The organism is Mycobacterium sp. IS-1556 (assembly GCF_001499985.1).
Lineage (GTDB): Bacteria > Actinomycetota > Actinomycetes > Mycobacteriales > Mycobacteriaceae > Mycobacterium.
Genome location: NZ_LQIM01000012.1, coordinates 394,047 through 507,527 on the forward strand (window position 1 = coordinate 394,047; position 113,481 = coordinate 507,527).

The 113,481-nt window shown below is 67.6% G+C and carries 115 protein-coding genes and 1 pseudogene (2 of these 116 running past the window's edge); 37 read left to right on the top strand and 79 right to left on the bottom strand.

Annotated features, from left to right (window positions below):
- The 7 genes from AU187_RS11330 to rimP all read right to left on the bottom strand — a co-directional run.
- On the bottom strand, positions 1-1,088 hold the 5' portion of the coding sequence (locus AU187_RS11330) for an MATE family efflux transporter (protein WP_172800234.1). It extends 220 nt beyond the left edge of the window; only the first 1,088 of its 1,308 coding nucleotides appear in the window; the start codon lies at positions 1,086-1,088; the stop codon falls past the left edge of the window.
- 28 nt (positions 1,089-1,116) lie between these two features.
- On the bottom strand, positions 1,117-2,115 hold the full coding sequence (locus AU187_RS11335; protein WP_059099756.1) for a DHH family phosphoesterase: 999 nt from the start codon (positions 2,113-2,115) through the stop codon (positions 1,117-1,119).
- Positions 2,090-2,593 carry a 30S ribosome-binding factor RbfA gene (rbfA, locus tag AU187_RS11340; protein WP_059099755.1) on the bottom strand — a complete coding sequence of 168 codons (504 nt, stop codon included), beginning with the start codon at positions 2,591-2,593 and terminating at the stop codon, positions 2,090-2,092. The genes AU187_RS11335 and rbfA overlap by 26 nt, the downstream gene beginning before the upstream one ends.
- Complete coding sequence (infB, locus tag AU187_RS11345; RefSeq protein WP_082691803.1) at positions 2,594-5,296, bottom strand: translation initiation factor IF-2; 2,703 nt, start codon at positions 5,294-5,296, stop codon at positions 2,594-2,596.
- A gap of 67 nt (positions 5,297-5,363) precedes the next feature.
- On the bottom strand, positions 5,364-5,768 hold the full coding sequence (locus AU187_RS11350) for a YlxR family protein (RefSeq protein WP_082683900.1): 405 nt from the start codon (positions 5,766-5,768) through the stop codon (positions 5,364-5,366).
- A gap of 76 nt (positions 5,769-5,844) precedes the next feature.
- The gene (nusA, locus tag AU187_RS11355; RefSeq protein ID WP_059099753.1) at positions 5,845-6,888 is read right to left on the bottom strand and encodes a transcription termination factor NusA; all 1,044 of its coding nucleotides are present in this window, start codon (positions 6,886-6,888) and stop codon (positions 5,845-5,847) included.
- A complete protein-coding gene (gene rimP / locus AU187_RS11360; RefSeq protein WP_059099752.1) occupies positions 6,885-7,424 on the bottom strand; it encodes a ribosome maturation factor RimP in 540 nt (179 codons plus the stop codon). Before rimP ends, nusA begins: the two co-directional genes overlap by 4 nt.
- A 133-nt stretch (positions 7,425-7,557) precedes the next feature.
- On the opposite strand from rimP, the gene AU187_RS11365 reads away from it, so the two are divergent.
- Positions 7,558-8,067, top strand: a complete 510-nt coding sequence (locus AU187_RS11365) for a hypothetical protein (RefSeq protein WP_156425528.1) — start codon at positions 7,558-7,560, stop codon at positions 8,065-8,067.
- On the top strand, positions 8,064-8,534 hold the full coding sequence (locus tag AU187_RS11370) for a ferritin-like domain-containing protein (protein WP_059099751.1): 471 nt from the start codon (positions 8,064-8,066) through the stop codon (positions 8,532-8,534). The genes AU187_RS11365 and AU187_RS11370 overlap by 4 nt, the downstream gene beginning before the upstream one ends.
- A gap of 3 nt (positions 8,535-8,537) precedes the next feature.
- Here AU187_RS11370 and AU187_RS11375 read toward each other — a convergent pair whose 3' ends face one another.
- The 11 genes from AU187_RS11375 to mqo all read right to left on the bottom strand — a co-directional run bounded on the left by AU187_RS11375 (position 8,538) and on the right by mqo (position 22,432).
- Positions 8,538-9,698 carry a sulfotransferase family protein gene (locus AU187_RS11375; RefSeq protein ID WP_231740322.1) on the bottom strand — a complete coding sequence of 387 codons (1,161 nt, stop codon included), beginning with the start codon at positions 9,696-9,698 and terminating at the stop codon, positions 8,538-8,540.
- A gap of 8 nt (positions 9,699-9,706) precedes the next feature.
- Positions 9,707-10,687 carry a zinc-binding dehydrogenase gene (locus AU187_RS11380; protein WP_231740321.1) on the bottom strand — a complete coding sequence of 327 codons (981 nt, stop codon included), beginning with the start codon at positions 10,685-10,687 and terminating at the stop codon, positions 9,707-9,709.
- A 111-nt stretch (positions 10,688-10,798) separates the two neighbouring features.
- Positions 10,799-11,437 carry a TetR/AcrR family transcriptional regulator gene (locus AU187_RS11385; protein ID WP_059099750.1) on the bottom strand — a complete coding sequence of 213 codons (639 nt, stop codon included), beginning with the start codon at positions 11,435-11,437 and terminating at the stop codon, positions 10,799-10,801.
- An 8-nt stretch (positions 11,438-11,445) separates the two neighbouring features.
- Positions 11,446-13,197: a proline--tRNA ligase gene (locus AU187_RS11390; protein ID WP_059099749.1), complete on the bottom strand. Its 1,752-nt coding sequence runs from the start codon at positions 13,195-13,197 to the stop codon at positions 11,446-11,448.
- Between the two features lie 191 nt (positions 13,198-13,388).
- Positions 13,389-14,798: an MFS transporter gene (locus AU187_RS11395; protein WP_502687753.1), complete on the bottom strand. Its 1,410-nt coding sequence runs from the start codon at positions 14,796-14,798 to the stop codon at positions 13,389-13,391.
- A 215-nt stretch (positions 14,799-15,013) separates the two neighbouring features.
- Entirely contained in the window at positions 15,014-16,219 is a 1,206-nt protein-coding gene (gene cobA / locus AU187_RS11400; protein ID WP_059100121.1) for a uroporphyrinogen-III C-methyltransferase, read from the bottom strand.
- A gap of 269 nt (positions 16,220-16,488) precedes the next feature.
- Entirely contained in the window at positions 16,489-17,895 is a 1,407-nt protein-coding gene (locus AU187_RS11405; RefSeq protein ID WP_059099747.1) for a cobyrinic acid a,c-diamide synthase CobB, read from the bottom strand.
- 88 nt (positions 17,896-17,983) lie between these two features.
- On the bottom strand, positions 17,984-18,598 hold the full coding sequence (gene cobO, locus AU187_RS11410; RefSeq protein WP_059099746.1) for a cob(I)yrinic acid a,c-diamide adenosyltransferase: 615 nt from the start codon (positions 18,596-18,598) through the stop codon (positions 17,984-17,986).
- 14 nt (positions 18,599-18,612) lie between these two features.
- Entirely contained in the window at positions 18,613-20,433 is a 1,821-nt protein-coding gene (locus tag AU187_RS11415) for a magnesium chelatase subunit D family protein (protein ID WP_059099745.1), read from the bottom strand.
- Entirely contained in the window at positions 20,430-20,876 is a 447-nt protein-coding gene (locus tag AU187_RS11420) for a GNAT family N-acetyltransferase (RefSeq protein ID WP_059099744.1), read from the bottom strand. Before AU187_RS11420 ends, AU187_RS11415 begins: the two co-directional genes overlap by 4 nt.
- Positions 20,873-22,432 carry a malate dehydrogenase (quinone) gene (gene mqo, locus AU187_RS11425; protein ID WP_082683901.1) on the bottom strand — a complete coding sequence of 520 codons (1,560 nt, stop codon included), beginning with the start codon at positions 22,430-22,432 and terminating at the stop codon, positions 20,873-20,875. The genes AU187_RS11420 and mqo overlap by 4 nt, the downstream gene beginning before the upstream one ends.
- A 141-nt stretch (positions 22,433-22,573) precedes the next feature.
- Between mqo and AU187_RS11430 the strand changes: the two genes are divergently transcribed.
- The gene (locus AU187_RS11430) at positions 22,574-23,545 is read left to right on the top strand and encodes an alpha/beta hydrolase (protein ID WP_059100120.1); all 972 of its coding nucleotides are present in this window, start codon (positions 22,574-22,576) and stop codon (positions 23,543-23,545) included.
- A gap of 3 nt (positions 23,546-23,548) precedes the next feature.
- Positions 23,549-24,964 carry a mycothione reductase gene (gene mtr, locus AU187_RS11435; RefSeq protein WP_059099742.1) on the top strand — a complete coding sequence of 472 codons (1,416 nt, stop codon included), beginning with the start codon at positions 23,549-23,551 and terminating at the stop codon, positions 24,962-24,964.
- Here mtr and AU187_RS11440 read toward each other — a convergent pair.
- The 10 genes from AU187_RS11440 to AU187_RS11485 all read right to left on the bottom strand — a co-directional run bounded on the left by AU187_RS11440 (position 24,961) and on the right by AU187_RS11485 (position 33,272).
- Positions 24,961-25,695, bottom strand: a complete 735-nt coding sequence (locus AU187_RS11440) for an energy-coupling factor ABC transporter ATP-binding protein (RefSeq protein WP_059099741.1) — start codon at positions 25,693-25,695, stop codon at positions 24,961-24,963. The two genes, mtr and AU187_RS11440, sit on opposite strands and share 4 nt — an antisense overlap.
- Positions 25,692-26,465, bottom strand: a complete 774-nt coding sequence (gene cbiQ, locus AU187_RS11445) for a cobalt ECF transporter T component CbiQ (RefSeq protein WP_059099740.1) — start codon at positions 26,463-26,465, stop codon at positions 25,692-25,694. Before cbiQ ends, AU187_RS11440 begins: the two co-directional genes overlap by 4 nt.
- A 2-nt stretch (positions 26,466-26,467) precedes the next feature.
- The gene (locus AU187_RS11450; RefSeq protein ID WP_059099739.1) at positions 26,468-26,827 is read right to left on the bottom strand and encodes a PDGLE domain-containing protein; all 360 of its coding nucleotides are present in this window, start codon (positions 26,825-26,827) and stop codon (positions 26,468-26,470) included.
- The gene (locus AU187_RS11455; protein ID WP_059100119.1) at positions 26,824-27,501 is read right to left on the bottom strand and encodes an energy-coupling factor ABC transporter permease; all 678 of its coding nucleotides are present in this window, start codon (positions 27,499-27,501) and stop codon (positions 26,824-26,826) included. The genes AU187_RS11450 and AU187_RS11455 overlap by 4 nt, the downstream gene beginning before the upstream one ends.
- 82 nt (positions 27,502-27,583) lie before the next feature.
- Positions 27,584-28,441 (bottom strand): class I SAM-dependent methyltransferase, encoded by an 858-nt coding sequence (locus tag AU187_RS11460; protein ID WP_059100118.1) that lies wholly within the window; start codon positions 28,439-28,441, stop codon positions 27,584-27,586.
- A 110-nt stretch (positions 28,442-28,551) separates the two neighbouring features.
- Entirely contained in the window at positions 28,552-28,881 is a 330-nt protein-coding gene (locus AU187_RS11465) for an ArsR/SmtB family transcription factor (RefSeq protein WP_059166691.1), read from the bottom strand.
- 57 nt (positions 28,882-28,938) lie between these two features.
- Complete coding sequence (locus AU187_RS11470) at positions 28,939-29,715, bottom strand: 3-oxoacyl-ACP reductase (RefSeq protein ID WP_172800235.1); 777 nt, start codon at positions 29,713-29,715, stop codon at positions 28,939-28,941.
- Entirely contained in the window at positions 29,712-31,076 is a 1,365-nt protein-coding gene (locus AU187_RS11475; RefSeq protein WP_059099736.1) for an aldehyde dehydrogenase family protein, read from the bottom strand. The genes AU187_RS11470 and AU187_RS11475 overlap by 4 nt, the downstream gene beginning before the upstream one ends.
- A complete protein-coding gene (locus AU187_RS11480; RefSeq protein WP_286131903.1) occupies positions 31,073-31,798 on the bottom strand; it encodes a gamma-glutamyl-gamma-aminobutyrate hydrolase family protein in 726 nt (241 codons plus the stop codon). The genes AU187_RS11475 and AU187_RS11480 overlap by 4 nt, the downstream gene beginning before the upstream one ends.
- 106 nt (positions 31,799-31,904) lie before the next feature.
- On the bottom strand, positions 31,905-33,272 hold the full coding sequence (locus AU187_RS11485; RefSeq protein ID WP_059099735.1) for a glutamine synthetase family protein: 1,368 nt from the start codon (positions 33,270-33,272) through the stop codon (positions 31,905-31,907).
- A 124-nt stretch (positions 33,273-33,396) separates the two neighbouring features.
- Here AU187_RS11485 and AU187_RS11490 point away from each other — a divergent pair, with 124 nt between their 5' ends.
- Genes AU187_RS11490 through ngg form a run of 3 tightly spaced genes read left to right on the top strand, consistent with a single transcriptional unit; the run spans position 33,397 to position 37,409 of the window.
- On the top strand, positions 33,397-33,789 hold the full coding sequence (locus AU187_RS11490; RefSeq protein WP_059099734.1) for a DUF6463 family protein: 393 nt from the start codon (positions 33,397-33,399) through the stop codon (positions 33,787-33,789).
- Positions 33,790-33,846: 57 nt separating this feature from the next.
- Complete coding sequence (locus AU187_RS11495) at positions 33,847-35,646, top strand: N-acetylglutaminylglutamine amidotransferase (protein WP_059099733.1); 1,800 nt, start codon at positions 33,847-33,849, stop codon at positions 35,644-35,646.
- On the top strand, positions 35,643-37,409 hold the full coding sequence (gene ngg / locus AU187_RS11500) for an N-acetylglutaminylglutamine synthetase (RefSeq protein ID WP_059100116.1): 1,767 nt from the start codon (positions 35,643-35,645) through the stop codon (positions 37,407-37,409). The genes AU187_RS11495 and ngg overlap by 4 nt, the downstream gene beginning before the upstream one ends.
- Position 37,410: 1 nt before the next feature.
- Here the strand turns inward: ngg and AU187_RS11505 are convergent, their stop codons facing one another.
- From AU187_RS11505 to map, 4 genes are all read right to left on the bottom strand, one after another.
- A complete protein-coding gene (locus AU187_RS11505) occupies positions 37,411-37,974 on the bottom strand; it encodes an alpha/beta fold hydrolase (RefSeq protein WP_059099732.1) in 564 nt (187 codons plus the stop codon).
- Positions 37,975-38,036: 62 nt separating this feature from the next.
- Positions 38,037-38,699, bottom strand: coding sequence for a hypothetical protein (locus tag AU187_RS11510; protein ID WP_059099731.1), 663 nt, complete (start codon positions 38,697-38,699; stop codon positions 38,037-38,039).
- Positions 38,696-40,240: a cobyric acid synthase gene (locus AU187_RS11515; RefSeq protein ID WP_286131907.1), complete on the bottom strand. Its 1,545-nt coding sequence runs from the start codon at positions 40,238-40,240 to the stop codon at positions 38,696-38,698. Before AU187_RS11515 ends, AU187_RS11510 begins: the two co-directional genes overlap by 4 nt.
- An 18-nt stretch (positions 40,241-40,258) precedes the next feature.
- Positions 40,259-41,119 (bottom strand): type I methionyl aminopeptidase, encoded by an 861-nt coding sequence (map, locus tag AU187_RS11520; protein WP_059099730.1) that lies wholly within the window; start codon positions 41,117-41,119, stop codon positions 40,259-40,261.
- 84 nt (positions 41,120-41,203) lie between these two features.
- Between map and AU187_RS11525 the strand changes: the two genes are divergently transcribed.
- Together AU187_RS11525 and AU187_RS11530 are read left to right on the top strand one after the other, a co-directional pair.
- Entirely contained in the window at positions 41,204-41,590 is a 387-nt protein-coding gene (locus AU187_RS11525) for a PaaI family thioesterase (protein WP_059099729.1), read from the top strand.
- A gap of 9 nt (positions 41,591-41,599) precedes the next feature.
- Positions 41,600-42,046 carry a nuclear transport factor 2 family protein gene (locus tag AU187_RS11530; protein ID WP_059099728.1) on the top strand — a complete coding sequence of 149 codons (447 nt, stop codon included), beginning with the start codon at positions 41,600-41,602 and terminating at the stop codon, positions 42,044-42,046.
- Here AU187_RS11530 and AU187_RS11535 read toward each other — a convergent pair.
- The 7 genes from AU187_RS11535 to dxr all read right to left on the bottom strand — a co-directional run bounded on the left by AU187_RS11535 (position 42,043) and on the right by dxr (position 49,835).
- Positions 42,043-42,615, bottom strand: coding sequence for a DUF1707 SHOCT-like domain-containing protein (locus AU187_RS11535; protein WP_059099727.1), 573 nt, complete (start codon positions 42,613-42,615; stop codon positions 42,043-42,045). The two genes, AU187_RS11530 and AU187_RS11535, sit on opposite strands and share 4 nt — an antisense overlap.
- A 22-nt stretch (positions 42,616-42,637) precedes the next feature.
- Positions 42,638-44,446 carry a penicillin-binding transpeptidase domain-containing protein gene (locus AU187_RS11540; RefSeq protein ID WP_059166692.1) on the bottom strand — a complete coding sequence of 603 codons (1,809 nt, stop codon included), beginning with the start codon at positions 44,444-44,446 and terminating at the stop codon, positions 42,638-42,640.
- 188 nt (positions 44,447-44,634) lie between these two features.
- Complete coding sequence (locus AU187_RS11545; protein WP_059099725.1) at positions 44,635-45,294, bottom strand: GNAT family N-acetyltransferase; 660 nt, start codon at positions 45,292-45,294, stop codon at positions 44,635-44,637.
- A 36-nt stretch (positions 45,295-45,330) separates the two neighbouring features.
- A complete protein-coding gene (locus tag AU187_RS11550; RefSeq protein WP_059166693.1) occupies positions 45,331-46,185 on the bottom strand; it encodes a GNAT family N-acetyltransferase in 855 nt (284 codons plus the stop codon).
- 56 nt (positions 46,186-46,241) lie between these two features.
- Complete coding sequence (ispG, locus tag AU187_RS11555; protein ID WP_059099723.1) at positions 46,242-47,423, bottom strand: flavodoxin-dependent (E)-4-hydroxy-3-methylbut-2-enyl-diphosphate synthase; 1,182 nt, start codon at positions 47,421-47,423, stop codon at positions 46,242-46,244.
- A 7-nt stretch (positions 47,424-47,430) separates the two neighbouring features.
- Positions 47,431-48,654, bottom strand: a complete 1,224-nt coding sequence (locus tag AU187_RS11560) for a M50 family metallopeptidase (RefSeq protein ID WP_059099722.1) — start codon at positions 48,652-48,654, stop codon at positions 47,431-47,433.
- A complete protein-coding gene (dxr, locus tag AU187_RS11565) occupies positions 48,651-49,835 on the bottom strand; it encodes a 1-deoxy-D-xylulose-5-phosphate reductoisomerase (RefSeq protein ID WP_172800222.1) in 1,185 nt (394 codons plus the stop codon). Before dxr ends, AU187_RS11560 begins: the two co-directional genes overlap by 4 nt.
- A gap of 141 nt (positions 49,836-49,976) precedes the next feature.
- Here dxr and AU187_RS11570 point away from each other — a divergent pair, with 141 nt between their 5' ends.
- A complete protein-coding gene (locus AU187_RS11570) occupies positions 49,977-50,648 on the top strand; it encodes a fasciclin domain-containing protein (RefSeq protein ID WP_059099720.1) in 672 nt (223 codons plus the stop codon).
- A 57-nt stretch (positions 50,649-50,705) separates the two neighbouring features.
- Here AU187_RS11570 and AU187_RS11575 read toward each other — a convergent pair whose 3' ends face one another.
- Entirely contained in the window at positions 50,706-51,581 is an 876-nt protein-coding gene (locus AU187_RS11575; RefSeq protein ID WP_059099719.1) for a TIGR03619 family F420-dependent LLM class oxidoreductase, read from the bottom strand.
- Positions 51,582-51,620: 39 nt separating this feature from the next.
- On the opposite strand from AU187_RS11575, the gene AU187_RS11580 reads away from it, so the two are divergent.
- Positions 51,621-52,913 carry a cryptochrome/photolyase family protein gene (locus AU187_RS11580; RefSeq protein ID WP_059099718.1) on the top strand — a complete coding sequence of 431 codons (1,293 nt, stop codon included), beginning with the start codon at positions 51,621-51,623 and terminating at the stop codon, positions 52,911-52,913.
- Between the two features lie 3 nt (positions 52,914-52,916).
- Here AU187_RS11580 and AU187_RS11585 read toward each other — a convergent pair whose 3' ends face one another.
- Positions 52,917-53,750, bottom strand: coding sequence for a mycofactocin-coupled SDR family oxidoreductase (locus AU187_RS11585; protein ID WP_059099717.1), 834 nt, complete (start codon positions 53,748-53,750; stop codon positions 52,917-52,919).
- Between the two features lie 80 nt (positions 53,751-53,830).
- On the opposite strand from AU187_RS11585, the gene AU187_RS11590 reads away from it, so the two are divergent.
- Positions 53,831-54,085 carry a DUF2631 domain-containing protein gene (locus AU187_RS11590; RefSeq protein ID WP_059099716.1) on the top strand — a complete coding sequence of 85 codons (255 nt, stop codon included), beginning with the start codon at positions 53,831-53,833 and terminating at the stop codon, positions 54,083-54,085.
- A 9-nt stretch (positions 54,086-54,094) separates the two neighbouring features.
- On the opposite strand, the gene AU187_RS11595 is transcribed toward AU187_RS11590, so the two are convergent.
- Positions 54,095-54,667 carry a hypothetical protein gene (locus AU187_RS11595; RefSeq protein ID WP_231740319.1) on the bottom strand — a complete coding sequence of 191 codons (573 nt, stop codon included), beginning with the start codon at positions 54,665-54,667 and terminating at the stop codon, positions 54,095-54,097.
- A 124-nt stretch (positions 54,668-54,791) separates the two neighbouring features.
- Positions 54,792-56,219, bottom strand: coding sequence for a WS/DGAT/MGAT family O-acyltransferase (locus AU187_RS11600; RefSeq protein ID WP_059099715.1), 1,428 nt, complete (start codon positions 56,217-56,219; stop codon positions 54,792-54,794).
- A 104-nt stretch (positions 56,220-56,323) separates the two neighbouring features.
- On the opposite strand from AU187_RS11600, the gene AU187_RS11605 reads away from it, so the two are divergent.
- The gene (locus tag AU187_RS11605) at positions 56,324-57,022 is read left to right on the top strand and encodes a DUF427 domain-containing protein (RefSeq protein WP_059099714.1); all 699 of its coding nucleotides are present in this window, start codon (positions 56,324-56,326) and stop codon (positions 57,020-57,022) included.
- Positions 57,023-57,081: 59 nt separating this feature from the next.
- On the opposite strand, the gene AU187_RS11610 is transcribed toward AU187_RS11605, so the two are convergent.
- Positions 57,082-58,002: an LLM class F420-dependent oxidoreductase gene (locus AU187_RS11610; RefSeq protein ID WP_059099713.1), complete on the bottom strand. Its 921-nt coding sequence runs from the start codon at positions 58,000-58,002 to the stop codon at positions 57,082-57,084.
- A 102-nt stretch (positions 58,003-58,104) separates the two neighbouring features.
- Here AU187_RS11610 and AU187_RS11615 point away from each other — a divergent pair, with 102 nt between their 5' ends.
- A complete protein-coding gene (locus tag AU187_RS11615; protein ID WP_286131904.1) occupies positions 58,105-59,052 on the top strand; it encodes an LLM class flavin-dependent oxidoreductase in 948 nt (315 codons plus the stop codon).
- Here the strand turns inward: AU187_RS11615 and AU187_RS11620 are convergent.
- Positions 59,049-60,212, bottom strand: coding sequence for an acyl-CoA dehydrogenase family protein (locus AU187_RS11620; RefSeq protein ID WP_059166695.1), 1,164 nt, complete (start codon positions 60,210-60,212; stop codon positions 59,049-59,051). The two genes, AU187_RS11615 and AU187_RS11620, sit on opposite strands and share 4 nt — an antisense overlap.
- Positions 60,213-60,280: 68 nt before the next feature.
- On the opposite strand from AU187_RS11620, the gene AU187_RS11625 reads away from it, so the two are divergent.
- The gene (locus AU187_RS11625) at positions 60,281-60,748 is read left to right on the top strand and encodes an SRPBCC family protein (protein ID WP_059099711.1); all 468 of its coding nucleotides are present in this window, start codon (positions 60,281-60,283) and stop codon (positions 60,746-60,748) included.
- A 2-nt stretch (positions 60,749-60,750) separates the two neighbouring features.
- Here AU187_RS11625 and AU187_RS11630 read toward each other — a convergent pair whose 3' ends face one another.
- Genes AU187_RS11630 through AU187_RS11660 form a run of 7 tightly spaced genes read right to left on the bottom strand, consistent with a single transcriptional unit; the run spans position 60,751 to position 67,578 of the window.
- Positions 60,751-61,665 (bottom strand): alpha/beta hydrolase, encoded by a 915-nt coding sequence (locus AU187_RS11630; protein WP_059099710.1) that lies wholly within the window; start codon positions 61,663-61,665, stop codon positions 60,751-60,753.
- Between the two features lie 3 nt (positions 61,666-61,668).
- Positions 61,669-63,186 carry a flavin-containing monooxygenase gene (locus tag AU187_RS11635; RefSeq protein WP_059166696.1) on the bottom strand — a complete coding sequence of 506 codons (1,518 nt, stop codon included), beginning with the start codon at positions 63,184-63,186 and terminating at the stop codon, positions 61,669-61,671.
- The gene (locus tag AU187_RS11640; protein WP_059099708.1) at positions 63,168-63,896 is read right to left on the bottom strand and encodes an SDR family NAD(P)-dependent oxidoreductase; all 729 of its coding nucleotides are present in this window, start codon (positions 63,894-63,896) and stop codon (positions 63,168-63,170) included. The genes AU187_RS11635 and AU187_RS11640 overlap by 19 nt, the downstream gene beginning before the upstream one ends.
- Positions 63,893-64,639 (bottom strand): HpcH/HpaI aldolase family protein, encoded by a 747-nt coding sequence (locus AU187_RS11645; protein WP_059099707.1) that lies wholly within the window; start codon positions 64,637-64,639, stop codon positions 63,893-63,895. The genes AU187_RS11640 and AU187_RS11645 overlap by 4 nt, the downstream gene beginning before the upstream one ends.
- Positions 64,636-65,604 carry a zinc-binding dehydrogenase gene (locus AU187_RS11650; protein ID WP_059099706.1) on the bottom strand — a complete coding sequence of 323 codons (969 nt, stop codon included), beginning with the start codon at positions 65,602-65,604 and terminating at the stop codon, positions 64,636-64,638. Before AU187_RS11650 ends, AU187_RS11645 begins: the two co-directional genes overlap by 4 nt.
- A 1-nt stretch (position 65,605) precedes the next feature.
- A complete protein-coding gene (locus AU187_RS11655) occupies positions 65,606-66,844 on the bottom strand; it encodes a cytochrome P450 (protein ID WP_059099705.1) in 1,239 nt (412 codons plus the stop codon).
- On the bottom strand, positions 66,841-67,578 hold the full coding sequence (locus tag AU187_RS11660) for a hypothetical protein (protein WP_059166777.1): 738 nt from the start codon (positions 67,576-67,578) through the stop codon (positions 66,841-66,843). Before AU187_RS11660 ends, AU187_RS11655 begins: the two co-directional genes overlap by 4 nt.
- An 81-nt stretch (positions 67,579-67,659) precedes the next feature.
- Here AU187_RS11660 and AU187_RS11665 point away from each other — a divergent pair, with 81 nt between their 5' ends.
- Together AU187_RS11665 and AU187_RS11670 are read left to right on the top strand one after the other, a co-directional pair.
- On the top strand, positions 67,660-68,478 hold the full coding sequence (locus AU187_RS11665; RefSeq protein WP_059166697.1) for an SMP-30/gluconolactonase/LRE family protein: 819 nt from the start codon (positions 67,660-67,662) through the stop codon (positions 68,476-68,478).
- Positions 68,475-69,317: a thioesterase family protein gene (locus AU187_RS11670; protein ID WP_059166698.1), complete on the top strand. Its 843-nt coding sequence runs from the start codon at positions 68,475-68,477 to the stop codon at positions 69,315-69,317. Before AU187_RS11665 ends, AU187_RS11670 begins: the two co-directional genes overlap by 4 nt.
- Here the strand turns inward: AU187_RS11670 and AU187_RS11675 are convergent, their stop codons facing one another.
- The 3 genes from AU187_RS11675 to AU187_RS11685 are packed head-to-tail and all read right to left on the bottom strand — an operon-like array spanning position 69,318 to position 71,583.
- The gene (locus AU187_RS11675) at positions 69,318-70,100 is read right to left on the bottom strand and encodes a MarP family serine protease (protein WP_059166699.1); all 783 of its coding nucleotides are present in this window, start codon (positions 70,098-70,100) and stop codon (positions 69,318-69,320) included.
- A 39-nt stretch (positions 70,101-70,139) separates the two neighbouring features.
- Positions 70,140-70,331 carry a ferredoxin gene (locus AU187_RS11680; protein WP_059166700.1) on the bottom strand — a complete coding sequence of 64 codons (192 nt, stop codon included), beginning with the start codon at positions 70,329-70,331 and terminating at the stop codon, positions 70,140-70,142.
- A 10-nt stretch (positions 70,332-70,341) separates the two neighbouring features.
- The gene (locus AU187_RS11685) at positions 70,342-71,583 is read right to left on the bottom strand and encodes a cytochrome P450 (protein ID WP_156442344.1); all 1,242 of its coding nucleotides are present in this window, start codon (positions 71,581-71,583) and stop codon (positions 70,342-70,344) included.
- 38 nt (positions 71,584-71,621) lie between these two features.
- On the opposite strand from AU187_RS11685, the gene AU187_RS11690 reads away from it, so the two are divergent.
- Positions 71,622-72,170: a TetR/AcrR family transcriptional regulator gene (locus AU187_RS11690; RefSeq protein WP_059166702.1), complete on the top strand. Its 549-nt coding sequence runs from the start codon at positions 71,622-71,624 to the stop codon at positions 72,168-72,170.
- Positions 72,167-73,213: a phosphotransferase family protein gene (locus AU187_RS11695; RefSeq protein ID WP_059099697.1), complete on the top strand. Its 1,047-nt coding sequence runs from the start codon at positions 72,167-72,169 to the stop codon at positions 73,211-73,213. The genes AU187_RS11690 and AU187_RS11695 overlap by 4 nt, the downstream gene beginning before the upstream one ends.
- 13 nt (positions 73,214-73,226) lie before the next feature.
- On the opposite strand, the gene AU187_RS11700 is transcribed toward AU187_RS11695, so the two are convergent.
- From AU187_RS11700 to AU187_RS11710, 3 genes are read right to left on the bottom strand one after another with little or no spacing between them, the layout of a single operon-like run.
- A complete protein-coding gene (locus AU187_RS11700; RefSeq protein ID WP_059166703.1) occupies positions 73,227-74,282 on the bottom strand; it encodes a phosphotransferase family protein in 1,056 nt (351 codons plus the stop codon).
- Positions 74,279-75,412: an Rv3169 family protein gene (locus tag AU187_RS11705; protein WP_059166704.1), complete on the bottom strand. Its 1,134-nt coding sequence runs from the start codon at positions 75,410-75,412 to the stop codon at positions 74,279-74,281. Before AU187_RS11705 ends, AU187_RS11700 begins: the two co-directional genes overlap by 4 nt.
- A 29-nt stretch (positions 75,413-75,441) precedes the next feature.
- Complete coding sequence (locus tag AU187_RS11710; protein WP_059166778.1) at positions 75,442-76,614, bottom strand: CaiB/BaiF CoA transferase family protein; 1,173 nt, start codon at positions 76,612-76,614, stop codon at positions 75,442-75,444.
- 44 nt (positions 76,615-76,658) lie between these two features.
- Between AU187_RS11710 and AU187_RS11715 the strand changes: the two genes are divergently transcribed.
- From AU187_RS11715 to AU187_RS11730, 4 genes are read left to right on the top strand one after another with little or no spacing between them, the layout of a single operon-like run.
- A complete protein-coding gene (locus AU187_RS11715) occupies positions 76,659-77,762 on the top strand; it encodes a phosphotransferase (protein WP_059100112.1) in 1,104 nt (367 codons plus the stop codon).
- Between the two features lie 21 nt (positions 77,763-77,783).
- Complete coding sequence (locus AU187_RS11720; protein ID WP_059099693.1) at positions 77,784-78,329, top strand: TetR/AcrR family transcriptional regulator; 546 nt, start codon at positions 77,784-77,786, stop codon at positions 78,327-78,329.
- A gap of 56 nt (positions 78,330-78,385) precedes the next feature.
- On the top strand, positions 78,386-79,882 hold the full coding sequence (locus AU187_RS11725) for an aldehyde dehydrogenase family protein (protein ID WP_059166705.1): 1,497 nt from the start codon (positions 78,386-78,388) through the stop codon (positions 79,880-79,882).
- A complete protein-coding gene (locus AU187_RS11730; RefSeq protein WP_059166706.1) occupies positions 79,879-80,310 on the top strand; it encodes a nuclear transport factor 2 family protein in 432 nt (143 codons plus the stop codon). Before AU187_RS11725 ends, AU187_RS11730 begins: the two co-directional genes overlap by 4 nt.
- A 79-nt stretch (positions 80,311-80,389) precedes the next feature.
- Here AU187_RS11730 and rlmN read toward each other — a convergent pair whose 3' ends face one another.
- From rlmN to AU187_RS11755, 5 genes are all read right to left on the bottom strand, one after another.
- Positions 80,390-81,523: a dual-specificity RNA methyltransferase RlmN gene (gene rlmN, locus AU187_RS11735; protein ID WP_059166707.1), complete on the bottom strand. Its 1,134-nt coding sequence runs from the start codon at positions 81,521-81,523 to the stop codon at positions 80,390-80,392.
- A 27-nt stretch (positions 81,524-81,550) separates the two neighbouring features.
- Positions 81,551-82,429, bottom strand: a complete 879-nt coding sequence (locus tag AU187_RS11740) for a phosphatidate cytidylyltransferase (RefSeq protein ID WP_059099689.1) — start codon at positions 82,427-82,429, stop codon at positions 81,551-81,553.
- Positions 82,429-82,986 carry a ribosome recycling factor gene (gene frr / locus AU187_RS11745; protein WP_059166708.1) on the bottom strand — a complete coding sequence of 186 codons (558 nt, stop codon included), beginning with the start codon at positions 82,984-82,986 and terminating at the stop codon, positions 82,429-82,431. Before frr ends, AU187_RS11740 begins: the two co-directional genes overlap by 1 nt.
- Before the next feature lie 57 nt (positions 82,987-83,043).
- Positions 83,044-83,847 carry a UMP kinase gene (gene pyrH / locus AU187_RS11750; protein WP_059099687.1) on the bottom strand — a complete coding sequence of 268 codons (804 nt, stop codon included), beginning with the start codon at positions 83,845-83,847 and terminating at the stop codon, positions 83,044-83,046.
- Positions 83,848-83,934: 87 nt separating this feature from the next.
- Positions 83,935-84,612 (bottom strand): class I SAM-dependent methyltransferase, encoded by a 678-nt coding sequence (locus AU187_RS11755; protein ID WP_059166709.1) that lies wholly within the window; start codon positions 84,610-84,612, stop codon positions 83,935-83,937.
- A 36-nt stretch (positions 84,613-84,648) separates the two neighbouring features.
- On the opposite strand from AU187_RS11755, the gene AU187_RS11760 reads away from it, so the two are divergent.
- Both AU187_RS11760 and AU187_RS11765 read left to right on the top strand, forming a co-directional pair.
- On the top strand, positions 84,649-85,083 hold the full coding sequence (locus AU187_RS11760; RefSeq protein WP_082691805.1) for a MarR family winged helix-turn-helix transcriptional regulator: 435 nt from the start codon (positions 84,649-84,651) through the stop codon (positions 85,081-85,083).
- A 62-nt stretch (positions 85,084-85,145) separates the two neighbouring features.
- A complete protein-coding gene (locus tag AU187_RS11765) occupies positions 85,146-86,270 on the top strand; it encodes a glycerate kinase (RefSeq protein WP_059166711.1) in 1,125 nt (374 codons plus the stop codon).
- A 6-nt stretch (positions 86,271-86,276) separates the two neighbouring features.
- Here AU187_RS11765 and AU187_RS11770 read toward each other — a convergent pair whose 3' ends face one another.
- From AU187_RS11770 to rpsB, 3 genes are all read right to left on the bottom strand, one after another.
- Positions 86,277-87,380 carry an amidase gene (locus AU187_RS11770; protein ID WP_286131905.1) on the bottom strand — a complete coding sequence of 368 codons (1,104 nt, stop codon included), beginning with the start codon at positions 87,378-87,380 and terminating at the stop codon, positions 86,277-86,279.
- Between the two features lie 69 nt (positions 87,381-87,449).
- Entirely contained in the window at positions 87,450-88,265 is an 816-nt protein-coding gene (tsf, locus tag AU187_RS11775) for a translation elongation factor Ts (RefSeq protein ID WP_059099683.1), read from the bottom strand.
- An 11-nt stretch (positions 88,266-88,276) separates the two neighbouring features.
- Positions 88,277-89,143, bottom strand: coding sequence for a 30S ribosomal protein S2 (gene rpsB / locus AU187_RS11780; RefSeq protein WP_059099682.1), 867 nt, complete (start codon positions 89,141-89,143; stop codon positions 88,277-88,279).
- A gap of 282 nt (positions 89,144-89,425) precedes the next feature.
- On the opposite strand from rpsB, the gene AU187_RS11785 reads away from it, so the two are divergent.
- Together AU187_RS11785 and AU187_RS11790 are read left to right on the top strand one after the other, a co-directional pair.
- Positions 89,426-89,926, top strand: a complete 501-nt coding sequence (locus AU187_RS11785) for a M23 family metallopeptidase (protein WP_059166712.1) — start codon at positions 89,426-89,428, stop codon at positions 89,924-89,926.
- 139 nt (positions 89,927-90,065) lie between these two features.
- Positions 90,066-91,031 carry an LLM class F420-dependent oxidoreductase gene (locus AU187_RS11790; RefSeq protein WP_059166713.1) on the top strand — a complete coding sequence of 322 codons (966 nt, stop codon included), beginning with the start codon at positions 90,066-90,068 and terminating at the stop codon, positions 91,029-91,031.
- On the opposite strand, the gene AU187_RS11795 is transcribed toward AU187_RS11790, so the two are convergent.
- From AU187_RS11795 to AU187_RS11805, 3 genes are all read right to left on the bottom strand, one after another.
- The gene (locus AU187_RS11795; protein ID WP_059166714.1) at positions 91,015-91,902 is read right to left on the bottom strand and encodes an alpha/beta fold hydrolase; all 888 of its coding nucleotides are present in this window, start codon (positions 91,900-91,902) and stop codon (positions 91,015-91,017) included. The genes AU187_RS11790 and AU187_RS11795 overlap by 17 nt on opposite strands.
- Positions 91,903-91,970: 68 nt before the next feature.
- Positions 91,971-92,873, bottom strand: a complete 903-nt coding sequence (locus tag AU187_RS11800) for a tyrosine recombinase XerC (RefSeq protein WP_059166715.1) — start codon at positions 92,871-92,873, stop codon at positions 91,971-91,973.
- 32 nt (positions 92,874-92,905) lie between these two features.
- Positions 92,906-94,066, bottom strand: a complete 1,161-nt coding sequence (locus AU187_RS11805; RefSeq protein ID WP_059166716.1) for a lactate 2-monooxygenase — start codon at positions 94,064-94,066, stop codon at positions 92,906-92,908.
- Positions 94,067-94,153: 87 nt separating this feature from the next.
- Here AU187_RS11805 and AU187_RS11810 point away from each other — a divergent pair, with 87 nt between their 5' ends.
- The 9 genes from AU187_RS11810 (at position 94,154) to AU187_RS11845 (ending at position 103,370) form a co-directional block, all read left to right on the top strand.
- Positions 94,154-95,038, top strand: a complete 885-nt coding sequence (locus AU187_RS11810; RefSeq protein ID WP_082691806.1) for a tyrosine-type recombinase/integrase — start codon at positions 94,154-94,156, stop codon at positions 95,036-95,038.
- A gap of 149 nt (positions 95,039-95,187) precedes the next feature.
- Entirely contained in the window at positions 95,188-95,460 is a 273-nt protein-coding gene (locus tag AU187_RS11815; protein WP_059166717.1) for a hypothetical protein, read from the top strand.
- Positions 95,457-95,993 (top strand): hypothetical protein, encoded by a 537-nt coding sequence (locus tag AU187_RS11820; RefSeq protein WP_059166718.1) that lies wholly within the window; start codon positions 95,457-95,459, stop codon positions 95,991-95,993. The genes AU187_RS11815 and AU187_RS11820 overlap by 4 nt, the downstream gene beginning before the upstream one ends.
- A gap of 500 nt (positions 95,994-96,493) precedes the next feature.
- Entirely contained in the window at positions 96,494-96,952 is a 459-nt protein-coding gene (locus AU187_RS24975) for a helix-turn-helix domain-containing protein (RefSeq protein WP_156442345.1), read from the top strand.
- A gap of 137 nt (positions 96,953-97,089) precedes the next feature.
- Positions 97,090-97,293, top strand: a complete 204-nt coding sequence (locus tag AU187_RS11830; RefSeq protein WP_059166720.1) for a hypothetical protein — start codon at positions 97,090-97,092, stop codon at positions 97,291-97,293.
- Positions 97,294-97,335: 42 nt separating this feature from the next.
- Complete coding sequence (locus AU187_RS25425) at positions 97,336-97,503, top strand: hypothetical protein (RefSeq protein WP_156442346.1); 168 nt, start codon at positions 97,336-97,338, stop codon at positions 97,501-97,503.
- A gap of 240 nt (positions 97,504-97,743) precedes the next feature.
- Positions 97,744-98,898 carry a phage major capsid protein gene (locus AU187_RS11835; RefSeq protein ID WP_059166721.1) on the top strand — a complete coding sequence of 385 codons (1,155 nt, stop codon included), beginning with the start codon at positions 97,744-97,746 and terminating at the stop codon, positions 98,896-98,898.
- Positions 98,899-99,671: 773 nt separating this feature from the next.
- A complete protein-coding gene (locus tag AU187_RS11840; protein ID WP_059166722.1) occupies positions 99,672-102,515 on the top strand; it encodes a phage tail tape measure protein in 2,844 nt (947 codons plus the stop codon).
- A gap of 315 nt (positions 102,516-102,830) precedes the next feature.
- Entirely contained in the window at positions 102,831-103,370 is a 540-nt protein-coding gene (locus AU187_RS11845) for a hypothetical protein (protein WP_059166723.1), read from the top strand.
- On the opposite strand, the gene AU187_RS11850 is transcribed toward AU187_RS11845, so the two are convergent.
- From AU187_RS11850 to AU187_RS24980, 5 genes and pseudogenes are all read right to left on the bottom strand, one after another.
- Positions 103,349-103,672, bottom strand: coding sequence for a hypothetical protein (locus AU187_RS11850; protein ID WP_156442347.1), 324 nt, complete (start codon positions 103,670-103,672; stop codon positions 103,349-103,351). The two genes, AU187_RS11845 and AU187_RS11850, sit on opposite strands and share 22 nt — an antisense overlap.
- 17 nt (positions 103,673-103,689) lie before the next feature.
- Complete coding sequence (locus AU187_RS11855; protein ID WP_156442348.1) at positions 103,690-103,932, bottom strand: hypothetical protein; 243 nt, start codon at positions 103,930-103,932, stop codon at positions 103,690-103,692.
- Between the two features lie 229 nt (positions 103,933-104,161).
- The gene (locus AU187_RS11860; protein WP_059166726.1) at positions 104,162-105,016 is read right to left on the bottom strand and encodes a siderophore-interacting protein; all 855 of its coding nucleotides are present in this window, start codon (positions 105,014-105,016) and stop codon (positions 104,162-104,164) included.
- Between the two features lie 119 nt (positions 105,017-105,135).
- On the bottom strand, positions 105,136-106,257 hold the full coding sequence (dprA, locus tag AU187_RS11865) for a DNA-processing protein DprA (protein ID WP_059166727.1): 1,122 nt from the start codon (positions 106,255-106,257) through the stop codon (positions 105,136-105,138).
- A pseudogene (locus tag AU187_RS24980) lies at positions 106,254-106,358 on the bottom strand (magnesium chelatase subunit ChlI family protein); the annotation flags it as partial. The gene dprA and the pseudogene AU187_RS24980, both read right to left, overlap by 4 nt.
- Positions 106,359-106,391: 33 nt before the next feature.
- Here AU187_RS24980 and AU187_RS11870 point away from each other — a divergent pair.
- Entirely contained in the window at positions 106,392-106,694 is a 303-nt protein-coding gene (locus AU187_RS11870) for a hypothetical protein (RefSeq protein ID WP_059166728.1), read from the top strand.
- 79 nt (positions 106,695-106,773) lie between these two features.
- Here the strand turns inward: AU187_RS11870 and AU187_RS11875 are convergent, their stop codons facing one another.
- The 5 genes from AU187_RS11875 to AU187_RS11900 all read right to left on the bottom strand — a co-directional run.
- On the bottom strand, positions 106,774-110,637 hold the full coding sequence (locus tag AU187_RS11875; RefSeq protein WP_059166729.1) for an aggregation-promoting factor C-terminal-like domain-containing protein: 3,864 nt from the start codon (positions 110,635-110,637) through the stop codon (positions 106,774-106,776).
- Positions 110,638-110,813: 176 nt separating this feature from the next.
- A complete protein-coding gene (locus tag AU187_RS11880) occupies positions 110,814-111,917 on the bottom strand; it encodes a phage major capsid protein (protein ID WP_059166730.1) in 1,104 nt (367 codons plus the stop codon).
- A 255-nt stretch (positions 111,918-112,172) separates the two neighbouring features.
- Complete coding sequence (locus AU187_RS11885; RefSeq protein ID WP_059166731.1) at positions 112,173-112,427, bottom strand: hypothetical protein; 255 nt, start codon at positions 112,425-112,427, stop codon at positions 112,173-112,175.
- Complete coding sequence (locus tag AU187_RS11890; protein ID WP_059166732.1) at positions 112,417-112,665, bottom strand: hypothetical protein; 249 nt, start codon at positions 112,663-112,665, stop codon at positions 112,417-112,419. The genes AU187_RS11885 and AU187_RS11890 overlap by 11 nt, the downstream gene beginning before the upstream one ends.
- A 508-nt stretch (positions 112,666-113,173) precedes the next feature.
- A protein-coding gene (locus AU187_RS11900) for an AAA family ATPase (RefSeq protein WP_172800223.1) crosses the window boundary here: on the bottom strand, positions 113,174-113,481 show its final stretch. Its footprint extends 745 nt past the window's final position; 308 of the gene's 1,053 nt are visible here — the last part of the coding sequence; its start codon lies off the right edge, out of view; the stop codon is at positions 113,174-113,176.

Sequence of the window (113,481 nt, forward strand, 5' to 3'; positions counted from 1 at the left end):
AATGCGAAAACGATTCCCGCAATTGGCAATTGGGCCACCATGAACCACCACGGCACCCCGATCGCGTCGAGCACGGACCGGTCGTCGGTGAACACGCTGGGGAACACCGAGGAGCCGACGGCGAACACCGCCGCGAGCACGACCGAGGCCAGCGTCGAAAAGATCGTCACCCGCCAGGCCACCGACTTGGCGTGCGTCAGTTGGCCGGCTCCCAGCGCCGCGCCCACCAGCGACTGGGCGGCGATGGCCAGCGAATCCAACACCAGCGCAAGGAAGTTCCACAACTGCAGCACGACCTGATGGGCGGCAACTGCGGCCGCACCGAAGCGGGCTGCGACGGCCCCGGCCGACACGAAGCAAGCTTGGAAGGCCAGCGTCCGCAACACCAGATCTCGACCCATCACCACCTGCGCGCGCAACACCTGCGGCTGCACCCGCACCGGCACCCGCTCGATAAGCAGGGCTCGGCAGAACAGCAGCGCCGCCAACCACTGCCCCACCAGGTTCGCGACCGCCGAGCCCGCCAGCCCGAGCCGCGGCATGCCGAGCCAGCCGTACACCAGCAGCGGACACAGCACCGCCGACACCGCGAAGCCGAACACGACGAACTTCAGCGGACGCACGGTGTCCTGCACCCCGCGCATCCAACCGTTGCCGGCCGCCGACACCAGGATCGCGGGCACACCGACGATCGCGATGCGCACCCACGGCAACGCCTGCTCGGCGATGGCGCCGCCGTCGGAGTCCCCGGCCAGCGCCGACACCAGGGGCACCGCGAACAGCTGCACGACCGCGACGATGACCGTGCCCAAACCCAGGGCCAGCCACGTCGCCTGCACCCCTTCCCCGACGGCCGCCGCGCGGTCCCCGGCGCCGAAGAAGCGGGCCGAGCGCGCCGTGGTCCCGTAGGACAAGAACGTCATCTGCGAGCTCAGCGTCGTCAGGATCAGCCCACCGATCGCCAGCCCAGCCAGCGCCAGCGCGCCGAGCCGGCCCACCACCGCGAGGTCGAACAGCAGATAGATCGGTTCCGCGGCCAGCACCCCGAGTGCAGGCAACGCCAGCCCGGCGATGCGGCGGCCGTCCACCGGTGCGTGCGGCGGCTGCGGTCCAGGCTCAGCCAAGGGCCGCGTGCAACGCCCTGACCACGTCCTCGACGAACCCGGTCGCCGAGTAACCGGCCGCCAGACGGTGCCCGCCACCGCCGAAGCCCCTCGCCACCGGTGACAAGTCGTAGGTCTTCGCGCGCATCGACACCGACCAGTGCGCGGGTTCGATCTCCTTGAACACCGCGGCCACTTCGGCCTGCTCGGTGGTGCGCACGATGTCGACGATGCTCTCGACCTCTTCCGGTCGCGCATCCGCCCATTCCTGGTATCGGACCACCGCATACACCAGGCCGCGACCGCCGACGGCCTCGGGCAGCAACTCCGCCGAGGACAGCACCCGCGACAGCATCGGCAGCCACGCGAACGGATGGGTGTCGAGAAGCGTGCGGCTGATCGCGGCGTTGTCCACGCCGATTTCGACAAGCCGTGCAGCCAGTCGGTGCGCGCGCGGGCTGGCCCACCGGAACGAGCCCGTGTCGGTGGTCAGTCCCGCGTACAGGCAGTGCGCGACGCCGATGTCGATCGGCTTGTCCCACGCATCGAGGAGGTCGGCCACCAGCATCGTGGTGGAGTCCGCCGAGGGGTCGACGTAGTTGGCGCTGCCGAATAGTTCGTTGGAGGCGTGATGATCGATGACCAGCACGTCGCGGCCGGGGTCGGCGAGCCCGCGCAGCGCGCCGAGCCGGTTGACGCTCGGGATGTCGACGGTGACCACGAGGTCGGGGTCGCGGCGCATCGCGTCGGGGCCGACCAGGAGGTGTCCACCCGGCAGCGACTGCAGCGATTCGGGCAGATCCGCCGGCGCGGCGAAGCTCACCTGGACACTCTTGCCGACCTGGTCGAGCACCAGCGCCAACGCCAAGCCGGCACCGATCGTGTCGGCGTCGGGATAGACATGGCAGACCACGCCGACCGACGAGGCCGCCGAGAGGAGTTCGGCGGCGGCGTGGGCGTCGACCCGATCGCCCACTTCGGGAACGTCAGTCGTCTTGTCTATCGCGGTCACCGATGTCCTCAGAGTCGTCAGGCCCCCCGGGTACTGCCTCGCCCTCCTCCTCACTGACACGGTACGGGTCGGCGTCCCCCGCGTGCTTGGCACCTTCGCGAACTCTCGCCAAATCCTCATCCGCGGCGCGGGCGCGGGCGAGCAGTTCTTCCATCTTGACCGCCGCGTCGGGCACGGTGTCGCGCTCGAACGCCAACGTCGGCGTGAAGCGGACGCCGAGGCTGGCGCCCATCTTGGAGCGCAGCACACCCTTCGCCTTGTCCAGCGCCGCCGCGGCTGCGCCGTAGTCGGGCTCCTCGGACAGCGACGAGCCGAGCACCGTGTAGTACAGCGTGGCGTCGTGCAGGTCGTTGGTCACCTTGGCGTCGGTGATCGTCACACCGGCCAGCCGCGGATCTTTGATCTCGTATTCGATCGCCGAGGCGACGAGGGTGGAGATGCGCTTGGCCAGCCGGCGTGCTCGTGCCGGATCGGCCATCTAGACCCTTTCCTTCTCGACCAACTCGTACGTCTCGATGACGTCGCCTTCCTTGATGTCGGAGTAGGTCAGCGTCAGACCGCACTCGTAGCCCTCGCGGACCTCGGTGACGTCGTCCTTCTCGCGACGCAGTGACGACACGGTGAGGTTCTCGGCGACCACGATGTTGTCACGCAGCAACCGCGCCTTGGCGTTGCGCCGCATGATGCCCGACGTGACCAGGCAGCCGGCGATGTTGCCGACCTTCGACGACCGGAAGATCGCGCGGATCTCGGCACGGCCGAGTTCGCGCTCCTCGTAGATCGGCTTGAGCATGCCCTTGAGCGCGCTCTCGATCTCGTCGATCGCCTGGTAGATGATCGAGTAGTAGCGGATCTCCACACCCTCGCGGTTGGCCAGCTCGGTGGCCTTGCCCTCGGCGCGGACGTTGAAGCCGATGATGATCGCGTCCGAGGCCGACGCCAGGTTGACGTTGGTCTCCGTGACACCACCGACGCCACGGTCGATGACGCGCAACTCCACCTCGTCGTCGACCTGGATGCCCAACAGGGCCTCCTCGAGCGCCTCGACCGTACCGGCGTTGTCGCCCTTGAGGATCAGGTTCAGCTGGCTGGTTTCCTTCAGCGCCGAATCCAGATCCTCGAGGCTGATGCGCTTACGGCTGCGGGCCGCCAACGCGTTGCGCTTGCGCGCGCTGCGCCGATCGGCGATCTGACGCGCGATCCGGTCCTCGTCGACGACTAGCAGATTGTCACCGGCGCCCGGCACGGACGTAAAGCCGATGACCTGGACGGGCCGTGATGGCAGCGCCTCGGCGACGTCCTCGCCGTGCTCGTCGACCATGCGGCGTACCCGCCCGTAGGCGTCACCCGACACGATCGAGTCGCCGACGCGCAGTGTGCCGCGCTGGATGAGCACCGTGGCGACGGGGCCGCGACCGCGGTCCAGATGTGCCTCGATCGCCACACCCTGGGCTTCCATGTCGGGGTTGGCCCGCAGGTCCAGGGCGGCATCGGCGGTCAGCACGACCGCTTCGAGCAGCGCATCGATGTTGGTGCCCTGCTTGGCGGAGATGTCGACGAACATCGTGTCGCCGCCGTAGTCCTCGGGAATCAGCCCGTACTCGGTGAGCTGACCGCGGATCTTGGCCGGGTCGGCGCCTTCCTTGTCGATCTTGTTGACCGCCACCACGATCGGCACTTCGGCGGCCTGCGCGTGGTTGATCGCCTCGACCGTCTGCGGCATCACGCCGTCGTCGGCGGCGACCACGAGGATCGCGATGTCGGTGGCCTTCGCGCCGCGGGCACGCATGGCGGTGAACGCCTCGTGGCCCGGGGTGTCGATGAACGTGATCGGCCGGACGTTGCCGTCGAGGTCGACCTGCACCTGGTAGGCGCCGATGTGCTGGGTGATGCCGCCGGCCTCGCCCTCGCGGACGTTGGCCTGACGGATCGTGTCCAGCAGTCGGGTCTTGCCGTGGTCGACGTGACCCATCACGGTGACCACCGGCGGCCGCTGCTCGAGATCCTCCTCGCCGCCCGAGTCTTCGCCATAGGACAGGTCGAAGGACTCCAGCAGCTCGCGGTCCTCGTCCTCGGGTGAGACGACCTGAACCTTGTAGTTCATCTCGCTGCCGAGCAGCTCGAGGGTGTCATCGCCGACGGACTGCGTCGCGGTGACCATCTCTCCGAGGTTGAACAGGGCCTGGACCAGCGCGGCCGGGTTGGCGTCGATCTTCTCGGCGAAGTCGCTCAGCGACGCACCGCGCGCCAGCCGGATGGTCTCACCGTTGCCGTGTGGCAGCCGGACACCGCCGACGACGGGCGCCTGCATGTTCTCGTATTCGGCGCGTTTCGCCCGCTTCGACTTGCGACCCCGCTTGGGGGCGCCGCCCGGACGACCGAAGGCACCTGCCGCGCCGCCGCGTTGGCCGGGACGGCCACCGCCGCCGGGCCGGCCGCGATAGCCGCCGCCGGCCGGGGCTCCACCGCCGGCGCCGCCGCCGCGATAGTTACCGCCGCCGCCACCGGCGCCGGGACGGCCGCCCTGGCCCGCACCGGGACGAGGCCCGCCACCGGGGCCGGGCCGCGGGCCGCCACCCGGACGCGGCGGGCGGGGCCCGCCGGGACGTGGCGGCATGTTGCTCGGCGACATGCCGGGCCGCGGAGCACCGGGCCGCGGGGCGCCGGGCCCGGGGCGGGGCCCTTGCGGACGAGGAATCGGCCGGTCAACCGGCTGCTGGGACGAGAACGGGTTGTTACCGACACGTGGGACGCGCGGCGCCGGCTTGGGGGCGCCCGGCGCGGGACCGGGCCGGGGGCCGGGTGTCGGACCCGGACGGGAAGGCGGTGCTGCGGGCGGGGCCGGCGGGCCGGCCGCCGCGGGAGGCGCGACGGGTGGAGCCTCGACAGGGGGCGCCGCAGGCTTGGGCGCGGGTGCTTTCGCGGGCTCCTTGGGGGCGGCGCTCTTGGTGGCGGCCCCAGCCGATGAGCCAGCCGACGAGCCGTTGCCGTCGGCCTTGACCTTCTCGGCGGCCGGTTTCCCGCCTCCGAAGGATTCGCGCAACCGGCGCGCAACCGGCGCCTCCACCGTGGAGGACGCGGATTTGACGAACTCGCCCTGTTCGCTCAGCCGAGCGAGAACTTCCTTACTGGTGACACCGAGTTCCTTGGCCAACTCGTGTACACGGGCCTTACCTGCCACTACATCTCCATCTCTAGAGGCGTCAGCGGTGGTAGGCGCCGCGCCTCGGGTTAGCTATGACGCATGGTCATCGGGACTTCACGGTGTGCTCATGTTCTTCGCTACCTGTTCTGTTGCCGGGCGGTTCGGGCGCTTCGGCGCTGTTCACAGCGCTGACGTGCTCGACCACCGCGGATACGTCCGGTGAACCGGTGATGCGCAGCGCTCGACCGAAGGCTCGCCGCCGAATTGCTGCGTCGAGGCAGTGCGGAGTGGGATGCAGCCACGCACCCCGCCCCGGCAGCTTTCTCGCCAAGTCGACGGTCACGGTGCTGGAACGATTCCCAGCCCCATCGACGTTGCCGACGGCGACCACCCGAAGCAGTTCGACGGCCAGCTCTCGTTTTCGGCAACCAATGCAGGTCCGCACCGGTCCGACAGGTTCGTCGGGGCTGCGTCGTTGCGCCGAAGCCGAAGTCTCGCGCTGGATCACAGGTGAGTCTACCGTCACTGTCGCTGGTAATTGAAATGGCTGCGCTGGTCGGCGTCGACGCGTGCGCGGGGCGGGCTTACCGGTCGCCGACGGGCCCGCGCGCCGCGTCCTGACCGGCCTCGGCCTTGCCCGCGGGGGCCGCGTCGCTGCGGATGTCGATGCGCCAGCCGGTGAGCCGGGCCGCCAGCCGCGCGTTCTGCCCCTCCTTGCCGATCGCCAGCGACAGCTGGAAGTCGGGCACCACGACGCGTGCCGCGCGCGCGGTCTCGTCGATGACCGACACCGACACCACCTTGGCCGGCGAGAGCGCGTTCGCGACGAACTTCGCCGGATCGGGGTCGTAGTCGATGATGTCGATCTTCTCGCCGGACAACTCGCTCATCACATTGCGCACCCGCTGGCCCATGGGTCCGATGCAGGCCCCCTTGGCGTTGAGGCCCGGCACCCGGGAGGTGACCGCGATCTTCGAGCGGTGGCCGGCCTCGCGGGCGACGGCCACGATCTCCACCGACCCTTCGGCGATCTCGGGAACCTCCAGCGAGAACAGTTTGCGCACCAGGTTCGGGTGCGTGCGCGACAGTGTGATCAACGGTTCACGCGCGCCGCGGCTCACGCCCACGACGTAGCAGCGCAACCGGTCGCCGTGTTCGTAACGTTCACCGGGCACCTGCTCGGCGGCGGGGATGACGCCCTCTGAACCCTTCGTCTCGCTGCCCATCCGGACCACGACGAGGCCTCGCGCGTTGGCGCGCGCGTCGCGCTGGATCACCCCGCCGACGATGTCGCCTTCGCGGGCCGAGAACTCGCCGTAGGTCTTCTCGTTCTCCGCGTCGCGGAATCTCTGCAGCATCACCTGGCGCGCGGTGGTGGCGGCGACCCGGCCGAATCCCTCTGGGGTGTCGTCCCATTCGGTGATCGGATTGCCGTCGTCGTCGACCTCGGTGGCGATCACCTTGACCTCACCGGTCTTGCGGTCGATCTCGATGCGCGCCTCGGCGGCGTGTCCCTCGGTGTGCCGGTAGGCGGTCAGCAGCGCGGACTTGATGGTTTCGACGAGTTCGCCCACCGGGATGCCCCGGTCCACTTCGATGGCGTGCAGTGCGGCCATGTCGATGTTCACGTCGAAGCCTCCTTCCCAGAACGGCCGACCAGCTCCAGCTCTCGCGGATTGGGAGGCGAGAATTCCACTTGCACAACGGCTTTCGCGATGCCTTCCAACGGCAGTTCGCGTACCGAGTAGTTGGCCCCTCGGCCGGCGCGGACCACCAGACGGACTACGCCGCCGGCGGTTTCGCCGAGCCGGCCGGTGAGCTGAGTGCCGTCGGACAGCGTCACCTCGACCTTGCGACCGCGGGCCCGGCGGAAATGCTTCTCGGCGGTCAGCGGTCGGTCCACCCCCGGGGAGGTGACCTCGAGGACATACGGCGCGGATCTGGCGTCGACCTCGTCCAGCAGCGCCGACGCCGTCCGGGACAGCCCGGCGATCGACTCGAGGTCGAGGCCGTCGTCCCCGTCGGCCACCACCGTGATGCGGGGCGGACGCGCCGCGGCGTCGACGACCACGTCTTCGATTTCGTAACCTGCGCGCGCGAACTCGCCGTCGAGTAGCTCGATCACCTCTTTCTGCGACGGCAATCCCGCAGAACGCTCCGTCACGGCGAGCTCCTCGTCTTGAGTTGTCCGGACTCGATTCCGCGGCACCACCGCCGAACCAACACTCAACGATACGCCAGGGCCGTCGCGGTAAACGCCAAACGCGCACCCGATGCGACGAGACCGCGATGGCAAGATGTTGCTCGTGCCGAGCACTCCGCCGACCATCAGCAGGAGACGCGTACTGGCCTCGGCCGCGGCGTTGGCCCTACTCGGCGCGACCGCGGCCGCCTGCGGGTCATCACCACCGCCGCCGGAGGTCGACGAACTCGCCGCCCAACTCGACCGGGCGCGCGCCGACAGCCAGCTGGCCACCGATGCCGCCGCCGAGGAGCGCGGACCCGTCGTGGCGGCGCTGACCGCGGTCGCCGCCGAACGCGCGGCCCATGCCCAGGCGCTGTCCGATGAGCTGGTCCGGATGCGCGGCGCCGAGGCACCCACCACCACGCCGTCGAGCACCACCGCCGAGGCGGCGAAGCCGCCCACGGTCAAGGACGCCGCCAACGCGCTGCGGGCATCGGCAGCCAGCGCCAGCGAGCTGGCGGCCAAGTTGTCGGGTTACCGCGCGGGGTTGATCGCGTCGATCGCCGCGGCCTGCACCGCCGCGTACACGGTGGCCCTCGCCGAGCCGAGGAGGCCGCAATGACGTCCGTGGAACCGACCGGACCGACGCGGCCGTCGAACCCCGCGGACGGTGCGCTGTTCGACGCGATCGCCACCGAACACGCGACGATCTACGGATACGGGCTGGTGTCGGCGCACTCCACGCCGGACGTCAACGACCTGGTGTCGAAGGCGATGGCCGAGCACCGCGAGCGCCGCGAAAAGGGCCTGGCCATGCTGAGCGGCCGGTCGGTCGAGGGTCCGCTGCCGGCCGCCGGATACCAGTTGCCGATGAAGGTCGACAGCCCGACCGACGCCGCCAAGCTCGCGGTCCGCATGGAGGAGGACGCGGCCGTCGCGTGGCGCGCGGTCGTCGAACAGGCCACCACCGAGCAGGAGCGCGCGTTCGGGGTGGCGGCGCTGACGCAGTCCGCGGTGATGGCCGCTCGGTGGAGCCGGGTGCTCGGGACGACGCCGGTCACGGTCGCGTTCCCCGGCGGCAACGAGTAGCCGCTAGCGCGACAGTTCGACGTGGACGTCGTACCGGTCGACGTAATCGGCGAACCGCTCGCGGATCCGCTCCTGGTGCAGTCCGTAATCCTCGAGCCGATAGCCGTGGGCGCCGAAGCGACCCCGTGGGTGGGAGCCGACGTAGTCACGGATCGCGTCGCGCGACCGGGGTGACAACACGCGACCGCAGGCCTGGTAGATCAGTTCGACGGTGCCGACCGGATCAGCGGTGAGGTCGGCGTAGTGCACATCGACGATGTGCCGGCCAGGGTTCGCGCGGCGGTATCGCTCGATCCGCTCGATGGACACCTCGAGCATCCGTGTCCAGTGCTCGGCGATGTAGGAGGTGTGGTCGGCGTCGCTGAAAGTCCCGGTCAGTGTCGACAACAGGCTGCACGCCGACGCGCACAGCACCGTCGGGTCGCGGTGCAAGACCACCAGTTGGGCGTCCGGGTACACGGCGGTCAGCGCGTCGAGCGCGATCGCGTGGTGCGGGCTCTTCAGGGTCCACCGCCCGCGCGCGCCGCTGCTCTGCAGGACCTGCAGGACAGTGCGGTGGTACTCGTATGCCGACCGCTGGTCGACACTCAACAACCAGTCGCTGTAGCTCGGCACATTGGCGATCGCCTCCCAGGTCAGGCTCTTGAAGTCCTGCCCCAGCAGCGTCAGGCACTCCGTCGGGCCGGCGGCATCCTCGTGATGCACCACTTTGATCTTCGGGTTCAGGGATTCGAGCATGTCGATGCCGGCCGCTGCCGCGTCGATGCGCGGGCCCGACCGCAGCGTCTCGACGGTCGGCGGCGGCACGCTGTCGCCCGCTTCCCAGCGCAGCAGAGACCGGTTGGCCGGGTCCCGGTCGAACAGTTCACTGACGAACGTGGTGCCCGCCCGGAACAAACCGATGACGACCATCGGTGCCTCGACGGGTTCGGCGACGACTTCCGGATGCCGACGTACCCAGTCGGTGACCCGCAGGCGATTCGCGAGACCGCCGATCATGTTCTGGCGCATGGCCATATCGCCGAGATCGTTGAGTTTGGCCTCGGAACCCGCCGCATCGCACAGCACCTCGAGACCCACGCGGAAGTCGCTGGGGCCGAAGTCGTCCGAACCCGCGAGTTCAATCGCACTCGCCATGATGTCGTCGGCGTCGAACGTCGTCACGGCCGGCCCTACCCGCGTCCGACCCTGACGACGGTCCTGCCCGCGGTGCGTCGCTGTGCGTGGTCCTGCAACGCTTCGGCCACCTTCTCCATCGTCACCTCTCGACCGATCACGGGCCGGATCGCGCCGGCGGCGACCAGGTCGCGCAACGCGCCGTGCACCTCCCTACCCACCTCGGCCGGGAAGAAGTTGAGGCCGAATCTGCGGAATTCGACCGGCATTTCGCCGTAGGCAAGGATCACGCCGAGGATCGAGATGTTGGCCATCGCGGCCTTGCGCAGCGGGCGACCGGTCAGGCCGGACTGCGGGTCATCGTTGAAGCCGACGGGCAGATACCGGCCCCCGCGGGTGAGGCAGGTCCAGATCTGTTCGGTTCGGTCGCCGCCGACCACGTCGAACGCGACATCGGCGCCGTGCCCGTCGGTGTGGGCGATCACGGCATCGAACAGGTCGACGGCGGTGTGGTCGACGCCCGTCGCACCGAGTCCTTCGCACAGTCGTACCTTCTCGACGCCCCCGGCGACGGCCAGGACGTCGGCGCCAATGGCGATGCCGAGTTGGATCGCGGCGGTCCCGACCGCGCTGGCCCCGCCGACGACGAGCAGTCGCTCCCCGGCCGTCAGACGCGCGCGGCGGTGCAGCGCAAGGTAGCTCACGTGGAACGGCAACGTGAATGCCGCGGCGTTCACATCGTCGAGTTCGGGCGGGGCGTCGAACACCGAGGTCGCCGGTGCGATGGCCAGTTCGGCGATTCCGCCCAATGACTGTTTGGTCATCGCGACCACCCGTCGTCCGACCCAGTCGGTCGCGCCCTCACCGGCGCGGTCGACGACACCGCACACGTCCATGCCGATCGTGAACGGCGGCTCGCCCACCACGGTGGCGACGGAGCCGCGGCACCGGGCGATGTCGCCGAAGTTCAGCGACGCAGCCGAGACCGCGATCCGGACCTCGCCGGGCCCGACGTCGGGCTCCGGAACATCCTGCATTGCAAGCACTTCGGTGGGTTCACCATGACGAATGACCTGAACTGCCTTCAACCCGAGACCTCCCGACCGCACGGACCCACCAGCAGCGGCTACGGTAATAAGCAGAGGTGCTTATGTCAATGGTGCGGCCAGCGCGGCGGCGGCCATCGCGACGAGGTTCTGCACGAACTGTTCGTAGTCGAGCTGTGGACGACTGCGCCGCCCCCGCCGCTCCAACAGCCGCGCACGGTCGGCGATCGCGCGCAAGATGAACATCACCAGCAACGAGAACCGTTCGATGCGCAACTCCTCGCTGAGGAATTGCGTTCGCGCGGTGAGCAATTCGTAAACATCGTCGCCTCCGGTCCTGGCGAGCACCGACTGCAACTCGACACTGTAAGAAGCCCTGTCCTCGCCCGTGAGTTCCACGATGATCAGCAGGCAGCACCGGCCCCGCCAGCCGCTGTCGGCCAATTCGGCCGCGGGCCGCACGATGGCTTCCAGGACGGGGGCCAGTTCGTCGTCCGGTGTGGCCAGCGCGACGTCGAGCAGGTCGCGTTCCCGGTGCGCCAGGAACTCGGCATGGCGGTCGATCACTGCGCACAGGATGCCGTCACGCGAGCCGAAGTGGTACCGCAGCGCCGCGCGGTTGCGCTGCCCCGCCTGGCGGGTGATGTCGATCAGCGACGCGTTGAACACCCCGTCCTCGGCAAACGCCAAAGCCGCGCAGTCGAGCAGCTTGTCTCGGGTCTTCGAAGCGTCCGGCGGCACAGGTCGCGCTATCCGATCACTGCGGTGATCTCCGCCGCCGCGCCCCCGATCGCGGCGTCGACGGGAATCTCGCGCGTCTCCCCGGTGAACCGGTTGCGAAGCTCCACGACGCCGTCGGCCCAGCCGCGACCGACCACGACGATCCACGGCACACCGAGCAGTTCGGCGTCCTTGAACTTGACCCCGGGTGAGGCCTGCCGGTCGTCGAGCAGCACGTCGTGCCCGAGCCGATCGAGGTCGGCCACCAACTCCTCCGCTCCGGCGCGCGCGGCGCTGTCCTTGTTGGCAATGACCACGTGCACGTCGAACGGCGACACCGACGACGGCCAGCGCAGCCCGATCTCGTCGTGGTGCTGTTCGGCGATGACAGCGACCAGTCGCGACACCCCGACGCCGTAGGAGCCCATGGTCAACCGAACCGGCTTGCCGTCCTCGCCGAGGACGTCGACCTCGAACGCGTCGGCGTACTTGCGGCCCAACTGGAAGACGTGGCCGATCTCGATGCCGCGGGCGGCCACCAGCGGCCCGGCCCCGTCCGGCGACGGGTCGCCCTCGCGGACCTCGGCGGCCTCGATCGTGCCGTCGGCAACGAAGTCCCGCCCCGCGACCAGGCCGACCACATGCTTGCCCGGCTCATCGGCGCCGGTGATCCACGACGTGCCGTCGACCACACGCGGATCGACGAGATAACGAACGCCGTTGGCCGACAACGCTTTCGGGCCGATGTATCCCTTCGCGAGGAACGGGTACTTGGCGAAGTCGGCATCGTCGAGCAGCGCGTAGTCCGCCGGTTCCAGCGCCGCGCCCAAGCGCTTGTCGTCGACCTCGCGGTCGCCGGGCACGCCGACGCCCAGCAGTTCCCATTCACCGCCGGGCTCCCGCACCTTGAGCATCACGTTCTTGAGGGTGTCGGCGGCCGTGACGGTACGGTCGAGCGTCGAGTTGGCCCAGTCGACCAGCGTGGCGATCGTCGGGGTGTCGGGGGTGTCGTAGACCTTGGCCTCGGGTTGGCCCTCGATCGGCAGCGCCTCCGGCACGGCGGTGATTACGGCCTCGACGTTGGCGGCGTAGCCGGACTCGAGGCAGCGCACGTAGGTGTCCTCACCGATCTCGCTCTCGGCGAGAAACTCCTCGGAGGCGCTGCCGCCCATCGCGCCCGACACCGCCGAGACGATCACGTAGCGGACGCCGAGGCGGCCGAAGATCCGCTGATACGCCTCGCGGTGGGCGTGGTAGGCGTTCTTGAGCCCGTCGTCGTCGACGTCGAACGAGTACGAGTCCTTCATGAGGAACTCGCGCCCGCGCAGGATGCCGGCGCGCGGCCTGGCCTCGTCGCGGTACTTGGTCTGGATCTGGTACAGCCGCAGCGGGAAGTCCTTGTACGACGAGTACTCGCCCTTGACCGTGAGCGTGAAGAACTCCTCGTGGGTGGGCCCCAGCAGGTAGTCGTTGCCGCGGCGGTCCTTCAGCCGAAACAGCGCGTCGCCGTATTCGGTCCAGCGGTTCGTCGCCTCGTACGGCGCGCGAGGCAGCAGCGCCGGGAACAGGATCTCCTGTCCGCCGATGGCGTTCATCTCGGCGCGCACGATCGCCTCGATTTTGCGCAGCACCCGCAGTCCCAGCGGCAACCAGCTGTACAGCCCGGGGCCGACCGGTCGGATGTAGCCGGCGCGGATCAGCAGTTTGTGGCTGGGCACTTCGGCGTCGGCCGGATCGTCGCGCAAGGTGCGCAGGAACAGCTCCGACATGCGGGTGATCACAGTCGACAACCTTACTGATGGCCCGGACTACAGCTCGCCGGCCTCCACCGCTTCCCGGGTGTGCTGCGCGGTGGCGATCTGGCGCGCCGAGAAGCCGATCCAGAACGCGGCGATGCCGACGATCACCTCGACGCCGGCGACTCTCCGGGGGTTGGATGTCGAGCTAAAGCTCTCCGGAGTCGGATGTCGAGCTAAAGCTCTCCGGAGTCGATCGCGTCCTTGACTTCCTGCGCGTGCGCGACCTGCGATGCGGTGTAGCCGATGAACAGCGCTGCACCGCCGACGATGACCGCGACCGCGGCCACCCACAGCAGGCCGTAGGTGTAGCCCTGGTCGAGGGCATGCAACTGCGCGGCGTTCATGTCGTTGACCGGGCCGGTGGTGCCGCCCAGATACAGCGTCCGCGAGGTGATCACGGCCTGGATCACGGCGAGCACGACGGGCCCGCCGAGGTTCTGCAGCATCAGCGCGATGGCCGACACCGGGCCGATCTGGTCGAAGCCGACGCCCGCGATCGCCGACAGCGTCAGCGGCACCACGATCATGCCGATGCCCGCGCCGCCGATGGTGATCGGCAGCACCAAGTTCGGGAAGTACGGGATGTTCGCATCCAGCGTCGAGCCGTAGATCATCGCGCCCAGCACCAGCACGCCGCCGGCGATCACCAGCACCCGCGGCGGGAACCGCTGCACCAGCTGCGACGACACGCCGAGGCCGATCCCGAGCGCGATGACGAACGGGATAAACCCGATCCCGGCCCGCAGCGGGCTGTAGCCCATGATGTCCTGCACGTACAGGCCGATCAGCACGGTCAGCGTGAACATCACGCCGCCGGCCAGGAACACCGCGGCGAACGTCGCGACCCGGTTGCGGTCCTTGAACAGGTCGAACGGCATGACGGGGTTGGCGGCGGTGCGCTCGACGTAGAGGAACGCGAGCAGCGCCGTGGCTGCGGCGAGCCCGGAACCCAGCGTGATGGGCGACAACCAGCCCTGCTCGGGCCCCATCGAGAACCCGAACACCGCGGCGGTACAGCCGAGGGTGGCCAGGATCGCGCCGGTGGCATCCAGCTTCAGGCGCTCGCGGCTCGTCTCCCGCAGCGTCCTGCGGGCCAGGTGGATCATCACCAACCCGATCGGCACGTTGATCAAGAACGCCCACCGCCACGACACCTCGGTCAGCGCGCCGCCGACGATCAGGCCCATCACCGAGCCGATACCGGTCATCGCGGCGAAGATCGCCGTCGCGGCATTGCGGGCCGGGCCCTTCGGGAAGGTGGTCGCGATCAGCGCCAGGGCGGTCGGGGACGCGATCGCCGCGCCGACGCCCTGCAGCAGCCGGGCGATCACCAGCGTCGCCTCATTCCACGCGAGGCCGCACAGGATCGAGGCGATAGTGAACAGCGCGACGCCGACGATGAAGGTGCGCTTGCGACCGATCGTGTCGCCCAGCCGCCCGCCGAGCAGCATCAGCCCGCCGAACGTCAGCACGTATGCGGTGATGACCCAGCTGCGGCCGGCGTCGGACAGGCTCAGCTCGTCCTGGATCTTGGGAAGCGCGACGATCGCGACGGTGCTGTCCATGGTCGCGAGCAGCTGCATGCCACCGATCGCGATGACCGCGGCGATGAACCGTCGCGACGGTAGCCACGCCGGATACCTGCTGGTTCGACCCTCCGCGGACTGCACAGCGTTCTTCTGCGGGCGAAATGAAAACGGTTGGTTTGCCCCACCCTCGGCGTCACGGCGCATGGCGGCACGCTCTGCGTCATTGAGAGCCGTCATGCGGGTTACCTTACAGTAATCTTAAGAATCCTTTAACCGCCGAAGGCGGCCACCGGCCCGATCACGATGATGGCGGGCGGCCGAATCGCGTCCTCCCGAATCCGTTCGGCGGCATCGGCGAGTGTCGCGCGCAAAGTCCGTTGCGCCGCCGTCGTGCCATGCTGCACCACCAGCACCGGCGTATCCGCAGGTCGCCCGCCATCCAGAAGTGCCTTGGCGAAAAGCTCGATGTGTTCGACCGCCATCAGCAACACGATCGTGCCCGACAGCGCGGCCAGCGCATCCCAATTCACTAACGATTCGGGATGCCCGGGCGCGACGTGGCCGCTGACCACCACGAATTCGTGGGTGACGTGGCGATGCGTGACGGGGACGCCGGCCAATGCGGGCACCCCTATGGCGCTCGTCACACCCGGCACAACCGTCACGGGAATCCCGGCTTCGGCGCACGCCAGCACCTCTTCGTAGCCGCGCGCGAACACGAACGGGTCGCCGCCCTTGAGCCGCACGACGAACTTGCCGGCCCTCGCGCGGTCGATGAGGATGCCGTTGATCGCGTCCTGCGCCATCGCCCGCCCGTACGGGATCTTCGAGGCGTCGATGACCTCGACGTGTGGCGACAGTTCGGCCAGCAGTTCCTGCGGCGCAAGGCGGTCGGCCACGACGACCTCGGCGTGCGCCAGCAGCCGGCGGCCGCGCACGGTGATCAGCTCCGGGTCGCCCGGTCCCCCGCCGACGAGCGCCACGCCGCCGTGGACGACATCGGGGGTCGCCGACATGTCCGGTGCGATGAGCCCCCGCTGCATGGCCTCGTGGATCGCCGTCCTGATCGCCGCCGACCGTCGGTGCTCACCGCCGGCGAGCACACCGACCGACAGTCCCTCGTACTCGAACGACGCCGGAGTGACCGCGGTGCCCTCCACGGCGACATCTGCTCGCACACAGAAGATGTGGCGGCGTTCGGCCTCGGCGACGACGGCGGCGTTGACGTCGGGGTCGTCGGTGGCAGCGATCGCGTACCAGGCGCCCTCGAGGTCACCGGTGCGAAACTCACGCAGCAGCAGTGTGATTCCGGTCATCGCCTCGACCGCGGGGGTGGCTTCGCGAGCGATCACGTGTACGTCGGCGCCGTTGGCCACCAGAAGCGGCAAGCGACGCTGCGCCACGCTGCCGGCGCCGACGACGACGACCTTCCTGCCGGTCAGGCGCAGGCCGACGAGGTAGGCGTTCTCGGAAATCACACTGCTCCTCGCGTCCGCGTCACTGGGTCCGATCCTCTTCGCGCAAGCGGCTCATCGGCGCGAGCTTAGGGCTACCCGAAGTCCTGCCGCACATCGAGCCGATGATCAACGGCGTCGAGATCCTCACCATCGCCGACTAGGGCGCCTCGATTGTGAATCTGACGACGCCCAGACGCGAATTTCCGTCGCCATTTTCACAATCGGCGGCGTCGACGACGCCCGACGGGTAGGCGTTCTCGGAAATCACACTGCTCCTCGCGTCCGCGTCACTGGGTCCGATCCTCTTCGCGTAAGCGGCTCATCGGCGCGAGCTCAGAGGTTGCCGCCGCGGCCACGAAGCGGCTGATCGCTTGCGGGTGGGCGACGGGATGGGTGTGCAGGTAGCCGGCGTGGACGCCGCCGGCCACGGCGCCGTCGTGGGTCCGCTTGACGTCGGCGTCGGAGAAGATCCAGGCGGGCGCGTAACTGTCGGCGAAAGAGACTGCGGTGCGGTGAAACTCGTGCCCCATCATCCGGTCGCCGATGCAGTGCAATGGCGAGTCGGCCACCACGACCGCTTCGCGGTAACCAAGGGTGAGGCGGTCGGTGAACGTCGCCGACCCGGACAACACACCGCACATCGGGTGGCCGTCGAGGTCGTCGACGAGATAGGTCAAGCCCGCGCATTCGGCATGCACCGGCGCACCCGCTGCGGCCAGGTGCCTGATCTGTGCGCGCGCGACGTCGTTGGCCGACAGGTCGGCGACGAACTCCTCGGGGAACCCACCGGGGATGACGACGGCCGACGTGCGTGGCGGCAGCGGGTCGGTCAGCGGGTCGAACTCGACGACGTCGGCGCCGGCCGCGGCGAGCAGTTCGCTGTGCTCGGCGTAGCTGAAGCTGAAGGCCCGGCCTGTCGCCATAGCCACCGTGGCGTTTCCGCCGACGGGGGTCACCTCCTCCGCGTCCCACGGATCGTCCATCACCCGGCTTCCGGCCAGCGCGGCGATCCCGACGAGGTCCACGTGGCGGCCGACGAGCGCGGTCATCGCCTCGACTGCCGCATGCGCCCTCTCGCCGTGTTCGACCGCGGTAACCAGTCCGAGATGCCTTGAGGGAACAGATAGTTCGTCGCTGCGCGGGATCGCTCCGAATACTCGGACGCCGGCATGTTCGCAGGCCTGACGCAGCACCTCCTCGTGGCGCGGCGATCCCACCCGGTTGAGGATCACCCCGGCGACGTGAACCGACGAGTCGAACGTCGAAAACCCATGCAGCAGCGCGGCGATGCTGTGGCTCTGCCCGCGCGCGTCAACGACCATGACGACCGGCGCGCCCAGCAGCGCGGCCACGTGCGCGGTGGAGCCGAACGCCGAGCTCCGCGAATCCTCGGCGATGCGCCCGTCGAACAGCCCCATCACGCCCTCGATCACCGCGATGTCGGCGCGTTCGCAGCCGTGCCGGTACAGCGGCCCGATCAGGCGCTCGCCCTGCAGCACCGGGTCGAGGTTGCGGCCGGGCCGCCGCGCGGCCAGCGAGTGGTAGCCCGGGTCGATGTAGTCGGGACCCACTTTGAACGGCGCGACGGCCCGGCCGGCGCGCCGCAGCGACCCCATCAGACCGGTCGCCACGGTGGTCTTGCCGCTGCCCGAGGCGGGCGCGGCGATCACCACAGCGGGCGTCGCCCTGCTCACACCGGCCGCTTTCTTCGCCGAGCAGATGGAAATTGCCCCGACACGCCGAGGAAAAAGGTCACTTCGCGTCTGTTCCCGCGAAAGACGGTCACCACTCGATGCCCTTCTGCCCCTTGCGGCCGACGTCCATCGGGTGCTTGACCTTCGTCATCTCGGTCACCAGATCCGCGGCGTCGAGCAGCGGCTGCGGCGCGTCGCGGCCGGTGATGACGACGTGCTGCGTGCCGGGCCGTGAGCGGATCGCCTCGATCACCTCGTCGACGTCGATCCAGCCCCACTTCAGCGGGTAGGTGAACTCGTCGAGCACATAGAAGTCGTGCCGTTCGTCGGCCAGCCGCCGCGCGATCTCGGCCCAGCCATCGGCCGCGGCGGCGGCGTGGTCGACCTCGTCGCCATGCTTGCGCGACCAGGACCAGCCGGACCCCATCTTGTGCCACTGCACCGGTCCGCCGACGCCGTGCTCGTCGTGCAGCCGCCCGAGCTCGCGAAAGGCCGCTTCTTCGCCCACCTTCCACTTGGCGCTCTTGACGAACTGGAACACCGCGATGTCGAAGCCCTGGTCCCACGCGCGCAGCGCCATGCCGAACGCCGCGGTCGACTTGCCCTTGCCCGCGCCGGTGTGCACGGCGAACAGCGGCGCGTTGCGGCGTGCGCGAGTGGTCAACCCGTCGTCGGGGACGGTGAGCGGCTGGCCCTGAGGCATACATCACTCCTTGGTCAGGCGGCGGTGCGGACCACGTCGGTGAGGCTGTCGGCCCGCAGCTCGGCCAGCCGCACCGCCGGGGCGCCCAACTGCTTGGCGAGCTCTTCGGCCAGCCCCAACCGCACATAGGACGTCTCGCAGTCCACCACCACCGCGGCGGCGCCCTCGGCGACCAACCGGGCGGCGGCCTCGCGCGCGCGGCCCAACGGGTCGGAGCCACCGGTGGCCCGGCCGTCGGTCAGCACGACCACCAGACTGCGCCGGGCGCGGTCGCGGGCCTTCTCGCGCACGACGAGGTCGCGGGCCGCCAACAGCCCCTGCGCCAGAGGCGTCCTGCCGCCGGTGTCGAATCGGGCCAGGCGCCGACTCGCGATGTGAACCGACGACGTCGGCGGCAGCAGCACCTGGGCGGCCTGCTGGCGGAAGGTGATGACGGCGACCTTGTCGCGCCGTTGGTAGGCGTCGCGCAGCAGCGACAGCGTCGCGCCGCCGACCGCGGACATCCGGTCCCGCGCGGCCATCGAACCCGACGCGTCGACGACGAAGATCACCAGGTTGCCTTCGCGCCCTTCCCGGATCGCCCGCCGCACATCGCCCGGCGCCGGCCGGGGCCGTCCCGGTCCACGCTGCCGCTCCACCGCCGCCAGCAGCGTGCCGAACACGTGCACACCGTGACCGGTCCCGTCGTCGCCGGTGGCCGAGATCGTCTTGCCGGTGCGGTTACGCGCCCGCGACCGTCGGCCGGGCGCTCCCTCGCCCACACCCGGTACCACCAGCGACCGGGTGCGAAAGACCGGCGACGGCGGGGCGCTCGGTCGTGACGCGTCGCCCGAAGTACGTTGTGGCCCTTGGCCATCCGAACCATTCTCCGATGAACCACCACCCGGCGGGTCGGGCTCGGGCTCGGGATCTCCGTCGGCGGCCTCGTCGGCCTGCGCCATCGCGTCGTCGAGTTGACCGGGGTCCAGACCGGGGTCGTCGAACGGGTCGCGGCGGCGGCGGTGCGGCAGCGCGAGTTCGGCGGCGACGCGGACGTCCTCCTCGGCCACCGTGTCGGCGCCGCGCCAGGCGGCATGCGCGACGGCGGTCCTGGCGACCACCAGGTCGGCGCGCATACCGTCGACGTCGAAGGCCGCACACAACGCGGCGATGCGCCGTAATTCGCTGTCGGGCAACGAAACCGAACCGACCGTGGCGCGGGCGGCCGCGACCCGGCGGGCCAGCTCGGCGTCGGCGTCGGCGTAGCTCTGCGTGAACCCGTCCGGGTCGGTTTCGTACGCCATCCGCTGGCGGATCACGTCGACGCGGACGTCGACCTCGCGGGACGCCCGCACGTCGACGGTCAACCCGAACCGGTCGAGCAGCTGCGGACGCAGTTCGCCCTCTTCGGGATTCATGGTGCCGATCAGGACGAACCGGGCGTCGTGGCTGTGCGACACCCCGTCGCGCTCGACGTGGACCCGGCCCATCGCCGCGGCATCGAGCAGCACGTCGACCAGATGGTCGTGCAGCAGGTTGACCTCGTCGACGTACAGCACGCCGCCGTGCGCGCGGGCCAGCAGGCCCGGGGAGAACGCGTGCTCACCGTCGCGCAGCACCTTCTGCAGATCCAGCGACCCGACGACCCGGTCCTCGGTGGCGCCGATCGGCAACTCGACGAGCGCGGCTCCGTCGACCGCCTCGAGCACTTTGGCCAGCCCCCGCACCGCGGTCGATTTCGCGGTGCCCTTCTCGCCGCGGATCAGCACCCCGCCGATGTCGGGACGGATCGCGCACAGCAGCAGCGCCAGCCGCAGGCGGTCGTGTCCGACAATCGCGCTGAACGGGTATGTCACGGCTTCAGCATAGGGACGTGCGGAATGCCGTCCTCGAGGAACTCCTCACCGTCGCGGACGAAGCCGAGGCGGGCGTACATGTCGGCCAGGTACGTCTGCGAGTCGATTCGGCAGGGGTAGTCGCCCACCTCGGCCAGCGCGGCCTGCAACAGCCGGGTGCTGTGCCCGTGGCCGCGGGCCTCCCGCTTGGTGCAGACTCGCCCGATGCGGAAGCCCTTCTGCCCGCCGGGGTGCTCCTCCATCAGCCGCAACGTCGAAATGACCTCGCCGGTGGGGGTTTCCAGCCAGAAATGCCGGGTCTCGGCCAGCAGGTCACGGCCGTCGAGTTCGGGGTACGGGGTGGCCTGCTCCACGACGAACACCTCGACCCGCAGCTTCAGCAGTTCGTAGAGCATCGCGGCGTCGAGGTCGCGCGACCAGCTGCGGCGCAGCGCAACCGTCATCCGGCGGCCACCGCCGAGGATTCGTCGAGCCGCAGCACGCGGGTCCCGTGCGACCACACTTCGTCGAACAGCGCCGGCTCCGAGGACAACTCGTGGCCCAGCGACGGCACCATCTCCCGCAGTTTCGGCAGCCACGCCTGGTAGCGCTGGGCGAAGCAGCGCTGCATCACGTCGAGCATCGCGGGAACCGCGGTCGACGCCCCGGGCGATGCGCCGAGCAGGCCGGCGATGGTGCCGTCGCCGGCAGCCAGTACGGTCGTGCCGAAGTCAAGCACGCCCTTGCCGCTCTTCCCGCAGATGACCTGCACCCGCTGTCCCGCGACATTGAGCTCCCAATCCGATTCCCTTGCGCTCGGGGCGAATTCGCGCAGCGCGTCGATCCGTTCGGCGTCCGACAGCATCAACTGACCGACAAGGTACTTCAGCAACCCGAACTGGGTGAGCCCGACGTTGACCAGCGACGCGACGTTGTTCAGTGTGACGGACTCCGGCAGATCGAAAACGTCGCCCTGTTTGAGGAACTTCGGGGACCAGCCCGCGAACGGCCCGAACAGCAACCACGCTCTGCCGTTGATCATGCGGGCGTCCAGATGCGGAACCGACATCGGCGGCGCACCCACCGGAGGCTGGCCGTAGACCTTGGCCCGATGCGCCGCGGTCAACCTCGATACGTCGGTGCGCAGGAATTTGCCACTGACCGGGAAGCCGCCGAAGCCCTTGGCCTCCTTCATGCCGGCTTTCTGCAGCAGGTTCAGCGCCCCGCCGCCCGCGCCGACGAAAACGAACTTGGATTTGAGCTTGCTGGTCCGACCGGTGCGCAGGTTTTCCACCTTCAACGTCCACGAGCCGTCGGACTCCTGGCGCAGGTCGCGCACCTCGTGCCCGAACCGTGTGGTCATACCGCGCTGAGCGACGAAGCCGATGAGTTGGCGCGACAGCGCACCGAAGTCGACGTCCGTGCCCTGCTGAGTCCAGTTCAGAGCCACCGGGTCGGAGAAGTCGCGCTTCTCGGCCATCAGCGGCAGCCGACGGGCGAACTCGTCCTCGTCGTCGATGAACTCCATCCCGGCGAACAGCGGATTGGTCACCAGCGCGTCGTAGCGGCGCCGTAGGTATTTCACATTCGCCGCGCCGTGCACGAAGCTCACGTGCGGAACGGGATTGAGGAAGCTGCGCGGATCGCTGATCAACCCGTTCTCCACGGCATAGGCCCAGAACTGGCGGGTCACCTGAAATTGTTCGTTGACGCGCACCGCTTTGGAGATGTCGATCGAACCGTCGGGCTTCTGTGGCGTGTAGTTGAGTTCGCACAGCGCCGAGTGGCCGGTACCCGCGTTGTTCCACGCATCGCTGCTTTCGGCGGCCGCCCCGTCGAGGCGCTCGATGAGCGTGATCGACAGATCCGGCTCCAGTATCCGCAGCATGGCACCCAGCGTGCCGCTCATGATGCCCGCCCCGACGAGCACGACATCGGTCGTCGGATGGTCCTCAGCCACTGTCAGCCCCCCAGACGCTGGACGCGGTTGTCCTTCGTGGTCGCGGTCATGGTCGGTCATCAGGTTAGCCCGCAGAGGGCCATCTCAACCCCCGCGCACGAAGTGGGACCGCTTCACCCGGGACGCTCGGCTGCGCCGACTATCGTTGCTGTCGTGCCCGACTGGAAGGCCGACGTACTGCCGGGCTACTGGCAACACACGATGGCCCTCGGCACAGACCCGGACGGCGAGGGTGAACTCGTCGCGACCGTGGTCCGCCGCGGTGAGCCCGATCCGTCGGCCACCCACGCGGTGCTGTTGGTGCACGGGTTCACCGACTACTTCTTCAACACCGAGCTCGCCGACCACTTCGCCGCGCGGGGATTCGCGTTCTACGCCGTCGACCTGCACAAATGTGGCCGCTCCTGGCGGGAGGGGCAGACCCCGCACTTCACCACCGACCTGACCCGCTACGACGTGGAACTCGAGCGGGCGCTCGACATCATCGCCTCGGTGTCACCGGCGCAGGTGTTGGTGTACGGGCACTCGGCCGGTGGCCTCATCGTGTCGCTGTGGCTGGACCGGTTGCGCAGCCGCGGGCTGACCGATCGCAAACGCATCGCCGGTCTGGTGCTCAACAGCCCGTGGCTCGATCTGCAGGGGCCGTCGATCCTGCGGGCCGCGCCGACCCGCGCCGCGCTGGGCGCGGTCTCGCGGTTTCGCAAACGGCTGGTGGTCCGCCCGCCGACGGAGGGCGGATACGGCACGACACTGCACCGCGACTACCACGGCGACTTCGACTACGACCTGCGGTGGAAGCCGGTCGGCGGCTTCCCGGTCACGACCGGCTGGATCCACGCCATCCGAAGGGGCCACGCGAAACTGCACCGCGGGCTCGACGTCGGCGTGCCCAACCTCATCCTGCGCTCGGACCGCAGCGTCCGTGAGGTCCGGGACCCCCGAAAAATAGATGAGATCCAGCGCGGCGACGCGGTGCTCGACGTCAGGCAGATCGCCCGGTGGGCCGGCTGCATCGGCAACCGGACCACCGTCGTGCCGATCGCCGACGCCAAGCACGACGTGTTCCTGTCGATGCCCGAACCGCGGCAGGCCGCCTACCACGAGCTGACCGGCTGGCTGGACTGGTATCTCGCCCACCGCTCCAACGCCACCACCCGTTCCCGAGGAGGCTGACCCATGACGCACTTCGACATCGCGATCATCGGAACCGGTTCCGGCAACACGATTCTCGACGAGCGATACGTCGACAAGAAGGTGGCGATCTGCGAGCAGGGCATCTTCGGCGGCACGTGCCTCAACGTCGGCTGCATCCCGACGAAGATGTTCGTCTACGCCGCCGGCGTCGCGCAGGACGTCCGGGAGGCGTCGCGGTACGGCGTCGATGCCCACGTCGACGCGGTGCGGTGGCCCGACATCGTCTCGCGGGTGTTCGGGCGGATCGACCCGATCGCGATGAGTGGGGAGAACTACCGCCGGTCCTCGCCCAACGTGCAGGTGTTCGCCAGCCACGCCAGGTTCCGGCCCACTCGCCCCGACGGCCGTTACGCACTGCGCACCGACGACGGTGAGGAGTTCACCGCCGACCAGGTGGTGATCGCCGCCGGTTCGCGAGCGGTGGTTCCCGACGCGGTCGCGGACTGCGGTGTGCCGTACCACACGAGCGACACGATCATGCGGATCGCCGATGTGCCCGAGCACCTCATCATCGTCGGCGGCGGGTACGTCGCCTGCGAGTTCGCCCACATCTTCTCCTCCCTGGGCAGCCACGTGACGCTGCTGATCCGCGGCAGCACGCTGCTGCGCGGCCACGACGACGACATCGCCATGCGTTTCACCGACATCGCCGCCAAGAAGTGGGAGGTGCGCAACCACCACGAACTGGCCGATGCCCGTGAGGTCGGCGGAGGCGTCGAGATCACCTGCACCGACGGCTCGAAGCTGCGCGGCGACACGCTGCTGGTCGCGACGGGCCGCGTTCCCAACGGCGACCTGCTCGACGCCGAGCACGCCGGTCTGAAAGTCACCGCGGGCGGACAGGTCGTCGTCGACGACTACCAACGCACCACGGCGCGCGGCGTTTTCGCGCTCGGCGACGTGTCGTCGGACTTTCAGCTCAAGCACGTCGCCAACCATGAAGCGCGCGTCGTCAAGCACAATCTGCTACAAGACTGGGACGACACGGATGCGCTGGTGGCGGCCAACCATCGCCATGTGCCGTCGGCGGTGTTCACCGACCCACAGATCGCCAGCGTGGGGCTGACCGAAAACCAAGCGCGTGCAAAGGGATTCCGGATCAAGGTCAAGATCCAGGACTACAGTGACGTCGCCTACGGCTGGGCGATGGAGGACACCACCGGCATCGCCAAGCTGATCGTCGACGACGACACCGGCCTGCTCCTGGGCGCACACATCATGGGCCATCAGGCGTCGTCGTTGATCCAGCCCATCATTCAGGCGATGGCCTTCGACCTGCCCGCCCAGGACATGGCGCGCGGGCAGTACTGGATTCATCCCGCGCTACCCGAGATCATCGAGAACGCGCTGCTGGCGCTCTGCGGGGAACCGCCGTGGCCGCCGTCCAAACGCCACTAGCGCGCCGGCACCTCGAAACCCCAGGGCAGCTCCAGGCGGTGTGCGGCAAGAAGTTCCGCATCGGCGAGGATGTCGCGGATCGGTCCGTCGGCCACAACTGTGCCGCGGTCCATCACCACCGCCCGCTCGCACAGTTGGGCGGCGTACGGCAGGTCGTGTGTGACGATCAGCATGGTCGCCTCGAGGCCCGACAGGGTTTCGGCCAGTTCGCGGCGCGCCACGGGATCGAGGTTCGCCGAGGGTTCGTCGAGCACGAGAATGTCGGGCGCACACGCCAGCACGGTCGCCAATGCCGCCCGGCGACGTTGGCCCGCCGACAGATGGGTGGGGCTGCGGTCGGCCTGTTCGGTGAGCGAAACGGTCTGCAACGCCTGCCGTACCCGCGCCGCCAGCTCGTCGCCGCGCAGCCCGAAGTTGGCGGGGCCGAACGCCACGTCCTGCGCGACGGTCGGCATGAACAGCTGATCATCGGGATCCTGGAAGACCAGCCCCACACGCCTGCGGATGTCGTGAATGGTCTTGCGCGTCAACACGGCATCACCGATCCGCACGGTGCCCGACGTCGCGGTGAGCACACCGTTCAGGTGAAGCATCAGCGTGGTCTTGCCGGCGCCGTTGGGACCCAGCACCGCGACGCGCTCTCCATGTGCGACGGCAAGGTCGACGCCGTCCAGTGCCACTTGGCCGTCCGGGTAGACGTGGCGCAGCGCCTCGATGCTGACGGCGTTCATCGCAGCACCCACGCCGTCGTGGCGATCGCCACCGCAGCGACGGCGGGTGTCATGGCGACCACCCATTGCGACGCGGCCGCCCGCGGCGGCGCCCCGATGACCGCCAGATCCGGTGCGCCGCCATCGAATCCGCGCGACAGCATCGCGACGTACACCCGCTCGCCACGTTCGTAGGAGCGCAGGAACAACGCCCCGATCCCCTTGGCGATCGCGCCCGCCTGATGCAGAACACGCGGCGAGTCGCCGCGCGAGACGCGTGCCATCCGCATGCGGCTGGCCTCGCCGGTGAGCAGATCGACGTAGCGGATCATCAGCACCAGGACCGAGGTCACCACGGCGGGCATTCCCAGCCTGCTCAACGCCATCGGCAACTCGGTCGTCGACGTGGTGGCCGCCACCGTCAGGGCCGCCGCCACCCCCAACGTGCCCTTGACGACGATACCCCACGCCGCCCAGAGTCCGGTCACCGAAAGCTGCAAGCCCGCCACGTCGACACGCTGGCCGCCGTCGGCGAACGGTAGGAGCACCGCCAGAACCAGGAACGGCGCCTCGATGAGCATTCGGGGCAGGATCCATCGCAGAGGGATGCGTGCGAGCCGCCAGACGACAACGACGATCGCGGCGTAGACGGCGAAGGGCCAGAACATCTCTCGCGGCGTCGCGACCACCGCGAGGACGAACACCAGCAGACAGACGATTTTGACCTCGGCGGGGGCACGGTGCACTGCGGAGTCGTCGTGCCGGTAGAGCGGATGGGCGCCCGCGCCCATGGCTAGCGCCGGCTCCCGCTGCCGTCGTCCGCTTTGCGGCTGCGGGCGATCAACCAGAACACCGAGCCCGCGACCACCACCGTCGCCAGCACCCCGATGATGCCGGCGACTCCACCGGTGCCGTCGCGCCCGGCGATGGCGTAGTCGGCCAACGGCGACGCCGCGAGGCTGTGTTCGTCGGCGTGCTGGGCGATGCACTCGCCGGTCAGCTCCTCGCCGTCGGCGGTCTCGACGATTTCGCAGCCCCGCAGGGTCGCCGAATCCAGCCCGTCGGGGCTGGAACTCGCGAAGTAGGACACCACACCGGCGATCAGGAGGGTGGCGACGGCGAACACCGTCCAGAACCGCCACCGTGCCCTCATGCCGCGACCTCCTGTCGGGTCCCGCGCAACAGGTACACCAGGTCGGGACGCGACCGCGCGACGGCCATCACGGTGACCGCGGTGATCAGCCCCTCCCCGACCCCGATCAGCGCATGAGTGCCGAACATGTATCCGCTGACGGCGCCCATCGACGTCGCCGCCGCGCCGCCGATCCCGTACTCGAGTACGAATCCCATTGCCGCGCAGATTGTTCCGATCAGCGCGGCGATGAAGGCGATGACGCCGAGCCCGCCCACCGGGACGTCACCTCGCCTGCGGGCGACCGCGTAGAGCAACACGGCCGTCGAATATCCGGCGGCCACCCCGATCACGGCCATGTTGGTGATGTTGGTGCCCAGCGCGGTGACCCCGCCGTCGGCGAACAGCAGCGCCTGCACCACCAGGACGATCGCGATGCACAGCGCCCCCGTGTACGGGCCGACCAGGATCGCGGCGAGGGCGCCGCCGAGCAGATGCCCGCTGACTCCCGGCAGGATCGGGAAGTTCACCATCTGCACCGCAAAGATGAACGCGGCGACCAACCCGGCCAGCGGCACCGTGCGTTCGTCCAGTTCGTTTCGCGCTTTGGCCGCGCAGAATGCGACGGCCACGACGGCGATGAGGCCGAAGATGACGGAGGTCGGCGCATTGACGATGCCGTCGCTCATGTGCATGGCGACGTACTGGTAAGCCACCCCGCAACCCTAGAACTTGGGTCGATACCTGTCTAGCTGAACAGATGTTCAGCTAGAGGGCTCAACGCTTGACTGCGGTCACCACCAGGTACTCGGCCTCCCACAACGCCCGGCTGTCGTCGCCGGTGTTCCACTTCTGCAGGAACGCCAGGAAGTCGGCGTCGAGGGCCTCGATCCGCTCGGGATCGTCCGCGTTGAACTTGTACGCCGCGATGGTCGGGCCGTAGTTGCGCTTCCAGTACTCGCGAAACTCGGCCGGAGTCGCGCAATGCTCCAGCCGCACGGTCTGTTTGCGCATGGTCGCCTCGGCGACGCGATCGCCCAGCAGCGCCCGGACATGATCCTCGTCGCCCCATAGGGGCGGCGGGCCCGCGCCAGGGGGTGGCGGCGGAGCGTACGGCTTCATCGTGGCGAAGAGGTTGCCGATGAATCCCTGTGGCGTCCAGTTGATCATCCCGATGGTTCCGCCGGGTCGGACGACGCGGAGCATCTCGTCGGCGGTGTCCTGATGGTGGGGCGCGAACATCGCACCGACACAGGACATCACGATGTCGAAACTGTCGTCGGCGAACGGCAACGCCTCCGCGTCGGCCTCCACCCACTCCACGTCGACTCCGTGTTCGGCGGCGATGCGGCGCCCGGCGTCGAACAACTCCGGGGTGAGGTCGCTTGCGGTGACGACCGCGCCGAGCTTCGCAGCGGGGATCGCCGCGTTTCCGGAACCGGCCGCGACGTCGAGCACCCGGTCGCCGGCTCGCACGCCGCAGGCCCGGACGAGTTCAGCCCCCAGGCTGGGGATCAGGTCCGCGGCCACGGCTGGATAGTCGCCGGACGCCCACAGTGCCCGATGCTTGGCTTTCAGTGCGCGATCGGCATCCTGATCCTTCGCGCCGGGTTTCGGCTGTGCCGTACTCACCATCCAAGGCAACCAGCCGATGGTGAGCCGCACGACCGCATTGACCAAATTTTCTTCGTTGATCCGTCACGCAGTGCCGCCCTTTCACGGTCGGCGGTCTCGCCATCGCGGTATCAGCTGTGGCGGGCGCCGATCCAGTGCAGCAGGTCGTGCACGGTCTGGTCCTGCAGGCGGTAGCTGACCGTCCGCCCGACCCGGGTGGACGAGACCCAGCCCTGCTGGCGCAGTACTCGCAGCGCCTGGGACACGGCGTTCTCCGACCGGCCGAGCGCGGCGGCGAGATCACCGACACAGATGCCCGGCGCACGGTGCAGCACCAGCAGGATCTCGAGGCGGTTCGGGTCGGAGAGCAGATCGAAGCGCACCGTCCAGTCGGTCGTGTCCACGTCGGCCAAGGCGGACGTCACATCCTTGGCTTCCGTTCGGCTACCGGACCGGACCATGGTGCGCAGTTTATCGAGGAAGCCGAGCGTAAGCGCCGAAGCGATCTTTTGCGCCGCCTACAGCGGGGTGACGTAGTGACCGCTGATGCCGCCGTCGACGAGGAACGCCGATGCGGTGACGAACGACGCGTCGTCGCTGGCGAGGAACGCCACCGCGGCCGCGATCTCGTCGGGTTCGGCGAACCGCCCGATCGGGATGTGCACCAACCGCCTCGCCGCCCGCTCCGGGTCCTTGGCGAACAACTCCTGCAGCAGTGGGGTGTTCACCGGTCCCGGACACAGCGCGTTGACCCGGATGCCCTGCCGCGCGTACTGCACCCCCAGCTCGCGCGACATCGCGAGCACGCCGCCCTTGGACGCGGTGTAGGAGATCTGCGAGGTGGCCGAACCCATCACCGCCACGAACGACGCGGTGTTGATGATCGAGCCCTTCTGCCGGGGCACCATGTGGCGCAGGGCGGCCTTGCAGCACAGGAACACCGATTTGAGGTTGACATCCTGCACCCGTTGCCAGGCGTCCAGCCCGGTGCGCTCGATGAGGTCGTCCTCCGGTGGGGAGATACCGGCGTTGTTGAACGCGACGTCGACGCGGCCGTGCGCTTCGGCGGCGGTGTCGAACAGCGTGTCGACCGCCGCGTCGTCGGAGACGTCCACCGGTACGAACGTGCCCTCCAGCTCGTCGGCCACCTTCTGGCCGGCTGTCGGGTCGACGTCGCCGACGACGATGGCGGCACCTTCGGCGCGCATGCGCCGCGCGGCCGCCAACCCGATTCCGCTGGCGCCGCCGGTCACCACGGCCACCTTGCCGGCAAGCCGCCGCGTCAGATCCATCAGGCCTCCCGCACCGCGAAGAAGACGTTCTTGGTCTCGGTGAACGACAGCGGCGCGTCGGGGCCGAGTTCGCGGCCCAGGCCGGACTGTTTGAAACCACCGAACGGCGTGTTGTAGCGCACCGACGCATGCGAGTTGACCGACAGGTTGCCGGATTCGATCGCGCGCGACACCCGCAGCGCCCGCGACAGGTTGTCGGTCCAGATCGACCCGGACAACCCGTAGGGAGTGTCGTTGGCAAGCGCGATCGCATCGGCCTCGTCGTCGAACGGCAACACGGTGACCACGGGCCCGAAGATCTCTTCGCGCACCGTGCGGTCGGTGCGTTGCGGCGTCAGCACGGTCGGCGGGAACCAGTACCCCGGGCCCGACGGCGCCGACCCGCGGAACGCGACGGGCGCGTCGTCGGGCACGAACGTCGCGACGGTGTTCCAGTGCGCCTTGGACACCAGGGGGCCCATCTCGGTGTCGTTGGCTCGCGGGTCCCCGACGACGACGCCCTTGACCGCGGGCTCGAACAGCTCCATGAAACGGTCGTAGACGCTGCGCTGCACCAGGATTCGGCTGCGGGCACAGCAGTCCTGGCCGGCGTTGTCGAACACGCCGTAGGGCGCGGTGGCGGCAGCCTGCTCCAGGTCGCAATCGTCGAACACGATGTTGGCGCTCTTGCCGCCCAGCTCGAGCGTGACACGCTTGACCTGACTGGCCGCGCCCGCCATCACCCTCGTGCCGACCTCGGTGGAGCCGGTGAACACGATCTTGCGCACGTCGGGGTGGCTGACGAACCGCTCGCCGACCACCGCACCCTTGCCGGGCAGCACCTGCAACAGGTCAGCGGGTAGGCCCGCATCGACGGCCAACTCCCCCAACCGGATCGTGGTGAGCGGTGTCCACTCGGCCGGTTTGACCAGAACCGCGTTTCCCGCGGCAAGTGCAGGCGCGAAACCCCAGGACGCGATCGTCATCGGGAAGTTCCACGGGGTGATGACGCCGACCACCCCGAGCGGCTCGTTGAACGTCACGTCGATTCCGCCGGCGACCGGAATCTGCTTGCCCGACAGGCGTTCCGGTGCGGCGGCGTAGAACTGCAGGACGTCGCGGACGTGGCCGGCCTCCCATGCGGCGTTGCCGATCGGATGTCCGGAGTTCGCGACTTCCAACGCTGCCAACTCGTCGACGTGCGCGTCCACCGTCGCGGCGAAGGCGCGCAGCGCGGCGGCCCGGTCGACGGGAGCTCGACGCGCCCAATCCCGTTGCGCCGCTTTCGCTCGCGCGACCGCATCGTCGACAGCAGCTTCGTCGGTCTGCTCGACGGTTTGCAGCAGCTCCTCGGTGGCCGGGTTGATGACCTCGGACGCGCTCACGCCTCTACCCTTTCTTGCGCATACGTGCTCGCGGCCTCGACGACCCCGGCGAACAACCGCAGGTCGTCGAGGCGCTCTTCGGGATGCCACTGCACCGCCAGCACCCAGCGATCCGGGACTTCGACCGCTTCGATGACGCCGTCGTCGTCGCGAGCGCTGATGACCAACCCGTTGCCGAGTTCGTCGATGGCCTGGTGGTGGTAGCACTGCGCGTCCGACGACTCGCCGATCAGCCCGGCCAGCCGGCTACCCGGCACGGTGCGCACCGTCGAGGTGGTGAACACCGCATTGCCCTGCTGATGACGGCTGTGGCCGATGACGTCGGGCAGGTGCTGGTGCAGCGTCCCGCCGAGCGCAACGTTGAGCACCTGGGCTCCGCGGCAGATGCCCAGCACCGGCATGGCGCGCCGCATCGCACCCCTTACCAGCGCAAACTCGAACTCGTCGCGGCGCCGGTTGTCGGCGACGTCCGCGTCGGTGGCCGGGTGCGGCTGCTGACCGTAGTGCGCGGGCACGACGTCGCGACCGCCGGTGAGAATGAGTCCGTCGATGCCGTCGAGCACCCGGTCGGCGATGTCGTCGTCAACCTGTTGCGGAGGAAGCAGCATCGAGACGCCTCCCGCCAATTCCACACCCTCGGAGTAGATCGCCGGCAGGAAGCTCGCCCGGACATCCCACACCCCGGTCTGCGCCTGCTGCAGATAGGTGGTCAACCCGAGCACGGGCCGCACCTCTTTTCCGCGAGCAGGGCCCACGCGTGAGCTGGGGAACGCAAAGTGTCCTTTTTTCGTCCCATTTCCGGGCACTTTCCGCTTGCTCGCCGGGGAACTAGAGCCGCTCAAAGCCGCGCATCCTCTCCCAGTCGGTGACGGCGGCGTTGAACGCGGCCAGCTCGACGCGGGCGTTGTTGAGGTAGTGCTCGACGACCTCATCGCCGAACGCTGCGCGGGCGACCTCGGACTTCGCGAACAACGCCGCCGCTTCGGCGAGCGTCGTCGGAAGCCGCTCGGCGCCACTGGTATACGCGTTGCCCTCGGTGGGCTCGGGCAGCTCGAGCTCCCGGTCGATGCCGTACAGCCCGCCGGCGATCAGCGCCGACACCGCGAGGTACTGGTTGACATCGCCGCCGGGCGCCCGGTTCTCCATCCGCATGCCGTGACCGTGGCCGACGACCCGCAGCGCGCAGGTCCGGTTGTCCATCCCCCACGCGATCGCGGTCGGGGCGAAACTGCTGTCGACAAACCGCTTGTAGGAGTTGATGTTCGGCGCGTAGAACAGCGTGAGCTCACGCAGCGTGGCCAACTGCCCGGCAATGAAGCTGCGCAACATCGGCGACATGCCCAGCGGATCGGCATCGTCGGCGAACACCGGGCTGTCGTCGTCGCCGCGCAACGAGATGTGGATGTGGCAGCTGTTGCCTTCTCGCGCATCGAATTTCGCCATGAATGTCAGGCTCTTGCCGTGCTGGTCGGCGATCTCCTTTGCGCCGTTCTTGTAGATCGCGTGGTTGTCGCAGGTGACCATCGCATGGTCGAAGCGGAACGCGATCTCTTGCTGGCCGAGGTTGCATTCACCCTTGACGCCTTCGCAGTACATGCCCGCGCCCGTCATGCCGAGCCGGATGTCGCGCAGCAGCGGCTCCATCCGGGTCGAGCCCAGCATCGCGTAGTCGACGTTGTAGTCCGAACCCGCCGTCAACCCCCGGTAGCCCTTCGCCCAGGCCTCGCGGAAGCCGTCGTCGAACACCATGAATTCGAGTTCGGTGCCGACGTAGGGCACCAGCCCGCATTCGGCCAGCCGATCGATCTGGCGCTTGAGGATGCTGCGCGGGGCCTGCTGGACCGGCGTGCCGTCGTGCCAGCCGAGATCGGCCATCACCATCGCCGTTCCGGGTAGCCACGGAATCAGCCGCAACGTCGAGAAGTCGGGCGTCATCACCATGTCGCCGTAACCGGTCTCCCAGCTCGACATCGAGTACCCGTCGACGGTGTTCATGTCGACGTCGACCGCCAGCAGGTAGTTGCAGCATTCGGCGCCGTGTTCGGCGATCTCCTCGACGAACAGCCGGCCCGACACCCGCTTGCCGGTCAGTCTGCCCTGCATGTCGCAGAACGCGACGATCACCGTGTCGATGTCCCCGGCGGCCACCAGGCGCTCGAGATCGGCCTGCGACAACATGCCCGATGTGACGCTCATCCGCTGCGGGGCCCTTCCTCAACGACCAGAGATGACGGCTAGTCAACCATTGGCGGTGGTTCGCTCCGACGTTCGCAGCGAACACTTCATACAATTGTCGCTCCCAACGATAGGAACCCAGCCCGTGACGGAAGCCCGAACGAAGCGGCTCGGCGAGGCCGTGATCGCCACCGGCGTGCTGCACGATGCGCTCGGCGGCTACCTCTACCGCAGGCAGCTCGCCGGAATGGCCCGGGACGGTCTGCTGAACTCGGCTTCTGACGCCCGGCTGGGCACCGTCGACGGTGAACGGCGCCACACCGCGTTCTGGTTCCTGATCGGCGGCCTGGCCTTCATCACCATGGGCGCGAGCATCCGCAGGTCGGGGGCGTCCGGCGAACCGATCGCACCTGCGCTCGGGCCCGGAATGGCGGCGATGGGCGCGATCGGCGCCGCGGTCATGCCCGTCTCGGGATTCTGGTTGTTGCTCGTAGAGGGGCTTGCCGCCATGGCCCTACGGCGCCACCAGCGCCAGTAGAGCCAAGTCACACCCGTCACGGGTTTCGCCAGCTTCCACAAGGGTAAAGTCCTTGGCGTGTGTGGAGCCACCGGCGAGGTGCGTCTCGACGGCCGGGTACCTGACGTCACAGCTGTGTCAGCCATGGCGGAGGCGATGGCGCCGCGGGGTCCGGACTCAGCGGGCGTGTGGTCGCAGGGCCGGGTCGCGCTGGGACACCGTCGCCTGAAGATCATCGATCTGTCCGAAGCCGGCGGTCAGCCGATGCTCGACTCCGAACTCGGCCTGGCGATCGCCTGGAACGGCTGCATTTACAACTACAAGCAGCTGCGCCGCGAGCTCAGCGAGCACGGCTACCGGTTCTTCTCCCACAGCGACACCGAGGTCCTGCTCAAGGCGTACCACCATTGGGGCGACCGGTTCGTCGACCGGCTCTACGGCATGTTCGCGTTCGCGATCGTCGAGCGCGACAGCGGCCGGGTCCTGCTCGGTCGCGACCGGCTGGGGATCAAACCGCTGTACTTCACCGAGAATCCGGCCCGGATCCGCTTCGCCTCGTCGCTGCCGGCGCTGCTGGCGGGCGGCGATGTCGACACCCGCATCGACCCCGTCGCCCTGCACCACTACATGACGTTCCACTCGGTGGTGCCCGCGCCGCGGACGATTCTGCGTGGGGTGACCAAGGTGCCCCCGGCGTCGCTGGTCGCGATCGAACCCGACGGCAGCCGCAGCACCCGCACTTACTGGGAACCGGACTTCACCCGGCGCGCGGACCGCGCCGACTGGTCCGAACGCGATTGGGAGGACGCCATTCTGGGCGCGCTGCGGGTCGCGGTCGACCGGCGCTTGGTCGCCGACGTTCCGGTCGGCTGCCTGCTCTCCGGCGGCGTGGACTCCAGCTTGATCGTCGGGCTGCTCGCCGAGGCCGGTCAGCACGGGCTGGCGACGTTCTCCATCGGCTTCGAATCGGTGGGCGGCGTCGCGGGCGACGAATTCAAGTACTCCGACATCATCGCCGAGCGCTTCGGCACCGACCATCACCAGATCCGCATCGGCACCGAGCGCATGCTGCCGGCGCTCGACGGCGCGATCGGCGCGATGAGCGAACCGATGGTCAGCCACGACTGCGTCGCGTTCTACCTGCTCAGCCAGGAGGTGGCCAAGCACGTCAAGGTGGTGCAATCCGGCCAGGGCGCCGACGAGGTGTTCGCCGGATACCACTGGTATCCACCGATGGCCGGTGCCGCCTCGCTCGACGAGTCGGTGGGGATCTACCGCGACGCGTTCTTCGACCGCGACCGGTCCGGCTACGAGGCGCTCATCTCGCCCACATTCGCCACACCCGACGACCCGAGCCTGCGCTTCGTCACCGAGAACTTCGCGCGGGCGGGCGCCGAGACCGGCATCGACCGTGCGCTGCGGCTCGACACCACCGTGATGCTCGTCGACGACCCGGTCAAGCGCGTCGACAACATGACCATGGCATGGGGCCTGGAGGGCCGGGTTCCGTTCCTCGACCACGAGCTCGTCGAGCTCGCCGCGACCTGTCCGCCCGAGCTGAAGATCGCCCACGAGGGCAAGGGCGTGCTGAAGCAGGCCGCCCGGCGGGTCATCCCGGCCGAGGTCATCGACCGGCCGAAGGGCTACTTCCCGGTGCCCGCGCTCACCCACCTGGAGGGCCCGTACCTGGATATGGTGCGCGACGCGCTCTACGCGCCCGCCGCCAAGGAACGCGACCTGTTCCGGCCCGCGGCGATCGACCGGCTGCTCGCCGACCCGAACGGTCGTCTCACGCCGCTGCGCGGCAACGAACTCTGGCAGCTCGCGCTGCTGGAACTGTGGCTGCAACGGCACGGGATCACGGGACCGGCGGCATGACGGCGACCGGTCCCGAGACCGACCAGACCGAAGCCATCACCCTCGGCCTTCACCACGCCTCGCCGCAGCACCTCGTCGACGCGATGGCCGACGATGTGGTCATCGAAATGGGCTGGGGCCGACTCATTTTCGGGCAGACGTTCGCCGACCCCCAGAAGCTCGCCGAGGTATTGCGCCACGAGGGCCCGGGCCGTCGCGACATCTGCATCTACGCCCGCGAACCCCATGTGCTGGTGTCGATGGCCCCCGCCGAACTGTTCATCGATCCGAGCCACACCTATCGGCTGAGGTTCACCGAAGACCATGAACCGGACCCGGCGCCGACCGGCTTCTCGGTGCGCGGCCTGCAGAGCGCCGAGGACGCCGACGAGATGAACCGCGTCTACGTGCGCTGCGGCATGGTGCCCGGGCCGGTCGAGGTGTTGTGGCAGAACCACCGGACGCAGGACGCGCTCGACTACCTGGTCGCGGTGCGTGACGACGACGGCACGGTGGTGGGCACCGTCACCGGCGTCGACCACAAACGGCTGTTCTCCGACCCGGAGAACGGCTCGAGCCTGTGGACCTTGGCCGTCGACCCGACCACCAGCCTGCCCGGCGTCGGCGCGTCGCTCACCCGCGCGCTGGCCACGCTCTACCGCGACCGCGGCCGGGCGTACATGGACCTGTCGGTGAGCCACGACAACGTGGCGGCGATCTCGCTGTACGAGAAACTCGGGTTCGAGCGCGTTCCGGTGATGGCCGTCAAGCGCAAGAACGCGATCAACGAACCACTGTTCACCCATCCACCCGAGACGATCGAGGACCTGAACCCGTATGCGCGGATCATCGCCGACGAGGCCATGCGCCGCGGCATCTGGGTTGAGGTGCTCGACGCGGGGGCCGGCGAGATGCGGCTGTCCCACGGGGGCCGCAGCGTCCTGACGCGGGAATCGTTGTCCGAGTACACGTCTGCGGTGGCGATGGCCCGCTGCGACGACAAGCGGTTGACGCGGCGCCTGGTGGCCGAGGCCGGCATCAAGGTGCCCACGGGCCGGTTGGCCACCTTCGACGAGAAGGACCACGAGTTCCTCGAGGAGGTCGGCGACGTCGTGGTCAAGCCGACCCGAGGCGAGCAGGGCAAGGGCATCACCGTCGGGGTCAGCGGCCCCAAGGAATTGGACGCCGCGCTGGCGCGCGCTCGCGAGGAACACCCCAACGTGCTCATCGAGCAGCGCGCCGAAGGTGACGACCTGCGCCTGGTGGTGATCGACGGCAAGGTGGTGGCCGCCGCGTTGCGCAGGCCGGCGGAGGTCGTCGGGACCGGGCACCACACCGTGCGCGAGCTCATCGAGGCGCAGAGCCGGCGACGGGCGGCGGCGACCGGGGGCGAGTCCCGCATTCCGATCGACGCGGTCACCGAGGCGACGGTCACCGAGGCGGGCTGGACCTTCGACGACGTGCTCCCCGAAGGGCAGCGGCTACGGGTGCGCCGGACCGCGAACCTGCACCAGGGCGGCACCATTCACGATGTGACGGCGAAGGTCGACCCTCATCTGTGCGAGGTCGCGGTCAAGGCGGCGCACGCGATCGGCATCCCGGTGACCGGCATCGACCTGCTGGTGCCCGATGTCGCCGAACCGGAGTACGTGTTCATCGAGGCCAACGAGCGACCGGGGCTGGCCAATCACGAACCACAGCCCACCGCAAAGGCTTTCGTCGATTTTCTGTTCCCGGGAAGCCCCGCGCTGCCGCAGGCCTGGACACCCGAAGAGGCGACCTGAGCTACCAGGTGCTGGTGCGCATCACGATCTCTGCGGCCAGCTGCGCCGTCGATTCGTGAGCGTTGCGCCTGCCCAGCAGGTCGACCATCCGATAGTCGCCGTACACGTACCGCTGGCTGGCCCGGGCGATCGCGCGGGCGGCGGGGGTGCTGACCAGCGCGGTGGTGTTCATCTCCACCGGCGGGCAGTGCTCGTCGCGGATGACGCCGGCGGCGTCGGCGACGCGCGGATGTCCGCGGTCGATGACGACCAGCCCGATGAACCGGTCGAGTCGGGTCGCGGCGAGTTCCCATGCCAGTTCCCCGCCGATGCGGTCGCCGACGAGCAGCGCCCATTTCACGTCGAGCGCGTCGAGGATGGCCACGACCGACTTGGCGGTCAGCCGCGGATCGGGAGGGACGACGACGGTGCGCAGCGACGCGGTGTGCAGCCGCTGACAGACCGCGTCGTAGGCGGCGGTCGACTGGTGCGCCGCGCCGAGCACCACCACGACAGAGCCCTTGTCGGGACCTGCGACATCGACGGGCACGCTGATTCCCTCAACGGTGACCGTGGTGGATGGCATTGGGACACGCTACAGCGGCCGCTGGGCCGCCGCGGTCGTTTCGCGGCAGGTGAACACTCCTGTCAGCCCGTGGGAACACGCTCGGCCTGCCGGGCCGCGATGTCCAGAAAGGTCTGCGGCAGCGCGGCTTTGACCGGAATGGTCGGATTCGGCACCGGAAACGCGATGCCGTAGACGGCCATGGTCCCGACGTTCTCGAACGAGAAGTAGACGCGGCTGTCGACGCCGCTCAGGCGCATCGTCTGCTCGTAGACGAGCGCGTCGCTGCGGGTGCTGTCCATCTTGGTCGTCGTCATCGGGATGCCGGGCGAGAACGGGTCGAAGAACGTCTGGAACTGTGCGCAGCGTTCCGCTGTGGCCGCCAACTTGTCGAGATCGAGATGCCACGTCAACACCGTCATCACGACACGGGTGCCGTCGTAGCCGACGACGTACTCGGCGGCGCTGCCCGGCCCCCGTTCGGCCGACTCGGCGATGACCCGGGTGAGCCCCTCCGAGCAGCCTGCGGGACGCGACAGCATGGCCGGCGGGGGTCCCGCGCCGTCGCCCCGCCCCGGCTCGCGGACGACGCGGTCGTATTGCACCCCCTGCGGGAAGTCGGCGGCGGTGAGCAATGTCCGATCCAACCGGGCGCCGGGCCACGTCGCGGTGCCGGCGATCTGATGGGCGCATCCGGTCAGCGTCACCGCTGCGAGGACGACCGCCGTCCCGTGTCGCCAGCTCATCGCCGTAATCCGGTCACGACGGTGGGCCTGGCCGGGGCGCCGTCGTCCAGCAGGGCAAGAATCGCGTCGATGTCGAGATGGCTGGTCAACAGGTCGGCCATCAGGTCGAGTTGGGCGTCGCGGCGAGCGCTGACGTCGACGTCGTCGGCGACGACGAATCCGGTGCGGCCCGCAGCGGCGGCGGCCTCGGCCAGCCACGCCCGGCGGACGGCGTCGTTGTCGAGCAGCCCGTGCCAGTGTGTGCCGTACACCGCGCCGCGGCGAAGACCGACTGGAATGCCCGAGCCAAGCCACTCGTCCTCAGCCGAGCGGCTGACCTGGCCGTGGTGAATCTCATAGCCCGACAACGGTTCTTGGTGGCGCCGCAGGGTCTTGGCGGCGGCGAAGACGATGTCCGCGTCGAGCAGGCCCAGGCCCGTCACGACGCCGGCCCGTGACTCCACCGGATCGTCGATGCGCGTGCAGAGCATCTGGAAGCCGCCGCATATGCCGAGCACGGGCCGGCCGCGGGCGACGTGTGCGTCCAGCGCTTCGGCCAGGCCACTGCGGCGCAGCCAGTCCAGGTCCGCGACGGTGGCCTTGCTGCCGGGGAGCAGGACCACGTCGGCGTCGGCGAGATCGGCGGGGTCGGTGACCCAGCGCACCAGCACGCCGGGTTCGCATGCCAGTGCCTCGACGTCGGTCGAGTTGGAGATGCGAGGCAGTCGGATCGCGGCCACTCGCAGCCACTCCCGCCCGCGCGGGGGCGGCGGTTCGCCGACCACGCGGTGCGCCACGACCGAGACGGAATCTTCGGTGTCGAGCCACAACCCGTCGGCATAGGGAATGACACCGTAGGTCGGTCGTCCGGACAGCTGCTGCAGTTGCGCCAGTCCGGGTGCCAGCAGCGACGGGTCGCCGCGAAACTTGTTGACGACGAACCCGGCGATGAGCTGTTGATCCTCCTCGTCCAGCACCGCGACGGTGCCGAACAGGTGGGCGAGCAACCCGCCGCGGTCGATGTCGCCGACCACGATCACCGGAATGCCCGCCGCACGTGCCAGCCCCATGTTCGCCAGATCGTTTGCGCGCAAATTGATCTCGGCAGGAGATCCGGCGCCCTCGCAGATGACGACGTCGAAATCGGAGCGCAGCTGAGCGAGTTCGTCGGCGACCACCGCGGCGAGCCGGTCGCGGTGGGTGAAGTAGTCCTTGGCGCTGACGGTGTCGACGACCTTGCCGCGCACGACTAGTTGGGAAGTGCGGTCGCTGCCCGGTTTGAGCAGGACCGGGTTGAAGCGCGAGTGCGGTGCGAGGCCCGCGGCGCGCGCCTGCATCGCCTGCGCGCGGCCGATTTCGCCGCCGTCGACGGTGACCGCGGAGTTGTTGGACATGTTCTGCGCCTTGAACGGCGCGACGCGAATACCCTTGCGGGCCAACAGCCGGCACAGCCCGGCGACCACCATCGACTTGCCGGCGTCCGACGTGGCGCCCGCGACCAGCAGCGCGCCGCCCGCCGATTGTGAAAATGGCGACGGAAATCCGCGTCTGGGCGTCGTCAGATTCACAATCGAGGCGCCCTAGTCGGCGACGGTGAGGATCTCGGCGCCGTCGTCGGTGACCACCAACGTGTGCTCGAACTGCGCGGTCCACTTCTTGTCCGTGGTGGCGACCGTCCAACCGTCGTCCCAGATCTCGTAGTCCAGCCCGCCGAGGTTGATCATCGGCTCGATGGTGAACGTCATACCCGGTTCCAGTACGGTCTCGACGGCGGGCTGGTCGTAGTGCAGCACGACCAGGCCGTTGTGGAAGGTGGTGCCGATGCCGTGCCCGGTGAAGTCGCGAACGACGTTGTAGCCGAACCGGTTCGCGTACGCCTCGATGACCCGGCCGACCACCGACAGCTGGCGGCCCGGTTTGACGGCCTTGATCGCGCGCATCGTCGCTTCATGTGTGCGCTCGACGAGCAGGCGATGCTCCTCGGACACGTCGCCGGCGAGGAACGTCGCGTTGGTGTCGCCGTGCACCCCGTCGATGTAGGCGGTCACGTCGATGTTGACGATGTCGCCGTCCTCGATGACGGTCGAGTCCGGGATGCCGTGGCAGATGATCTCGTTGAGCGAGGTGCAGCAGGACTTCGGATAACCCTTGTAGCCCAGCGTCGACGGGTAGGCACCGTGCTCGACCATGTAATCGTGGGCGATGCGGTCCAGTTCGTCGGTGGTGACACCGGGCGCGACGGCCTTACCGGCCGCGGCGAGCGCACCCGCCGCGATCCGGCCGGCGACCCGCATCTTCTCGATCACCTCCGGCGTCTGCACCCAGGGCTCGTCGCCCTCGCGCGCCGTCGACCTGCCGACGTATTCGGGCCGGGCGATCGAGCTGGGCACCGGCAGCGTGGGTGACACCACGCCGGGGCGAAGGGCGGTACGAACAGGCATGACGCCAAGGATAGCCACGAGAACGGCAATCTCCGTAGTGGAGAACAGTGCTAACGTATAGCTATGCTAAGCGAGTCGGTGCCGATGGAGGTCACACCAGGCCATCTGCTCGGTCGCCTGGGTATGCGGGATGTGGTGGAGACCGACGAGCGGCTCATCATCGAGATGGACAACCGGCCCGACCTGACGAACATCCGGGGGGCGCTGCAGGGCGGCTTGGTCGCGACGCTGATCGATATCGCCGCCGGCCGGCTGGCCGCCCGCCACGTGGGGTCGGACCAGAGCGTGACGACCACCGACCTCAACGTTCACTTCGTCGCGCCGATCGTCGTGGGGCCCGCACGGGCTGAGGCCACGATCGTGCGCGCCGGCAAGCGGCTGATCGTCACCGCCGTCGACGTCACCGATGTCGGCCGCGACCGGCTGGCGGCCCGGTCGACGTTGAGCTTCGCGGTGCTCGATCCCCGCTAGCGTTGCGCCATGACGATCGACGAAGTTGACGACGAGTTCGCCACCAGGTTCGCCGAACGGTTCGCCGATACCTGGCGCACCCCTGACATGGCGAAACACGAGGCGCTGTGGAGCGACGACATCGTGCTGGTGCAGCCGATGATGGGCCGGCTGCGCGGCAAGCGGGCCTGCCGGGCGTCGTTTCAGCGGTTGTTCGCACTGGTGCCCGATCTGCACGCCGACGTCCATCGCGTCGGTCATGGCCGCCACGAGGTGTTCATCGAGTTCACGCTGAGCGGAACCTACGGCGGCAAGCCGATCGCCTGGGATGCGGTCGACCGGTTCACGTTCACCAACGGCTTGATCGCCGAACGTGTTTCGTATTTCGACTCCGCGCCGCTGGCGGTGAAATTGGCGGGCCGTCCCGCCGGTTGGGGACAGCTGATCCGCACCGGAGCGGCGCTGTTCAGGCGTTAGCCACGCTTGAACCAGGATTTGCGCGGTCCTCGGATGTCCACCGAGCCGCAGACCACCTTGCCGGTCAGGATGACGTGCGGCGTGCCCTCGGCCGGCGCGTCCCGGCGATGGTCGTGCGCGCTGCCGACGGCGACCTCCACATCGTCGATCGAGGCGCTGGCGCCGTCGGGTAGCCGCAGTGCGAGGCCACCGAACTTCAGGTCGAGTTCGATGACGACCATGGGCCCGGCGAACCGCGCCCTCGTGAGGTCCAGATCCACCGAACCCATCCGCCTGTGCAGGGCGAGCCGGCTGGGCACGGTCCATTCGCCGTGCCGCTTGAGCGAGCCCAACACACCGCGCAACTCCACCCGGTCGGCTGCCGAGGTGACGATCGCACCGGGTCCCGGCAGGTCGCCGACGAGCGCGTCGAGGTCGGAGTGCAGCCGCGCGCTGGCCACCGCCGCCGAGCGCTCCTCGAACTCCTCGATGTCGATCAGGCCCAGTGCGACGGCGTTGTGCAGCCGCCGCAGTGTGCCGTTGCGGTCGGCGTCGGAGACGCGCATCGCGTCGTGCTTGTCGATGGTCATGGCCTTGTAGGAAACAGGCTACTCAGGCCAGATAGTCCGGCGGCAGCCCGTCGAGCATGCCCTTGACCATCCGCACGGCGTACTCCGAGGAGCCCCCACCGACGATCAGCGCGGCGAACGCCATGTCGCCGCGGTAGCCGGCGAACCAGGAGTGCGAACCGCCCGCGAACTCCGCCTCACCGGTTTTGCCCCGGACGTCGCCGGCACCCTGCAGACCCTCGGCGGTGCCGTTGGTCACCACCAGTCGCATCATCGGCCGCAGCCCGTCGAGGATCTTCTGGCTGATCGGCTCCGGCGCATCGTGCACCACCGTCTGCCTGCCCTGAATGAGTTGCGGCACGGGCGTTTTCCCGGCCGCGACGGTCGCCGCGGCCATCGCCATGCCGAACGGGCTGGCCAGCACCTTGCCCTGCCCGAAGCCGTCTTCGGTGCGCTCGGCGAGGTCGACCGTCGGCGGCACCGACCCGGTCACGGTGGTGAGCCCTTCGATCTCGTAGTCGGTGCCGATGCCGTACTTCGCCGCGGCTTTCGTCAGACCGCGCGGCGGCATCCGGCTGGCCAGTTCGGCGAACGTGGTGTTGCACGAACTGGCGAAGGCCCGCGACATCGGCACGGTGCCGAGGTCGAACCCGCCGTAGTTGGGCACCGTGCGGTGGCCGATGTCCATCGTGCCGGGGCACGGAAGCAACGTGTTCGGGGTGGCCATGTCGCGTTCGATGGCCGCCCCCGCGGTCACCATCTTGAACGTCGATCCCGGTGGATACAGGCCGTTGGTGGCGATCAGGCCCTCGGCGTCGGCCGACGCGTTCTGCGCCACCGCGAGGATCTCGCCGGTGGACGGTTTGACCACCACGATCATCGCCTTCTTGCCGGTGAAGTCGACCGCGTTCTGCGCGGCGTTCTGGACCGCGCGGTCGAGGGTGATCGTGATCGAGGGGGCGGGCTCACCCGGCACCTCGTTGAGCACGCCGACGTCGACACCGTTCTGGTTGACGCTGACCACCCGCCATCCCGCTTGTCCGTTGAGTTCGTCGACCACCGCGTTCTTGACCTCGCTGACGATCGCGGGCGCGAAACTTTCGTCGGTGGGCAGCATTTCGGCTTGCGGCGTGATCACCACACCGGGTCGCGTCCCGATCGCGGCGGCCACCCGGTCATGGTCGGACTTGCGCAGCGTGATCAGGTTCAGCGGCTGTTTCGACGAGCTGGCCTGCTCCGCGAGCCGCTGCGGGTCCAGCGTGTTGTCGAACGGCCGCAGTGCGTCGACGACGGCGCGCGCGGTCGGCATCAACTCCTCGCCTGCCGCGCCGGCATCCAACGCGTAGCTGTAGTGGTAGCCGGGCACCAGCACCTCGGTGCCACCACGCTCGATCACCGAGGCCCGCGGCGGTGGGTCCGCGCGCAACGCGAAGGTCTGATTCTCGCCGAGTCTCGGGTGCAGTCCGGTGGTGCTCCACCGAACCTCCCAGCGGCCCTCGTCGCGGACCATGTTCAGCTGTCCGTCATAGGTCCACGTGCGGTCCTTCGGCAGATGCCAGGTGTAGCGGTACGTGACGCTTCCCGTGTCCTCGGCGTACTTGGAGCCCAGGATCTGGCTGTCCAGGTGCGTGGCCTGCAATCCCGCCCACGCCTCGTTGAGCGCTTTGCGCGCCTCGGCGGGCCGGTCGCTGAGTTCGGCCGCGCTGGTGGTGTCGCCGGTGGCCAGCGCGGCGAAGAACTTCTCGGCGGCCGGTTCGGGTCCGGCGGGCCTGGGCGTACAGGCGCTGTTGAGGCTGACGACCACTCCTCCGACCGCCAGCAGGGCTGCGACACGTGTTGCTGTAGTTGCCATTGGGGCAGATGTTACGAACTCGAGACCTGCATTCGCGGGAGGCGCACCGGGATTTGCATCACCAGTCACACTCACCTACACCTTGCAGCGAAAGTCCGAGAAGTGACATGCAAAACGTCGATCGGTGTGCCAAGCGGTAGCCGTGTGACGAGCCCGTCGGCCGAACGGCACCGGCACCGTCCCCGCGGCTAGGAACCCGCGGCCGGCGCCCGGACCACCAACGGCACCGCCGGGAAATAGGCGGCCATCTCCGATCGCGACTTGCGCAGCGCCGCGGTGCCGTACCCCTGCTTGCGGTAGTCGGGGTGGATCCAGATCCGCACGTTCACCTCGCCGCCGACGAGGTCCCCGAATACCATTCCGACCTTCTCGGTGCCTTGCACCGCGACCAGCCAGGCGGCCTCCTCGGCGTCGACGCGCCGCAACCCGGCGCGGATCTCGTCGTCGAGGTCGCCCGCCGGCCCCCGCGACCCGTCGCCCGACTCGCGGACATCCTGGGTCCGCGCGGCGAAGATGTCCCGGTCGGCCGCGGCGAGGAACGGACGCAACACCAGGCTGTCGGCCGTGCGCGCCGGTTCGCCCATGGTGAAGCTCAGCTGATTGTTGAGGTCCTCGAGTTCGGCGGCGATCCGGCGCCGCGACACCTTGGTCAGCCGGTCGAACGACAACCGCAGCACCGCTTCGGCGGCCACGTGCGACGCGCCGAGCATGCCCGCGATCGCCTCGATCGCCGCGTCGTAGTCTTCGGAATCCACGATGACGTCGAGAAGTTCGTGTCGCCGCTCGAGGGCCCGGACCATCGTGTCGGCGATCTCTCTGCGCGCGATTGTGCGATCGTCGTCAGCCATGACGTGAGCGTAGGACAGTCGGACGGGCGGGAACCGTCAGTCGAGCAGAACCGTCGCGAACGTTCCGACCTGTCGGAAGCCGACGCGGTCGTAGGTGGCTCTGGCGACGGTGTTGAAGTCGTTGACGTACAGGCTCGCGGTGCGACCGGACCGCACCACGGCCGCCGCCAAGGTGGCGGTACCCGCGGTGCCCAGGCCGCGTCCACGCCAGTCGGGGTGCACCCAGACACCCTGAATCTGCCCGACGGTCGGTGACTGCGAGCCGACCTCGGCCTTGAACACGACCTCGCCGCGCTCGAAGCGGGCCCAGGCGCGGCCCGCGGCGATCAGTCCGGCGACCCGTCGCCGGTAACCGCGGCCGCCATCGCCGAGGCGCGGGTCGATGCCGACCTCGCCGATGAACATGTCGATCGAGGCGACGAGGTACGCGTCGAGTTCGTCGGCACGCACCTGGCGCACGGCGGGATCGACGACGCATTGGGGCGGCGTGCTCAGCGCCATCAACGGCTGGTGCTCGCGCACGTCCCGCGCGGTGCCCCAGGCCGGCTCCAGTCGACGCCACATCGGCAGCACCAACTCGGCCCGCCCGACCAGCGAGGAGCAGCGCCGCGCGGTACTCATCGCCTTCTCGGCGAATGCATGGAGATCAATTGGCGCGCCGCGCAACGGAATCAGGTTCGCGCCGGCGTAGCACAGCGATTCGGTGGCCCGGCGCCGCGTCCACAGTTCGCCGCCGATCGCCGACGGCTCCACACCGTGTTCGGCCACCCGGCAGGCGACCATGCAGGATCCGACCGGATCCTCGTCGAGGACCCGCATCACGGCGCCGACGTCGCGCACCACGGAAACCCGTCGTTCGTCGACGTGACGAAACAGCGGCGGTGCCGACATGGGAACTCTTTCTAACCGACGCCGGGCGTGGAGTCACCCAGTGTGTGGGATCACACTCAGCTTACGGTCACGACCGGCGAACCGCTGGTATCTGTTCCGGGCCCGGTGTTCATTTCGTCGGCCAACCGCATCGCCTCTTCGATCAGCGTCTCGACGATCTGCGCCTCGGGGACGGTCTTGATCACCTCGCCTTTGACGAAGATCTGCCCCTTGCCGTTGCCCGACGCGACACCGAGATCTGCTTCCCGAGCCTCGCCCGGGCCGTTGACCACGCAGCCCATCACCGCGACGCGCAACGGAACCTCCATGCCCTCGAGGCCGGCGCTCACCTCGTTGGCCAGCGTGTAGACGTCGACCTGGGCGCGTCCACACGACGGGCACGACACGATCTCCAGCGACCGCGGACGCAGGTTCAGCGATTCGAGTATCTGGTTGCCGACCTTGACCTCCTCGGCGGGCGGCGCGGACAGCGAGACGCGGATGGTGTCGCCGATACCGCGGGACAACAGCGCGCCGAACGCGACGGCGGACTTGATGGTGCCCTGGAACGCCGGGCCCGCCTCGGTCACACCGAGATGCAGCGGGTAGTCACACTGCGCGGCCAACTGCTCGTAGGCGGCCACCATCACGACCGGGTCATTGTGCTTGACGCTGATCTTGATGTCGCCGAAGCCGTGTTCCTCGAACAGCGACGCCTCCCACAGCGCGGACTCGACCAGCGCCTCGGGCGTGGCCTTGCCGTACTTCTCCATGAATCGCTTGTCCAGCGACCCGGCGTTGACGCCGATGCGAATCGGAATCCCCGCGGCGCCCGCGGCTTTGGCGACCTCGCCGACCCGGCCGTCGAACTCCTTGATGTTGCCGGGGTTGACGCGCACGGCGGCGCAACCGGCGTCGATCGCGGCGAAGATGTACTTCGGCTGGAAGTGGATGTCGGCGATCACCGGGATCTTCGACTTCTTCGCGATCGCCGGGAGCGCGTCGGCGTCCTCCTGGCGCGGGCACGCCACCCGGACGATGTCGCAACCGGACGCGGTCAACTCCGCGATCTGCTGCAGCGTGCTGTTGACGTCGTGGGTCTTGGTGGTGCACATGGACTGCACCGCGATCGGGTGGTCGCTGCCGATGCCGACATCGCCGACCATCAACTGGCGGGTCTTGCGCCGAGGCGCCAGAACCGGTGCCGGTGGGGCCGGCATACCCAGTCCAATCTGTTGCCCAATGCTGCCGACGGACATAGCTCTCCTACTGGAAGATTCTGATCGGATTGACGAAGTCGGCGGTCACGGTCAACAGCATGTAGCCGGCCACCACGACGAGGATCACGTACGTGGCGGGCATCAGCTTGAGGTAGTTGACCGGACCCGCGGCCACCATGCCGCGCGCCGACCGGATCATGTTTCGGATTTTCTCGTAGAACGCGATCGCGATGTGGCCACCGTCGAACGGCAGCAGCGGGACGAGGTTGATCGCGCCGAGCACGAAGTTCAACTGCGCCAGGAAGAACCAGAACGCGACCCACAGCCCCTGGTCGACGGCGTCGCCGCCGATGATGCTGGCGCCGACCACGCTGATCGGTGTCTCGGGGTCGCGTTCTTCGCCGGCGATGGAGCGCACCAACGCACCCATCTTGGTCGGCAGCTTGGCCAGCGACTTGCCGATCTCCACGGCGAGGTCGCCGGTGAAGGCGAACGTGCCCGGCACCGCCGTCAGCGCGTTGTACTGGGTCGGTCCGAACCGCGCCGCGGTGATGCCGACCGAGCCGACCGGCTCGGGTGCGGACGTGTCCCCCTCGGTGACCCAGCGCTGGGCCGGGACGACGTCGACGAGCGTGGTGAACTCGCTGCCATCGCGCTGCACGGTGAACTGCGTGGGCTCGTCGAGTTTGCGCACGGCGGTGACCAGCTCGTCGAAGTTGGCCACCGGGGTGTCGCCGATCTTGACGACCGTGTCGCCGGCCTTGATGCCCGCGGCCGCGGCCGGCGAGGGCGCCAGGCAGTCGCCGAGCTGGCCCTTGCTGACTTCGGCCTTCACGCACGACGTCTCGCCGACGATCGCGGTGGTCGGCGCGTGCAGGTTGGGCAGTCCCCATACGATCGCGACGCCGTAGATCAGCACCAGGCCGATGACGAAGTTCATGCCGGGACCGGCGGCCAGCACGGCGGCCCGCTTCCAGGTCTTCTGCTTGTACATGGCGCGGTCGCGCTCGTCGGGTGCGAGTTCCTCGATCGCGGTCATGCCCGCGATGTCGCAGAACCCGCCGAGCGGGACCGCCTTGACGCCGTATTCGGTCCGGTCGCCGAGCTTGTTCGTGCGCCAGGTGGACCACAGCGTCGGGCCGAAGCCGACGAAGTAGCGACGCACCTTCATGCCGGTGGCCCGCGCCACCCACATGTGGCCGCATTCGTGCAGGGCCACCGAAACCAGGATGGCCAGCGCGAACAGCGCGACACCGATGAACCACATCATCTGGTGGTGATTACCTCCCGCTCGACCGCGCGCTGCGCGCGGTCACGTGCCCACCGCTGGGCGTCAAGTACGTCTTCCACGGTAGCGGGTTCGGCGGCCCACTGGTCGGCAGCGCGCAGCACCTCGCCGATGGTGCGCACGATGGCCGGGAACCGGATGCGCCCGTCGAGGAATGCCGCCGCCGCTTCCTCGTTGGCGGCGTTGTAGACCGCGGTCAGGCAGCCGCCCGCTTCGCCCGCCTCGCGAGCCAGCCTCACCGCCGGGAACACCTCATCGTCGAGCGGCTCGAAGTCCCAGGTCGATGCGGTGGAGAAGTCACAGGCCGGCGCGGCTGCGGGGACCCGTTGCGGCCAGCCGAGCGCCAGCGCGATCGGCAGCTTCATGTCCGGCGGGCTGGCCTGTGCCAGCGTCGAACCGTCGGTGAAGGTGACCATCGAGTGCACGATCGACTGCGGGTGAACCACCACTTCGATGCGGTCGTAGGGCACCCCGAACAGCAAGTGGGTTTCGATGAGCTCCAGCCCCTTGTTGACCAGCGACGCCGAGTTCAGCGTGTTCATCGGCCCCATCGACCAGGTGGGATGGGCGCCGGCCTGCTCGGGGGTGGCCGATTCCAGCTTGTCGGCGGCCCAGCCGCGGAACGGACCGCCCGAGGCGGTCAGCACGATCTTGGCGACCTCGTCCGGGGTGCCGCCGCGCAGGCACTGGGCCATCGCGGAGTGTTCGGAGTCGACGGGTACGAGCTGGCCCGGCTGGGCGGCCTTGAGCACCAGTGGTCCACCGGCGACCAGGGATTCCTTGTTGGCCAGCGCGAGGCGCGCGCCGGTCGCCAGCGCGGCGAGCGTCGGTTCGAGCCCCAGTGCGCCGACGAGCGCGTTGAGCACCACGTCGGCCTCGGTGTTCTCGACGAGTCGGGTGACGGCCTGCGGTCCGGCGTAGGTGACGTCGCCGACGCGCGCGGCCGCGCTTTCGTCGGCGACCGCGATGTTGGTCACTCCGGTCGCGGCGCGCTGGCGCGCCAGCAGGTCCGGGTTGCCGCCGCCGGCGGCCAGGCCGACGACTTCGAAGCGGTCGGGATTGGCGCCGATGACCTCCAGCGCCTGGGTTCCGATCGATCCGGTGCTGCCGAGGATCAGCACGCGCCGTCTTGCACTCACCGGACCATTGTGCCGCCTGCGCACGTCGCGACGTCATCCGGCGAGTGCCGGCGCACCAGGTGTGACGCAAATCTGACGCAATCCATCCGCGTTGCGACACGGATCCGAATCCTCCGGTGTCACAGCAGAGGGCGGCACCGACCGTCCGCGACAAGGGAGCAGCGCATGAATATCGAGTTCCGCAAGTCCGTCACGGCGGCGGGGGTGGCCGCGGCCGCGATCCTGACCTTCTCGGCGTGTTCGAACGACACCAGCAGCCCGGCGCCTACCGCGGCCGCGCAGACCACTGCCGGTGCGACCAGCGTCGCGCCCACCCCGATGGATCGGCCGATGGATCCGGCCGCCGGCCTGGTCGGTCCCGGCTGTGCCGACTATGCCGCCCAGAACCCCACGGGGCCGGGATCGGTGTCGGGGATGGCGCTGGATCCGGTGACGGTCGCCGCGGCGAACAATCCGATGCTGACCACGTTGACCTCGGCGCTGTCGGGCAAGTTGAACCCGAACGTGAACCTCGTCGAAACCCTCGACAGCAGCCAGTTCACGGTGTTCGCCCCGACCGACAACGCATTCGCGAAGCTCGATCCGGCGACCATCGAGACATTGAAGACCGATTCGGATCTGCTGACGAGCATCCTGACCTACCACGTGGTGCCCGGCCAGGCGGATCCGGCGCAGGTGATCGGCACGCACAAGACGGTGCAGGGCGCCGAGGTGGACGTCACCGGCGGCGGTGAGGCCATCAAGGCCAACGACGCCAACGTGGTCTGCGGTGGCGTGCGTACCGCAAACGCGACCGTGTACCTCATCGACGCGGTGCTGATGCCGCCGATGAATTGATTTGCGCCACAACAGGTCTGGAGGGCAGCCCGATACCCCGAGCCGGGCTGCCCTCCCTCATGTCCGCACCTTCGCGATGATGTTCTCGGCGAACCGCTCGATGGGCTCCTGGTAGCGCTCGACACCACCGCCGGACGGCAGGTCCATCCCCATCCACGGACTGCACATGACCGCGGTGATCCCGGCATCCTCGGCCCGCTTGTACAGGTCCGGCGACGGTGGTTCCAGCAGTGCCAGCATGATGGCGAAAGGCTCGCCATCGCGGCCGTATTCGCGCAGCAGCGAGCGCAACTTCTGCGCGTAACCCACGGCGTCGTCCCACTTGTAGGCGTAGCCGACCCAGCCGTCACAGAGTCGTGCTGCGCGACGGAGCGCCGCCTCCGACTCTCCTCCGCACAGGATCGGCACCGGCGCGACGGGATGAGGTTCGATCATCATCTCCGGCACCTGGTAGTGCTCACCGCTCCACGACACCCATCCGCCCCGCCACAGCGCCCGCAGAGCGGGGATCATCTCGTCGAGGCGCTTGCCGCGGGTGCCGAAGTCCTGGCCCATCAACTCGTATTCCTCGCGCATCCAGCCGACGCCCGCGGCCAGCGACACCCGCCCGTCGGACAGCACCGAGGCCGTCGCGACCTGCTTGGCCACCTCCAGCAGCGGACGCGCCGGCGCCACGTAGACGGCGTTGGAGAACCGCAACCGACTCGTCACCGCGGCCATCGCACCGATCTGCACCCAGCAGTCCGGCCAGGCGGTCTCGGGCGCCCACATCGGCTTACCGGTCGGCGAGTCGGGATACGGCGAGGTGAGCTCGCGGGGATAGATCATGTGGTCCGAGCAGACCATCCCGTCGTAGCCGGCCTCGTCGAAGATGCGCGCGAGACCGAGAATTTCTGACGTTTTCATGAACGCGGTGCCCGACCAGAACTCCATCCTGTTTCTCTATCGCGAATTCGGGGCAGCATCAATGCCATGCCCACGTTGTTGTGGTTTCGTCGCGATCTGCGGTTGCACGACCTGCCGCCGCTGCTCGATGCCGCCGCCGACGACGGCGAGGTCCTCGCCTGCTACGTCCTCGACCCCCGGCTCGAAGCGTCGGCGGGTGCGCGCCGATTGCAGTACCTCTACGACGCGTTACGCGATCTACGCGACAATCTCGACGGCAAGCTGCTGGTGACACGAGGCCGACCGGAACAGCGAATACCATTGGCGGCCAAGGCCGTCGGTGCATCCGCGGTGCACATCTCCGCCGACTACTCGCCGTTCGGCCGGCGGCGCGACGACGCGGTTCGCACGGCGCTCGGCGAGGTGCCACTGGAAGCGTCCGGCTCGCCGTATCTGGTCTCGCCCGGCCGGGTCACCAAACCCGACGGCAGCGCGTACAAGGTGTTCAGCCCGTTCTATGGGAGCTGGCGCGACCACGGTTGGCGCGCGCCGGCCAAAACGGGGCCCACATCGGCGCGCTGGCTCGACCCGGCCGAGGTATCCGGCGCAGTGGAGATCCCCGATCTCGGAGCCGAACTCGATCCACCCGCCGGTGAGACAGCTGCCCGCAAACAGTGGAAGACGTTCGTGGACAACGGGCTTGCCGGTTACGCCGACGTCCGCAACCGCCCCGATCTGGACGCCACCAGCCGGATGTCGGCGCACTTGAAGTTCGGCGCGATCCATCCGCGCACCATGGCGGTCGACATCGGCCGCGGCAAAGGCGCGCAGGCTTACCTGCGGGAGTTGGCTTTTCGCGACTTCTACGCCGCGGTACTCAACAAGTGGCCGCACAGCGTCTGGTGGAACTGGAACTCGTCGTTCGACGCGATGGAGTTGGACGGCGGACCGCAGGCCGAGAAGCGGTTCGAGGCGTGGAAGGCCGGTCGCACGGGTTTTCCCATCGTCGATGCCGGGATGCGTCAACTCGCCCAGACCGGCTGGATGCACAACCGCGTCAGGATGATCGTCGCCTCGTTCCTGGTCAAAGATCTGCACCTGCCGTGGCAGTGGGGGGCGCGCTGGTTCCTGGATCAGTTGGTCGACGGCGACATGGCCAACAACCAGCATGGCTGGCAGTGGGCGGCGGGCACCGGGACCGACGCCGCGCCGTATTTCCGTGTCTTCAATCCGGCCACCCAGGGTGCCAAATTCGATCCCGACGGCAGCTATGTGCAGCGGTGGGTGCCCGAGATCGACGACGGCGCCTACCCCGCCCCGATCGTCGATCACGCCGCCGAACGCAAGGAGGCGCTGCGCCGGTACGCCGCACTTGACTGACGCCTACTTGACAGCCAGGCCGGCGTCGACCGGCAGCGCGACCCCGGTCAGGTATCGGCCCGACGCGCCGCACAGATACACCATTGCGTCGCTGACGGCCTCCGGTGTCACGAGCCCGTCCGGCAGCAGCGGAATCTGCGATTCCCCGAATTTCGGGTGCTCCGTCAGGTAGCCGGCAACCGCGTCGTTGAGGATCATCGGCGTGGCGACCCCGCCCGGATGCACGGAGTTGACCCGGACGTTTCGCTCCGCCAAAGACGTTGCGTAGTACCGCATCAGGCCGACGACACCGTGTTTGGCGGCGTTGTAACCGGCGGCGCCGTGGCTCATCGTGTCCACACCGGGGCTGACGGACTTCAATCCGGCTGCGCTGCTGGTGATGACGATCGCTCCGCCGTCGCCGTGCGCCAGCATCGCCGGTAACGCGGCCTCGATCGTGAAATGGACACCCTTGAGCATCACGTCCACCGCGTCGACGAACGCCGCGACCTCGCCGCGATGCTCGCCCATGGCCGGCAGTACGCCCGCGTTGGCCAGCACGAAGTCGAGGCGGCCCAGTTCGGTGACGCCGTGCGCGACGATTTCCTGTAGCCGCTCGAAGTCGCGGACGTCACCGCGTTCGGCCACAATCCTGCGGCCGGTCTTCTCCACCAGGTTGACGGTCTCGTCGAGGTCCTCCGGAGTGGCCATCGGGTAGGCGACGCTGTCGATCTGCTCGCAGAGGTCGACCGCGATGATGTCGGCGCCCTCCTCGGCGAATCGGACCGCGTGTGCACGACCTTGCCCGCGCGCCGCGCCGGTGATGAATGCGACCTTGCCGTCGAACTGATGCGTCATGAGGCATCACCCTACGGCCGCGCGTAGTAGGCCTATGCCAGAATGTGGGCCAGTACCAAGCCCGACCGTGAGGAGCAGCCGTGGCCAGCACCGAGGTGCAGCGACACACCGGAGTCGACGTCGAAGACGTGCCGTCCGCGGAATGGGGCTGGTCGAAGGAGAACCCGAGGTTCTTCCACATCGGCGGACTGCTGGCGGCCCTCTTTCTGCTGGCCCTGATGCACGGCAACCATGTCGGCCACGTCGAGGACTTCTTTCTGATCGGGTTCGCCGCGCTGATCGTCGCCGCGGTGATCCGCGACTGGTGGCTGCGCCGGCGCGGCTGGATTCGCTAGACCGGGCACTTAGACCGAACACAGGGGCCGCAACGGCGACTCGGCCCCCAGGTCGAAGAACGTCTCTGTGGCGCCGACAGCCGGCGCCAGTTCGGCGGCGGCCAGCGCCCGGGCCTTGAACGCGCGCGCCGCGACGCTCAACCGGTGCTCGGTGGCGTCGACATGACCTCCGAGCTGCGCCGGCCAGACGTCGCCCCACGCCATCACCTCGGCGTCGCCACTGTTCACCAGCTCGAAGACGTGGGCGCGCATGTGCGGATCGTCGTTCAGCAATTCTGCGCTGACCGCCAGCGCGGCCCCCGGGGGCAGGTCGGACAGGACGGTCTCGGTGGACTCGTCGACAACGTTGGCGCCCAGGATCATCAGCGGCCGCAGATCCCGGCAGCCTTCGACCCGGACGCTGACATCCCATCCGGCGCGCGCCCGGTCAAACAGCCAACCGCCGGCCATCCCGACCACGTCAGCCAGGCCCGCGGCCAGGATGGTGAGCTGATGCTGGTTGATCCGGCCCTCGGCGGCCCGCGCTTCGTCGGCCAATACGTAGTCATCGGTGAGGGGTCGAGTCGGCAGTCGAGTTGGCATAGTTCCCATCCGAGTTCCCATCCGATCAGATCAGCGAGCCGGACGAGGGGCTGTCACGGCACGCATAGAGCGTGACACTATTGTGTCGATCTGTAAAGGTTCGGTTTGGTCGGACCCAGGCCGCTCAGCGCGCCGCGCCGGCCAGCGGCAGCGCCGAATCCACGGCGGCCAGCTCGCCGGGGAGGCCGGCGGCGCGCCGTATCTCGGCGAACGCCTCGAGCAACGCGTCGGTCGCCTCGTGCGGGTCGTCGAGCGTGCGGTCGTCGGTCAGCACGGAGATGGCGAGCTGGTCGACGTAGCTCCACACGGTGATGTTCATTCCGCTGCCGGTGACGACGGGCCCAACCGAATAGATCTCGCTGACGACGCCGCCGGCGACGTGTCCGCGTTCGCGGGGGCCCGCCACGTTGGAGATGGTCAGATTCATCACCGCGCCGGATTCCATCCGGCGGGCCTGCATCCGGAAGAATCGGGGGGCCAACGCCGGCGGCAGGTAGGACATCCACGCCGGCAACACCGTCGGCCCCAGCAGCTGATGGCTCTCCTTGGCGATTCTCGTCGCGACCGACGTGAGCCGGACCCGTTCCAGCGGATCGGGTATGTGCACCGGCAGTGACGGCATCATGTAGGTGAACTCGTTGCCGGTCAACCGATCTGGCGACGGGTCGGTACTCACCGGGACGCCCGCGATCAACGGCGCGTCGGCGCACCCGTCGTAGCGCAGCAGCATCTTGCGCAACGCGCCGGCGGCGGTGGCCAACACGACGTCGTTGAGCGTCACGCCCAGCTGCCTGCCGGTCTGCTTGACCTCCGCCAGGTTCAACGGTGCGGTCGCGAACCGCCGGCCCGGCGACACCACGTGGTTGAGGAAGGTCTGCGGCGGGGCGAAGTTGCGGGCCAGATCGGGATGCCGACCCCGCTCCCTGGCGCGCCTGCGCACCCGCGACACCCCGGCGGCGGTCTCGTTGACCAGCCTGGGCAATCGGCGGATGAGGTGCGCGTGGTCGCGGCCGGCGGCTTTGAGCAGTTGCGCAGTGGTCCGCGCCGCGGGGTCGGGAACCGCCCTGACCGGCGACGGCTGGCCGGGTTCGAAAGCCTTGGCGATCTGGTTCGCCGATGCGACGCCGTCGGCGAGCACGTGATGAACCTTGTGGATGATCGCAACACGGTCGTCGGCCAGTCCCTCGGCGACATACATCTCCCACAGCGGACGGCTGCGGTCCAACGGCGTGCAGGCGATCTCGCCGATCAGGTCGTCCAGTTCGCGGCGCCCACCCGGCGCTGGTACGCGCGCCCTCCGGAGGTGGTAGTCGAGGTCGATGTCGGGGTTCTCCCACCACATCGGATGGTGCAGCTTCAGCGGGATGTCGACGAGTTGATAGCGCAGGGCCGACAGCGCCATCAACCGCGGATACGCCACCTCCCGGAACATGTCGAAGCAGTAGCCGTCGACGCCCGACACGTCGAGGATGCCGATCTTGAGCGTGTGCATATGGATCTCGGGCGTCTCGCTGTACAGCATCAACGCGTCCACGCCGTTGAGTCGCTTCATCTCACCCCTCACGCTCGCTGCTACCGGTTTCCCAATTGCCCGCATTTCCACGCAAATTCGGCGAAGAAGTGACGCTGCGGCCGAGATTTGTAAAGCTGTGCGGCATGAGTCTCGTCGCCGCCCGCGGCCCGCTGAGCAAAGATCCGGCGGGCTGGTTCACGCCGCCGCTGCCCGCCGAAGTGGTGTTCATCGAGCCCCATCCGCGACGCGTGCAGGCGCTTCTCGACGGCCGCCTCGTCATCGACACCGAGCGGGCGCTGATGGTGCACCGTCGCGACCACCCGCTCAGCTATGCGTTTCCGGTCGGCGAGGTCGGCGACCTCCCGGGTGAACCCGTTCCGGAGGCACCCGGATTCGTCCGGGTGCCGTGGGAGGCCGTCGACACCTGGCTGGAAGAGGGCCGCACGCTGGTGCACTACCCGCCCAACCCGTACCACCGGGTCGACTGTCGGCCGACAAGTCGCCGGTTACGCGTGACGGTGGCGGGCGAACAGCTGGTCGACACGACCGAGACGGTGATCGTCTTCGAGACGTCGCTGCAACCGCGCCTCTACGTCGATCCATCGCACGTGCGGACCGCCCTGCTGCGGCCATCGCAGACGAGCAGCTACTGCAACTACAAGGGATACGCGACGTACTGGTCGGCGGCCGTCGGCGACGCGGTGGTCGACGACGTCGCGTGGAGTTATCCGGATCCCCCGCCGGAAACACTGCCCGTGAAGGGTTTCCTCAGCTTCGACGCCGGCCGCGCCGAGGTACTGGCGGAACTTCCGGGGGCTGCCTTGGTGCGCCGAGACTGCTGAGAGATCGCCGATGCGCACGAAACTGCGATCTGGCCGCAGTTTCGACGAGGGGCTCGGCGTCAGGCGGCGGCGCTGATCACCGATTTGCCGAACCGCTCGATGGTCTCCAGCACATGGGCGAGGCTGTCGCCGGGCAGCCCGACCTGAACCCACGTCACACCTGTCGCGGCCAGCTTCTCCAGGCCGGCGAGGTATGCGTCGGCGTTGAAATCGTCGCTACCCGGACTGCCGCCCTCCGGGTTGGTGAAGGTGATGTCGATGCGCGACCAGTCCCGGCCGGCCTCGTCGAACCGGCGACGGAGATCATCGATTCCGGTAGCGAGGGTCTCGGTGTCCATCGTCGCGGTGCGAGCCGTCTGTGCCAGCAGCGCGGGCGCCGGGAACGGACACCAACCGTCGCCGTAGGCAACAACGCGCTTGCGGGCGGCGGCGGTGTTGCCGCCGATCCAGATCGGCGGATGCGGATCGCTGACCGGTCGTGGATGCGCCGTGATGCCGCTGGCGGTGAAATGCCGCCCCCGATACGAGAAGTCGTCGGTGGTCCAGATTCCGCGGATCACCTCCAGCGCTTCTTCGAACAGCGCGGCCCGTTCCTCGAAATCGACTCCCAGCGCGGTGAACTCCCGTTTGAGATAGCCCACGCCGACGCCGAGCGTGAACCGGCCCTCCGACAGCAGATCCAACGTGGCGCCGGCCTTGGCGACGACGAACGGGTTGCGGTACGGCAGCACGACGATGTTCGGGATGAGCCGCAGGGTGGTCGTGGTCGCGGCGGCATAACCCATCGCCACGAACGGGTCCACGGCGTCGTGTCCGCCGGCCTCGAGCCAGCGCTGCGTCGGCGCGGGATGGTCGGTGAAGCCGAATCCATCGAAACCCGCGGCCTCTGCGGCCGCCGCGACCGTCGCAATCCCCTTACCGGTGACCAACTCCGGGTTGTACGGGTGAGTGTGCATCGGGTGGGTGAAGGTGAACCGCATATGAGTATTGTCCCGTCCTAGAACATTCTTCTCGATTTCTGAGAATGTCGTTACCATGCGAATCGCGGAAAGTACAGCGTTGCCGACGATTGGACTGCGGACGTGACTCACGCCGGACCCACGAAGCCCGAGATCGGCGTCTACCTGCCGCAGATGGGCTTCACCTACGAGCAGATGTTGCACCGCACCCGGCGGTGCGAGGGACTCGGCATCGACTCGCTGTGGCTTTACGACCATTTGTACGGCCCGGGCGCACCCGGCTACCCGTCGCTGGAGGCATGGACGCTGGCGACGGCGCTGCTCAGCAACACCGAGCGCATCCGCATCGGACATATGGTGCTGTGCAACCAGTTTCGTCATCCGGCGGTGCTGGCCAAGATGGTCACCACGCTCGACCAGATCTCTGCGGGCCGGCTGCAGCTCGGACTCGGCAGCGGGTCGATCGAGGACGAGCACGACCGGGTCGGATTGCCTTGGGGATCCTTCCGCGAGCGTTCTGAGCGGCTCGGCGAGACACTGGAGATCCTGACCCAGGCCTTCGCCGACGAGCGAATCGACTTCACCGGCAAGCACTTCACGGTCAAGGATTTTCCCGTGACACCGGGCGCGGTCCAGCAGCCGAGGCCGCCGATCGTGGTCGGCGGTGTCGGCGAGAAGTACACGCTGCCGCTGGTCGCCCGCTACGCCGACGTGTGGAACGTGCCCACCTATGCGCTCGGTACGCTGCAGTCCAAAGTGACGGCGCTGCGGGCCATCTGCGAGGACATCGGCCGCGACCCGTCGACCATCATGCTGTCGGTCGAGGCGGTGATGGCGCTGGCACCCGACGACGCGTCGCTGCCGGAGGTGCGCCGGCTCGCCGAGAAGCGTTTCGGCTCACCGGCGTTCGGGCTGACCGAAGCGGGACTGGTCGGCACACCGCCGACGGTCGTCGACCGCATTCACGAACTGCAGTCACAGGGTTTCGGCCAGATTGTGCTGTTCACCCACGACCGCGGCTCCGATCAGACGCTGGAGCTGTTGGCTTCCGAGGTGATCGCCCGGCTCTAGCGTTTCACCGGCGGCGCATACGCCGGGCGGCCGAGCCCCAACGCCTGCTGGGCGATCATGTTGCGGAACACCTCGAGCGTGCCGCCGTAGATCCCGGTCGGCCCGGCCAGCCGGAACATGTACTCCGCTCCCCCGTCGTCGGCGGCGCCCCCGACACCGACAGGCAGGGCCGCGGCCGCGCCGAGCAGGTCCATCAGGTCCGGGGCCACGTCGCGCATCGTCTGCGCGATCGCCACCCGGCCGTACATCTCCGGCGTGCTCGCCGCGGCCTCCGTCCGGGCGACCGCGCGACCGAGGCGATACCGGGCGGAGTCCTCGTCGCCCGCCACCGCCGCGACGCGGTCGACCGCCTCGCCCAGCAACAGCAGATGCTCGCTCATCGCCGCCAACTTCTGCAGACCCTCGTCGTCACGCTCGACGGTGCCGTGCTCGGCGTTGAGCGCCTCGCGCAATACCGACCAGCCGCCGTTGACGTCACCGATCCGGTACTTGTCGTCGACCCGGACGTCGCTGTAGTAGGTGATGTTGGTGCGATCGCCGTCCACGGTGCGGATCGGCTGGATCTCAACACCCGGCGAAGCGAGCGGCACCAGGAACATGGTCAGGCTCTGGTGCTTGGGCGCATCGGGATCGGTGTTGGTGATCAGGAAGACGTACTGCGCGTTCTGCGCGTTCGACGTGAACATCTTGGAGCCGTTGATGACCCACGCGTCTCCCGAGGCGTCGCGCACGGCGCGGGTCTTACAGGTCGCGACGTCCGAACCGCCCTCGGGTTCGGTGTAGCCGAGGCACAGCCGGTAATGGCCCGACAGCACTTTCGGCAGCACCTCCCGTTGCAGCTGCGGCGAGCCGAACTGCTGCACGCAGCGCGCGACCATCGCCGTCGTGCCCCAGTGGAACCATGGGGTGTGGGCGCGGCCGATCTCCAGTTCCCAGATGCGGCGGCGCACCACACTGAAACCGCCCTCGGCCTCGTCCTTGAAGTCGGCGGCGAGATAGCCCGCCGCTCCGAGTGCGAGATGCACGCCCTCGTCGAAGTTCTCGCCCGTCTCGCGATCCCGTCGGATGACCTCGTCGGTCACGACCGAACGCAGGAAACTGCCGAGCTCGTCGCGGAACGCCCGGTCGTCCTCGCTCAGCTGTACGCGAGAGAAGTCCACCTGGACACCGTGACACTATTGCGGTTAGTTGTAAAGTCTGGGCCGAGATCCGAACGGAAGGCAGCACCTTGGGCGTCGTCACCACAAGCTCGGAAACCGCGTTCCCGCACGCGCCCGAGACCGTCTACGACTTCGTCACCAACCCGGCGAACTGGCCAAAGACCTATCCCAGCAGCGTCAACATCGGCGGGCTTCCGGACGCCTTGCCGCTCAAGGTCGGTGATACCTGGACCGAGACGGGTCCCGACGGTGACCGCATCTTCACCTGGCACCTCGCCATCGCGATGCGGCCGACCATGTGGGTGTTCAACTCGGTCGGCCGGCTCGGACACGGTCGCGACGGCGACGGCGGCATGGAGGGCCGCATCACCGTGCAATACCACTTCACCCGACCGGGTGCCGACGTCACACTGTTCACCCGGACGATGACGATCGAGGCGTACCGGCACGCGCCGCTGCCCGACGGGTTCTTCCGGACGGTCAACCCCGCGCACATCGACGCCTATCACGCCGCGATCGCCCGCGAACTCGGCTGAGCTCACATCCGGTGCAGCGCGCGCCGCAACGCCGCCCCCTGCAGCTCGAACAGCCGCACGCTGGTCTCCCACTCCGGCAGCAGCGAGTCGAACCCGTGACACGTGCCGGGGAACACGTGCAGTTCGGTCGCGACCCCGGCGCGCATCAGCCGCAGCGCATAGTCCACCGCTTCGTCGCGCAGCGGGTCGAGGTCCGAACAGCTGACGAACGCGCCTGCCACGCCGGACAACTCGGCAGCCCGGCCCGGCACCGCCGCGGCGCACGCGGCCGTGTTCCCCAGATAGTGCCGCCACATCATTTCGGCCGCCGGCCCGTCGAAACCGGGCGTCGTGTCGAACTCCTTCTTGGAGTCGGTGGGCCGGTCGTCGAGCACGGGTTGATGCAGCAGCTGAAACACCACCGGCGGTGCCGCTGCCGCTGCCGAGCGCTGCGCGAGGCCCGTGGCCAGCGCGGCGCCTGCGCTGCTTCCCGCGACCGCCAGCCTGGCGGCATCGATTCCGAGTTCCGTCGCGCACTCCATCGCCCAGTTCAGCACGGTCAGCGCGTCGTCGAGCGCAGCGGGATACGGGTGCTCGGGCGCAAGCCGGTAGTCGACCGAGATCACCGTGCAACCGCCACGCCTGGCGAACTCGACACATTGCAGATGGTCGGTATCGAGATTGCCCAACACGAATGCGCCTGCATGGCAATAGATCACCGCAGGCGCAGGCGCAGGCGCGCCGCGGTAGATCCGCACCGGCACCGACTGAGCGACCCGATTCTCGATCTCGACGCCGATGTCGTTGACCGCCTTGACCGTTTCGGCCCGGCGCTGGTTCAGCGAGTCGCGGACGACACCGAGAAGCCCGGGCGACAGATCGGTGCGCGCATCGGCGAGGTGACGTAGCGCGGGGTCGAGCCGATCGGCGATGGTCACGGCTCAGCGTCTCGCCGCCGTCTGGGTTTCGGGCTGGCCGACGCTGGACCGCTCGGGCGGGTCGAATGTGTAATCGGAGCTCTTGAAACGCCGTGTCATCGCCCAGAACGCGCGTGCGCTGCGCGGCCACTGGGTGACGACGCGACCGTTGGCCGCGCGAAAGTAGTTGCTGCACCTGGTCAGCCACACCGTGCCCGCCATCGCGCGGTCGATGTCGGCGAGGTAGGCCGCCATTGCGCGCGGCCGAACCGCCACATACGACTTGCCCTTGCGCCGTAGGTATTTCAGTGCGCGCACGATGTAGTGGGCCTGCGCCTCCAGCATGAAGATGACGCTGTTGGAGCCGACGTTCGTGTTGGGGCCGTACAGCATAAAGAAGTTCGGGAACCCGGGCACCGCCATCCCGAGGTACGCGTACGCCCCGTCGCTCCAGGTCTCGCGCAGTGTCGTTCCGTTCTCGCCGACGACCTCGATCTGGCCGAGGTAGTCGGCGGCCGCATACCCCGTCGCGCAGAGCACCGCGTCGACGTCGAGTTCGGTGCCGTCCCCGGTCACCAGTGTGTTGGCGCGCAAAGTCCGTGCCGCGCTGGCGATCACCTCGACGTGGGGTCGGTTGAGCGACTGCAGGTAGTCGTTCGCGAAGACCAGCCTCTTGCATCCGAACGGGTGGTCCGGGGTGAGCTTGCGCCGCAGCTCCTCATCGGCCACCGTGGCCTCCAGCGCCTTGAGCGCGATGCCCTTGAACTCCTGGGTCTTGTCGCTGCCGTGCTCGATGACCGAGATGTTCGACTCGCTGCGCAGCCACAGCCGCGTCCGGTAGATCTTCTTCGCCAACGGGATGTTGCGGAACACCCACTTCTCCCGATCGGTGTACGGGCGGTCGGGTTTGGGCAGGATCCAGGTCGGTGAACGTTGCACCGAATACACCTTCTCGGCCACCTTGGCGACCTCCGGAACGAGTTGGGCCGCTGTCGAACCCGTGCCCAGTACCGCCACCCGCTTGCCCGTGAGGTCGACGGAGTGGTCCCAGCGCGCCGTGTGCATCACAGTGCCGGCGAACGGTTCCTCCTCGATCAGGTCGGGCATCACGGGACGGGTGAACAGGCCGATCGCCGAGACGACCACGTCTAACTTGTACCGCTCGCCCGTGGCGGTGGTCAGCTGCCAGGCGTCGTCGATCCAGTGGGCCGAGGTGATCTCGGTGTTCAGCTTCAGGTTGGGCCCGAGCCGGTAGCGCTGCGCGCAACGCTCGAAGTACTCGAGAATCTCGCGTTGCCCGGACCACAACCGCGACCACTCCGCGTTGAGGTCGAAAGAGTAGGAATACAGATGCGACTTCACATCGCAGGCCAGACCGGGATACGTGTTGATCCGCCAGGTACCGCCGACGCCGTCCTCCCTGTCGAAGATCGTGAAATCACGAAACCCGGCCTTACGTAGGAAGATTCCCAGCGCGAGCCCGCCCGGCCCGGCGCCGATGATGCCGATCGTCATCCCGCGCGTCATCCGAGTCGCAGGCATTGCCCTCCGTCCACGACCAGTTCGGCGCCGGTGATGAACGACGCGTGGTCGGAAACGAGGAAGGAGACGACGTTGGCCACCTCGACCGGCTTGCCGAGGCGGCCGAGCGTGGCGGCCAGCCTGCCCTGAGTCGTTTTATCGAGCATCGGCGTCTCGATCGGGCCGGGGAACACCGCGTTGACGCGAATCCCAGAAGGGGCGAGTTCGGCCGCGACGATCTGGGTGAGCCCCCGCAGCGCCCACTTCGATGAGCCGTAGGCGGCATGGTTTGGGAAGGGGCGGATGGCGCCGGTGCTCACCGTGTTGACGATCGCGGCACCCTCGGCTCGCCGCAAATGTGGAAGTGCCGCTTGAATTCCCAGGAACGGGCCGAGGCAGTTGAATCGCCAGCTGCCCTCGAAGCCCTCGGGAGTTTCCTTCTCGAGCGCCGCGCGGTGCAGCACGCCGGCGTTGTTGATCAGCGTGGTCAGGGCGCCAAAGCGGGCGACGACGGTTTGCACCGCCGTCGCCCACTGCTCCGGCGACGTCACATCGAGCGGGACGGCGATGACGCCGTCGTCGCCGAGTTCTTCGACGTTCGCCTGCAACTCGTCCATCCGCACGTCACAGGCGCCGACGCGAACCCCGTCCTCGCGCAGCCGTCGCACGATCGCCGCACCCTGTCCCCGTGCGGCGCCTGTCACCAGGGCCACGCGGCCCGCCGGCGTCATCGCGCCTCCCGCAGGATCTCGGCCGCGCCGTGGCGCAACGCCTGTGACTCCGACGCGAGCGTCAGCATCCGAAAGCCCCACTCGGCGGCCATCTTCGCCGGCTTTCCGGCTCCGGCATGGATACCCGCGATCAGGCCGGCCGCCGTGGCGCTGTCCGCAATTCGTGCGATCGCGTCCTGCACCGCCGGAGCGGTCCAGGCTTCCGCTGGCCGGTGTCCGAGCGACAGCGCCAGATCGGACGGTCCGACGTAGACGCCGGCCAGGCCCGGTACGGCGCAGATTTCGTCGACCGTCGCCAGCGCCTGCGCACTCTCGATCATCACGAAAACGTCCACCCGCGCTTCGTGTTCGGCGGGCTCACGGCCGAGGTCCGCCCGCAGCGGTCCGTAACTGCGCACGCCCGCAGGGCCATATCGTGTCGCGGCGACCGCCTCGGCGGCCTGCTCGGCCGAATCGACCATCGCCACGATCACGGCGTCGGCCCCCGCGTCGAGCACCCGGCCGATCGGGGCCGGATCGGTCGACGGAACCCGCACCGCCGTCGCGATCGGCACGTGTTCCATTCGGCGCAGCAGCAGCGCGACATCGGCGTCGTCGAGGTAGCCGTGCTGGATGTCGAACCCGACGTAGTCGTACCCTGCGGCGGCAAACTCCTGGGGGCCGATGATGGTCGGGCCGACGACCCATCCGCCCCACGCCCGCTGTTTGGCCGCGAAAGCGTCCTGCAGCTTGCTCGTGGTCATTCGACGATCGCGATCTTGACGCGGTCGGGCGCCGGCCGGCACGCGAGTTCGAAGGCGGCCTGGGCGTCGTCGACACCGAATGTGTGAGTCACGTAGGCGGGCAACAGGTCCCGATGGCGTCGGGCGAACTCGTCGGCCGCGGTCAGCATGCGTCGCCGGTCGAGTGTCACGCCCGATTTGAGTGTCAGGTTGTTGCGCAGCATGGTGCGCATGTTGATCGGGTAGCTGTCGTCGTCGGGCACTCCGAAATAGAAGACCGTCCCTCCCGGGGCAGCGGCTTCGATCGCGTGGCCCAGGGTGGCGACCTGATGGCCGACCGCTTCGATCACCACATCGGGCCGGTCTCCGGGCTCCAGGTGGCTCACCCAGCGGTCGCTGGTGGCGCGCACAATCGTGTCGACACCGAACTCCTTGGCCACCGCATCACGGTCGACCGGATCGACCCCGGTCACCCGGCGCGCGCCGAAAGCTTTTGCTGCGTAAGAGAACAGCAGGCCGATCGACCCCTGGCCGATGACTGCGACGTGCAGCCCCTTGAGCTTCGGCAACTGTTCGATCGCGTAGAGCACGCACGCCAGCGGCTGCAGCGCGACTGCATGTTGCGGGGTCAGATTGTGATCGTAGGGTGCGAGGCCGTCACCGTCGGCGACGACGAACTGCATCAAGCCGTCGAAGCCCGACGCCCAGCCGACGACCCGGGTGCCCACGCCGTGGCTGCGGTGCCGGCTGGCGACCACCTCACCGACGACCTCATGGATCGGAAAGCCGGGCATCTCGGCCGCGTTCAACCCCTGATCGCCGGGGATCTTGCCGCGGACCCCGCGAAACGGCGATAGGTCGCTGCCACAGACTCCGGCGGCCTCGAAGCGCAGCAGCACCTGCCGGTCGCCCAGCGACTCGGGTGTCGGCTCCGCAATATCGGCTTTTTCCAACGTGTACGGCGCAACCAGTCGATACGACCACATCTCACACGCCCTCCACCTGGACCTCGACGGGAACACTGTTCCAGCCCCACTGGAAACTCGACGGTGGCCGCGAGGCGGCCGCGTCGTCGATGCGCCATTCGGTGACGCGGTCGAGCCATTCGCTGACCAGGATGCCGATCTCCAGCCGGGCAAGGTGCACACCGAGGCAGAAGTGTTGCCCGCGACCGAAAGCCAGCAACCGCTCGATGGGCCGGTTCCAGATGAAGGCGTCCGGATCGGGATACTCGCGTTCATCGCGGTTGGCCGACGCGAGCAGCGTGATGACCCGCTGACCGGGTCGAATCGTGGTGTCGTGGACCGTGAACGGCTTGCGGGCGGTGCGCGCAAACCACTGTGCCGGTGCGCAGTAGCGGATCATCTCCTCACGCGCCACGGGCACGTTCGCGTCCGGGTCGGCGCGCACGGCGGACAGTTGGTCGGGTCGCCGCCCCAGTTCCCACAGGCCGTGGGCGACGATCTTCGGCACGGTTTCGGTTCCGCCGATGAAGATTCCGAGCATCTGGGTGGCGGCCTCGATGTCGCTGAACGCCGATCCGTCCGGCAGGCGGTGGTCGATCAGGTTGTCCGCGATCGGGTTCTGTCCGGCGGCGGCGCGGCTGCGCTGGATGATCGGAACGAGATACTCGAGATAGCCCGGCCGGGCGTTGGCCACCTCCACGCCACTTCCCGGCTGTGCCAGGCTGCCGGCGTTGACGGTGGCCAACACATCGGCCGCGAGATCGACGGGCAGGCCGAGCAGTTCGCACACCACGGACGCGGCGACGAGCCCGCCGTAGTCCTGGGTCAGGTCGAAATTTCCGCGCGGCAGAAGCTCGTCCAGGCGTTCGTTGGCCAGCGTCCGGATGCGATCGGCCAGCTTGGCGACCGACCTCGGCCGCAGCGGGGGCGAGGTGCAGCGGCGCACGGTGTCGTAGATCGGCGCGTCGAAATTCGCGTGAAACGGCATCGGGTGCAGCGGCGGGTCGGGGACAGGCCCGTCGTTGCGCTTCGCCAGAACCGTTGCGGCGGGCAATGTTCCCTCCGACGCCACGAAGGTGCCGTCGTTGACCTCCAACACCCGCCAGATGTCGTCGAACCGCGACAGGGCGTAGGTGTCCCACTTGTCGAGGTAGTACACCGGATATTGATCACGCAGCGTCCGGTAGTACGGCAGCGGGTCGGCCATCACCGCCGGGTCGAACGGGTCGTAGGAGAAGCCTTGCAGCACTGGGCTCCTCATTGCAGCGGCGAGGGGGGTAGGGCCTGCAGGATGGAATCTTCCCAGCCGTCACGCAACGCGGGTGCGACGCTCATCCAGGTGACGATCTCGGCGGGCGGACTGTCTTTCCATGACGGGTAGTGGTTCGCGAAACAGTCCCAGTCGCCGTCCAGCGCCCAATAGTGGATGACCTCGTTGAAGCGGAACGTGGTGATGAACGAACCGAGCCAACGCTTTCCGGTGCGCTCGGACCACGGGACGTAGAGGCGTTCCAGTTCCCGGATGTAGTCGTCCTGCCGGCCGGGCTTGGTCTGCATGATCTCCTGGATCACCAGGCCGGCACCGAAGTTCGCCTCGCGTAGCTGCGCCAGCGTCCGGTTGTACTTGCCCGCGTACATGATGCGGCCCTCGCCCGACGCGCCGATCTCGGCGAGGAACGTCGACCATTTCGCTGCCGCCGCCTCATGCGAGCCGCCCCGGGCCCGCGCCTTTCCGATACGCGCGTAGTCGGCGAACTTGTCGACCTCCCAGACGATCGTGACCTGCGGCCAATGCCCGTTGTACGGCGTCGTCTCCCAGATCGCGAACAGCCGCGCGCCGAGTTCGGCCATCATCGGGTGGTAGAGGTCGCTGAACGCCTCAGTGAACTGCTCTTCGCGCGAGCGCTCATCGCCGGTGAATTGAGCGGCCAGGCCAGAGCCGAGCGCGATGGTCTCATGCAAGTAGAGCAGCGTGTGACCATAGAACTTCTTCACGAGCTGCACCCATTTGACAGTGGCACCCTGCGAGCGTGACACTTGTCGCGTGTTTTGTAAAGGTGTGGGGGCGGCGAGCGGATGACGTTGACACCGCTGGCGAACGGACTCTGCTTCGGCGAGGGGCCACGGTGGTTCGAAGGTCTGCTCTGGTTCTCCGACATGCTCGGTGAAGCGGTGCACACCGTCGACCTGCACGGCGACATGGCGACGCTGCCGCTGCCCGGCCATGCCCCCGCCGGCCTGGGCTTTCGCCCCGACGGTTCGCTGCTGATCTCCTCCACCGAAAAGCGCCAAGTGCTCCGTTACGACGGCGAGAACGTCGCAGCCGTCGCCGATCTGTCCGACACGGTGCCGGCCGGCCTCGGCGACATGGTCGTCGACGACAGCGGTCGCGCCTACGTAGGGTCACAGGCCCGCGAAGGTGGGGTGATCGCGCGGCTCGACCCCGACGGCTCGTCCACCGTCGTGGCCGCCGACCTGGACTTCCCCAACGGCATGGTGATCACGCCGGACGGCGCGACGCTGATCGTCGCGGAGTCGACCGGCAGGCGGCTGACCGCGTACTCCATCGGCGCGGACGGATCGCTGACCGGTCGCCGGACGTTCGCCGACGCGCTCGACGGGCCGCCGGACGGCATCTGCCTCGACGCCGACGGCGGCGTGTGGACGGCGATGACGCTGGCTCATCGGTTCGCGCGGATCACCGAGGGCGGCACCGTCACCGACCGCATCGACATCGGCGCGCGCATCGCGATCGCCTGCGCACTCGGCGGTCCCGAACGCCGCACGTTGTTCCTGGTGTCCAGCACCGACGCATATCCGCAGCGGCTGATCGGCACCAAGCTGTCCCGCGTCGACGCCACGACCGTCGACGTCCCGGGAGCGGGCATGCCGTGACCGACGCCTATTACGAACTCGTCGACGACGCCGATCCGCTCGGTGAGAAGTTCCGCGCAACCGATCTCGTACGCAGCACCTGGTCGGCCGCGATCCAGCACGGTGCGCCGGTGTCCGCGCTTCTGGTGCGGGCGCTCGAGCGCTGCGAGACCCGCGAGGACACCCGGTTGAGCCGGGTGCTGATCGACCTGCTCGGCGGTGTTCCCGCCGAAGGAGACCTCTGGGTGCGCTCCCGAATCGAGCGGGCCGGCAAGCAGATCGAACTGGTCAGTGCCGAACTGCTGGCTCAACGCCCCGACGGCGAGCCCCGACCCGTCGCCAGGGCCAGCGGGTGGCGGTTGAAGACCATCGACACCCGCGCGGTACAGCACGCGCCGGCGCCGCCGCTGCGCCCGCTCGCGGACGCGAAAAGCCGTGACATGAAGAAGGACTGGGACCGCAACTACGTCCACAGCCTGGATTGGCGGTGGCTGACCAGGCCGCTGGACGACGGCCCCGGCGAGTCGTGGATCCGGCCCGAGGTCGACCTGGTCAACGGTGAGACCATGACGCCGCTGGAGCGGCTGTTCGCGGTCGCCGACGACGCCAACGGCATCGGCACCAAACTCGACATTCGCAAGTGGACGTTCATGAACACCGACCTCGCCGTGCACGTACACCGGATCCCCGACGGTGAGTGGATCGGCATCCGTGCCGAAACCAGTTACGGGCCAGACGGTATCGGCACCACGCTCGGCACTCTGTTCGACGAACGCGGTGCTGTCGGTGCGATCCAGCAGTCGGTGTTGGTGCGGTCCGCGGGCGGAGTTGGGGTGGGAAACAGCAAGCCGGGCCGGTGATCAGGCGACGACGCAGGCGCCTGTCTCGACGGGCTGACTTGCGGCGACACCCTCGAGCATCAGCGCGAAGATCTGCTTGGCGGTGAGCACGAACCCGGTGTGGGGCTCGTCGACCGCCGCCCCGAAACTGATGCCGAGCACGCGCCGGTCGAGCCCGAGAAGCGGTCCCCCGGACTCGCCCTGCCGGATCGCGCCCCTGATGACGTACACCTCACGCTTCAACGTCGTGGTGCGGTAGATGTCGGGCCCCTGAAGGTCGATGACCTCGCGGATCCGTGCGGGCGTGGCGGTGAACGGCCCGCCACCCGGGTATCCGAGCACCACGGCGTCGGTGCCGGTGATGGCCGGTGTGTCGGCGAATGCCAGCGGCGGCGCCTGCAGGTCGGGCACGTCGAGCACCGCGATGTCCATGTAGGGGTCGAAAACCACGACGGTGGCGGGCTGTTCCCGATCGCCGACCCAGACGCTGACCGTGCCCCCGCCGGCGACGGCGTGTGCAGCCGACATCACCTTGTTGGGCGCGATGACGACTCCGCTGCCCGCCAGCGTCTTCTGACACGACGGCGCGATGGTTTGGATCCTGACGACGCTGCGCGCAGCCTCGGCGACGACCGCGTTGTCGACCAGCGCGGCGTCGGGTGCGGCGACCGAGGCGATCGCGACGGGGCCGGTCGGTTCGGCGTCGACGGCGACGTCCAGGGATTCAGTGAACCTGCCGCAGCCAGGCACGCCGATCGACAGGGCGATCGCGAGCAGGCAGACCGCGAGTCTTCTCGGCGTCATGGCGGAAACGATAGCCGCCCGGCATCGCGGCAGGCGTGCTCAGTCGACCAGTCGCAATGCCGCGACGGGGCACTGCGTCACGGCCTGCTGCATGCGGTCGCGGTCGGACTCCGGCCGCTCCGGCTCGTGGATGACCACGAAACCGTCGTCACCCACCTCGAACACCTCCTCGGCGATCGATTCGCAGATTCCGTGTCCGGTGCACTTGTCGAGGTCGACCGCGACGCGCATGCTCAGTCCCCTAACGAACGACGGCGGGCAGCCGTTTGACGCCGTGCACGAAGCTGCTGTACAGCAGGTCGGGCTCGGAGAACTCGATGGTTTTCAGCCGAGTCAACAACTCGTGGAAGAGGTTTCGCAGTTCCGCTTTGGCCAGCTGGCTGCCCAGGCAGTAGTGCGGCCCGCCGCCGCCGAACCCCAGGTGCGGGTTGGGTGAACGGGTGAGGTCGAATGCGCCGGGAGCGTCGAACACGGCCTCGTCCCGGTTCGCCGAGCAGTAGAACAGGCCGACCTTGTCGCCGGCCGCGACCGGGTGGCCGTTGATCTCGGTGTCCTCGGTGACAAAGCGTGCGAACTGCAGCACCGGCGACGACCAGCGGACGAATTCCTCGATCGCCGTACCGATGCGACCGTCGAAGTCGGCCATCAACCAGTCGCGCTGTTCGGGGTGTTCGACGAGCGCCATCATGGCGTGCGTCGTCGCCTGCTTGGTGGTGTCGTTACCCGCCGACGCGAGCAGGATCAGGAAGGCGCCGATCTCTTCGTCGGTCAGCCGGTGACCGTCGACCTCGGCGTTGACGATGCTGGTCATCAGGTCGTCGCCGGGGTGGGTGCGCCGGAACTGCGCCAGTTCTACGCCGGTGTTCGACAGCAGCGCGATCTGCGCGACGGGGTCGGCCAGGCGTTCGTCCTCGGTGGCGTACTCGTCGTCGCTCATCCCGAACAGCTTCTCTGCGGCATAGGCGACCGCGGGCTGGTCGGCGCTGGGCACGCCGAGCATGTCCATGATCGTCAGCATCGGCAGCTTCGCCGAACACGCCGACACGAACTCGACTTCGCCTGCACCGACGAGGTTTTCGACGATGGCGACCGCATTCTTTTGGATCTGCTCCTCGATCAGGCGGATGTTGCGGGGGGTGAACGCCGAACTGATCAGCCGCCGGTACACGGTGTGCTGCGGCGGGTCCATGGTCAAGAAGAACGAGGCGAATCGCTGGATCTCGGCGGGCATCGGGTTCAGCGCCACCCCCTGAGCGGAGGTGAACAGTTCGGGATGTTGGCTGACGTAGACGATGTCGGCGCGCCGCGTCAATGCCCAGAACCCGGGCTCCTCCATCGGGAACATCGACGGCAACGGCGGGTGCCAGGTCAACCCGTCGGCAGCACGCAACCGCGCGAACGTCTCGTCGCGAACGGCGAACGGCCGGCTCCAAAACTCTTCCGACGTGATGTCGACGGCACTGTGTTCACGGGCTGATGTCACCGAATCAGCGTGACACTTCGTCAAAAATTTGTAAAGCTATGGCGGTGCCGGTAGCCGATGCGGACTCTTCGACGCGGGAACGCATTCTCGCCGCGACCGCGGAGGTGCTCGGCCGCCACGGCATGACGAAGCTCAGCCTGTCCGAAGTTGCGGTGCAGGCGAAGGTTTCCCGACCCACCCTCTACCGCTGGTTCGCCTGCAAACGTGACCTCCTCGACGCGTTCGTGGTGTGGGAACGCCAGTACTACGAACGCGCGGTGGCCGAGGCGACCGCGCACCTGCCGGCGGGCGAACGACTCGACGCAGCGCTGCGGGTGATCGTCGAGTATCAGCAGTCCTATCCGGGGTTGCGCATGATCGACATCGAACCCGAACAGGTCATCAGGCGACTCGCCCGCGTCATCCCGCTGATGCGGCAGCGCCTGGAACGGCTCGCCACCGGACCCGACGCCGCACTCGCCGTGTCGACCGCGGTGCGCGTCGCGGTGTCGCACTATCTGGTGCGCAGTGACGACGACGCCGACTTCCTCGCCCAGCTCCGCCATGCCGCGCGGGTCAAGCATCACGCGCCGGGAAGCGAACGATGAGGATTCCAGCCGGCGTCGAGGAACTCACACCCGACTGGTTCAGCGAGATATTGCACGCCCCGGTCGACGGGGTTCACGTCCTCGATGCCCACTCTGGCACCACCGGCCGAGCCCGCGTCAAGCTGACGAGTCGCGGCGACGTGCCGGACACGCTTTTCGTCAAGCTGCAGCCGTTCGTCGATGAACAACGCGCGTTCCTCCGCCGAATAGGTCTGGGGGTCGCAGAGGCACGGTTGTATGCCGAGGTCGGCAACGAACTCCCGGTGCGTGCGCCGCGCGTCTGGCACGCCGGCCACGACGATTCCGACGGTTCGTTCGTGATGGTCCTCGAAGATCTACAAGCGTCGGGATGCCGTTTCCCCACCCCGGCCGACAGCGACATCATCGACGTCGCGGCCTCGCTCGTCGATGAACTCGCCGCATTGCATGCTCATTTCCGGTCGCGTGACCTCGGCTGGCTGCGCACCCCGTCGGGGATGCGGAACAAGCCCGAGGATGCCGCGGTGGCCGCCCAACGGGCCCAGTTCATCTTGTCGGCAATCGAGCAGTTCGCGCAGGAGATGCCGCCGGCGTTTCAGCGCATCGGGGAGCTGTACGCCCAGCGCTCCCCCGACATCGTCGAGCTGTTCAACGAAGGCGAACGCACGCTGATTCACGGCGACACCCACAGCGGCAATCTCTTCGTCGACGCAGGCCGATCCGGCCTGTATGACTGGGCGGTCGCCGGCCGCGCGCCAGGCGTCCGCGACGTCGCGTACTTCCTGTGCAATTCGCTGCCGGTCGAGATCAGGCGCGCCGAGGAGCGCGCATTGCTGGATCGGTATCGGGCGGGCCTGGCCCGGCATGGAGTCGCACTCGACGAGGGCACCGCTCACGAGCAGTACCGGTTGTTCTCGGTGTACTCCTGGATTGCTGCCGCATCAACGGCGGCCATGGGGTCGCGCTGGCAACCGATCGAGGTGTCCCGCGCAGCGATGGTGACGACCACGCAGGCGATCGAGGATCTGGATGCCGTCGGCCTGCTCGAAAGCAGATTGAACTGACCGGATTTCGCTTTCAGGCGATTCTCACCGGCATCACCGGCCCGTCGTCCAATTGCTCGGACACGTCGAGGTCGGTCAAACCCATCTGCGTGAAAAGCGGTATGCCGTAGGCGTTGAGCAAGAAGCGCTGGTCGTCGGTGGCGCCCGTGTCGAATAAATGGGCGCCGACGAGGTTGATCACCGCGAGCTTGAACGCATTGAGCGCGCGATACCACTCGCGGTGCCGGACCGCTATGCCGCTGGAGGTCTCATAGCGGGCGATGATCTCGTCGATCGTGAGGGCCGCTGGATGGGTGGGGATTCCGACGGGCATCCGCCACAACAGTTCCAGGTAGCCGATGTCGGTCAGCGGGTCGCCGACGGTGCTCAGCTCCCAGTCGAACACCGCGCTCACCTCGTCGCCGACGAAGGCGAAATTGCCCGGCTTGGCGTCGCCATGAACCAGCGCCACGCTCGAAGACGGCTGTGGCCGCGAGTCTTTCAACTCCGTCAACAACCGCTCGAGGGCCGGCAACGGCCCGCGCTTCACGCGCTCCATCTCACCGGCCCAGTGGTCGATCTCGCGGTCGAGATGACCGGCACCGTCGTCCAGCGCCGCCAACCCGAGGGCAGCGATGTCGACGGTGTGGATCGCGGCGAGTTGGTCGGCCAAGCTCTCGCACATGCCCCGCACCCCGCCCTGGGCCGGCTCGGGCGCCTCCATCTCGTAGACGGTTCCCGCCACCCGCTCCATGACGAAGAAGGGGCGGCCGAGCACGTCCCCGCTGTCTTCGAGCCACAGTGCCCGCGGCACGCGCACCGCCGACCCTTCCAGAGCGCTCAACACGGTGAACTGCTTGGCCAGGTCGTACGGTTCGAGCAGTGCAGGCGGCCGGGGCCGCAGGCGCACCACGACGTCACGCCGGATCTCCCCGGCACCGGTTCCGGTGACGATCGTCAGCATCATCATTTCCGCCGAGTGGCCGAATTCGATCCGATCGAACCCCTCGACCCGCAGCCCGTCGGTATCGGCGAGTTGAGCACGCAACCACTCGGCGAGCCGGTCGCGCACGGCACTGCCGGACGTCATGCCTGCGCCTCCTGCGCGGGCGGCCGGTCGACCACTTTCCTGTCCTGTTTGAACTTCGCCATGTCCATCGGGCGCCAGTTGGGGTAGCGGCGGTAGGCCTCACCGCCCATGAGAATTTCGAAGACGCCCCAACCGACTCGGCCGTCGAAGTCGAATCGCATCAGCTGGTCGATCGCCATGGCCTTGTCCTCGTTTTCGACCAGCTCGTCGCGATCGTTGCTGTCCCACAGGAAGTGAATGAAGTACGCGCCGCCGCCGAGATCCTCGTAGTTGCATTCCGCCATCGGCAGCCCGTAGTAGGCGTTCACGTGCTGGTGCACGGACTCGGCGGTGACGCGGTACCGGGCGCCGTCCTCGTCGGTGAAGACCAGCACGGCCCGGGCAGGGCGCTTGCGGTCGGCGTCGAATTCGACGTCGTGCTCGATCTTGACGAAACGCTTGGACAGTGTGCCGTCGTTGTGCGTGATGCCGCCGTCGACGTAGGTGACTGTGCCGTCGGAAGTTTCGAAGATCCACGCCTCGATGGCGCGGTCGTCGAAACCCGCGTCGAGCCAAAGCCAGAAGTCGATCTCGTCGGCGACGCGCACACCGAACGTGCGATCGCGACCGCCGTGGAATCCGTCGACGGAGATGCGCTCACCCTCGATCTCCACCCAGCCCGTCCATTTGCCGGGCTCCTTCATGTGGTACATGTCCGCGATGACGCGCCCGTTCTCGCCGGTCACCTTGAGCGGCAACAGTTCCCACATCGGGGCGGTGGGTTCGTAGTACAGCTCCCACGCGATCCCGGACCCGTTGGATGCGACTTCGAGCTTCCACTTCTTCAGCGGCTCAACGCATGTCCACCGCAAGGGCCCGGCGCCCACGTCGGCGCGGTCTGCACCGTCCACGACGGGGCGGCCCGCCAGCAGGTCGTAGTGCCGCCCATCGGCGAGCGTCACCTTCACATAGCCCAGACCCGTCCCCGTGTTGGGGTTGTTCCCGTAACCGGACGCCAGGAGAAGATCACCGTCGGGCGACGCGGCGAAGAAGTAGCACCGATCCGACCAGGTGGCGTCGGGATGGTGCACTTCGTCGAACGGCCTGGGCAGCTGGTGGGTGAACGACTCGTCGGCGGCGCTGTATCCCATAGTCAGCAGAGCGTGACATTTTCTGACGATTATGTAAAGGTTGGCCGATCGCCCAGTTCGGTCATGATCTCGTCGGTGTGCTCCCCGAGCCGCGGTGCGGCCGACCGCGCCTCCCATGGGGTGCCGTGGAAGTCGGCTGGGGTGGCGACCATCGGTGTACTGCCGTCGCCATCAGGCACGTACACCACTCCGCCGGCGGCGTGGAACTGCTCGTCGCCGACCACATCTTCGAGTGTGTTGATCGGTGACCAGAAGAAATCCGGTTCGGCGGCGAAGGTTTCGGCCCACTCGTCTAGCGGCCTGGTTGCGAATATCTCGTCGAGTGCGGCGATCAGTTCGACGGCGTTGGCGGCGCGCGCCTGCGGGGTGTCGAAGCGCGGATCGGTCAGCCACTCGGGCCGCCCGACAGCGCGGCACAGCGGCGGCCAGTGGCGGCCGGCCTGCAGACCCACGATCCAGAACCGGCGCCCGTCTGCGGCCGCGTAGTTGTTCATGCACGGGTTGCCCATAGTTTCGCGCTGACCGATCGCGATGGCGTTTCCGGTGAGCAGGAACGTGTTCAAATCGAAGCTGACGGTGTAGGCCCCCTGGCGATACAGCGACGTGCTGACCAACTGCCCGGCGCCGGTGCGGGCCCGGGCGACCAGCGCCGCACACACCGCTGCGGCGAGTGTCATGCCCGCCATGTGGTCGCCCATTCCCCCGCGTTGGAACGGCGGCGTATCACCGGGACGGGTGAGCAGATGCGCCAGCCCCGACCGCGCCCAGAATGCCGCGACGTCGTAGGCCGCCCGGTCGGCATCGGGCCCGCTCTCGCCGTACCCGGTGATCAGTCCGTAGACCAGTCGCGGATTTGCCGCTGTCACCGCCGCGAAGTCGAGGCCGATGCGCTTGAGCGCCGCGGGTCGGACATTGGTGAGGAAAACATCTGCGCCGGTGAGCAATTGGCGAACGGTCGCGGTACCGGCGGCCGAGGTCAGGTCGAGGACGATGCTGCGCTTGCCGCGGTTGTCCATCTCGAACGGCGGGTTCGATTCGCCGTCGACGCCCAGCATCCGGCCGAACATCCGGCCGGGATCGCCCGCCGGGGGCTCGATCTTGACGACGTCGGCGCCCCAGTCGGCGAGTATGCCGCCGGCGGCGGGTCCCGCCACCCACACGCCGAGATCGACGACCCGCACGCCCTCCAGTGGACCCGCCATCGACACCTTCTTTACATTAGAGCGGCAATTTGTAAACTGACGTGGTGACGCACGCCCCGCCGGCCGTCGGCCTGGCAGCACATCTGGGCCGCGGGATACAACGTATCGCCACCGACGCCGCCATCGGTCGTCGGCGATCACTTCCGCGCTCCGTGTCCGAACTCGACGAGCCCGCCATGTCGCGGATCATCCGGCGTCGCGTCACGTCGGTGTCGGTGCTGGGCGGTGACGCCGGCACGTCGTCGCGCGCCCGGCTCGCCCTTGCCGGTGACGACGTCCCGCCGACGGTGTTCGTCAAGATGGCGGCCGAGACGGTCGCCACCCGGCTGATGGGCGAGATGGGTCGACTGGGGGCGACCGAGACACGCTTCTACCGCGAGTTGTCCCCGCGGCTGACCGGAGTTCCGATCTGCCACGGCTCGGCGTTCGATTCGATGACCGGCCGCTACGTGCTCGTGCTGGAAGACCTACCCGCCGACGAATGCGAGTTCCCTGACACCCTTCATCCGATCGGCGCCGACCGGGCAGCGAAAATCGTCGAACTCCTCGCGAGGCTGCACGCGACGTTCTGGGAACGCGTCCCCGCCTGGCTGTACACCGCGTCAGGCGACACCGCGTCGTTGCTCACCGCGCCGCTGCTGAAGACGTCCGCGCGCCGCATCGCCGAGCGGTCCGACATCGCGGTCGACGCCGGTCGCTTCATCGACGACAACTACCGCGCGGTGGCCCGTCTCATCGACGAGCCGCCCCACACCGTCATGCACGGCGACGCACATCCGGGCAACGTCTACTTCCGAAGCGGCGCGGCCGGGCTGTTCGACTGGCAGGCGGCGCGGCGCGGCCATCCCGGCCGGGAACTGGCCTACACCCTGGTCACCAGCATGACGCCGGGCGATCGCCAGGTGCACCAACGCGACCTGCTCGACGTCTACCGTCGAGCGCTGGCCGCCTCGGGCGGTCCCGAGCTGAATCGCGACGAGCTATGGCATCGCTACCGGCAGGGCGCGCTCTACGCCTATGTCGCCGCGCTGATCACCGCGGGGATGGGCGGAATGCAGGCCGAGGGCATCGCGCTCGAAGGTCTGCGCCGCGCAGTGGCAGCGCTGGAAGATCTCGACACGGTGGCCGTACTCCAGAAGTCGATGTAAAGAAGGATCTACGATCGGCACGTGAACGAACCGCTGCGCGACACCTCCGGAATCGAGGACACCTCGACGCGGCACCGGATCCTCGTCGCGACAGCGGAGGTGCTGGCCCGCAGCGGACAGACCAAGCTCAGCCTCTCGGAGGTCGCCTTGCAGGCGGGGGTGTCCCGGCCCACGCTCTACCGCTGGTTCGCGTCAAAGGGTGAATTGCTCGACGCGTTCGGTGTCTACGAGCGCGACTTGTTCGACAACGGCATCAGCAAGGCGACGGCCGGTCTCCGGGGCACCGAGAAGCTGGACGCCGCACTGCGGTTCATCGTTGACTACCAGCACTCGTATTCGGGCGTGCGGTTGGTCGACATCGAACCCGAGGTCGTCATCGCCCAACTGACGAAGGTCATCCCCGTGATGCGCGCGCGGTTGCAGAAACTGCTGAGCGGTCCGAACGGAGCGGTCAAGGCAGCGACCGCGATTCGCGTCGCGATCTCGCACTACATCGTGCGCAGTGACGACGATGACCAGTTCCTCGCGCAGTTGCGCCACGCAGCCGGGCTCAAGCCGCAGGGCTGATCGCTCGACTCCGCCGATGGGCTGACACTCGCGCGAAAATTTGTAAAGCTGTCCGCATGACCCAGGTACAGACTGACAGCGGTGTGTTGGCGGGCGACGAGCGGATGTTGATCGACGGCGAGTTGCAGACCACCGCCGGCGGAGCGACGTTCGAGGTGATCCATCCGGCCAGCGAGGAGGTTGCGGGCCGGGCCACCGACGGCACGGTCGAGGACATGGCGCGCGCGGTCGGCGCGGCGCGGCGCGCGTTCGACGAAACCGACTGGTCGCGCGATCTGGAGTTCCGCTACCACTGCCTGACCCAGCTGCACGAAGCCCTCGAGCGGAACAAGGAACGGTTACGCCGGGTCCTGATCACCGAGGTCGGCTGCCCGGTCTCGGTGACCGGCAGCCAGATCGAGAGCCCGATCGAAGAGGTCAAGCACTGGGCCGAGCATGGACGCGCGTTCGACTATCTGGTCGACAACGGTGTGCACGACACCCCGCTGGGTCCGGCTCGGCGCAAGATCCACTACGAGCCCGTCGGTGTGGTCGGCGCGATCACGCCGTGGAATGTGCCGTTCTATCTCAACGTCGCCGAGACGGTGCCGGCGTTGATGGCCGGCAATACGGTGGTGCTCAAGCCCGCGCAGCTGACCCCGTGGTCGGGCAGCGAGTACGGACGCATCGTGGCCGAGGAAACCGACATCCCCGCCGGCGTGTTCAACGTCGTGGTGTCCAATGCCAACGAGGTCGGGGCCGCGCTGTCGGCCGATCCGCGCGTCGACATGATCACGTTCACCGGGTCGACGGCGACCGGGCGGGCGATCCTGGCCGCGGGTGCGCCGACGGTGAAGAAGACGCTGCTGGAGTTGGGCGGCAAGTCCGCGCACATCGTGCTCGACGATGCCGACTTCAATTCGGCGTTGCCGATGGCGGCGATGATGGCCTGCGTGATGTCGGGACAGTCCTGCATCCTGCCGAGCCGGATTCTGTTGCCGCGCAGCCGCTATGACGAAGGTATCGAGGTCCTCAAGACGATGATGGAGGGCTTCCCGGTCGGCGACCCGTGGACGCCGGGCAACATGCAGGGCCCGCAGATCAGCGAGACCCAGCGCCAGAAGGTGTTGGGTTTGGTCAAGAGCGGCATCGACTCCGGTGCGCGGTTGGTCACCGGCGGAGGCATCCCGGAGAACCTGCCCACCGGCTACTACACCCAGCCGACGCTGCTGGCCGACGTCGACCCCAATTCACAGGTGGCGCAGGAGGAGATCTTCGGTCCCGTGCTCACGGTCACCCCGTATGACTCCGACGACGAGGCGGTCGCGATCGCCAACAACACGATCTACGGCCTGTCCGGCGAAGTGAGCAGCGCCGACGTGGACCGCGCGTTCGCGGTGGCCTGCCGGATGCGCACCGGCAACGTCACGATCAACGGCAAGAGCCACTTCGGCATCAACAGCCCGTTCGGTGGCACCAAGCAGAGCGGTCTGGGATACCGCAACGGCGAAGAGGGTTACAAGGAATACCTGGAAGCCAAGACCATCGGCATGCCGGACACGGTTGAACCGTGAATCAGGCCCCGAGTGACGAAGCCGAGATCGCCGCGCTGCTATACCGCTACGCTCGCGCCGTCGACACCAAGGACTGGGAGTTGTACCGCTCGGTGTTCACCGACGACGCGGTGATCGACTACTCATCGGCGGGCGCCGTCACGGGTGGCCGCGACGAGGTCGTCGACTGGTTCGCCGCGAATTTCGGTGTGATTCCGTGGAGCATGCACTACATCACCAACATCGAAGCCGAAATCTCCAGCGGCCCCGACGGCGACACGGCCAAAGTCAGGGCGATGTTCCACAACCCGATGCAGCTGCCGGGCCTGCCGGAGATGAGTAGCTGCGGCGGCTACTACCACCATGACCTCGTCCGCACCCCGGACGGATGGCGCAGCCGGCGGCTGGTCGAAGAGAACGTCTGGTTCGTCAACGGACCCACTCAGTAGCGCCCAGACCGACGTTTTGGCGGAAAAGCGCGCGCAAAATCCGCCAAAGCGTCGGTCTCGAGGCGACGAGACTGAAGGGTCAGCTCTGCGCCGCCAATTGCCCGCAGGCGGCGGCGATCTCACGGCCGCGGGTGTCGCGCACCGTGCACGACACACCCCGCTCGCGGACGCGCCGAACGAATTCGCGTTCGGCGGGTTTGGGACTGGCGTCCCACTCACTGCCGGGCGTCGGATTGAGCGGAATGACGTTGACGTGCGCCAGCGGGCCGAGCGCGCCATGCAGCCGCTTGCCCAAAAGGTCTGCGCGCCAAGGCTGATCGTTGACATCGCGAATCAGCGCATACTCGATGGACACTCGCCGGCCCGTCACGTCGGCGTAGTACCGCGCGGCGTCGAGCGCCTCGGACACCTTCCAGCGGTTGTTCACCGGGACCAGCGTGTCGCGCAGTTCGTCGTCGGGGGCGTGCAGCGACAACGCCAGCGTGACGCCGAGCCGTTCGTCGGCGAGCTTGCGGATCGCCGGTGCCAGCCCGACCGTCGACACGGTGACCGAGCGGGCCGAGATGCCGAAGCCGTTCGGGGCCGGCGCGATTATCCGTCGCACCGCGGCCAGCACCCGGTTGTAGTTGGCCAGCGGCTCCCCCATGCCCATGAACACGATGTTGGACAGCCGCCCGCCGCGGGCCGCGGGAGCGATCCCGTCACCATCGCGGTCGCGCAACTCGACCGCGGCGGCGCGTACCTGCTCGAGGATTTCGGCGGTCGACAGGTTGCGCTTGAGTCCGCCCTGGCCCGTCGCGCAGAACGGGCAGGCCATGCCGCATCCCGCCTGCGAGGAGATGCAGACGGTGTTGCGCTGCGGGTAACGCATCAGCACCGACTCGAACGTGGTGCCGTCCACCGCGCGCCACAACATCTTGCGCGTCTCGCCCGCATCGGTCTCGATCTCGCGCAGCGCGTCGAGCAGAGTCGGGAACAGCGTCTCTGCGACCTGATCGCGCACGGCGGCCGGCAGGTCCGTCATCTGGTGCGGGTCGGCGATCAGCCTGCTGTAGTACTGGTTGGCCAACTGCTTACCGCGAAACGCCGGCAGCCCCAGTTCGCCGACGGCGGCGGCGCGGCCAGCCTCGTCGAGGTCCGCGAAATGCCGCGGCGGCATGGCGCGCCGCGGCGGATCGAACACGAGCGGCAGGGCCGCAGGAGAGTCAGCCATCGGGTCCTACCAGTATGCCGGGCCGCGTTACGCCAGCAGCGTCAGCACGATCCAGCCGGCCACCGCAGAGGGAAGCATCGCGTCGATGCGGTCCATGATGCCGCCGTGCCCCGGCAGCAGCGTGCCCATGTCCTTGATCCCGAGGTCGCGTTTGACCTGCGACTCGACCAGGTCGCCGAGCACCCCGGTGATCACCAGCATCAGGCCCAGCGGCACCCCGACCCAGGCGGGCTTGTCCATCAGGAACGTCACCGACAGCACCGCGGCGGTGATGCCGAACACCAGCGAGCCGCCCAGCCCCTCCCAGGACTTCTTCGGGCTGATCGCCGGCGCCATCAGGTGTTTACCGAACAGCACGCCGGCCACATAACCGCCGATGTCGGCGAATACGACGGTCGCGATCACGGTGAACACCCGGCCGCCGCCGTGGTCCTGGAAGATCAGCAGCGCGCTGAAGCTGGCGAAGAACGGCACCCACGTCGCCAGCAGCACCGCGGCGGAGATGTCGCGCAGGTAGTTGACCGGCTGTCGGCGCAGACCCTGCCCGACGAGGCGCCAGACCATGCAGACGACGATCGTCCCGCCGTAGGCGCCGAGCAGCCCGACCGCGCCGAACGGCCACGTCAACCAGATCATCGCCTGACCACCGACCAGCAGCGGGACCGCGGGCAGGGCGTAACCGGAGTCGCGTAGCCGGCGGATCACCTCTGCGGTGGCGACCGGAATGAAGACCGCCAGCACCGGCAGCCACCCGATCGGCGCGAACAGCAGCGTGCCGATGGCCACGGCGCCCAGCAGGACACCCACCGCGATCGCCGCGGGTAGGTCACGGCCCGCCCGCGACTTCTTCTTGGGCGGTTCGTCGACCGGCGTCTCTGCCACGGGACCCTTGCGCTGTTCGGTCACTAGACCTCCAGCAGCTCGCCTTCTTTGTGCTTGACCAGCTCGTCGATCTGCGCGCTGTAGGTGTGGGTCAGCTTGTCCAGGTCCTTCTCCGCGCGAGCCACGTCGTCCTCGCCCGCCTCGCCTTCCTTTTTGATGCGGTGCAACTCCTCCATCGCCTTGCGACGGATGTTGCGCACCGCCACCCTGGCGTCCTCGCCTTTCGCCTTGGCCTGCTTGACCAGGTCACGGCGCCGCTCCTCGGTCAGCTGCGGAATGGCGACGCGGATGACGTTGCCGTCGTTGGTCGGATTGACGCCCAGGTCGGAGTTGCGGATCGCGTCCTCGATGTTGCGCAGCTGGTTGGCCTCGTAGGGCTTGATCACCACCAGCCGCGCCTCGGGCACGTTGATGCTCGACAGTTGCGTGATGGGCGTGGCCGATCCGTAGTAGTCGACGTTGACGCGCGCGAACATGCCGGGATTGGCGCGGCCGGTGCGGATCGACGACAGGTCGTCACGCGCCACCGACACCGCCTTCTCCATCTTCTCCTCGGCGTCGAAGAGGGTTTCGTCGATCACGGTGCTTCTCCTTCATCCGCGTGCGCGTCTTCGTCATGCTTATCGCGTGCACTGCTGTCAGGTGGTGACCAGTGTTCCGATCTTCTCACCCGCGACCGCTCGCGCGATATTGCCATCTGTGAGCAGGTTGAACACCAGGATCGGCATGCCGTTGTCCATGCACAGGCTGAACGCGGTGGCGTCGGCCACCTTCAGGCCGCGGTCGATGATTTCGCGGTGACTGATCGCGGTGAGCAGTTCGGCGTCGGGGTGCTGGCGCGGGTCGGCGGTGAAGACGCCGTCGACGGCCTTGGCCATCAGCACCACTTCGGCGCCGATCTCCAGCGCGCGTTGCGCGGCGGTGGTGTCGGTCGAGAAGTACGGCAGGCCCATGCCCGCTCCGAAGATCACCACGCGGCCCTTCTCCAAGTGCCGCACGGCCCGTAGCGGGATGTACGGCTCGGCGACCTGCCCCATCGTGATCGCGGTCTGCACCCGGGTGTCGATGCCTTCCTTCTCCAGGAAATCCTGCAGGGCAAGGCTGTTCATGACGGTGCCCAGCATGCCCATGTAGTCGCTTCGGGCCCGCTCCATGCCCCGCTGCTGCAATTGCGCACCGCGGAAGAAATTGCCGCCGCCGATGACGACGGCGACCTGCACCCCGCTGCGGACCACTTCGGCGATCTGGCGGGCCACCTGGTGCACGACGTCCGGATCCAGGCCTACGTCCCCGCCGCCGAACATCTCGCCGCCGAGCTTGAGCAGGACGCGGCCGTACTTCGGGCGGATCGCCCCGTTGGGACCGGTTGTTGCCGCCGCGCCGGCGACGCTGGATTCAGGAGCCGCCGCGCCGGCGACAGAGTTTTCCCGGGGCTCCGGCATCCGACTCCTTCGGGGTCCGCGCTGAGATGCCCCTCATCCTGCCTCATGGCCGGCGGCACAGCCGCCTCCGGGTCGCGACTCGCCGGGTCAGCCCGGCAGGTGGGCGCTCAGCAACCAGGCGGGCACCGATTTGCGTCCTTTCGGCTCGTCCCGGACGTCGGTCACCGGGAAGAACTCCTGGAAGCCGTCCGGGAACACGGCGTGGATGCGCGCGGGCCTGATCTCGTCGATGGTCCAGTACTTCGAGACGACGTCACGCAGCTCGTCCTCGGTCACCGGGAAGGCCGGACCGCCGGGCATGCCCGCCTTGTCGAAAACCAGCACGAAATACGAGGCCCCGGGAGCCGCGGCCCGCACGATCGAGCGCTGATACCCCTCGCGCAGTTCGACGGGCATCGAGTGGAACAACGTCGAGTCGACGATTGTCCCGAACCGCCCGTCGTAACCCTCGAAGTCGCTGATATCGGCCACCTCGAAGCTGGCGTTGGTCAACCCGCGACGCGCGGCCTCCGCTCTGGCCAGCTCGATCGCCGTGGGTGACTGGTCCAGACCGACCGTCGTGAAACCCCGCTCGGCCAGACACAGGGCGATGGCGGCCTCACCGCACCCGGCGTCGAGCACGTCACCGTGGAATTTGCCCTGTTCGATCAGGGCGGCGAGCTCGGGTTGCGGTTCGCCGATGCTCCACGGCGGTTTCGCGCCGCTCATCTCGGGGGCTTCGCCCTTGTAGGCGCTGTCGAACATCTCGATGGTGGGTTCGGTCATGACTCGTTGATATCAACCCGGTTGATATATGTCAATATGATTGACATGGATGGGCCGCTCGAGGAACAGCCGCTCGGTTTTCTGCTCTCCCGGGTGGCGAACGCACTGCGCGCCGAGGTCACCACGACGGTTCTGGAACCGCTTGACGTGGCGTTCCCGCAGTACCTGTGCATGCGGATCCTGTCGCAGTATCCCGGCCGGTCCAACGCCGAACTGGCCCGCGATTTCAACGTCTCGCCGCAGGCGATGAACATGGTGCTGCGCGGCCTGCAGGACCGCGGCCTGGTCAGCCGGCCGGCGAGCGTGTCGTCGGGACGTTCGCTGCCGGCGCAGCTCACCCGCGAGGGCCGGGAGTTGTTGAAACGCACGGACTCAGGGGTGCGTGCCGCCGAGCGAAAGTTGATGACGAATCTGACCCAGCGCCAACAGCGTGAATTCAAGCAGATCCTCGCGGCCCTCGGTACGGACTGAAGGTCTGCCAGACTACGGTTCATGAGCGGCTCGTATCCGTCCCTGACCTCAACGGCGCCGCGATGAAGATCGTCCTGGCGCCGGACTCGTTCAAAGAGTCGATGACCGCATCCGAAGCGGTCGCCGCGATGCGGGCCGGCGTGGCGGCGGTGCTGCCGGACGCCGAAGTCCTCGGCGTACCGATGGCGGATGGCGGGGAAGGCACCGTCGACGCCGTCGTCGAGGCGTTGCACGGCCAGCACCTGGAGGTCCCGGTCTGCGATGCGCTGGGTCGCACCGTCACCGCCAGGTACGGCTATGTGCCGCTGCGTCAGCTCGCGGTGATCGAGGTGGCAGCGGCCGCTGGCCTGGAACGCATCCCACCCGATCAGCGAGACATCCTGCGCGCCAGCACATTCGGCGTGGGCGAATTGATTCGGTCCGCCTTGGATCGCGGCGCCGAGGATTTCCTGGTCGGCTTGGGCGGCTCGGCGACCAACGACGGCGGGACCGGAATGCTCACCGCCCTGGGCGCAAAGTTTCTCGACACCGACGGGCGGCCGCTGATGCCTGGCGGCGCGGCGCTCGAAGGCCTCGAGCGCATCGACCTGACCGGTCTCGATCCACGCCTGCGCGACGTGCGCATCCGCGTGGCCTCCGACGTCACCGCGCCGCTGCTCGGGCCCAGCGGTGCCAGCGCGGTGTTCGGCCCCCAGAAGGGGGCCGGCCCGGCCGACGTGGCGCGCCTGGAATCCGGATTGTCTCGGCTGGCCGCCGTCGCGTCCGCGACGCTCGGCGGCACGCAGCCTGCGCTACCAGGAGCTGGCGCCGCGGGCGGCCTGGGTTTCGCGCTCGTCGAATTCCTCGGCGCGACAAGCAGATCCGGCGTCGACGAGGTCGCCGAAACCGTCGGGCTGGAACGAGCGCTGCACGGCGCTGACTGGGTATTCACCGGAGAGGGCAGCGTCGACGCGCAGACCGTCATGGGTAAGACACCCTTCGGCGTCGCTGCGGCCGCGGTGCGCGCCGGCGCGCGAGTGATCATCTTCGCCGGCCGGGTCGCAGCGGACGCCGCGGTGTTGCTGGATCACGGCGTCGAACGATTGGTCGCGATCACCGCCGAAGGCACGCCGATCGAGCGGGCGCTGCGGGACGGCGCCGCGTCGCTGACGCGCGCGGTGGCCGAGGTCTGCCGCGACCTTTCCTAGCGAAAGTCAATCCTGGATGCGCCGCCAGGGGCGGGCGCGTTCGAGCTCGTACGCCAATTGGAGCAGTCGGCCCTCCTGGCCCCACGGCGCGGCGAACATCATGCCGACCGGCAGACCCGACGCGGACTCCGCGAGAGGAAGCGAGATGGCGGGCTCGCCGGTGGCGTTCTGCAGAGGCGTGAACGCCACCCACTCGACGAGCCGGTCGATGATCTGCTGGTAGTCCAGGGTCGGGTCGAGGTGGCCGATCCGCGGCGTGACGTCGGCCAGCGTCGGGGTCAGCACCACGTCGTAGGTCTGGGTGACCCTCGCGGTGATCCGGCGCACCCGCGAGAGCCGCGCGATCGCCGACGGCAGCCGGTGCAGGTTCCGCGACGCGTGGCGGTCGAGCCCGAGTGTCAGGTTGTCGAGACGTTCGCGGTCGAAGCTGGGCCCGAGCGTGCGACGCCCACTGCGCACGAGCGCAAACGCCAGGAACGACCAGTAGAGCAGGAAGTCGTTCATGAAGTGTGGCGGCACGGGATTGTCGATCGTGGTGACCTTGTGGCCCAACTCCTCGAGCAGCGCGGCCGTTTTCAGCGTGAGCTCACGCACCTCCGGGCTGGCCTCGCGTGTGATCGACTGGGTGCACACCGCGATACGCAGGCGCTGCGCCTCGGGGCCTGTGACGTCGCCGATGGGGGGCAGCCGCGGGTTGCGATACACCCGCTCCATCTCGCGGTAGAACGAAGCAGTGTCGCGCACGGAGCGGGTCACCACGCCGTTGGCGACGATGCGCAGCGGCATCTGTTGCAGCGTGCGGTCGAGTGGCAAGCGGCCACGCGACGGCTTGAGACCCACCAATCCGTTGCAGGAGGCGGGGATCCGGATCGAGCCGCCGCCGTCGTTGGCATGTGCGATCGGCACCGCCCCGGCCGCGACGAACGCGGCGGAACCCGACGACGACGCGCCCGCGGTGTGCTCGGGATTCCACGGATTGCGCACGGGGCCGAGCCGCGCGTGCTCGGCCGACGCGCTGAAGCCGAACTCCGACATCTGTGTCTTGCCCAGCGGGGCCAGCCCCGTCGCGAGGAACGAACGCGCGAAGTCACCGTCGGCCGGTGGATGCAATCTCGCCCGTAGGCCGCGAACGGGAAAGACCCCCAGAGTCCTGGGGGTCTTTCGCGCAAGCTCGCGTTGTTACGCCTGGCCGACCTCGAAACGGACGAACCGCGTCACGGTCACACCCGCCTCGTCCAGCAGCGCCTTGACCGTCTTCTTGCTGTCGGACACCGACGGCTGGTCGAGCAGCACGACGTCCTTGTAGAAGCCGGTGACGCGACCCTCGACGATCTTCGGCAGCGCCTGCTCGGGCTTGCCCTCGGTGCGGGCGGTCTCCTCGGCGATACGACGCTCGTTGGCCACGACGTCCTCGGGCACGTCCTCGCGGGTGAGGTACTTGGCCTTGAGCGCGGCGATCTGCAGCGCGACGGCATGGGCGGCCTGCTTGTCATCGCCCTGGTACTCGACCAGCACACCCACGGCCGGCGGCAGATCCGCGGCGCGCTTGTGCAGGTAGGCCTCGACAGTGCCGTCGAAGTAGGCGACGCGGCGCAGTTCGAGCTTCTCGCCGATCTTGGCCGACAGGTCGGCGATGACCTGCTCGACCGTCGTATCGCCGATTTTGGCGGCTTTGAGCGCGTCGACGTCGTTCGCCTTGGCGGCCGCCGCCGCAGCGACGATCTGCTCGGCGACGGACTGGAACTCCGCGTTCTTCGCGACGAAGTCGGTCTCGGAGTTCAACTCGATCAGCGCACCGTCCTTCGCGGCGACCAGGCCCTCGGCGGTCGCGCGCTCGGCACGCTTGCCGACATCCTTGGCGCCCTTGATGCGCAGCAACTCGACGGCCTTGTCGAAATCGCCGTCGGCCTCGACGAGCGCGTTCTTGCTGTCGAGCATGCCGGCGCCGGTCAGCTCCCGCAGTCGCTTGACGTCGGCGGCGGTGTAGTTGGCCATATCAGGTCTCCCTAAGCGTCTGGGGTTTTCGGTTCGGTCTGGATTTCGGCCTCGGGCGTGCCGGGCTCGGCACCCGCGGCGGTGGGCGAGGCGGTCACGGTGCTCGTCGCGGTCGCCAGCAGCTCCTGCTCCCACTCGGCGAGCGGCTCGGCGGCGTCGGCATCGGGCTTGTCGCCGTCACGGCCCACGCCGGCGCGGGCCTGCAGGCCCTCGGCGACCGCGGCGGCGATCACCTTGGTCAGCAGCGCGGCCGAGCGAATCGCGTCGTCGTTGCCCGGGATCGGGTAGTCGACGAGATCGGGATCGCAGTTGGTGTCGAGGATCGCGATGACCGGGATGCCCAGCTTGCGGGCCTCGCCGACGGCGATGTGCTCCTTGTTGGTGTCGACAACCCACACCGCCGAGGGCACCTTGGCCATGTCCCTGATACCACCCAGCGAGCGCTCCAGCTTGTTCTTCTCGCGGGTCAGCATCAAGATTTCCTTCTTGGTGCGCCCCTCGAAGCCGCCGGTCTGCTCCATCGTCTCGAGTTCCTTGAGGCGCTGCAGCCGCTTGTGCACGGTCGAGAAGTTGGTGAGCATGCCGCCCAGCCAGCGCTGGTTCACATACGGCATGCCGACACGGGTGGCCTCTTCGGCGATCGACTCCTGGGCCTGCTTCTTGGTGCCGACGAACATGATCGTCCCGCCGTGCGCGACGGTCTCCTTGACGAACTCGTAGGCCTTGTCGATGTAGGTCAGCGTCTGCTGCAGATCGATGATGTAGATGCCGTTGCGGTCGGTGAAGATGAACCGCTTCATCTTGGGATTCCAGCGACGGGTCTGGTGCCCGAAGTGGGTGCCGCTGTCAAGCAGCTGTTTCATGGTCACAACAGCCATGAGTCCATGGTCCTTTTCGTCGGTTGATGCCGGCGTCGGGTGACGCCGGGCCCTGGTGACTGCTCGGAAGCCAGAACCCGTCCGGAGACGGGACCGACGGCATCCGGAATACGACCTAGTGGAACGGGTCGTGGTGCAGACACGCGAAGTCAGCCCGCGCAAGCGAGCTGCGGTTAGCAGTTTACACCGTGCGCAGGTGTGGTTTTTCCACACTGACCTGGCGATCCACAGATCGGCGCGCGGGGCTGGCGCCGAGCGCTCTGGATGCGCTGAGCTGGGCAGATGCGAACCTCGGTGCTTTTCCTCGTCGGGTTGGTCCTCGGGCCGGTGTGGGCGGCGCCCGCGACGGCCGCCGGTGATCGGCTCGACTGGCCGCTGCGACCGCGTCCTCAGGTGACGCGGGCGTTCGATGCGCCGTCGCCGAACTGGACACCCGGTCATCGCGGTGTCGACCTGGCGGCGGAACCAGGTCAGTCGGTGTACGCGGCGGCGGAGGGGACGGTGGTGTTCGCCGGCCAGCTGGCCGGCAGGCCCGTCGTGTCGGTCGCGCACCCCGGCGGCCTGCGGACCAGCTACGAACCGGTCCGCCCGACGGTGCGGCCGGGGCAGCGGGTCGCGCCCGCAGCGGTCATCGGCGTGCTGCAGGCCGGACACCCCGGCTGCCCGACGCAGGCCTGCCTGCACTGGGGCGCGATGTGGGGGCGAGCCGCCAACGCCGACTACGTCGATCCGCTGGGCCTGGTCGCCACCACCCCCATCCGCCTGAAACCGACGCACAGCTGATCCGGCGCGAGCGACCGTGTTCCCCTACTCCCCAGCTTGCGCGTGGGCCCTGCGGTGTGGGCCCTGTACGCGACACGCGACGAATGCTGTACCGCAGCGGTCGCTCGCAGCTGGTGAGAAGCCGCATACCGTCGAAATCATGACCACCGCAGCCCATCGATCCCGTCGCCCGCGATTCGGCTTGAACTGCGGCCGGCCCCGCACCGGCGAGCAGGCCCGCGAATTCGCGCAGTCGGTCGAGGCCGCCGGGTTCGACGTGCTGACCTTCGCCGACCACCTGGGGCCACTGGCGCCACCGTTCACCAGCGCGACAGCCGCGGCGATGGCCACCGAACGCCTGCACGTCGGAACGCTGGTGCTCAACAACGACTTCCGGCATCCCGTCGAAACCGCCCGTGAGACGGCGGGTCTGGCACTCGTTTCCGACGGACGGTTCGAGCTCGGCATCGGCGCCGGCCACATGAAATCCGAATACGACGCCGCCGGCATCCCGTTCGACGGCGGTGGCGTGCGGGTGTCGCGGTTGGAGGAGGCCGCCGGGCTGATCCGCACATTACTCGACGGCGAGGCTGTCGACGTCGACGGCAGGCACTACTGTGTGCGCGCCGACGCTGGTCAGCTCCTGGCGCAACCGCCGCAACGCGTGCCAATGCTCGTCGGCGGCAACGGGACTCGTGTCCTTCAGCTCGCCGGACGCCTCGCCGACATCGTCGGTCTCGCGGGCATCACCCACAATCGCGACGCCACCGAGGTATGGCTGAGCCACTTCGGCGCCGCGGGCCTCGAGGACCGCATCGCAGTGGTCCGCGAGGCCGCGGGCCAACGATTCGAGGAACTCGAACTCAACGCGCTGATCCAAGCCGTCGTCGTCACCGACAAACCGCGGCGGGCCGCCGAGGAATTGGCCGGCGCGCTCGGCGTTGCCTCGCCGGCCGAACTTCTCGACTCACCGTTCGTCCTCATCGGCACATACGAGGAGATGGCCGAGCAACTCGTGCAGCGGCAGCAGCAGTTCGGCGTCAGCTACTGGACGGTGTTCGACGAGCTGCCTGGGCGGGCTTCTGCGATGCCCGACATCGCCGAGGTGATCAAGCTTCTGCGTTGAGCGTGTCGAGGAACTCGAGCATTTTGGGTACGACTACGTCGGGCCGATCGCGCTGAACCCAATGTGCGGCACCCTCAACCACTTTGAGACGTGCATCCGGCATGAGATCGGCTGCCGCCCGCGCCGCCGCGACAGGCACACTGGTGTCCTTGTCGCCGTGGATGATCAGCACGGGGCGCGGGAACGTCGCGAGCCGGGCGCGGTAATCGGTGGTGAGCCGATTCCACCTGACCTGATCGCGCTGCCACTGCCCGAACGCATCGAATGCGTGGTCCGCTCGGGCCGCCGACAGAATCTCGTCGACCAGTTCGGGCGTTCGTTGAGCGGGGTCGCCGATCAACGCCGGCATTACCCACCCCATGGCACGCTCGCTTCGTCCCGACCACCGGCTCACAGCGCGCAGCAGACCGGTATGCAACATGACCCAGGTCGTCGCCTGTCGGACACCCGACAGCGGTCCTGAAGACAGCCGGGACATGAACCCGTAGCTGCCCAATAGCATTGCCCCCGTGACCTTTTCCGGACGGTCCAACACGTGCCCGATCGTGATTCCGCCGCCTAGAGACAAGCCCCCGATCGCGTAGCGGTCCAGACCGAGCGCGTCGACGAACTCGCCGACATAGGTCACCAACCGATCCTGGGTCGACGGCCATGGCGCCGGCGGGCTGTCGCCGTAGCCCGGATGATCCGGCGCAAGGACGCGGTAGCCGCTGGCCGCGAGCCGCGGCCCGACACCACTCCAGGAGAGCGACGCACTGTCTACTCCCCCGCCGTGCAGCAGCATCACCGTCGGCGCGGCGTCGGCGCCATCCGGTGTCCATTCGAGGTAGGAGATCGTGCCCCACGACAGCCGAACCGTTGCCCTTCGCACGTAACCTCCTTGGTGATTTCGGTGCCCGCCGTTGCGCCCGGCGCGACCAATTACACCGAAATCACCGATTACGCCCGCGGGTGGGCCTGGTCGTGCACGGCGCGCAGCCGTGCGACAGTGACATGCGTGTAGAGCTGCGTGGTGGCCAGTGTCGAATGACCGAGCAGTTCCTGCACCACGCGCAGGTCGGCCCCGCCCTCGAGCAGATGCGTCGCGGCGCTGTGCCGCAGCCCGTGCGGCCCGATGTCCGGCGCGCCGTCGACCGCGCCGATGGTCTGATGCACGACGGTGCGCGCCTGCCGCGGGTCGAGCCGACGCCCGCGCGCACCCAACAGCAAGGCCGGTCCCGAATCCGCCGTCGCGAGCTGGGGCCTACCGTCGTCGAGCCACGCCGTCAGCGCCGCCTGCGCGGGCACACCGAACGGCACGGTGCGCTGCTTGTCGCCCTTGCCCAGCACCCGCAGCAGGCGCCGCGCCGTGTCGACGTCATCGACATCCAACCCACACAGCTCGCTGACGCGAATTCCGGTGGCGTACAATAACTCCACGATCAACTGATCGCGAATCGCCAACGCATCACCCTGCTGCGCACCGGTTTTCGCAGCAGCCATCGCGTCGAGGGCCTGGTCCTGGCGCAATACCGCTGGCAACGTCCGACGAGCCTTGGGTACCTGCAGCCGAGTCGCCGGATCGCTCGTCATCAACCCACGCCGGACCGCCCACGCGGTGAACGTTTTCACCGCCGACGTGCGCCGCGCCAGCGTCGTGCGCGCTGCGCCCGCGGCTGCCTGCGCGGCCAGCCAGGACCGCAGCACCGGCAAATTCAAACCCGCCGGGCCGGCCTCTCCCCCGCGGTCGGCGACGAACTCGAACAGCGACCGCAGGTCCCCGAGATAGGCGCGGCGGGTGTGCTCGGAGCGGCCTCGTTCCAGCGCGAGGTACTCGTCGAACTCCTCGAGGACGGCATCCACGTCCCCACGGTCGCAGAAGCCGACCGCAACGCTCAGGTGACGCGCCGCAGTGTGTCGGGAGTGAGATCGGCCAGCGTGGGATAACCGTCGACGGCCATGGTCAGATCGGCCTCGGCGAGCAAGGAGCGCAGCACATGCACGACGCCGTCCACCCCGCCGAGTGCGAGCCCGTACGCATACGGCCGCCCGATCCCGACCGCGGTGGCGCCCAGCGCGAGCGCCTTGACGATGTCGGCGCCGCTGCGGATACCCGAGTCGAACAGCACAGGCAGCCCGTCGACCGCCTCCACCACGCCCGGCAGGCAGTCGATGGCCGCCAACCCGCCGTTGGCCTGCCGTCCACCGTGGTTGGAGCAGTAGATCGCATCGACGCCGCCGTCTTTGGCGCGCCGCGCGTCGTCGGGATGGCAGATCCCCTTGACGATGAGCGGCAGGTCGGTCAGCGAGCGCAGCCACGGCAGGTCGTCCCATGTCAGCGGATTCCCGAAGAGCCCGACCCAATGCAAGACGGTGGCTTGCGGGTTCTCCTCGGGGGGCTGCTGCAGGCCGGCGCGGAAGACCGGGTCGCTGGTGTAGTTCGCCAGACAGCGGCCGCGCAGCTGCGGGAAGTTCGACGTGGACAGGTCACGCGGTCGCCAGCCCGGCACCCAGGTGTCGAGGGTGACGATGATCCCTTTGTATCCGGCGGCCTCGGCGCGGTGGACGAGGCTGGCGGCCATCTCGCGGTCAGTGGGCGTGTACAGCTGGAAAAAGCCTGGGGTGTCACCGAATTCGGCCGCGACGTCTTCGAGCGGGTCCTCGGTGAGCGTCGAGACGACCATCGGCACGCCGGTGCGCGCCGCCGCGCGGGCCGTGGCGAGGTCACCGTGGCCGTCCTGCGCGCAGATGCCGATCACCCCGACCGGCGCCATGAACACCGGCGACGGCAACGTCATGCCGAACAGGTTGATCGAGAGGTCGCGTTCGCGGGTCGCGCGGAACATCCGGGGCATCAGACCCCAGTTGTCGAACGCGGTGCGGTTGAGCCGCTGTGTGCGCTCGTCGCCCGCACCGCCCGCGACGTAGGAATACACCGACGGCGGCATGGCCGACTCCGCCTTGGCCTCCCACTCCGCGAAAGTCATCGGCAACTTCGGCACGATGCCGGACAGGCCCTGCAGGTAGATCTCGAACTGGTAGTTACCGAACGTCATTACGTATGCTCCCGTGTTTACCTGCGGTTTTATACCTCGGTCGAAGATACCGCGTGCGCATAACGCTGCTGCGATAGGATATCGATCATGCTCGAAGATTTGCTGGGATCGTGGCAGTTGACTATGAAGGCCGAGCGTAAGGCCGACAAGACCATCAAGTCGTACTCCGAAGGTGTGCAGAGGTTTCTGGCGTGGTGCGCGTCGACCGGCACGACGCCGGAGTTGACGGCGAAAACGGTCGAAGCCTTCATTGCCGACCTATTGGAACACGGTGCCGAGGCCTCAACGGCGCTGTCGCGTCAGAAGGCGCTGCGGCTCTACGCCGAGTGGCTGGTGCGCGAAGGCGAGATGGATTCAAACCCGCTCGTTGGACTCAAGCCGCCCAAGCAGGACAAGAAGGTCACGCACGGGCTGACCGAAGATCAACTCAAGCGACTTATCAAGGCGTGCCAGGGCAAGACTCTTCGGGACAGGCGCGACGAGGCACTAGTTCGGCTGATGGTGGAGACCGGCATCCGAGCCAGCGAGACCGTCTCGTTGCAACTGCCTGATGTGGACTTAATCCAGGGTCGGGCTATCGTCCACCGCGGCAAGGGCGGAAAAGGTCGAACGGTATCGTTCGGACCGCAGACGGCGGCATGCCTTGATCGCTACATTCGCGCCCGCAAGGCGCACCACCTCGCCAGCAGCACGGCCCTGTGGGTGGGCGGTCGGACGGGGAAACCATTTACCTACCCCGGACTGGACAAGACGCTGAGGTATCGCGCCGAGGTCGCCGGGATCGACGGCTTCCACCTTCACCTGCTCCGGCACACGTTCGCGCAGCGATGGCTTCGCGCCGGCGGCAGTGAGCAAGGGTTGATGGCGGTCGCCGGTTGGGAGAATAGGCAGATGCTGGATCGCTACACATCCGCCTCTGCCTCAGAGCGCGCACTAACCGAAGCGCAGAAGCTCGGGCTTGGCGATCTGTGATCCCGGTCACGGCGGGCTGGCAAACCTCAGCCCCGAATCCGCGCATATCCGGCACGAATGTCGTTTATGACATCATAAGAGCAGGTTAAGGCAATAAATGACACTGCTGTTCGCTTCGATCCGGCAGCACAGCCTTGCATACTGCTTTCATGCACCAGCAAACGCCCGCAGAGCTCACACTCACCGCCAAACGAAACGCCCACAAGAGTTGGGCGGCAACACCCGACAGGACTAAGCGCACCGCGCCAGCCCGCCGAGCATTCGAAAACCGATTCCTGCGGCAGGCCGACGGCGACCCAGTACGCGCCGAGTGCCTCCGCAAGGCCTACTTCGCCGATCTGGCCCTCAAGTCCGCCCGCGCCCGCCGCCGTCGCGGCGCGATGGACAAGCGGGAGACGACCCGGCCGGGTGGCGCACGATGACCTCACTTGTCGAGATGGTCACCGGCGAGGCAACCGCCCGGCACGCGCACCATGAGGCAGGGCACGCGGTTGCCGCCGTCGCAAGAGGCGGCACACTGGTCGATATCTACCTGGGCCATGCCGATTGGTCGACAACCGATGAAATCGCCGATACGCCCGGCGGCACAGTGCACGAATCGCGTTGGGAAGATCAGCCGTTCGTGACGTTCGCCGGTCCCTGCGCTACCGCGATGTGGATTCTCCACAACGATCCTGACGTCGATGACCTCGGTGAGGCCCTAGCCTTCGGCTGGGATGAGGAAGACCACGACCGCGAAAAGTACGACGCCCGTGTAGAACCCCTACAGACAGCCGCCGCCGAGTTGGGCTTTCCCCTGCCGTGGCTCCCGTGGGAGTCCGAGTGGTGTGACGAACTTGAGGAGCTGTGGCCCGCCATCGAACAAGTAGCTGCGCTGCTGATTGACGGTCAACCCGTAGACCATCGGGTTGTGGCGGAATTGGTAGAACAATTGCGGCCTCAAATCCGCAGGTAGACAATTTATCGTAAATTCAAGGACGCTATTCGATAGAATAGGGATAGGACGACAGTGGCTGGACGGCCACCCATCTGGAATCATTTTGTTCGCTTAAAATGGGCGCAGGAATACCAATACAGTCCTGACGGGCGCATCCGCGATAAGAGCCGAAATGTGCTCACCGAACGTGGGCCAGAATTTCAGGTCGTGCTCAGAGTCGCGGGCGCCCGAAAGGGATTCCCGAAGCGGGAAATTCTCGCGCTTGAATACTTCGACACCCCGCCACGATCCGATTGCGTGGTATGTGGCAAGGGGCCGCACTATCGGGTGGTGCATCTCGACGGGAACCACCGCAACTGTGCCCGAGACAATCTGAAGTACGCCCCCGACGAACTGGCAGCCCGCCGGCATCAAGTGAACTGCTTTGACCGGTTGATGCGCCGACGTCCTGAAGGCACTGCGTGGGGCGTGGGGATATCGCCCGGTTGCATTGGGTTCACCCGCGCCACAAGGTCGACATGAAGCCGTTCAAGTACGCCTACCTTGAAGCACTGCGAGACGCAGACCTGACGCACACCGAGTACCGGGTTCTGGTGAATCTGCTGACGTATGCCGACGCTGACGGGACCAACGCCTATCCCAGCATCGCAATGCTGGTGGATGACTGCCTGCTGAGCGAACGGCAGGTGCAACGCTGCTTACGGCGCTTGTGTGAATCGGGCTGGATTCGGGTGGCGAGTCCCGGCGGACGGATTCGCGGCGGACGGGGCAAGGCGACCGAGTACGTCCTGACTACCCCCAAAAAGGGTGTCAATGGTGTCACCCTTTCTAACACTAATAGGGTGACAAATCCGAACAAAAGCCCAGAGGAAAAGGGTGCCACGGGTGACGCCCCACCAATGCAATTACCACATACGGGAGCAAAGACTCCCGTAGATGAGGGATATAAAGAAGATCCATGGGGTCGGGTTGGGTAGCGGCTCGCTACGCTCGCCGGGGCTATCCATTCTCTCAGAGATAGCTATCTACCTCTATGGCTTCTGGATAGCACTTGGGTGGAGTTCCGCGCGTCTTTGCTACCAGGGCCGCTACAACGGATAGCAGAAAGAATCGAATGAGAATCAAGACCGACAACGGCAACGACATTATCATCGCGCACCGCGCAAATGGCGGTGCGGTGATCGAGCAGGGACAGTCGCACATCTTGTTGAACAGGACTGAGCTTCACCTTTTCGTGGGCGCTCTGAATGACTTCACCCGCGAGTATCAACCGCCGCCCCGCCTTCAGCGTTTCGTCGGCGGTGTCGAGCAATTTTGACGAAAGTAGGTTGTCCTGATCCATCCGACTCATGTCGACGTCATGGTCGACGCGAACAGTTCGGACGTCGCCTTGCGGTTCGACGACGGCGACGTTTTCGCGATGTCGGCATCGCTGGCCGCTCAGATCGGCCGAAGCCTGCTGGACGCGACTAGTCGCCGTCCGCGTGCGGTGAGTCCCGCCAAAGCGCGATTCCTGCCGACGCAATAGTTTTCTCCGCCCTCAAATAGCCTGTCCGCCACCGTGACACCGGCAGGGCGGGTTTAGGGCGTTCCTGCGCTCCTGCGAACCCAATACGCCCCCACGACTTCCCCGCTGGCACGGCGGGTCTTGCCCAACTCACCGGCACCGTGAGGTTGAGCCGTCCCGGCACCGGACGTAAAACCCCAATTCCCCTTGTGGGCCGCAGCCTTGGCACGAGGCGCGCTCACCTACCAGAAAGCACAAACATTGAAGGAAAAGCTGACGCGGCTTCAGGAACTCCGCGCAGATGCAATTGCGAAGCGAAACAGCATCGTGACGACTGTCCAGTTCGAAGGGCGCGACAATCTCAGTTCGTCCGAGACGGTGCGGTTCAAGAAGTTGTCCGCCCAGATCACCAACCTGGATCGGGAAATCGCCGACGTGCGCGACGATATCGCGCGGTCTGGCCGCGACAACGCGACCGCCTCCCACGTCGCTCGGGCTAGCGCCCGCATCGGCGGCGGCGGCACCGATTGGGCGACCCGCGCAGCGACCGCCATGCACAAGATGGGCGGCGAACACCGTGCGGTCACTTCCGGCAGCATCGACGTACCGACGCTGGTGGAGCCCGACGTCACCCCGAAGGCGCGCCCCGAACGCCTACTTGATCTGTTGGTCAACCGCACGGCGATCCCCGGCAACGCTTTTGAGTACTTCCGCCAATCGGTGAGAACCAATGCGGCCGACACCGTGGCGGACTCCGCGACAAAGCCCACCAGCACTTTCACGGTCGAGCCGATCACCGACAGGGCAAGAGTCATCGCCCATCTGTCGGAGCCGATCCCGCTGCGCCTGCTCGCCGATCACGACGAACTGCGCATGTTTCTGGATGCGGAAATGCGCGCCGGTGTGCTCGACGCCCTGGAAGCGCAGATCGTCTCGGGCAGCGGAACCGGTGAGGACTTCACCGGCATCCTGACCGCTACCGGCACGACCGCCGTCGCGTTCGACACCAGCCTGCACGTCACCCTGCGAAGTGCCCTCACTGCGGCACAGACCGCCGGTGAGCGCCCCACCGCATGGGTGCTGTCGCCGGCCGACGCCGAGACGCTGGACCTCACCCTGGAAACCTCGGGCTCGGGCTTCCTGCTCGACGGTGTGAACGCCTCAAACGCGGGCAGTGGCAACGTATTCGGCAACACCTTGCCGCGTGTGGTCAGCCCATCCATTCCGGCTGGCACCGCCCTGCTGGCGGACTGGTCGAAACTGCGCCTCTACGTCCGCGAAGATGTCCGCATCGACGTCGACACGGCGGGAGCGGACCTGTTCGACAAGAACCTTGCCAAGCTGCGCGCAGAAGGTCGGTTCGGCATGGGACTGTTGCGCCCGTCGGCATTCTTCAAAATCGATTTGACGGCGTGATATTGGACGACGACCGCTTCTTCGTCCCTGTTGACGAATGTGCACGGCGACTGAACCTGACCACGGCGGAAGTCATGGAGTTGGTTCGCCTCCGTGCGCTGCGGTCCGTCGCCGTCGTTGATGAGGTCTGGGTAGAACCCGCAATCATCAGCGGCACACCGTAGACGTGCGCACCCCGAGGGGCTTTCCTATTCACCCTCGGGTGCGCCGACCGCCGCGGAACTAGGTATTCGATCGCTTCGGTGATCGGGGGGCACTAAGCCCGCCCCCGGCATGGGCCTAGTTCAAGCCCCGCGAGTGCAACCCCGGTAACGGGGTCGGGTTCGCCCGACGCGGGGCACGCGGCGGTTTCCCATCACAGAACAGGTTTGACCTATCAACGCCCGCGACATTGAGAAGGCCATCGCCGAGGCGGTAGCCGAAAGCAAAGACCTCCACGGCGAGTTCGACAAGTTAGTCGAGGACGTCGCCGACACCTGGCGCAAGCTCTCCCCCGAAGACACCGGAGATTACAAGCGCCACATCAAGAAACAGCCTCTCCGCGCCCGCCTAAGCGAAGCCGCACTACGCCGTGGCGCGCCCATCGGGCAGGTCTACAACGACTCCGAGATCGCCCACATCATCGAATGGGGCTCCGAGGACACCCCCGAGCACGCGCCCATGAGAAAAGCCGCCGCGCGATTCAGCAGTGAAAGCAGATAGCCATCGCAAACGTAGTACTGGACTTACAGACAAAAGTCGACCCACGTTCGACCTCACGCGCCGCCCAGGACTTGACCCGCGAGTTCACCGAGGCGGGCCAGAACGCGGGCACCCGCTTCTCCCGTGAGTTCGAGCAGCGCATGCGCAACGTGGACGCCAGCAGCGCAGCCAACAACGCCGCCCGCGAGTTCGGTTCGGCAGGCACTCGCGCCGGCCGACAGTTCGCCGACTCCGCCACTAGTGGTATGCGCGGCGAGTTCTCCGACGCCGGGAGGGAAGCTGCCCGCGAGTTCCAGCGGTCCTTTGAGCGCCAAGCCAACCCACGGGTGGACATCAACGCCCGCACCGCCGCCGCCGACGCTGGCGATGACGCGGGCGACTCGTTTACCGGTGGCTTCACCGGTGCTCTAGCGGGATTGGGCAGCCGTGGCGGTCCTATTGGCGCCGCCATCGCAGGCGGAGCACTGGCGGGTATCAAATTGATTGGCCCGCAGATCGAAGCGGCGATGGCGCTAGAAGCCTCCCAGGACTTGACCGCCGCCCGCCTCGGACTTGATGACGCGACTATGAAGAAAGTCGCTGACGGTGCCGCCCAAGCCTTCTCATCCAACTGGGGCGAGTCCATTGAGGCCAACCTTGGTACCGCCACAGCGGCAATTCAATCGGGGCTACTCGCGCCGTCCGCCGACACCGGCGACGTGCAGAAGATGATCGCCCAACTCACCGACGTCTCGACGTTGCTCGGCGACGACATCCCCGCCGTGGCCCGCTCAGCCGCCCAGGCCATCCGTACCGGTATCGCCACCGACGCCACCCAGGCCTTCGACCTGTTGGTGGTGGGCCAACAGAAGGGCCTCAACGTCTCCGGTGATCTTCTCGACACCGTTGATGAGTACAGCACCCAGTTCCGCAAGCTCGGGTTGACCGGTGAGGAAGCTTTCGGGCTACTGACCCAAGCGGTCAAGGGCGGCGCGAGGGACACCGACATTGCCGCCGACGCCCTCAAGGAGTTCTCCATCAGGGCTGTCGATGGATCGAAGACCACGACCGATGCGTTCACCGCGTTGGGCCTCGACGCCGACGAGATGGCGCGCCGTTTCGTCGCGGGCGGACGGGCCTCGGCGACCGCCTTCGATCAAGTGGTCGACAAAATCCGCGGCATCCACGATCCGGTCGAGCAGTCGCGTATCGCCGTGGAACTATTCGGAACTCAAGCCGAAGACCTCGGCGGGGCACTGAACAGATTCGATCTGAGCAAGGCTGTCGAGGAGTTCGGTCGGGTCGAGGGCGCCAGTCAGGCCGCCGCCGACAAAATGGTCAGCAACTCGCAAAGCGAATGGCAGCAAGCCGGACGCAACATCCAAACGGTCATTGCCAAAATCCGCGACTCGCTCAACATCGACGACTGGTTTGAGGATTTGCCCACCGCCTTGAACGATTTATTCGATGATCCGCCAAAACTAAGGAAAGGCGCCCCCGGTCTGCCCGCTGACCCCAGGATCAAACAGGGGCCTGCGGTCAACCCGCCCGCCCTGCCGAGACCCCAAGTCAGCAACCCGCTCGATATCATCGCGCCGACCCGCGCGCCGGGAACGGGTGGACCCACCAACAGCTACAGCCCGAGCCTTGACCAGCTCACGCAGATCGCGGAGCGCTTCGGGCTGGAACTAACGAGTGGATTCCGTGCCGAGCCGGGGTCATTCCACGCGACAGGCAACGCCGGTGACTTCAGCGGTCCGCCCGCCGCCATGCGAGCGTTCGCTGAATTCATGGCAGCCAACTACGGTTCGCAGCTTCAGGAACTCATCTTTGAAGACCCGCGCTTCGGGCCGGAATCCTTTAAGAACCAGATCGATTCAGGCCAGATCGTCGGACCCGGCGGCGGCGACTACGGCTTCTTCGCCGGTGCAGGCAATCACGATGACCATGTCCACGTCGCGACCGGGCCTGACGGACTGATCCCGGTCAAGGACGGCGCGGTCCCGGTGACCGTGGTCGACACCGCCCACGGTGCATATCCGAGTAGTGCGAGTGGCACCGCGACGTCATCAGCACCCAGCATGGGGCAGATCGGCAGTCCGCTGGATCAAGACTTTGGCGCATCCCAAGGACTTGCGGGACTGGCTGACAACCTCACACGTTTCGTCGGCAATCTCGCCTTCGCACCGACGCTTGGTGCCCTCAGCGCGGTCAGCCAAGCATCACCCGTACAAGGCGGATACGGCTTGGCTGGCATCCTCGGCGCTCAGAACATGGCGGCGGGCTTGTCGCCGTTGGGTTTTGGTCCCGCTGCGATGGGGCCAGCACCGTTAGGTGGCGGCGTGGGTGGTCCCATCACACCCGGTATCCCCGGCATGCCCGGTCCGCTGGGGCAACCCGGTCCGTTCGGACCGCCACCCGGTCCTGTCGGGTTGGCACCGGGACAAGGCGGGTTTCAACCCAGCAGCGGCGGATTCAGCGGCGTCGGTGGCCTGCCACTAGCAGCAATGCAGACCGCAGCTTCGGGCCTCGACATGCTCGCACCCGGCGCAGGGCAGGCGGCGCAGACGGGCATACAACTGATCAACCGGACCATCGCGTACGGTGGACAAGCAGCCGCCATCGGCGTAAATGGTCTTTTGGAAACATTCGGGCTCCATGATTCTCAGCTTGGTAGCCCACAGAACTCCTGGATTGGCCGGATAGCTTCCAGCCTCGCCGGTGCCGCTCCCGCGCTACCGACGTCAGCGGGACAGACTCAACCCCCCGCACCGCCGCAGGATGATCCGAACCGGACCGAACACGGTCAGGGACAAGGTCAACCACCGGGCCCGCAGATCAACATCGAGAACTGGAATCAAGCACCGCACCGCGACACTCAGAAATCGTTGGCGGACTTGCAATTCCAAAGCCACGCCTCATGGGGCGGTAGGTAATCAAGCTTCCGACTGGTGGGGGGCTTCGGGCGTTACAACCTCCAAAGCCGCGTCCGAAACCCACCAGTCGGCCCTCTCCCTGCTGGGAATAGCAAACTTAGTCGTCTGGCGCCCAGCATGACGGGGAGAGGTTAAGCCCCGCCGGGGTCTCCGTTGAATAGTGGTTCCCCAACGGACCCCGGCGGGCACCCCAGGGGCGGGGTCAAAAAGTCCTGTGGCACACGATCCCCGACATTCCTGTCGCTGGATTTTTTCGCCAAGAGGGTCCGACCTCAACATTTCCCAGCAACACCCTCAACACCCCAAGGAACACCCGTGCCCGAAGACCTGACGCCGGCCGACGTCGCCCAGTACACCCGTGGCCGTCTCTCCGCCGACGACCCCGAGACACTGCGCGCCCTGAACGCCGCGCTGGCGAAGGCCCGCCGCTGGTGTGGATGGCACGTCAGTCCCGTCCGCACAGAAACTCTGACGCTGGACGGAAGCGGCTCCCTGGTACTAGAAGTACCTACGCTGAAAATCGTCAGCCTGACCTCTGTTAGTGAGGGCGGCACCGCCGTCGACCTCGCCGAGGTCCACCAGTCTCACGACACCCCCGGCTTGTTGGTGCGCACCACACCGTGGACGTGCGAATGGGGAGCCGTCGAGGTCACCTTGACCCACGGCTTCACCGCCGCCGAAGCGCAGGACTGGCGTGAGGCAGTGTTGGCGATGGTGGATCAGGCGACCCTCAACGTGGGCACCGGCGCGGCTGGTTCCGTGGTATCCCAAAAGGTCGATGACGTCGAGTATTCCTGGTCAAACGCCGCGCTCGGCACGACGGCGCTGGATAGCTACCGGTTGTTGCCGGTATAACGGCTACTCGCCGCGCTAGGCGGTACGCCATTCGATTTCTGACGCTTCAGGGACTCCACAGTCTGCGGGCCGACGCCCTTAACCAGCAAGGCGATCTCGTCGGTAGGCACTCGCTCGCCGAGCATCTGATACACGACGTAGGGGCGCGTCTCTACGGGGAGAGTGACATCCGCTAACCCCTGTGCACGCCAAGCATCGGTGAACGTCTCGAAACCGAGCGGTTCCCAAGCCCGCCGTTCGATTACCTCTGCGATAACCGGCAGCGGATTCAGGGCTTGCCATAACCGCTCAGCGTCACCCATGCCCTCAGCGTCGGGCGTCAGCCGTGCCATTGGTCCGCCGCCCGCATCGCCTCGTCAAGGGTGTAGAAGTGGGACCACTGCTCATGGAGGTCCGCAGCGCCCTCGGTACCGAGCAGGCGGATCACAAGCGTCCAATCCTCAGCCCTCGTCGTGCCGTTGAACATGATGCGGAATTCACGCCCGTCGCGGACCTTTCGGTACCGCCACTCGGGCATGACCGCCTCGGGGCTATGTTCCCACTGCTCTGTAGTTGCCTTCATGCCAGCCAGCATGGGCAGGTCGCGCGGGGTGGTCAACCAGAATGTCGAAAATGACACCGGGTTGTCAGAGCCTCCCCGTCACGGGTAGCGACGTTTGCCTAGTCTAAGATACCGACCGGCACAACGCTCCGAGATTTGCCCATTTCAGCAGGTCGCAGCATAGCGTGAGGCGTTATCTACCGAACTGGTAGTTACCGAACGTCATGCGGTCAGCGTGCCAGGCGGGGTCTCACGCGTTGGCCCGTTCCTCAGCCTTGGCCAGTTCGGCCTTCCACTGGCGGAAGGTCTCCTCCGTGCGGCCACGGCGCCAGTACCCCGAGATAGACGACGCCCACTTGGCCGGCACACCCCGTTCCTTGCGGATGTAGGGCCGCAGATTGTGCATGACCGTCTGCGCCTCGCCGTGGATGAAGACCTGCACCTGACCCGGCAGCCACGGCGTCTCCTTGACCGCGGCGATGAGCGGGGCGTGGTCACCGGCCTGATCCTCGGGCACCAGGTCGGCACGGCCCCCGCGGTAGATCCAGCGCACCTCTACGCCGTCGGGTTTCTTCAGCGGTACCTCGTCGTCGGGCCCCGCGACTTCGATGAAGACGCGGCCAATTGCATTGTCGGGCAACGCTTCCAGGGCTGCGCTGATCGCCGGCACGGCTGCCTCGTCGCCGGCCAGCAGGTGCCAGTCCGCGGCGGGGTCGGGTGCATACGCTCCGCTGGGCCCCATCAGGTATGCGGGTTGCCCGGGCACCGCCGAGGCCGCCCACGGTCCGGCGACGCCGTGCTCTCCGTGCACCACGAAGTCGATGGAGATCTCGCGGCGCTCGGAGTCGACCTGACGCACGGTGTAGGTGCGCACCGTCGGCCGCTGCTCGGGCGGCAGCGACGAGAAGCTGTCCATGGTCAGCGGCTGCGGCAGGCTCGCGACGTCGATGTCGGAGTTCACGATCACGATCTTGACGTAGGCGTCGGTGAAGTCGTTCGGGGTGAACGTGTCGAATCCCCGGCCACCCAGCACCACCCGGATGAGATGCGGTGTCAACTGCTCGGTACGCACCACCTCGAAGGTGTGTATCGGACGTCCTGCCACTTAATCCTCCAAACCTCGACCGGTCATCAATTAGCCGGTCTTATCGACTATACGAGCGGGTTTCGCACGTCGGGGCGCTACCTCGCGCCGCTCCCTGTGCACTTCGGCTCCTGTGTACTTCATTGTGACGCCAGCTTCCACCGCCCGTCTCGGCACACCACCAGGCCGGAAAGCTCGAGATTCGCCAGCGGACCCAGCACCTGACGAGCCGGCAGCCCGGAGGTCACAGCGATCTCGTCGGCTGTAAGACCCCCACGGCGCGGCAGCGCGTCGTAGACCCGTTTGTCGGTTTCGGTCAGCTCGTCCAGCGGTGAGACGGCACGCTGCTCGTCCGGCGCCAGTTCCCCGATGCTTCCGACCAGTTCGACGACGTCTTCTGCGCGCGTCACGATGTGCGCAGCGTTCCGCAGCAGCGCATGGCATCCGACCGATGCCGCCGACGTGACCGGCCCGGGCACCGCGCATACCGCACGTCCCAACGAACGCGCCCAGGCCGCCGTGTTCGCCGCACCGCTGCGGGCCCCGGCCTCCACGACCACTGTGGCCCCCGCCAGCGCAGCGACCAATCGGTTGCGGGTCAGGAAGCGGTGGCGCGCGGGCCGTACGCCGGGCGGATATTCGCTGAGCAACAAGCCGTGTTCGGCGATCCGCCGCAACAGCGCCGCATGCCCCGCGGGGTACGGAACGTCGATACCTCCGGCGAGCACCGCAACGGTCAATCCGTCGGCGGCCAGGGCGGAGCGGTGGGCTGCGCCGTCGATGCCGAATGCACCACCGGATACCACCGCGACGTCGCGCTCCGCGAGCCCCGTGGCGAAGTCGGCCGCCACGAATTCGCCGTACGCGGTGGCCGCCCGGGTACCGACGACCGCCGCCGCCCGCCAGGCGACCTCGTCGAGGGCCGCCGGCCCGATGGCCCACAACGCCATCGGCGGGTGTGCCTGCGATCGCCGGTCGCCAACCCCAGCGAACCCGGTGAACGCCAGCAACGGCCACTCGTCGTCGTCGGCGGTGAGCAGCCGCCCGCCGAGTCGCGCCAGCACGGCGAGATCCTCTGCGGCACAGTCGATGTCACGCCGAGCCTCGACATAGCGGTTGATATCGTCGCCCGCCCGGCCGCGCCGCACGCGCTCCGCAGCCTCGACCGCGCCCACTCGCTGCACCAGGGCCGCCAGCGCGGGACATGGCGGTTCGGCCACCCGCGAGAGGTACGCCCAGGCTTTGGCGAGTTCATCGGTCATCGCGCACCTCCGGCGGGTCGGAAACTCAACGCGGTGGTGACGTCGTCAACCGTCGGCGACGTCCGGCCGGCGAGGTCGGCGAGCGTCCACGCGACCCGAAGCCCAACAGAGTCGCATTACTGGAAGGAAGACCTATGCCCACGATCAACGTTCCGAACCTGCCCGTTCCAGCCGGAGCCGCAGCCGACGAGTGGTGCGACCTGCTCGAAGGGCCCGACGCCATCCGGTCCCTGAACTGGTCCAAGCACGACGCCGCCGGCGTCGGCGTTGGCGTTGACGGCCTCCAATACGGTGACGGGCGGGTCGACCGTTTCGTAACGATCTACGCCGACAACCCCGAGCTGACCGCCGACGAAGCACGCGCGGTCGCCGTCGCGCTCAACGAAGCGGCAGCAGCGCTCGAATTGGTGCAATCTCGGCTCGCCGCGGAAGGTTAGGCTGAGATCGCCTTGCCGGCCCCGCCCACACTCTCCGAGTGGGCGGGGCCGGTCAGTTTCCGATCCCGACGCGACTCGGTCACGGCCCCATCCCTGGCTGTCCGGCTCTGGTGACGGCGCGGTGCTCGTTCTGGCGGCGGCGCCGCTCAATCTCATCAGGCGACCAGCCGACGTTGCCGTGGATTTGCGTCGAGGCGTCGATGACGGTCGACGGTCCCGGCGCGCCGGTGCCGGCGTGGGTGTTGCCGGGCGGCATTGGCGGCGCGGCGATGTCCGGCATACCGAACGGCGCCGACGACGTACTGGCGTCCTGCGGGCCCTGCATCTCCGCCGGAATGCCGAGCGCTGCGCCCAGCAGGCCGCCGGGAGCCCACTCGCCGTTCGCATAGGCCGACGCCATCGGAATAGCTGTACTGAGTAGCGCTTCGGCGGCCTGGACGCCGGGGAAGCTGGCGATATCGGGCAGCCATGAGCCGACCCCGAACGTCTCCTTCAGGAACGAGCCGCCGATGGCTCCCAGCTCGCCGAGCACCGGCGACTGCGTTCCCTCCTTGCCTCGCTTCTTGTCCTTGGGCGCCTCGCGCGCCTCGGTGAAGTCGCCCCTCTTTGCCTCATCGGCCTCGGAGCGGGCATCGTCGCGTTCGCGGCGTGCGACCTTGGCGTCGTACTCGGCCTTGCGCACAGCCTCGTCGGCCTGGCGGCGTTCCTCGGCACTCGCGTCGGCTTCCAGCTCGTCACGTCGTGCCTTCGCTGCGATGACTGCCGAATCGGCGTCGAGAATCCTCTGCTCGGCGTCCTCGGCGCGCTGCTCAGCCTCGCGGACCTTCTCCGGGTCGACCTCGTAGTACCCAGGCTGGCCGAACTCGTTGTATCCCGGCGTGCCGATACCGGCCTCATAGCCGGGCCCGAAGGCGTTGTTGACGTCCGCGCTGACCGGGCCGGGCCCGACCCCTGACATGGGCCCGACCCCTGACATGCCGTTGTACGACAGCGGCTGATTTCCGACCCCCATTCCGACGCCAGACGACCGCACCGCAACGTGGACGTGATCCCAATGGTCCTTCCCGCCGAACACCGAGGGATCGACCGCCTTACCCTCGTCAACCAGCTGGGTCATCTGCGGATGGTCGAAGATCAACTCGGCCAACTGCGAGCCGTAGTTGGAGAACATGTACTGCGCGAACGCCAGCATTCTGTCGACCGGCCCAGCGAAGTCGCCGGCCTGGCCGCTGCTGTGAAACGACGTCGTTTCCGCTTCGCGACCGGCGCGCCCCGACGTAAGTGTGAGGCCGAACTGCCGCGCGATCGAGTCGACCGCACTGATCTCCGGGACAAGTCCGCCGGACTCGAACGCGTTGATTCCTTGCAGCAGCGGCAGAAACCTTTGCGTAGCTTGTTTGTTGACGACGAATTCACCGGCTGTCAGCCACGCCGGCACGTTGTCAATGCCGCCCGGCCCCCGCACGCTGCCGCCCTTGACATACCAGTTGTTCGCTTCATGGAAGGCCAACGCGGCACTCGGTGTGCCGTAGCGCTTTTGGATGTACTGAAACATCAGCTGCAACTGCGCGCGCGGGTCGCTAGTCGGCGCAGCGCCGTACTCGGCGAACGTGGTGTCAAGGAACTGGCCGATTCCGAATGCCGAGCTGCTCGGGTTCTTTGCCCAGTTGTCGTAGCCAGATTCCTTCATCACCAGCCGGTCGAACGCGGCCCACTCGCCCGGGTTGAAGTAGGTCGGGAACATCGACTGTGCGAGCTGCTTGTTCGACTGTTTCTGCGCCGGGCTGCTCGGTGTCGGGCTCGACTGTCCAGGCAGCAGCCCACTGCGCGGTAGCACCAGGCCTTCGCCTGCGCCGATGGTTGGACCGCCCGGCCCGCCGATGGTGAAACCAGGACCGCCGCCCGACCCCGGCGCAGCTGGCGCGCCCGGCCCCAGCGGCGTCAGAAGCGGATTCTGGCCGGCCGGATAGCTACCCGGCGCGCCCGGCAGAACCAGCCCTGGCAGCGGCGTCTTCGACAGCTTGTCCAGGGATGCCTGTAAGTCCTTCACATCGCCAGCCGACGTGCTAGCGCGCTGACCAATGCCGTCGATCGAGTCGTCGAGGTCTTCGCCTTTACTGGCGGAGTTTTTCATCTCGTCGCCGAGAGCGCCGATGCGGTCCTTCAGCCCCGGAAGGGTGGAGCGCACATCGTCAATCACGCCGATCGATGTGTCGAGAACGTCGGGGAATTCGGACATTCCGGCCGCAGTCGTCTTTCCGGCATCCGCGAGGTCACGCAATCCCTGCCCGAGCCCACCGATTCCGGGAACCCAGTCCGGCAGCAGCCCAATCATGTCGCCGAAGATGCCGGCGAACGTCGACACTTTGTCCACCAGATGGCCGAAGTAGAGCGCCGACGCCTCTGCGAACGGCTTCATGATCCGCAGGAAACCCGCAGCGAACGCCGCGACGGCATCGACGCCATCGATCAGGCCTCCGGCGATTCCGATCGCCGCAGAGATGATCTCGTCTTTGTTCTCGATGACCTTGGTGGTCAACGACTCCAGCCCGGTCGACGCCTCGGTGAACACGAGATTGGCCAGCGGTTCGAGCGCGATCGCGACGTTGTTCTTGAACTCTTGCCACGCCTCCGCGCCGTCATCAGTCGACTCGGCCACCTCATTGATCGACTGCGGCGTCTGACTCATCGCCGCGTTGAGCGCCTCAATGTCGAGTTTCCCGCTCTTGATCAAGCCGAAGAAGTTCACACCGCCGCGCGTGCCGAACACCTTGCCGGTCAGATCAGCAGCACCAGCCTCATCGCCGATAGAGACGAGCCGCTGAATCTCGGTGATGGTGTCGCGCAGTCCCTGCTGCGCCGGAATTCCCTCTCGGGCAAAGTATCCGAACGCGCTGTTGAGGGTCGCGACCGTCCGGTTGGCATCGATGCCTTCTTCTTCGAAAAGCGCCAGCAACGCCGCGGATTGGCCGAAGCCCAGCCCGAACTGGCGCATCGCTTCACCGTTTTTGGCCATGATGGCCGTCAGGTCGTCGACACCGACCCCGGCGGTAGTAGTGATCGTGTAGAGCTGATCGAGAGCCCCGACCTGATCCTTGGCCTCGACTCCGAACCCGCGGAACGCCTTACCCAAGTCCCGCATGTTCAGCTGGTCGCCGGTCATGCGGTTCAGGTTGGCGATGGTCTTAGCGACCGCTTCGAGATCACCACCAGTCAAATGCAGGTTGCGGCGCGTCTCCGCGAAAACGTCGCCGAGTTCGGTGATCCCGACCGGTGTCGTGCGAGCAACGTTCTTGATCGACTCCGCCAACGCGTCGAGTTCGGCCCCCGTCGCACCCGTCTTCACCCGCAAGTTGTCAGCGACGTCGTCGAACTGCGCGCCGAGTTCATACAACTCGCGCGTAGCCCGCACCGCACCGACCGCCACCGCGCCCAGCACCGCCACACCACCGATCGCCACCGCCTGCGCAGCGAACGCCGCACCAGAACGCGCCGCACTCGTCAACGTGGAGCCGAACCGGCCGATACCGCGGTCAGCATCAGCGGTACCGCTGTTCATCCGCCGCTGCGCGTCATCCATATCGGAGTAGGCGCGCCGCGCATCGCCGATCACGCGCTGCTGATCGCGATAGGCCTTGTTTCGGCGTTCCTCGATCGCGACGATCCGATCGTTTCGGGCACCGGATTCGCGGGCCTGCTTAAGCGCCTCTTCCTCCTTGCGGAGCTTCCCAGCCGCGTCCTGCACCTTGTCGTACAGCTTCGCGTAGGTGTCGGCGGCCTTCCTGAACTCCGCCTGACCATCAGCGAAGCCCTCACCGAGTTTCTTGCTGCCCTTCTTGCCGGCGTCTTTGAAGACGCCGCCGAGTTCCTTCTCCGCCGCCTTGCTGGTGTCTCGAAAACTCAGCAGAACAGGCAGCGTGAACGTTTCGGCGATCTCGGCCATCGTTGCGCTCCGATCCGTTTCAAAATTTCCCGAAATCGAGGGGGGAGAGGCCGCCTTACCGCGGGGAGTCGGCCGTTGGTCAGGGTGTTTGTGATGTTGACCCCCTTGGGGGTGGGTGTTCCGCGGGCGGCGGGTGGAAAGGGGCTGACCGAGGGAGCCGCCGCCCGCGGAAGCTGTTAGGCGGCGGTGAGGTCGGCTATGACGACACCCATCGGCTGGAATACCGACGTGGCGAATCTGCCCTCGCAACGAGCGCGCACCTTGTTGGTTGCGAAGTCATCCTGGAAGAGCTGCGTCCACTCGATCCTGACGCCGAGCTTGTCGGTATCAACGCCGACTGCCCCGGAGGCCAAGACGCGAGCTTCGCCTGCCGTTGCGACGTTCGCGACGACGACCGGAGCGCCGAACAGGCGTCGGCTCGCGGGATCGTATGGCAGTCCGCGGAACTCGACTGCGGCGTCTGCGGACAGCTGAAGCTCGATCTCTTCCCAATCGAGCGGGTGCACCACGATGGCGCTGGGGCTGAAGTCGAGCACCTCAAGCTTGGTGATGCACTTGCGGATTGTGGTCAGCTTGTTCGTGGCGAATGCCTGTGTCTGGACACCGCTGGTGGCGTCGATGTCTTCGAGCACTTTCTCTTCGACCGCCAAGCGAAGACCGTAGCTGAGCTCTTCCTCCATGAATGGCTTCAGTGCCTCGGCATCGTCAAACCAGTATCTTGCGACTCCCTGGGACAGATGCGCGATGATATCCAACGAGTTGTCGATCTTGATGATGGTGTAGTCGGATTCCGGTTTGGTTTGGCCCTCGGGCACAACGGCTGCGGCGTTGTTTCGCACGCTCTGCCTGATATACCCAAACGTCGGCTGGTCGTGCATCTTCACTGGTAGCACGTTGAGCAGCGAAGTCGCGGGTCTACCCATTGGAATCGGCGTGGTCATGAGTTCGGCGTCGATGAAAACTGCGCTGTCGGCCGCCAGCGCCTTCTTGCCCACCGGCATGACCTTCTCAGCAGCGCCAGCGGCCCACGCCTTGCTGAACGACAGGAATCTGTCGCCGTTTCCGGCGTCTTGGCCTCGGGCCATGTCGTCGAGCTGGCCCAAGATGTTGGCGGACTTCGCGTCGGCGCTCAAGTCATCGTTGATGCTCTTGACCTCGGTTATCTTGCCTTCGACGGTCTGGAGTTCTTGGTATGTGAGGTCTCGGTCTTCGCCCTTGGCCTTCTCGACGATGGCTTTGGCCTCGGCGAGGAGTTGGTCTCGGCGTTCTTTCAGATTCATGGTGTGCGCCTCCTAGCGCAATCCGGCGCGCAGCGGCGCGCTACGTGTGTGGATTCGCTTGGGAGACGGACGGATTCGGCGTGGTCGGCCCCGATCCGAGTCGGGCGACGGTTCCTTACCGCTGGTCTGAAACCAAGTCTTACGGTTCCGGTTCGTCGAGGGCGCGGCGCCGGGGTGCTCCCGCTGCGTGGCGGGCCGATGCCGGACGCCGCCGCCCCACTGACAGAAACCGATCCGCACAGCCAGCATAACCCGCTACTCCGACTTTTCCGCGAAGGCGATGGCTTCCATTGCGTACATGTCGAGAATCCTTTGGCAGTCGATGTCGTAGAACTCCTTGGCGATCGCCGCCAGCCGGGTCGCGGTCGCGAGCACGAGGCCGGCCAGGCCGACTGGTCCGTCTTGGCTCATGGTTTCGGCGATGACCGCTTGGGCGCCGTCGTTGTCGTTCGCCGCTAGTGCGGCGGTGATGCGTGCGCTGCGGGCGGCGTCGAGTGCGCTACTGCTCATCGTCGGCTTCCTGCGCGCCGAGAATGACTCCCTCGAAGAGCTGCCGAATCTGTGTCTCGCTCATCGCGGGTTGCTTCATGCCTGCGACGAGATCGTTGACCACGACTGCGATCAGCAGGTGTAGTGCGTCTTCTTCTTGCGCGTCGATGAGGGCGCGGTTGATGCGGGGAATGTCGCCGTCGAGCAGTGCGAGCACGATTCGGGCGGCGCGGGATTGGTCGATTGGTCGGATGGCCATATTGGTTGCTCCTTCAGTTCGGTTGTGGTGTCGAGATGCGGCCGGCGACTACGCCGAGCGGTCGTTCTGCCGCCGGCAAGCTGTCGAGCCAATCTCGGCAGGCTTCGAGCGCGGGACATGCCTTGCAAAGGCGGATGGCGGTCGTCGCTGCGTAGTCGCGCGTCTCGGGGTCGGTTGTGTCGCTGGATGTGTAGAAGACGTGTGGGTGGTCGGGGCACAGGGCGCCGGGAAGCACCGGGACTCCATGCAGGATTCTGGCGAGAAGTGCGATTGCCTCGGGTGTCATAGGCGTGTCCCGTCCGGTGCCATCGTGTCGCCGTAGGTTTGCGGATCGTCGTAGGGCGCGCGCTCGAACTCAGTGAGATCCCTTACTGCAGCGCGCCACTCCCCGACTTCAGCTGTCACCGGTTTTGTCCAGCGTTCTGTCCTGTCCACCCCTCTAAAGAGGGGTGGTGGTGGACAGAGTGGACAGATTCAGTGAACAAGCGGTGGACAAGTGGACAGATCATCATTCGGCCTCCTGCTTGTAGAACGGTCGTTTGTCGGTGCCCACATTGATGAGATCGCCTGCTTTGAGCAGGTCAGATAGGGCGCGATGGAAAGTGGCCGAGGGCATTCCGGCTACATTCCGCAGCTCTGATTTGCTCGCTCCGATGTTCGCGAAATGCTGAACAAAGGTGGACAAGAGCTTGTCTGCGCGCTCGGTTTGTCCACCCCCCCGGTGGACAGATATCGCGGCGCTTCTGGTGCCTTCGATCGGGTCGATTCTGAGTTCGTGCCGGTCGTATTCGGGGCCGTCTTTTCGCTTTTCGCGGT

Excerpts from the sequence above, each read along its gene's own strand:
- rbfA (WP_059099755.1), bottom strand. The coding sequence starts at position 2,593 with ATGGCCGATCCGGCACGAGCACGCCGGCTGGCCAAGCGCATCTCCACC.
- AU187_RS11365 (WP_156425528.1), top strand. The coding sequence starts at position 7,558 with ATGTTGCTCGTGCCGAGCACTCCGCCGACCATCAGCAGGAGACGCGTA.
- AU187_RS11370 (WP_059099751.1), top strand. The coding sequence starts at position 8,064 with ATGACGTCCGTGGAACCGACCGGACCGACGCGGCCGTCGAACCCCGCG.
- AU187_RS11380 (WP_231740321.1), bottom strand. The coding sequence starts at position 10,687 with ATGCAGGATGTTCCGGAGCCCGACGTCGGGCCCGGCGAGGTCCGGATC.
- AU187_RS11395 (WP_502687753.1), bottom strand. The coding sequence starts at position 14,798 with ATGCAGCTGCTCGCGACCATGGACAGCACCGTCGCGATCGTCGCGCTT.
- cobO (WP_059099746.1), bottom strand. The coding sequence starts at position 18,598 with ATGCCTCAGGGCCAGCCGCTCACCGTCCCCGACGACGGGTTGACCACT.
- AU187_RS11420 (WP_059099744.1), bottom strand. The coding sequence starts at position 20,876 with ATGACGGTTGCGCTGCGCCGCAGCTGGTCGCGCGACCTCGACGCCGCG.
- mqo (WP_082683901.1), bottom strand. The coding sequence starts at position 22,432 with ATGACCGACCATGACCGCGACCACGAAGGACAACCGCGTCCAGCGTCT.
- AU187_RS11430 (WP_059100120.1), top strand. The coding sequence starts at position 22,574 with ATGGCCCTCGGCACAGACCCGGACGGCGAGGGTGAACTCGTCGCGACC.
- mtr (WP_059099742.1), top strand. The coding sequence starts at position 23,549 with ATGACGCACTTCGACATCGCGATCATCGGAACCGGTTCCGGCAACACG.
- AU187_RS11440 (WP_059099741.1), bottom strand. The coding sequence starts at position 25,695 with ATGAACGCCGTCAGCATCGAGGCGCTGCGCCACGTCTACCCGGACGGC.
- cbiQ (WP_059099740.1), bottom strand. The coding sequence starts at position 26,465 with ATGGGCGCGGGCGCCCATCCGCTCTACCGGCACGACGACTCCGCAGTG.
- AU187_RS11450 (WP_059099739.1), bottom strand. The coding sequence starts at position 26,827 with ATGAGGGCACGGTGGCGGTTCTGGACGGTGTTCGCCGTCGCCACCCTC.
- AU187_RS11455 (WP_059100119.1), bottom strand. The coding sequence starts at position 27,501 with ATGCACATGAGCGACGGCATCGTCAATGCGCCGACCTCCGTCATCTTC.
- AU187_RS11460 (WP_059100118.1), bottom strand. The coding sequence starts at position 28,441 with ATGGTGAGTACGGCACAGCCGAAACCCGGCGCGAAGGATCAGGATGCC.
- AU187_RS11465 (WP_059166691.1), bottom strand. The coding sequence starts at position 28,881 with ATGGTCCGGTCCGGTAGCCGAACGGAAGCCAAGGATGTGACGTCCGCC.
- AU187_RS11485 (WP_059099735.1), bottom strand. The coding sequence starts at position 33,272 with ATGAGCGTCACATCGGGCATGTTGTCGCAGGCCGATCTCGAGCGCCTG.
- ngg (WP_059100116.1), top strand. The coding sequence starts at position 35,643 with ATGACGGCGACCGGTCCCGAGACCGACCAGACCGAAGCCATCACCCTC.
- AU187_RS11505 (WP_059099732.1), bottom strand. The coding sequence starts at position 37,974 with ATGCCATCCACCACGGTCACCGTTGAGGGAATCAGCGTGCCCGTCGAT.
- AU187_RS11510 (WP_059099731.1), bottom strand. The coding sequence starts at position 38,699 with ATGAGCTGGCGACACGGGACGGCGGTCGTCCTCGCAGCGGTGACGCTG.
- map (WP_059099730.1), bottom strand. The coding sequence starts at position 41,119 with ATGCCTGTTCGTACCGCCCTTCGCCCCGGCGTGGTGTCACCCACGCTG.
- AU187_RS11525 (WP_059099729.1), top strand. The coding sequence starts at position 41,204 with ATGGAGGTCACACCAGGCCATCTGCTCGGTCGCCTGGGTATGCGGGAT.
- AU187_RS11530 (WP_059099728.1), top strand. The coding sequence starts at position 41,600 with ATGACGATCGACGAAGTTGACGACGAGTTCGCCACCAGGTTCGCCGAA.
- AU187_RS11535 (WP_059099727.1), bottom strand. The coding sequence starts at position 42,615 with ATGACCATCGACAAGCACGACGCGATGCGCGTCTCCGACGCCGACCGC.
- AU187_RS11540 (WP_059166692.1), bottom strand. The coding sequence starts at position 44,446 with ATGGCAACTACAGCAACACGTGTCGCAGCCCTGCTGGCGGTCGGAGGA.
- AU187_RS11545 (WP_059099725.1), bottom strand. The coding sequence starts at position 45,294 with ATGGCTGACGACGATCGCACAATCGCGCGCAGAGAGATCGCCGACACG.
- AU187_RS11550 (WP_059166693.1), bottom strand. The coding sequence starts at position 46,185 with ATGTCGGCACCGCCGCTGTTTCGTCACGTCGACGAACGACGGGTTTCC.
- ispG (WP_059099723.1), bottom strand. The coding sequence starts at position 47,423 with ATGTCCGTCGGCAGCATTGGGCAACAGATTGGACTGGGTATGCCGGCC.
- AU187_RS11560 (WP_059099722.1), bottom strand. The coding sequence starts at position 48,654 with ATGATGTGGTTCATCGGTGTCGCGCTGTTCGCGCTGGCCATCCTGGTT.
- AU187_RS11570 (WP_059099720.1), top strand. The coding sequence starts at position 49,977 with ATGAATATCGAGTTCCGCAAGTCCGTCACGGCGGCGGGGGTGGCCGCG.
- AU187_RS11575 (WP_059099719.1), bottom strand. The coding sequence starts at position 51,581 with ATGGAGTTCTGGTCGGGCACCGCGTTCATGAAAACGTCAGAAATTCTC.
- AU187_RS11580 (WP_059099718.1), top strand. The coding sequence starts at position 51,621 with ATGCCCACGTTGTTGTGGTTTCGTCGCGATCTGCGGTTGCACGACCTG.
- AU187_RS11585 (WP_059099717.1), bottom strand. The coding sequence starts at position 53,750 with ATGACGCATCAGTTCGACGGCAAGGTCGCATTCATCACCGGCGCGGCG.
- AU187_RS11595 (WP_231740319.1), bottom strand. The coding sequence starts at position 54,667 with ATGCCAACTCGACTGCCGACTCGACCCCTCACCGATGACTACGTATTG.
- AU187_RS11600 (WP_059099715.1), bottom strand. The coding sequence starts at position 56,219 with ATGAAGCGACTCAACGGCGTGGACGCGTTGATGCTGTACAGCGAGACG.
- AU187_RS11605 (WP_059099714.1), top strand. The coding sequence starts at position 56,324 with ATGAGTCTCGTCGCCGCCCGCGGCCCGCTGAGCAAAGATCCGGCGGGC.
- AU187_RS11610 (WP_059099713.1), bottom strand. The coding sequence starts at position 58,002 with ATGCGGTTCACCTTCACCCACCCGATGCACACTCACCCGTACAACCCG.
- AU187_RS11635 (WP_059166696.1), bottom strand. The coding sequence starts at position 63,186 with ATGCCTGCGACTCGGATGACGCGCGGGATGACGATCGGCATCATCGGC.
- AU187_RS11640 (WP_059099708.1), bottom strand. The coding sequence starts at position 63,896 with ATGACGCCGGCGGGCCGCGTGGCCCTGGTGACAGGCGCCGCACGGGGA.
- AU187_RS11645 (WP_059099707.1), bottom strand. The coding sequence starts at position 64,639 with ATGACCACGAGCAAGCTGCAGGACGCTTTCGCGGCCAAACAGCGGGCG.
- AU187_RS11650 (WP_059099706.1), bottom strand. The coding sequence starts at position 65,604 with ATGTGGTCGTATCGACTGGTTGCGCCGTACACGTTGGAAAAAGCCGAT.
- AU187_RS11655 (WP_059099705.1), bottom strand. The coding sequence starts at position 66,844 with ATGAGGAGCCCAGTGCTGCAAGGCTTCTCCTACGACCCGTTCGACCCG.
- AU187_RS11665 (WP_059166697.1), top strand. The coding sequence starts at position 67,660 with ATGACGTTGACACCGCTGGCGAACGGACTCTGCTTCGGCGAGGGGCCA.
- AU187_RS11675 (WP_059166699.1), bottom strand. The coding sequence starts at position 70,100 with ATGACGCCGAGAAGACTCGCGGTCTGCCTGCTCGCGATCGCCCTGTCG.
- AU187_RS11680 (WP_059166700.1), bottom strand. The coding sequence starts at position 70,331 with ATGCGCGTCGCGGTCGACCTCGACAAGTGCACCGGACACGGAATCTGC.
- AU187_RS11690 (WP_059166702.1), top strand. The coding sequence starts at position 71,622 with ATGGCGGTGCCGGTAGCCGATGCGGACTCTTCGACGCGGGAACGCATT.
- AU187_RS11695 (WP_059099697.1), top strand. The coding sequence starts at position 72,167 with ATGAGGATTCCAGCCGGCGTCGAGGAACTCACACCCGACTGGTTCAGC.
- AU187_RS11700 (WP_059166703.1), bottom strand. The coding sequence starts at position 74,282 with ATGACGTCCGGCAGTGCCGTGCGCGACCGGCTCGCCGAGTGGTTGCGT.
- AU187_RS11705 (WP_059166704.1), bottom strand. The coding sequence starts at position 75,412 with ATGGGATACAGCGCCGCCGACGAGTCGTTCACCCACCAGCTGCCCAGG.
- AU187_RS11710 (WP_059166778.1), bottom strand. The coding sequence starts at position 76,614 with ATGGCGGGTCCACTGGAGGGCGTGCGGGTCGTCGATCTCGGCGTGTGG.
- AU187_RS11725 (WP_059166705.1), top strand. The coding sequence starts at position 78,386 with ATGACCCAGGTACAGACTGACAGCGGTGTGTTGGCGGGCGACGAGCGG.
- rlmN (WP_059166707.1), bottom strand. The coding sequence starts at position 81,523 with ATGGCTGACTCTCCTGCGGCCCTGCCGCTCGTGTTCGATCCGCCGCGG.
- pyrH (WP_059099687.1), bottom strand. The coding sequence starts at position 83,847 with ATGCCGGAGCCCCGGGAAAACTCTGTCGCCGGCGCGGCGGCTCCTGAA.
- AU187_RS11755 (WP_059166709.1), bottom strand. The coding sequence starts at position 84,612 with ATGACCGAACCCACCATCGAGATGTTCGACAGCGCCTACAAGGGCGAA.
- AU187_RS11760 (WP_082691805.1), top strand. The coding sequence starts at position 84,649 with ATGATTGACATGGATGGGCCGCTCGAGGAACAGCCGCTCGGTTTTCTG.
- AU187_RS11765 (WP_059166711.1), top strand. The coding sequence starts at position 85,146 with ATGAAGATCGTCCTGGCGCCGGACTCGTTCAAAGAGTCGATGACCGCA.
- tsf (WP_059099683.1), bottom strand. The coding sequence starts at position 88,265 with ATGGCCAACTACACCGCCGCCGACGTCAAGCGACTGCGGGAGCTGACC.
- rpsB (WP_059099682.1), bottom strand. The coding sequence starts at position 89,143 with ATGGCTGTTGTGACCATGAAACAGCTGCTTGACAGCGGCACCCACTTC.
- AU187_RS11785 (WP_059166712.1), top strand. The coding sequence starts at position 89,426 with ATGCGAACCTCGGTGCTTTTCCTCGTCGGGTTGGTCCTCGGGCCGGTG.
- AU187_RS11790 (WP_059166713.1), top strand. The coding sequence starts at position 90,066 with ATGACCACCGCAGCCCATCGATCCCGTCGCCCGCGATTCGGCTTGAAC.
- AU187_RS11805 (WP_059166716.1), bottom strand. The coding sequence starts at position 94,066 with ATGACGTTCGGTAACTACCAGTTCGAGATCTACCTGCAGGGCCTGTCC.
- AU187_RS11810 (WP_082691806.1), top strand. The coding sequence starts at position 94,154 with ATGCTCGAAGATTTGCTGGGATCGTGGCAGTTGACTATGAAGGCCGAG.
- AU187_RS11815 (WP_059166717.1), top strand. The coding sequence starts at position 95,188 with ATGCACCAGCAAACGCCCGCAGAGCTCACACTCACCGCCAAACGAAAC.
- AU187_RS11820 (WP_059166718.1), top strand. The coding sequence starts at position 95,457 with ATGACCTCACTTGTCGAGATGGTCACCGGCGAGGCAACCGCCCGGCAC.
- AU187_RS24975 (WP_156442345.1), top strand. The coding sequence starts at position 96,494 with ATGAAGCCGTTCAAGTACGCCTACCTTGAAGCACTGCGAGACGCAGAC.
- AU187_RS11830 (WP_059166720.1), top strand. The coding sequence starts at position 97,090 with ATGAGAATCAAGACCGACAACGGCAACGACATTATCATCGCGCACCGC.
- AU187_RS25425 (WP_156442346.1), top strand. The coding sequence starts at position 97,336 with ATGGTCGACGCGAACAGTTCGGACGTCGCCTTGCGGTTCGACGACGGC.
- AU187_RS11850 (WP_156442347.1), bottom strand. The coding sequence starts at position 103,672 with ATGGGTGACGCTGAGCGGTTATGGCAAGCCCTGAATCCGCTGCCGGTT.
- AU187_RS11855 (WP_156442348.1), bottom strand. The coding sequence starts at position 103,932 with ATGAAGGCAACTACAGAGCAGTGGGAACATAGCCCCGAGGCGGTCATG.
- dprA (WP_059166727.1), bottom strand. The coding sequence starts at position 106,257 with ATGACCGATGAACTCGCCAAAGCCTGGGCGTACCTCTCGCGGGTGGCC.
- AU187_RS11870 (WP_059166728.1), top strand. The coding sequence starts at position 106,392 with ATGCCCACGATCAACGTTCCGAACCTGCCCGTTCCAGCCGGAGCCGCA.
- AU187_RS11875 (WP_059166729.1), bottom strand. The coding sequence starts at position 110,637 with ATGGCCGAGATCGCCGAAACGTTCACGCTGCCTGTTCTGCTGAGTTTT.
- AU187_RS11880 (WP_059166730.1), bottom strand. The coding sequence starts at position 111,917 with ATGAATCTGAAAGAACGCCGAGACCAACTCCTCGCCGAGGCCAAAGCC.
- AU187_RS11885 (WP_059166731.1), bottom strand. The coding sequence starts at position 112,427 with ATGAGCAGTAGCGCACTCGACGCCGCCCGCAGCGCACGCATCACCGCC.
- AU187_RS11890 (WP_059166732.1), bottom strand. The coding sequence starts at position 112,665 with ATGGCCATCCGACCAATCGACCAATCCCGCGCCGCCCGAATCGTGCTC.